This window comes from Solimonas fluminis (assembly GCF_002930645.1).
GTDB lineage: Bacteria > Pseudomonadota > Gammaproteobacteria > Nevskiales > Nevskiaceae > Solimonas_A > Solimonas_A fluminis.
This window is the reverse complement of record NZ_PSNW01000011.1, coordinates 1-115,343: the sequence shown is the minus strand read 5'-3', so window position 1 is coordinate 115,343 and position 115,343 is coordinate 1. Positions and strand designations below refer to the sequence as shown.

The 115,343-nt window shown below is 68.6% G+C and carries 95 protein-coding genes, 1 tRNA gene and 1 riboswitch (1 of these 97 running past the window's edge); of the genes, 72 read left to right on the top strand and 24 right to left on the bottom strand.

The window, feature by feature from the left end:
* The 8 genes from C3942_RS17815 to C3942_RS17780 all read left to right on the top strand — a co-directional run.
* Positions 1–30 carry the 3' end of a deoxynucleoside kinase gene (locus C3942_RS17815; RefSeq protein WP_104231720.1) on the top strand. It extends 600 nt beyond the left edge of the window, so the window shows 30 of its 630 coding nt (coding positions 601–630); its start codon lies off the left edge, out of view; it ends in the stop codon at positions 28–30.
* A 38-nt stretch (positions 31–68) separates the two neighbouring features.
* Positions 69–890, top strand: a complete 822-nt coding sequence (gene panB, locus C3942_RS17810) for a 3-methyl-2-oxobutanoate hydroxymethyltransferase (protein ID WP_104231719.1) — start codon at positions 69–71, stop codon at positions 888–890.
* Positions 891–899: 9 nt separating this feature from the next.
* Positions 900–1,745, top strand: a complete 846-nt coding sequence (panC, locus tag C3942_RS17805; RefSeq protein WP_104231718.1) for a pantoate--beta-alanine ligase — start codon at positions 900–902, stop codon at positions 1,743–1,745.
* Between the two features lie 158 nt (positions 1,746–1,903).
* Positions 1,904–2,287 carry an aspartate 1-decarboxylase gene (gene panD, locus C3942_RS17800; protein WP_104231717.1) on the top strand — a complete coding sequence of 128 codons (384 nt, stop codon included), beginning with the start codon at positions 1,904–1,906 and terminating at the stop codon, positions 2,285–2,287.
* A 61-nt stretch (positions 2,288–2,348) separates the two neighbouring features.
* Complete coding sequence (locus C3942_RS17795) at positions 2,349–2,963, top strand: TIGR02466 family protein (protein WP_104231716.1); 615 nt, start codon at positions 2,349–2,351, stop codon at positions 2,961–2,963.
* Positions 2,964–3,088: 125 nt separating this feature from the next.
* Positions 3,089–4,729, top strand: a complete 1,641-nt coding sequence (gene pgi / locus C3942_RS17790; RefSeq protein WP_104231715.1) for a glucose-6-phosphate isomerase — start codon at positions 3,089–3,091, stop codon at positions 4,727–4,729.
* A gap of 34 nt (positions 4,730–4,763) precedes the next feature.
* The gene (locus tag C3942_RS17785) at positions 4,764–5,147 is read left to right on the top strand and encodes a PA2779 family protein (RefSeq protein ID WP_104231714.1); all 384 of its coding nucleotides are present in this window, start codon (positions 4,764–4,766) and stop codon (positions 5,145–5,147) included.
* Positions 5,147–6,088, top strand: a complete 942-nt coding sequence (locus tag C3942_RS17780; RefSeq protein ID WP_104231713.1) for a PA2778 family cysteine peptidase — start codon at positions 5,147–5,149, stop codon at positions 6,086–6,088. Before C3942_RS17785 ends, C3942_RS17780 begins: the two co-directional genes overlap by 1 nt.
* Here the strand turns inward: C3942_RS17780 and queG are convergent.
* Positions 6,085–7,221, bottom strand: a complete 1,137-nt coding sequence (queG, locus tag C3942_RS17775) for a tRNA epoxyqueuosine(34) reductase QueG (RefSeq protein WP_104231712.1) — start codon at positions 7,219–7,221, stop codon at positions 6,085–6,087. The genes C3942_RS17780 and queG overlap by 4 nt on opposite strands.
* Here queG and C3942_RS17770 point away from each other — a divergent pair.
* From C3942_RS17770 to C3942_RS17715, 12 genes are all read left to right on the top strand, one after another.
* On the top strand, positions 7,220–8,707 hold the full coding sequence (locus C3942_RS17770) for an NAD(P)H-hydrate dehydratase (RefSeq protein WP_104231711.1): 1,488 nt from the start codon (positions 7,220–7,222) through the stop codon (positions 8,705–8,707). The genes queG and C3942_RS17770 overlap by 2 nt on opposite strands.
* Positions 8,704–9,162 (top strand): tRNA (adenosine(37)-N6)-threonylcarbamoyltransferase complex ATPase subunit type 1 TsaE, encoded by a 459-nt coding sequence (gene tsaE / locus C3942_RS17765; protein WP_104231710.1) that lies wholly within the window; start codon positions 8,704–8,706, stop codon positions 9,160–9,162. The genes C3942_RS17770 and tsaE overlap by 4 nt, the downstream gene beginning before the upstream one ends.
* Before the next feature lie 97 nt (positions 9,163–9,259).
* Positions 9,260–10,498, top strand: coding sequence for an N-acetylmuramoyl-L-alanine amidase (locus C3942_RS17760; protein ID WP_243393659.1), 1,239 nt, complete (start codon positions 9,260–9,262; stop codon positions 10,496–10,498).
* 122 nt (positions 10,499–10,620) lie between these two features.
* Positions 10,621–12,447, top strand: coding sequence for a DNA mismatch repair endonuclease MutL (gene mutL, locus C3942_RS17755; protein WP_207766137.1), 1,827 nt, complete (start codon positions 10,621–10,623; stop codon positions 12,445–12,447).
* 7 nt (positions 12,448–12,454) lie between these two features.
* Positions 12,455–13,396 carry a tRNA (adenosine(37)-N6)-dimethylallyltransferase MiaA gene (miaA, locus tag C3942_RS17750; protein WP_104231708.1) on the top strand — a complete coding sequence of 314 codons (942 nt, stop codon included), beginning with the start codon at positions 12,455–12,457 and terminating at the stop codon, positions 13,394–13,396.
* A 93-nt stretch (positions 13,397–13,489) separates the two neighbouring features.
* On the top strand, positions 13,490–13,774 hold the full coding sequence (hfq, locus tag C3942_RS17745; protein WP_104231707.1) for an RNA chaperone Hfq: 285 nt from the start codon (positions 13,490–13,492) through the stop codon (positions 13,772–13,774).
* Positions 13,775–13,854: 80 nt separating this feature from the next.
* Complete coding sequence (gene hflX / locus C3942_RS17740) at positions 13,855–15,171, top strand: ribosome rescue GTPase HflX (protein WP_104231706.1); 1,317 nt, start codon at positions 13,855–13,857, stop codon at positions 15,169–15,171.
* Between the two features lie 236 nt (positions 15,172–15,407).
* Positions 15,408–16,541 (top strand): FtsH protease activity modulator HflK, encoded by a 1,134-nt coding sequence (gene hflK / locus C3942_RS17735; RefSeq protein WP_104231705.1) that lies wholly within the window; start codon positions 15,408–15,410, stop codon positions 16,539–16,541.
* 2 nt (positions 16,542–16,543) lie between these two features.
* Entirely contained in the window at positions 16,544–17,413 is an 870-nt protein-coding gene (hflC, locus tag C3942_RS17730; protein WP_104231704.1) for a protease modulator HflC, read from the top strand.
* Between the two features lie 271 nt (positions 17,414–17,684).
* Positions 17,685–17,870, top strand: coding sequence for a DUF2065 domain-containing protein (locus tag C3942_RS17725; protein WP_243393658.1), 186 nt, complete (start codon positions 17,685–17,687; stop codon positions 17,868–17,870).
* 10 nt (positions 17,871–17,880) lie between these two features.
* Complete coding sequence (locus C3942_RS17720) at positions 17,881–18,864, top strand: ATP phosphoribosyltransferase regulatory subunit (RefSeq protein WP_104231703.1); 984 nt, start codon at positions 17,881–17,883, stop codon at positions 18,862–18,864.
* Between the two features lie 33 nt (positions 18,865–18,897).
* Complete coding sequence (locus C3942_RS17715) at positions 18,898–20,190, top strand: adenylosuccinate synthase (protein WP_104231702.1); 1,293 nt, start codon at positions 18,898–18,900, stop codon at positions 20,188–20,190.
* Between the two features lie 166 nt (positions 20,191–20,356).
* Here C3942_RS17715 and C3942_RS17710 read toward each other — a convergent pair.
* Positions 20,357–20,441: transfer RNA gene (locus tag C3942_RS17710), tRNA-Leu, on the bottom strand.
* A gap of 125 nt (positions 20,442–20,566) precedes the next feature.
* Here C3942_RS17710 and rnr point away from each other — a divergent pair.
* From rnr to rlmB, 5 genes are all read left to right on the top strand, one after another.
* Positions 20,567–22,879, top strand: a complete 2,313-nt coding sequence (gene rnr, locus C3942_RS17705) for a ribonuclease R (RefSeq protein ID WP_243393657.1) — start codon at positions 20,567–20,569, stop codon at positions 22,877–22,879.
* Positions 22,876–23,571 carry a YiaD family glycine zipper/OmpA-like lipoprotein gene (locus C3942_RS17700; protein ID WP_104231700.1) on the top strand — a complete coding sequence of 232 codons (696 nt, stop codon included), beginning with the start codon at positions 22,876–22,878 and terminating at the stop codon, positions 23,569–23,571. The genes rnr and C3942_RS17700 overlap by 4 nt, the downstream gene beginning before the upstream one ends.
* Positions 23,572–23,809: 238 nt before the next feature.
* Complete coding sequence (locus tag C3942_RS17695) at positions 23,810–26,599, top strand: TonB-dependent receptor (RefSeq protein ID WP_165797513.1); 2,790 nt, start codon at positions 23,810–23,812, stop codon at positions 26,597–26,599.
* A gap of 19 nt (positions 26,600–26,618) precedes the next feature.
* A complete protein-coding gene (locus C3942_RS17690) occupies positions 26,619–27,776 on the top strand; it encodes a phytase (protein ID WP_104231698.1) in 1,158 nt (385 codons plus the stop codon).
* 48 nt (positions 27,777–27,824) lie between these two features.
* A complete protein-coding gene (gene rlmB, locus C3942_RS17685; protein ID WP_104231697.1) occupies positions 27,825–28,577 on the top strand; it encodes a 23S rRNA (guanosine(2251)-2'-O)-methyltransferase RlmB in 753 nt (250 codons plus the stop codon).
* Between the two features lie 38 nt (positions 28,578–28,615).
* Here the strand turns inward: rlmB and C3942_RS17680 are convergent, their stop codons facing one another.
* Together C3942_RS17680 and C3942_RS17675 are read right to left on the bottom strand one after the other, a co-directional pair.
* A complete protein-coding gene (locus tag C3942_RS17680; protein WP_104231696.1) occupies positions 28,616–29,404 on the bottom strand; it encodes a FecR family protein in 789 nt (262 codons plus the stop codon).
* 10 nt (positions 29,405–29,414) lie between these two features.
* Positions 29,415–30,761, bottom strand: a complete 1,347-nt coding sequence (locus C3942_RS17675; RefSeq protein ID WP_133164346.1) for a hypothetical protein — start codon at positions 30,759–30,761, stop codon at positions 29,415–29,417.
* A 166-nt stretch (positions 30,762–30,927) separates the two neighbouring features.
* Positions 30,928–31,029: riboswitch (guanidine-I (ykkC/yxkD leader) on the top strand.
* Between the two features lie 64 nt (positions 31,030–31,093).
* Here C3942_RS17675 and C3942_RS17670 point away from each other — a divergent pair.
* The 12 genes from C3942_RS17670 to alr all read left to right on the top strand — a co-directional run bounded on the left by C3942_RS17670 (position 31,094) and on the right by alr (position 44,528).
* Entirely contained in the window at positions 31,094–32,176 is a 1,083-nt protein-coding gene (locus C3942_RS17670; protein ID WP_104231694.1) for a putative urea ABC transporter substrate-binding protein, read from the top strand.
* A 25-nt stretch (positions 32,177–32,201) separates the two neighbouring features.
* Positions 32,202–33,029 (top strand): ABC transporter permease, encoded by an 828-nt coding sequence (locus tag C3942_RS17665; protein ID WP_104231693.1) that lies wholly within the window; start codon positions 32,202–32,204, stop codon positions 33,027–33,029.
* A complete protein-coding gene (locus tag C3942_RS17660; protein ID WP_104231692.1) occupies positions 33,029–33,823 on the top strand; it encodes an ABC transporter ATP-binding protein in 795 nt (264 codons plus the stop codon). The genes C3942_RS17665 and C3942_RS17660 overlap by 1 nt, the downstream gene beginning before the upstream one ends.
* Positions 33,820–34,554, top strand: a complete 735-nt coding sequence (locus tag C3942_RS17655; protein ID WP_104231691.1) for an urea amidolyase associated protein UAAP1 — start codon at positions 33,820–33,822, stop codon at positions 34,552–34,554. The genes C3942_RS17660 and C3942_RS17655 overlap by 4 nt, the downstream gene beginning before the upstream one ends.
* A complete protein-coding gene (locus C3942_RS17650) occupies positions 34,551–35,189 on the top strand; it encodes an urea amidolyase associated protein UAAP2 (RefSeq protein ID WP_104231690.1) in 639 nt (212 codons plus the stop codon). The genes C3942_RS17655 and C3942_RS17650 overlap by 4 nt, the downstream gene beginning before the upstream one ends.
* A gap of 144 nt (positions 35,190–35,333) precedes the next feature.
* Positions 35,334–38,915, top strand: a complete 3,582-nt coding sequence (gene uca / locus C3942_RS17645) for an urea carboxylase (RefSeq protein ID WP_104231733.1) — start codon at positions 35,334–35,336, stop codon at positions 38,913–38,915.
* Positions 38,912–40,687, top strand: coding sequence for an allophanate hydrolase (atzF, locus tag C3942_RS17640; protein WP_104231689.1), 1,776 nt, complete (start codon positions 38,912–38,914; stop codon positions 40,685–40,687). Before uca ends, atzF begins: the two co-directional genes overlap by 4 nt.
* A gap of 126 nt (positions 40,688–40,813) precedes the next feature.
* The gene (rpsF, locus tag C3942_RS17635; protein ID WP_104231688.1) at positions 40,814–41,233 is read left to right on the top strand and encodes a 30S ribosomal protein S6; all 420 of its coding nucleotides are present in this window, start codon (positions 40,814–40,816) and stop codon (positions 41,231–41,233) included.
* A gap of 3 nt (positions 41,234–41,236) precedes the next feature.
* Positions 41,237–41,464 carry a 30S ribosomal protein S18 gene (gene rpsR / locus C3942_RS17630; RefSeq protein WP_104231687.1) on the top strand — a complete coding sequence of 76 codons (228 nt, stop codon included), beginning with the start codon at positions 41,237–41,239 and terminating at the stop codon, positions 41,462–41,464.
* Between the two features lie 12 nt (positions 41,465–41,476).
* Positions 41,477–41,941, top strand: a complete 465-nt coding sequence (rplI, locus tag C3942_RS17625; RefSeq protein ID WP_104231686.1) for a 50S ribosomal protein L9 — start codon at positions 41,477–41,479, stop codon at positions 41,939–41,941.
* Positions 41,942–42,058: 117 nt separating this feature from the next.
* Positions 42,059–43,411, top strand: coding sequence for a replicative DNA helicase (gene dnaB / locus C3942_RS17620; RefSeq protein WP_104231685.1), 1,353 nt, complete (start codon positions 42,059–42,061; stop codon positions 43,409–43,411).
* Between the two features lie 37 nt (positions 43,412–43,448).
* The gene (gene alr, locus C3942_RS17615; RefSeq protein WP_104231684.1) at positions 43,449–44,528 is read left to right on the top strand and encodes an alanine racemase; all 1,080 of its coding nucleotides are present in this window, start codon (positions 43,449–43,451) and stop codon (positions 44,526–44,528) included.
* Between the two features lie 373 nt (positions 44,529–44,901).
* Here alr and C3942_RS17610 read toward each other — a convergent pair whose 3' ends face one another.
* The 3 genes from C3942_RS17610 to C3942_RS17600 are packed head-to-tail and all read right to left on the bottom strand — an operon-like array spanning position 44,902 to position 49,172.
* Complete coding sequence (locus C3942_RS17610) at positions 44,902–45,648, bottom strand: FHA domain-containing protein (protein ID WP_104231683.1); 747 nt, start codon at positions 45,646–45,648, stop codon at positions 44,902–44,904.
* A gap of 8 nt (positions 45,649–45,656) precedes the next feature.
* Positions 45,657–46,478, bottom strand: a complete 822-nt coding sequence (locus C3942_RS17605) for a Stp1/IreP family PP2C-type Ser/Thr phosphatase (protein ID WP_104231682.1) — start codon at positions 46,476–46,478, stop codon at positions 45,657–45,659.
* Positions 46,479–46,487: 9 nt separating this feature from the next.
* Positions 46,488–49,172, bottom strand: a complete 2,685-nt coding sequence (locus tag C3942_RS17600; protein WP_104231681.1) for a CHASE2 domain-containing serine/threonine-protein kinase — start codon at positions 49,170–49,172, stop codon at positions 46,488–46,490.
* Between the two features lie 90 nt (positions 49,173–49,262).
* Between C3942_RS17600 and radA the strand changes: the two genes are divergently transcribed.
* Complete coding sequence (gene radA, locus C3942_RS17595; protein WP_104231680.1) at positions 49,263–50,633, top strand: DNA repair protein RadA; 1,371 nt, start codon at positions 49,263–49,265, stop codon at positions 50,631–50,633.
* A 55-nt stretch (positions 50,634–50,688) separates the two neighbouring features.
* Here radA and C3942_RS17590 read toward each other — a convergent pair whose 3' ends face one another.
* Positions 50,689–51,918, bottom strand: coding sequence for an HlyC/CorC family transporter (locus tag C3942_RS17590; RefSeq protein WP_207766136.1), 1,230 nt, complete (start codon positions 51,916–51,918; stop codon positions 50,689–50,691).
* Positions 51,919–52,181: 263 nt separating this feature from the next.
* On the bottom strand, positions 52,182–52,979 hold the full coding sequence (locus C3942_RS17585; RefSeq protein WP_104231678.1) for a cytochrome C assembly family protein: 798 nt from the start codon (positions 52,977–52,979) through the stop codon (positions 52,182–52,184).
* Between the two features lie 107 nt (positions 52,980–53,086).
* Between C3942_RS17585 and C3942_RS17580 the strand changes: the two genes are divergently transcribed.
* From C3942_RS17580 to C3942_RS17565, 4 genes are all read left to right on the top strand, one after another.
* Complete coding sequence (locus C3942_RS17580) at positions 53,087–53,854, top strand: MBL fold metallo-hydrolase (RefSeq protein WP_104231677.1); 768 nt, start codon at positions 53,087–53,089, stop codon at positions 53,852–53,854.
* Between the two features lie 88 nt (positions 53,855–53,942).
* Positions 53,943–55,307, top strand: a complete 1,365-nt coding sequence (ffh, locus tag C3942_RS17575; protein ID WP_104231676.1) for a signal recognition particle protein — start codon at positions 53,943–53,945, stop codon at positions 55,305–55,307.
* Between the two features lie 4 nt (positions 55,308–55,311).
* A complete protein-coding gene (locus tag C3942_RS17570) occupies positions 55,312–55,818 on the top strand; it encodes a TlpA family protein disulfide reductase (RefSeq protein WP_104231675.1) in 507 nt (168 codons plus the stop codon).
* Between the two features lies 1 nt (position 55,819).
* Positions 55,820–56,632: a TOBE domain-containing protein gene (locus C3942_RS17565; protein WP_104231674.1), complete on the top strand. Its 813-nt coding sequence runs from the start codon at positions 55,820–55,822 to the stop codon at positions 56,630–56,632.
* Positions 56,633–56,662: 30 nt separating this feature from the next.
* On the opposite strand, the gene C3942_RS17560 is transcribed toward C3942_RS17565, so the two are convergent.
* On the bottom strand, positions 56,663–57,508 hold the full coding sequence (locus C3942_RS17560) for a type 1 glutamine amidotransferase domain-containing protein (protein WP_104231673.1): 846 nt from the start codon (positions 57,506–57,508) through the stop codon (positions 56,663–56,665).
* A gap of 96 nt (positions 57,509–57,604) precedes the next feature.
* Here C3942_RS17560 and C3942_RS17555 point away from each other — a divergent pair, with 96 nt between their 5' ends.
* Positions 57,605–58,510, top strand: coding sequence for a LysR family transcriptional regulator (locus C3942_RS17555; RefSeq protein ID WP_104231672.1), 906 nt, complete (start codon positions 57,605–57,607; stop codon positions 58,508–58,510).
* A gap of 14 nt (positions 58,511–58,524) precedes the next feature.
* On the opposite strand, the gene C3942_RS17550 is transcribed toward C3942_RS17555, so the two are convergent.
* Genes C3942_RS17550 through modA form a run of 3 tightly spaced genes read right to left on the bottom strand, consistent with a single transcriptional unit; the run spans position 58,525 to position 60,638 of the window.
* The gene (locus C3942_RS17550; RefSeq protein ID WP_104231671.1) at positions 58,525–59,169 is read right to left on the bottom strand and encodes an ATP-binding cassette domain-containing protein; all 645 of its coding nucleotides are present in this window, start codon (positions 59,167–59,169) and stop codon (positions 58,525–58,527) included.
* A complete protein-coding gene (modB, locus tag C3942_RS17545) occupies positions 59,156–59,860 on the bottom strand; it encodes a molybdate ABC transporter permease subunit (protein WP_243393655.1) in 705 nt (234 codons plus the stop codon). Before modB ends, C3942_RS17550 begins: the two co-directional genes overlap by 14 nt.
* Positions 59,861–59,873: 13 nt before the next feature.
* Entirely contained in the window at positions 59,874–60,638 is a 765-nt protein-coding gene (gene modA / locus C3942_RS17540) for a molybdate ABC transporter substrate-binding protein (RefSeq protein WP_104231669.1), read from the bottom strand.
* A 90-nt stretch (positions 60,639–60,728) separates the two neighbouring features.
* Here modA and C3942_RS17535 point away from each other — a divergent pair, with 90 nt between their 5' ends.
* From C3942_RS17535 to C3942_RS17510, 7 genes are all read left to right on the top strand, one after another.
* Entirely contained in the window at positions 60,729–62,045 is a 1,317-nt protein-coding gene (locus tag C3942_RS17535; RefSeq protein ID WP_104231668.1) for an OprO/OprP family phosphate-selective porin, read from the top strand.
* A gap of 188 nt (positions 62,046–62,233) precedes the next feature.
* On the top strand, positions 62,234–63,193 hold the full coding sequence (locus tag C3942_RS23045) for a hypothetical protein (RefSeq protein ID WP_104231667.1): 960 nt from the start codon (positions 62,234–62,236) through the stop codon (positions 63,191–63,193).
* Positions 63,190–64,203 (top strand): GNAT family N-acetyltransferase, encoded by a 1,014-nt coding sequence (locus C3942_RS17525; protein ID WP_104231666.1) that lies wholly within the window; start codon positions 63,190–63,192, stop codon positions 64,201–64,203. Before C3942_RS23045 ends, C3942_RS17525 begins: the two co-directional genes overlap by 4 nt.
* Entirely contained in the window at positions 64,200–65,396 is a 1,197-nt protein-coding gene (locus C3942_RS17520) for a glycosyltransferase (RefSeq protein ID WP_133164345.1), read from the top strand. The genes C3942_RS17525 and C3942_RS17520 overlap by 4 nt, the downstream gene beginning before the upstream one ends.
* A gap of 451 nt (positions 65,397–65,847) precedes the next feature.
* Complete coding sequence (locus C3942_RS17515; RefSeq protein WP_104231664.1) at positions 65,848–75,216, top strand: ESPR-type extended signal peptide-containing protein; 9,369 nt, start codon at positions 65,848–65,850, stop codon at positions 75,214–75,216.
* A 46-nt stretch (positions 75,217–75,262) separates the two neighbouring features.
* On the top strand, positions 75,263–75,388 hold the full coding sequence (locus C3942_RS22870; protein ID WP_279331249.1) for a hypothetical protein: 126 nt from the start codon (positions 75,263–75,265) through the stop codon (positions 75,386–75,388).
* A 9-nt stretch (positions 75,389–75,397) separates the two neighbouring features.
* The gene (locus C3942_RS17510; RefSeq protein WP_104231663.1) at positions 75,398–76,243 is read left to right on the top strand and encodes an OmpA family protein; all 846 of its coding nucleotides are present in this window, start codon (positions 75,398–75,400) and stop codon (positions 76,241–76,243) included.
* A 139-nt stretch (positions 76,244–76,382) separates the two neighbouring features.
* Here the strand turns inward: C3942_RS17510 and C3942_RS17505 are convergent, their stop codons facing one another.
* From C3942_RS17505 to C3942_RS17485, 5 genes are all read right to left on the bottom strand, one after another.
* Positions 76,383–77,024, bottom strand: a complete 642-nt coding sequence (locus tag C3942_RS17505; protein ID WP_165797512.1) for a LuxR C-terminal-related transcriptional regulator — start codon at positions 77,022–77,024, stop codon at positions 76,383–76,385.
* 90 nt (positions 77,025–77,114) lie between these two features.
* Positions 77,115–78,482, bottom strand: coding sequence for an alginate export family protein (locus C3942_RS17500; RefSeq protein ID WP_104231661.1), 1,368 nt, complete (start codon positions 78,480–78,482; stop codon positions 77,115–77,117).
* Positions 78,470–81,568: a response regulator gene (locus C3942_RS17495; protein WP_165797511.1), complete on the bottom strand. Its 3,099-nt coding sequence runs from the start codon at positions 81,566–81,568 to the stop codon at positions 78,470–78,472. The genes C3942_RS17500 and C3942_RS17495 overlap by 13 nt, the downstream gene beginning before the upstream one ends.
* A 77-nt stretch (positions 81,569–81,645) precedes the next feature.
* Positions 81,646–84,276, bottom strand: coding sequence for a response regulator (locus C3942_RS17490; protein ID WP_104231659.1), 2,631 nt, complete (start codon positions 84,274–84,276; stop codon positions 81,646–81,648).
* Positions 84,257–84,970 (bottom strand): Hpt domain-containing protein, encoded by a 714-nt coding sequence (locus C3942_RS17485; protein ID WP_165797510.1) that lies wholly within the window; start codon positions 84,968–84,970, stop codon positions 84,257–84,259. Before C3942_RS17485 ends, C3942_RS17490 begins: the two co-directional genes overlap by 20 nt.
* A gap of 302 nt (positions 84,971–85,272) precedes the next feature.
* Here C3942_RS17485 and rpsP point away from each other — a divergent pair, with 302 nt between their 5' ends.
* From rpsP to htpG, 12 genes are all read left to right on the top strand, one after another.
* The gene (gene rpsP, locus C3942_RS17480) at positions 85,273–85,518 is read left to right on the top strand and encodes a 30S ribosomal protein S16 (RefSeq protein WP_104231657.1); all 246 of its coding nucleotides are present in this window, start codon (positions 85,273–85,275) and stop codon (positions 85,516–85,518) included.
* Positions 85,519–85,522: 4 nt separating this feature from the next.
* The gene (gene rimM, locus C3942_RS17475) at positions 85,523–86,050 is read left to right on the top strand and encodes a ribosome maturation factor RimM (protein ID WP_104231656.1); all 528 of its coding nucleotides are present in this window, start codon (positions 85,523–85,525) and stop codon (positions 86,048–86,050) included.
* The gene (gene trmD, locus C3942_RS17470) at positions 86,040–86,777 is read left to right on the top strand and encodes a tRNA (guanosine(37)-N1)-methyltransferase TrmD (protein WP_104231655.1); all 738 of its coding nucleotides are present in this window, start codon (positions 86,040–86,042) and stop codon (positions 86,775–86,777) included. Before rimM ends, trmD begins: the two co-directional genes overlap by 11 nt.
* Before the next feature lie 15 nt (positions 86,778–86,792).
* Positions 86,793–87,146: a 50S ribosomal protein L19 gene (gene rplS / locus C3942_RS17465; protein ID WP_104231654.1), complete on the top strand. Its 354-nt coding sequence runs from the start codon at positions 86,793–86,795 to the stop codon at positions 87,144–87,146.
* A 227-nt stretch (positions 87,147–87,373) separates the two neighbouring features.
* Positions 87,374–88,009, top strand: a complete 636-nt coding sequence (locus C3942_RS17460; protein ID WP_165797509.1) for a CerR family C-terminal domain-containing protein — start codon at positions 87,374–87,376, stop codon at positions 88,007–88,009.
* On the top strand, positions 88,002–88,904 hold the full coding sequence (locus C3942_RS17455) for an HlyD family secretion protein (RefSeq protein WP_104231652.1): 903 nt from the start codon (positions 88,002–88,004) through the stop codon (positions 88,902–88,904). The genes C3942_RS17460 and C3942_RS17455 overlap by 8 nt, the downstream gene beginning before the upstream one ends.
* Entirely contained in the window at positions 88,901–89,824 is a 924-nt protein-coding gene (locus tag C3942_RS17450) for an ABC transporter ATP-binding protein (protein WP_104231651.1), read from the top strand. Before C3942_RS17455 ends, C3942_RS17450 begins: the two co-directional genes overlap by 4 nt.
* Positions 89,821–90,954, top strand: a complete 1,134-nt coding sequence (locus tag C3942_RS17445; RefSeq protein WP_104231650.1) for an ABC transporter permease — start codon at positions 89,821–89,823, stop codon at positions 90,952–90,954. Before C3942_RS17450 ends, C3942_RS17445 begins: the two co-directional genes overlap by 4 nt.
* A 168-nt stretch (positions 90,955–91,122) precedes the next feature.
* Positions 91,123–91,599, top strand: a complete 477-nt coding sequence (locus tag C3942_RS17440) for a DUF3015 domain-containing protein (protein ID WP_104231649.1) — start codon at positions 91,123–91,125, stop codon at positions 91,597–91,599.
* Positions 91,600–91,693: 94 nt separating this feature from the next.
* The gene (locus tag C3942_RS17435) at positions 91,694–93,565 is read left to right on the top strand and encodes an Lnb N-terminal periplasmic domain-containing protein (RefSeq protein WP_104231648.1); all 1,872 of its coding nucleotides are present in this window, start codon (positions 91,694–91,696) and stop codon (positions 93,563–93,565) included.
* A 25-nt stretch (positions 93,566–93,590) separates the two neighbouring features.
* Entirely contained in the window at positions 93,591–94,460 is an 870-nt protein-coding gene (locus C3942_RS17430; RefSeq protein WP_165797508.1) for an alpha/beta hydrolase, read from the top strand.
* 128 nt (positions 94,461–94,588) lie between these two features.
* Positions 94,589–96,454, top strand: coding sequence for a molecular chaperone HtpG (gene htpG / locus C3942_RS17425; RefSeq protein WP_104231646.1), 1,866 nt, complete (start codon positions 94,589–94,591; stop codon positions 96,452–96,454).
* Here the strand turns inward: htpG and C3942_RS17420 are convergent.
* Together C3942_RS17420 and C3942_RS17415 are read right to left on the bottom strand one after the other, a co-directional pair.
* Complete coding sequence (locus tag C3942_RS17420; RefSeq protein ID WP_133164344.1) at positions 96,432–96,806, bottom strand: hypothetical protein; 375 nt, start codon at positions 96,804–96,806, stop codon at positions 96,432–96,434. The genes htpG and C3942_RS17420 overlap by 23 nt on opposite strands.
* A 125-nt stretch (positions 96,807–96,931) precedes the next feature.
* Positions 96,932–97,246, bottom strand: a complete 315-nt coding sequence (locus C3942_RS17415) for a hypothetical protein (RefSeq protein ID WP_133164343.1) — start codon at positions 97,244–97,246, stop codon at positions 96,932–96,934.
* Between the two features lie 119 nt (positions 97,247–97,365).
* On the opposite strand from C3942_RS17415, the gene C3942_RS17410 reads away from it, so the two are divergent.
* Positions 97,366–97,908 carry a phosphatidylglycerophosphatase A family protein gene (locus tag C3942_RS17410; protein ID WP_104231732.1) on the top strand — a complete coding sequence of 181 codons (543 nt, stop codon included), beginning with the start codon at positions 97,366–97,368 and terminating at the stop codon, positions 97,906–97,908.
* Between the two features lie 107 nt (positions 97,909–98,015).
* Entirely contained in the window at positions 98,016–99,806 is a 1,791-nt protein-coding gene (locus C3942_RS17405; RefSeq protein ID WP_104231643.1) for an acyclic terpene utilization AtuA family protein, read from the top strand.
* Between the two features lie 5 nt (positions 99,807–99,811).
* Here the strand turns inward: C3942_RS17405 and C3942_RS17400 are convergent, their stop codons facing one another.
* Positions 99,812–100,204 carry an EF-hand domain-containing protein gene (locus C3942_RS17400; protein WP_104231642.1) on the bottom strand — a complete coding sequence of 131 codons (393 nt, stop codon included), beginning with the start codon at positions 100,202–100,204 and terminating at the stop codon, positions 99,812–99,814.
* Positions 100,205–100,468: 264 nt separating this feature from the next.
* Here C3942_RS17400 and C3942_RS17395 point away from each other — a divergent pair, with 264 nt between their 5' ends.
* From C3942_RS17395 to C3942_RS17360, 8 genes are all read left to right on the top strand, one after another.
* Positions 100,469–102,130: an electron transfer flavoprotein-ubiquinone oxidoreductase gene (locus C3942_RS17395; protein WP_207766135.1), complete on the top strand. Its 1,662-nt coding sequence runs from the start codon at positions 100,469–100,471 to the stop codon at positions 102,128–102,130.
* Positions 102,131–102,137: 7 nt separating this feature from the next.
* Positions 102,138–102,599 carry a hypothetical protein gene (locus C3942_RS17390; RefSeq protein WP_104231640.1) on the top strand — a complete coding sequence of 154 codons (462 nt, stop codon included), beginning with the start codon at positions 102,138–102,140 and terminating at the stop codon, positions 102,597–102,599.
* Between the two features lie 67 nt (positions 102,600–102,666).
* Positions 102,667–103,413: an electron transfer flavoprotein subunit beta/FixA family protein gene (locus tag C3942_RS17385; protein ID WP_104231639.1), complete on the top strand. Its 747-nt coding sequence runs from the start codon at positions 102,667–102,669 to the stop codon at positions 103,411–103,413.
* Between the two features lie 4 nt (positions 103,414–103,417).
* The gene (locus C3942_RS17380) at positions 103,418–104,350 is read left to right on the top strand and encodes an electron transfer flavoprotein subunit alpha/FixB family protein (RefSeq protein WP_104231638.1); all 933 of its coding nucleotides are present in this window, start codon (positions 103,418–103,420) and stop codon (positions 104,348–104,350) included.
* A 68-nt stretch (positions 104,351–104,418) separates the two neighbouring features.
* Positions 104,419–105,285 (top strand): SDR family oxidoreductase, encoded by an 867-nt coding sequence (locus C3942_RS17375; protein ID WP_104231637.1) that lies wholly within the window; start codon positions 104,419–104,421, stop codon positions 105,283–105,285.
* 153 nt (positions 105,286–105,438) lie between these two features.
* On the top strand, positions 105,439–107,064 hold the full coding sequence (locus C3942_RS17370; RefSeq protein ID WP_104231636.1) for an acyl-CoA carboxylase subunit beta: 1,626 nt from the start codon (positions 105,439–105,441) through the stop codon (positions 107,062–107,064).
* A gap of 124 nt (positions 107,065–107,188) precedes the next feature.
* On the top strand, positions 107,189–107,998 hold the full coding sequence (locus tag C3942_RS17365) for an enoyl-CoA hydratase/isomerase family protein (RefSeq protein WP_104231635.1): 810 nt from the start codon (positions 107,189–107,191) through the stop codon (positions 107,996–107,998).
* A gap of 22 nt (positions 107,999–108,020) precedes the next feature.
* Positions 108,021–110,006 (top strand): acetyl-CoA carboxylase biotin carboxylase subunit, encoded by a 1,986-nt coding sequence (locus C3942_RS17360; protein ID WP_104231634.1) that lies wholly within the window; start codon positions 108,021–108,023, stop codon positions 110,004–110,006.
* Positions 110,007–110,557: 551 nt separating this feature from the next.
* On the opposite strand, the gene C3942_RS17355 is transcribed toward C3942_RS17360, so the two are convergent.
* The 3 genes from C3942_RS17355 to C3942_RS17345 all read right to left on the bottom strand — a co-directional run.
* Positions 110,558–112,132, bottom strand: coding sequence for an OmpA family protein (locus C3942_RS17355; RefSeq protein WP_243393654.1), 1,575 nt, complete (start codon positions 112,130–112,132; stop codon positions 110,558–110,560).
* 25 nt (positions 112,133–112,157) lie between these two features.
* Entirely contained in the window at positions 112,158–114,509 is a 2,352-nt protein-coding gene (locus C3942_RS17350) for an Ig-like domain-containing protein (RefSeq protein WP_104231633.1), read from the bottom strand.
* A gap of 481 nt (positions 114,510–114,990) precedes the next feature.
* On the bottom strand, positions 114,991–115,343 hold a 353-nt coding region (locus C3942_RS17345; RefSeq protein ID WP_133164342.1), incomplete at its 5' end, for an OmpA family protein.

Sequence of the window (115,343 nt, the reverse complement as noted above, 5' to 3'; positions counted from 1 at the left end):
CTGCGATTGCCGCGGGACCATTTGCTATAGTCGCGCCGCTTTCGGAGCCCCCCATTTTCGGAGCCCGTATGGAACCCGCCAAGACCGTGAACGTTTCCGAGCTGCGCCGCATGCGCGAGGCCGGCGAGAAGATCGCCTGCCTGACCTGCTATGACGCCAGCTTCGCCCTGATCCAGGACCGCGCGGGCGTCGACATGATCCTGGTGGGCGACTCGCTGGGCATGGTGATACACGGCGGCAACACCACCACGCCGGTGACGGTGGCGGACATCGCCTACCACTCCCGCTGTGTCGCGCCGCACCTGAAACGCTCCTTCCTGGTGGCGGACCTGCCGTTCCTGTCCTATGCCACGCTGGAGCGCGCGCTGGATTCCAGCTTGCGCCTGATGCAGGAAGGTGGCGCCAAGATGGTCAAGCTCGAGGGCGGCCGCGAGCAGGCCAGCATCGTCGAGTACCTGTCCGTGCGAGGCGTGCCGGTCTGTGCGCACCTGGGCCTGCGGCCGCAGTTCGTGCACAAGATGGGGGCGTTCAAGGTGCAGGGCAGGGACGAGGCGGCGGCCGAGGAAATGCTCCATGACGCGGAAGTGCTGGCCAAGGCCGGCGCGGACCTGCTGCTGCTGGAGTGCATCCCGGCCGAACTGGGCCGCCGCATCACCGAGGCGTCGCCGGTGCCGGTGATCGGCATCGGTGCCGGCCACGACGTGGACGGGCAGATCCTGGTGCTGCACGACATCCTCAATATCTCGCCGATGGTGACGCTCGGCCGCAAGCCGCGCTTCGTCAAGAACTACATGACCGACGGTGCCGATATCGAAACCGCGATCCGCAACTACGTGGCCGAGGTCAAGAGCGGTGCCTACCCCGCGCCGGAACACTGTTTCCTGAAATAAGATGCCAGCGTGAAGACCGTCCATACCGTTGCCGAACTGCGCGCCCGGATTTCCGAGTGGCGTCGCGCCGGCCAGCGCATCGCCTTTGCGCCGACCATGGGCAACCTGCACGCGGGCCACCTCAAGCTGATCGCCGGCGGGCACAAGCTGGCCGACCGGGTCGTTTCCAGCGTGTTCGTCAACCCGCTTCAGTTCGGGCCTACCGAGGACTTCGGGCGCTATCCGCGCACGCTGCCGGACGACCAGCAGCGGCTGGAGTCGGTGGACTGCGACCTGCTGTTCGCGCCCACCGTCGAGGAGATGTATCCCAACGGGCGCGAGCACCTGTGCAAGGTGACGCTGCCGCACTACTCGACGATCCTGGAAGGGCATTTCCGCCCGGGCCACTTCGATGGCGTGACCACGGTGGTCAACATCCTGTTCAACCAGGTGCAGCCGGACGTGGCGCTGTTCGGCGAGAAGGACTACCAGCAGCTGCTGGTCATCCGGCGCATGGTGTCGGACCTGCACCTGCCGATCGAGATCGTCGGCGTGCCCACCGAACGGGAGGCCGACGGCCTGGCCATGTCCTCGCGAAATCAGTACCTTGGGCCGGAGGAGCGCAAGACCGCGGCGCAGATCCATGCCACCCTGGGCGAGATCGCCGATGCCCTCCGGGCGGGGCGCCGGGACTTCGCGGAGCTGTGCGGCCGGGGCCTGCAGCGGCTGGCCGCGGCCGGCTTCCAGCCGCAGTACCTGGAAGTGCGCAACCCCCTGCTGGACCCGCCGGGCGCCCAGGAGACCTCGTTCGTCGTGCTGTTGGCCGCTTTTCTCGGCAAAACGAGGCTGATCGACAACCTCATCGTGAAGCTTTGATGAACGATCGGAATGGGTTAAACTGGCGCGCCGCTTGTGACCCAGGTCTCAAGCCCGGGCGTATGTCTTAGTGGGCCGCCCGTTTCGACCCAAACCGCGTTTCAGGTGCATGTCTTAGTGGGCCACCGGATTCGCAGACCCTTCAGAGGACATACGCCATGCATCTCCATATGCTCAAGTGCAAGCTGCACCGTGCGCGCGTGACGCACGCCGAGCTGGACTACGACGGTTCCTGCGCCATCGACGGCAAGCTGCTCGATCTCGCCAACATCCTCGAGTTCGAGAAGATCGACATCTACAACATCACCAACGGCGAGCGCTTCACCACCTACGCCATCCGCGCAGAGGAAGGCTCGGGCATCATCTCCGTCAACGGCGCCGCGGCCCACAAGGCCCGCGTCGGCGACCGCGTGATCATCGCCGCCTACGCCCAGATGGACGAGGCCGCAGCCCGCCAGCTCAAGCCGCGCCTGGTCTACCTCGACGAGGAAAACCGCGTGGTCCGCACGGCCAACACCATTCCGGTGCAGATGGCGGCGTAAGCCTCCCTGGCATCGACAGAACGCCCGCCCTGCGCGGGCGTTCTTGTTTAGGCTCTCCGTCATGTCGAACACAAAAGCCTGGTTCCCCACGCTGGTCTACCATGCGCCGCTGCTGCGCGAGGGCCTGCGTGGCTTCAATGCCGACCTGCTGCGCGAGGCCGGCCAGATCCGCGACTACGACGAAGCCGGCCGGCGCTGGTCGGAGAAGAGCTATCCCGGCGGCTATACCAGCTACGGCTCGCTGGACCGGCTGCACCAGTTCTCGTCGGGCTTCGATGGGCTGCGCCGGGCGGTGGACCGCCACGTGAGGGCCTACGCGCGCAAGCTGGAGTGGGACCTGCGCGGCGGGCGGCTGGCCATGAGCGACTGCTGGCTCAACATCATGCCCCGGGGCTGTGCCCACAGCTTCCACCTGCACCCGCATGCCGTGATCAGCGGAACCTACTACCTGCGCGTACCGCGCGGGGCCCCGGGCCTCAAGTTCGAGGATCCGCGCCTGTCGCGGATGATGGCGGCCCCGATGCGCCAGGCCGGCAGCCCGGGGCAGGCCCATATCGTCTACCCGGCCAGGGCCGGTGACGTGATCCTGTTCGAGAGCTGGCTGCGGCATGAAGTGCCCCCCAATCCGGTGGAGCAGGAAAGGGTCAGTGTGAGCTTCAATTACCACTGGGTTTAGCGTCTGTGGGCGGTGCCCGGGTTCAGGGGTAGTTCAGCCGCAGCATGGTGTCGTACGTCTCAGTACCGCGCGCGGGGGCTGAACCCGTGAATTACACTGTCGCCAAAAAGCACGCCCCTACGTACATGACCTCAGTAGCCCAGAGTCCGGCCTGGCGCCGGCTCCATTCCCACGCCCAGCGCCTTCGACAGGAGCGCATCACCTCGCTGTTCGACCGCGACGCGCGCCGGGCCTCCGAGTTCACCGCCGTGCTCGAGGGAATCCGTCTCGACTATTCCAAGCAGCTCATCGACCACGAGGGCATGGAAATGCTCCTGGGCCTGGCGCGCCAGCAGGACCTGTCCGGCTGGATCCAGCGCATGGCCGCCGGCGAGACCCTGAACGCCACCGAGGGACGCGCGGCCGGTCACATGGCGCTGCGCGGCGCTGCCGGCAGCCGCATGGAAGTGCAGGGCGTCGACGTGATGCCCGCAGTGCATGCCGTGCGCCGCCGCATGAATGCCTTCGCGGAGCGCGTGCGCAGCGGTGAATGGCGCGGCTACTCGGGGCAGACCATCCAGGATGTCGTCAACATCGGCATCGGCGGATCGGATTTTGGCCCGCGCATGGTGCGCGAGGCGCTGAAGGACCATGCCGACGGCCCGCGCGTCCATTTCGTGAGCAACGTGGACGGGGCCCAGATCAGCGGCCTGCTGCGCTGGCTGGATCCGGCACGCACGCTGTGGATCGTGACGTCCAAGACCTTCACGACCCAGGAAACGATGACCAACGCCCATACCGCGCGCCGCTGGCTGGTCCAGCATGCGGGCGAGGCCGCCATCTCGCGCCATTTCGTGGCCTGCTCGACCAACCGGGCCGAGATCGAGCGTTTCGGCATCGACGCAGCCAACATGTTCGAGTTCTGGGATTGGGTCGGCGGGCGCTACTCGCTGTGGTCGGCGGTGGGGTTGCCGATCCTGATCAGCGTCGGGCCGGAGCGCTTCGACGAACTGCTGGCCGGTGCGCGGGCCATGGACCAGCATTTCGTGTCGGCGCCCCTGGAGCGAAACCTGCCGGTGCTGCTGGCGCTGCTGGCCATCTGGAACTTCAACTTCCTGGACCATGGGACCCAGGTCGTGGTGCCCTATGCCCAGCGCCTGGAAAAGTTCATCGGCTGGCTGCAGCAGCTGGAGCTGGAGTCGAACGGCAAGGCGGTGACCCGCGACGGGGCCCTGGTGGACTACCGCACCTCGGTGGTCCTCTGGGGCGACGTCGGCAGCAATGCCCAGCATGCGTTCTTCCAGACCCTGCACCAGGGGCCGCGCGTGCATCCGGTGGACTTCATCCTGCCCATGCAGGGCACGCCGGGCCTGGAGCATCATCATTGCATCCTGGTGGCCAACTGCCTGGCGCAGAGCGCGGCCCTGATGAAGGGCAAGACGCCGGAGCAGGTGCGCGAGGAGCTGCGCGGCAAGGGCCTGTCGGGCGAGGCGCTGGAGAGCGCCGTGCCGCATCGGGTCTTTTCCGGCAACCGGCCCAGCAACACCCTGCTGCTGCCGCGGCTGGATGCCTGGCACCTGGGCGCCCTGCTGGCACTCTACGAGCACCGCACCTTCGTCGAGAGCGTGATCTGGGAGATCAACGCCTTCGACCAATGGGGCGTTGAGCTTGGCAAGCAGCTGGCGCAGGATGTCCTCAGGGCGATGGACGGTCAGGATGCCGGGCTGGATCCCTCGACCGTCGCCCTTCTCGAACAGATCAGGCAAGGTAGCCAGGAGCAGGCCTGATCCCCATCCGGTCCCGTTTCACAAGGAGCGTGTCATGAAGCAGTCCAAGTCCACCCAATTCCTGTTGGGCATCCTGTTCGCGGCGCTCGCCGTGGTCGGCATGCCGCTACCGGCGCAGGCCGGCATCGTCGGCAGCGAGCAGCTGCTGCAGTCCGAGCGCAGTACGGTGCAGCGCGAGCAGTTGCAACAGTGGATGGCGCGCGACGACGTGCGCCAGCAGCTCCAGTCGCTGGGGGTGGATGCCGAGCAGGCCGCCGAGCGCATCGATGCGCTGACCGACCAGGAGCTGCAGCAGCTGGCCCTGAACATGGACGCCCAGCCGGCCGGCGGCGACATCATCGGCGTGATCGGCATCGTCTTCGTGGTGCTGCTGATCCTCGAGCTGGTCGGCGTGACCAACATCTTCACGGCGATCTGATGCGGCGTTTCGCAGCGGCCTGCGCCGTCCTGGCGCTGGCTGCCTGCGCCAGCCACGCGCCGCTGCGCTCGCAGTGGCCCGAGACCGTATCGGCCACCGAGCTGGCCGACACGCCGTTCTTCCCGCAGACCCGCTACCAGTGCGGCCCCGCCGCGCTGGCGACGGTGCTGGGCGCCTCCGGCCTGTCGGTGACGCCGGACGAGCTGGCGCCGCAGGTCTTCCTGCCGGGGCGCCGGGGCAGCCTGCAGCTGGAGCTGGTGGCGGCCACGCGCCGCCAGCAGCGGCTGGCTTACGTTCTCAGGCCCGAGCCCGGCGCGCTGTTCGCGGAAGTGGCCTCGGGCCATCCGGTGCTGGTGCTGCAGAATCTCGGGGTCTCGTGGCTGCCGGTGTGGCACTACGCCGTGGTGATCGGTGCCGACCCGGTGGCGGAGACGGTGGTGCTGCGTTCCGGCACCGACCGCCGCCGCGTCATGAGCTACCGCCGCTTCATGGACAGCTGGCAGCGCGCCGACCGCTGGGCCATGGTGGTCACGGCGCCGGACCGGGTGCCGGTCAGCGCCCAGGCGCTGGACTGGCTGACGGCCGCCTCCGCCTTCGAGCAGCTGGGACAAGGGCCGCTGGCCGCCATGGCCTACGAGGCGGCGACGCGGCGCTGGCCGGAGCTGCCGCTGGGCTGGCAGCTGCTGGGCAATATCCGCTACCGGGCCGGCGACAAGGCCGGCGCCCGCGCGGCCTATCGCCAGGCGGCGGCACTCAAGCCCGATGCCGCCAGCTACAACAACCTGGCGCAGGTGGAACTGGAACTGGGTTGCCGCGAGGCGGCGGCGGCGGCGCTGCAGCGGGCCGTCGACCTGCCGGCCGGGCCTGCCGTCGCCTCGGCCTTGCAGGAGACGTCGGCGGAACTGGCGGCGGCACCACCAGCCGCCATCTGCCAGCCCTAGGCCGTGGCATCCCCCGATTGCGGCGATCGGGGAGGGGGCGACAGTCCCTGGCCGCTCGCCTCCTGCCGGTCCAGCGCCCAGCGCACGTGCTCGCGCACGATCTCGTCCGGGTACTCCAGCCTCGAGCGCAGGGCGGCGGCGGCCGCTTCGCTGCGCGGCGCATTGCCGATGGCCACCGCCAGGTTGCGCAGCCAGCGCGGGTAGCCGACGCGGCGCAGTGCCATGCCCTCGGTGCGCTGCAGCCATTCGGCCTCGTCCCAGGAGAACAGCTCCAGCAGGCCCGCGCTGTCCAGCCCGTGGCGCGGCGCGAAGTCCGGCTCCACCGTGGTCTGCGCATAGCGGTTCCAGGGGCAGACCAGCTGGCAGTCGTCGCAGCCGAAGATACGGTTGCCCATCATCGGGCGCAGTTCCTCGGGAATGGCCCCGTGGTGCTCGATGGTGAGGTACGAGATGCAGCGCCGCGCGTCGAGCCGGTAGGGTGCCGTGATGGCCTGCGTCGGGCAGATGCGGATGCAGGCGCTGCAGCGCCCGCACTGCTCGGCCACGGCGGGCCGGTCCTGGGCCGCCAGCGGCAGGTCGGTGTAGATCTCGCCGAGGAAGAACCAGGAGCCGGCGTCGCGGTTGAGCAGCAGGGTGTTCTTGCCGATCCAGCCGAGACGGGCGTTGCGGGCCAGCGCCTTTTCCAGCACCGGGGCGCTGTCGGTCAGCACGCGATAGCCGTGCGGGCCGATCTCGGCCTCGATGCGGCGGCCGAGCTGCAGCAGGCGGCCGCGCATCAGCTTGTGGTAGTCGCGGCCCAGCGCATAGCGCGAGATGTAGGCTCGCTCGCCGTCGCGCAGGACCCGGTCGGCCGCCTCGGCGTCGGGGCGGTAGTCGAGCCGTGCCGAGATCACCCCCAGGGTGCCGGGGCGGAGCCGGGCCGGGTCCCGGCGCAGGCCCGGGTCGCGCGCCATGAACGCCATTCCGCCGTTGCGGCCCTCGTCCAGCCAGCGCTGCAGATGGGCCAGGTCCTCGTCCAGTTCCAGGCTGGCGACGCCGGCATCGGCAAAACCCAGCTCGCGCGCCCACTGCCGGATCTTCTCCGGCAGCTCCGCCGCCAAGGCGGCGGGGGGACTTCCTATACTGGGGGCCATGAACGACATCGCCTGCAGATTGTATTCCGCCGCCCAGGTGCGCGAACTCGACCGGCGCGCGATCGAGCGTCATGGCATTCCCGGCTACACGCTGATGCAGCGTGCCGGCGTGGCCTGCTGGGCGGAAATCCGCCGACGCTGGCCGGCGGCGCGGAAGCTGGCCGTGGTCTGCGGCGGCGGCAACAACGGCGGTGACGGCTACGTGATCGCGCGGCTGGCGCGCGGCGCCGGCCTGTCGGTGACGCTGTACGCCATAGGGCCGGCCGCCACGGCGGGAGATGCGGTGAAGGCACGCGCCGACTGGCTGTCGGGCGGTGGGGCCGAGGCCCTGCTGCTGCCCGGGGGGCTCGACGGCGCCGAGGTGGTGGTGGATGCGCTGTTCGGCATCGGCCTGTCGCGCCCGCTGCAGGGGGCGGCCGCCGCGGCCGTGGACGCGATGCGCTCCGCCCGAGCCGCCGGTGCGGGCGTGCTGGCCGTGGACATCCCCTCCGGGCTGGACGCCGACAACGGCCGCCTCTGGGGCGCGGCGGTGCTGGCGGACGTCACCGTCAGCTTCATCGGCCGCAAGCTCGGGCTGGAAACCGGCGAGGGGCCGGCCTGCAGCGGCGAACGGGTTTTCGACCGGCTGGACCTGCCGCCGGAGGCCTACGAGGGCATCGTACCCATGGCCACGCTGCTGGCGCAGGAACAACTCGCGCACTGGCTGCCGCGACGCGCGCGCGGCGCGCACAAAGGGTCCCACGGGCATGTGCTGGTGGTGGGTGGCGATGCCGGCATGGCCGGGGCGGCGCTGATGGCCGGGCGCGCGGCGCTGCGCAGCGGGGCGGGGCTGGTGACCCTGGCGACCCGCGCGGCCCATGCTGCCGCGCTGACCACGGCGCAGCCGGAGCTCATGTGCCACGGCATCGAGGAGCCGGCACTGCTGCGGCGGCTGATGGAGCGGGCCGACGTGGTGGCCATCGGGCCGGGCCTGGGGCAGGACGAGTGGGGCCTGGGCCTGCTGGCCGAGGTGCTGGACAGCAGCCTGCCGCTGGTGGTGGATGCCGACGCCCTCAACCTGCTGGCCCGGGAGCCGATCCGCCGCGACAACTGGGTGCTGACCCCGCATCCGGGCGAGGCGGCACGGCTGCTCCGCTGCAGCACGGCCGAGGTGCAGCGCGAACGGCCGGTCGCGGCCCAGGCCCTGCCGGCCCGCTATGGCGGGGTCGCCGTGCTGAAGGGGGCCGGCAGCCTGGTGGCCGGCCAGCGCCTGCGGCTCTGCGACCGGGGCAATCCGGGCATGGCCGTGGGTGGCATGGGCGACGTGCTGACCGGTATCATCGCCGCCCTGATCTCGCAGGGCCTGCCCCTGGAGGAAGCGGCTGGCGCCGGCGTGCTGCTGCATGCCCTGGCCGGTGACCTCGCCGCTGCCGGGGGCGAGCGCGGCCTGCTCCCCGGCGACCTGATCGGCCAGCTCCGCCGCGTGGTGAATCCCGTCGTCGCATGAAACCCGAAACCGTCCATTCCCTGCCGGATGCGGCCGCCACCGCCGCGTTGGGCGCCGCCCTGGCCAGGGCCCTGGGGCCGCAGCCTCGCGGCGTCATCTGGCTGCTGGGGGATCTGGGCGTCGGCAAGACCACCCTGGCGCGCGGCCTGCTGGAGGCCCTGGGCGTGACCGGGCGCATCCGCAGCCCCACGTACACGCTGATGGAACCCTACGACCTGGGCGGCAGCAGCGTCCTGCACATGGATCTGTACCGCCTGGCGGACCCGCTGGAACTGCAGAACCTCGGCCTTGCAGACTATCCGCCGCAGCAGCACCTCTGGCTCGTGGAATGGCCGGAGAAGGGGGGCGGCCTGCTGTCCGCGGCCGACCTGAAGGTGGACCTGAAAGTGGCCGGAGAGGGGCGGGAAGCGCACCTGTCCGGCCCAATTTGTGAATTCTTGAAAGTTGAACATTAAGAAGCAAACCTATCCCCCTGGATCGATTGGGGAAAAAGTTGCGTTGTTTAAAAGATCACGGTACATTGCCCATCACTGCCTGTACTGGGGGTCTGCCGTGCGGTCCATCGTCCTGCTGGCCATGTTGCTCGCTGCGCCTGCCGCGCTTGCGGCGGAGTTGCGCGACCTGCGCCTGTGGGAAAGCCCCGAGTCGACCCGCGTCGTGTTCGACCTGAGCACCGACGCCCAGCACAAGGTCTTCACGCTCGCCAATCCCGACCGCATCGTCATCGACATCGGCGGGCTCGCTCCTGCGGCGATGGCGCGCATCAATCGCGTGAGCGGCAAGGGCCTGGTGCGCCGCGTGCGTTCGGGCATCCAGGACGGCGGCGTCCGCGTGGTGCTCGACGTCAGCGAAGCCGTGGATCCCAAGAGCTTCGTGCTCGCTCCCAGCGACGAACACGGCTATCGCCTGGTGCTGGACCTGCCCGGCCGCCCGCGCCCCGCACCCGCTGCCGAGCCGGCACCCGTGGTGACGGCCGCCGCGCCCGCTGCGGCACCGACGCCGGTGATGGCCAGCCCTCCGACGCCGGCAATGCCGCCGATGAAGCTGCAGGAGCGTCCGGTGGTGATCGCGATCGATGCCGGACACGGCGGCGAGGATCCCGGTGCGCGCGGCAAGAGCGGCCTCGAGGAGAAGGAAGTCGCGCTGGCCATTGCCCGCAAGCTGGCCAAGGCGATCAATGCCGAGCCCGGCATGAAGGCCGTGCTGACCCGCGACGGCGACTATTTCCTCAAGCTGCGCGACCGCGTGAACATCGCACGCAAGCACCAGGCCGACCTGTTCGTGTCGGTGCATGCCAATGCCTTCCACAACCGCGACCTGCACGGCACCGCCGTGTACGTGCTGTCGGACAAGGGTGCCACCAACGAGCATGCGCGCTGGCTGGCCCGCAAGGAAAACGAGGCCGACCTGGTGGGCGGCGTCGAGATCCATGGCAAGGACAAGGAACTGGCGGCGGTGCTGATCGACCTGTCGCAGAGCGCCACGATGGAAGCCAGCTTCGACGTCGGCGGCCGCATCCTCAAGTCGATGGGGCGGGTCAACAAGCTGCAGAAGGCCGACGTGCAGCAAGCCGGCTTCATGGTGCTCAAGGCTCCGGACATTCCCTCGGTGCTGGTGGAGACCGCCTTCATCACCAACGAGCGCGAGGAGGCCCTGCTGGCCGACGACGACTATCGCGAGAAGCTCGCACGGTCGATCCTCGAGGGCATCAAGGGCTATTTCGTCAGCTACCGTCCGCAGCAGCAGGTGGTCGAGGCCGTGGCCAACCCGCAGGAAATCAGCCTCAAGTAGGTTCCCTGGTTTACACATAGACCTCTCTGACCGGAGGTATTCAGGCCCTGGCGCTGCTCCCGCCGGGGCCTTTTTCTTCCCGGGGTGCCTACGGTGGCCGGGCGGCCGGCTACCATATGCGGATGCCGATCCAGATTCTCCCCGATGTCCTGGTCAACCAGATCGCCGCCGGCGAGGTGGTCGAGCGCCCCGCCGCCGTGGTCAAGGAACTGGTGGAAAACGCCTTCGACGCCGGCGCCCGGCGTATCGAGATCGAGATCGAGCAGGGCGGGCTGGGCCTGATCCGCATCACCGACGACGGCGGCGGCATCGGTCCCCAGGAACTGGCGCTGGCGATGACGCGCCATGCCACCAGCAAGATTGCCTCGCTGGAGGACCTGGAGCAGGTCGCCAGCTTCGGCTTCCGCGGCGAGGCCCTGCCCAGCATCCTGTCGGTGTCGCGCATGAGCCTGGTGTCGCGTCCCGCCGCGGAGGCCCACGCCTGGCAAGTCGAGGGCGCCGGCGCGCTGGATAGCCCCAGGGCGCAGCCCGCTTCCCATCCGCCGGGCACCAGCGTCGTGGTGCGCGACCTGTTCTTCAATACGCCGGCGCGGCGCAAGTTCATGAAGTCGGAGGCCACCGAGTTCCGGCATATCCAGCAGCTGGTCGGCCGGCTGGCGCTGTCGCGGTTCGCGCATGGCTTCCGGCTGCTGCACAACCGACGCAAGCTGCTGGACCTGCCGCCGGTGGACGACGAGCAGGGCCGCGAGGCCCGCGTCGGCGAAGTCTGCGGAGAGGATTTCCTGCGCCATGCGGTGTTCCTCGACGAGCATCGCGCCGGCCTGCGGCTGTGGGGCTGGGTGGCGCTGCCGGCGTTTGCACGGACCCAGGCCGACCTGCAGTTCCTCTACGTCAACGGCCGCGCGGTGCGCGACAAGCTGATGACGCATGCCCTGCGCCGTGCCTTTGCCGACGCCATGCACTCCACCCATTACCCGGCCTACGTGCTGTACCTGGAGCTGGATCCGGCGCGGGTGGACGTGAACGTGCATCCGCAGAAGGCGGAGGTGCGCTTCCGCGATTCCTCCACCGTGCACGACTTCCTGTTCGGCACGGTGCACCGCGTGCTGCGCGAACTGCGGCCCGATCCCGCGCTGAACCGGCCCGCGCAGTTTGCGCCCCCCGCACCGGCGGTGCCTGCGCCGCAGCAGTCCGGGTTCCGCTATGCCTCGCCGCCTGCCTCCCATCCGGAGGCGCTGCGCGAGGCTCCGGCCCCGGCCTGGACCACGCTGGCCGCCGCGGTGGCGGAACGGGCCCCGCGGGCGGCGGAGCCGGCGGCACCGCTTGCCGCGGATGCGAGTGCGGCGGAGGCGGACGAGCAGCCGCTGGGGCATGCCTTGGCGCAGCTGCAGGGTGTCTACATCCTCGCGCAGAACCGCCATGGCCTGGTGGTGGTGGATGCCCACGCCGCGCACGAGCGGGTGCTCTACGAGCGGCTGAAGCGGCAGCTGGCCGAGGGCGGGGTGCCTTCACAGGCCCTGCTGGTGCCCGAGCGCCTGCAGTTGCCGGAGGATGCGGTGGATGCCCTGGAGGCGCGCCGCGAGGAGCTGTCGCGCTACGGCCTGCAGATCGACCGTGCCGGCCCGTCCTCGGTGCTGCTGCGCGCGGTGCCGCCGCTGCTGTCGCGCGAGGATGTTGCCGCCTTCGTCCGCGGCCTGGTGTCGGACGAGGACCTGCGCGAGACCTCGCATCATCTCGGCGAGGTGCTGGATGCGCAGCATCGCGTGATGGCCGACATGGCCTGCAAGGCGGCCATCAAGGCCAACCGCCGCCTGACGATCCCGGAGATGGATGCGCTGCTGCGGGACATGGAGCGCACCGAACTGGCCGACCAGTGCAATCACGGCCGGCCCACCTGGATCCAGGTGGACATGGCCGGACTGGACCGCTTGTTCCTCAGGGGACGCTGACACGGCCATGCAGCCTGTCGTCCTCCTGATGGGGCCCACCGCCTCGGGCAAGACCCAGCTGTCGCTGGACCTGGCCGAGCGGCTGCCGGTGGAGATCGTCAGCGTCGACTCCGCGCTGGTCTACCGCGGCATGGATATCGGCGCGGCCAAGCCGGATGCGGCGACGCGTGCCGCCGTACCGCATCACCTGATCGACATCCTCGAGCCCAGCGAGATCTATTCCGCCGCGCGCTTCCGCGACGACGCCCTGCGGCTGATCGACGAGATTCGCGGCCGCGGCCGCATCCCGCTGCTGGCGGGCGGCACCATGCTGTACTTCCGCGCGCTGCAGCAGGGCCTGTCCGACCTGCCCTCGGCCAATGCCGAACTGCGCCTGCGCCTGGAGCAGGAGGCCGAGCTGGTGGGCTGGACGGGCATGCATGCGAAGCTGGCGGCGCTGGATCCGGCCACCGCGGCGCGCCTGCACCCGAACGATGCCCAGCGCATCCAGCGGGCGCTGGAGGTGATCGAACTCAGCGGGATGCCGCCCAGCGACTGGTACGCGCGGCCCAGGCCCCGCGGCATCGAAGGGCCGGTGATCAAGCTGGCCCTGAATCCGCCGCAGCGTTCGGAACTGCACCGGCGCATCGAGCTGCGCTTCCGGCAGATGATGGAGCAGGGCTTTCTCGACGAAGTGCGCCGCCTGCGGGCCCGCGGCGACCTGCATGCCGACCTGCCGTCGGTACGGGCCGTCGGCTATCGCCAGCTCTGGGACCATCTGGAGGGGCAGGGGACGCTGGAGGAGGCCGTGGGCCGCGGCATCGCGGCGACGCGCCAGTTCGCCAAGCGCCAGCTGACCTGGCTGCGCAGCGAGCCGGAGCTGCAGTGGCTGAATCCTGCCGAGCCTGAACTTTTGTCCCGGGCGCTGAGTCTGATCGGGGCGCCTGCACTGGACGTGCGCGGGACTTGACAAGTGATACACTCCCCCGGCCGGTGATATCCGGCCGTTGCGGTGTGCGGGAGTTCCAGCCGCGGGACGAACATTAAAAAAGGGAACAGAATCATGTCTAAAGGTCATACGTTACAAGAACCGTTTCTCAATGCCCTGCGCAAGGAACGCATCCCGGTCTCGATCTACCTGGTGAACGGCATCAAGCTGCAGGGCCAGATCGAATCCTTCGACTCCTTCGTCGTCCTGCTGCGCAACAGCGTCAGCCAGATGGTCTACAAGCACGCCATCTCGACCATCGTGCCGGCGCGCGCCGTCCGCATCTTCGATGGCAGCAGCAGCGATGCCGCCGACCATCATGGCCACGAGGGTGGCGCTGCGGAAGCGCCGTCGGCCTGAAGTCGTCGCAGTTTCTCCAGCTTTACCGCGCCACCCATGCCGGCACGAGCCGGCGTGGGTGGCCTTTGCATTTCTGAATCATGTTTGAACGTCCCAAGTCCGGCCAGAAGGCCATCCTCGTCCACCTCGAGTTTCCCGGTGCCGATTTCGATTCGGACCGGCAGGAGTTCGTGGAGCTCTGCGTATCGGCCGGTGCCGACGTGCTCAATGTCATCGGCGGCAGCCGCAAGGACCCCGATCCGGGCCTGTTCGTGGGCAGCGGCAAGGCCCAGGAAGTGGCCGACAGCGTCGCCGCCACCGGCGCCGAACTGGTCATCTTCAACCATCCGCTGTCGCCCAGCCAGGAACGCAACCTGGAGAAGCTGGTCAGTGCCCGCGTGCTCGGCCGCGCCGGCCTGATCCTGGACATCTTCGCCCAGCGTGCCCGTACCCACGAGGGCAAGCTGCAGGTGGAGCTGGCGCAGCTGCAGCACATGTCCACGCGCCTGATCCGCGGCTGGACCCATCTGGAGCGCCAGGGCGGCGGCCGCGGCATCGGCATGACCGGCCCCGGCGAAACCCAGCTGGAACTCGACCGCCGCCTGATCAAGACCCGCATCGCCACGCTCAAGCGGCACCTGGAGACGGTGCGGACCCGGCGCCAGCAGAACCGCGTGGCGCGCATCCGCAACAATGTGCCGACCGTGTCCCTGGTGGGCTACACCAACGCCGGCAAGTCCACCCTGTTCAATGCCCTCACTGGCGACACCACCTTTGCCTCCAGCCAGCTGTTCGCCACGCTCGACACCACGGTGCGCAAGCTGGAGCTGCCGGCCGGCGAGCCGGTGGTGCTGGCGGACACCGTGGGGTTCATCCGCGACCTGCCGCACGACCTGGTGGCGGCCTTCCGTGCCACCCTGGAGGAGGCCCGCGAAGCCGCCCTGCTGCTGCACGTGATCGATGCCGCCGACCCCGAGCGCCTGACCCGCATCAGCCAGGTGGAGGAGGTGCTCAAGGAAATCGGCGCCGCCGACGTGCCGCGGCTGCAGGTGTTCAACAAGATCGACCTGCGCGAGGGCGAGACCCCCCGCATCGAGCGCGACGACGAGGGCATGCCGGTGCGGGCCTTCGTGTCGGCGCGGACCGGAGAGGGGCTGGACGCCCTGCGCGAGGCCATCGCCGAGCGCATCCGGCCGCAGCTGCAGAGCTTCGAGCTGGCGGTGCCGCCCCGTGCGGCGAAGCTGCGCGCCCAGCTCTTCGCCCTCAATGCCATCCTGTCCGAGTCGCTGGACGAGGACGGCAACTTCCACCTCAAGGTCAGCCTGCCCTGGGAGCGCCTGCGGGGGCTCTGCGCCGCCGCCGGGCTGGAACCGCCGCCGGCACCGACGGTCATTGAGGAATGGGAGATGGGGCTTTGAGGGCCTGAGCGCCCCGCGGATCAGGTTGGCGGCCCAGGCCGTCCCTGGCGTGATTTATTGGCGCGTAGGCTCTAAAATCTCGCACTCTAAAATATTGATATACCCCCGATTTTTCGCTTCCCCCGGCTTCGGGAAACACCCTGTCCCCGCTTGTTTTGCAGCAGCAACAATGGCTTGGAGCAAGCCGGACCGGATTCGGGTGTGCCTCGCGGCATCGGTTACGAAAGGAAATACGAATGGCATGGAATGAACCGGGTCCCGGTAAGGACCCCTGGAGCCAGGGGCCCAAGAAGGGCGACGGTCCGCCGGACCTGGACGAAATGCTGAAGCGCTTCAAGTCGCGCTTCGGCGGCGGCTCCGGCCGCACGCCCCCCGGCACCCGCGCGCCGCTGCCCTTCGGGCTGATGGGCCTGATCGCGGCCCTGTTCGCCGTCCTGTGGCTGGTGTCCGGCTTCTACGTGGTGGACGAACAGGAGCGTGCGGTGACGCTGCGCTTCGGCAAGTACGTGGGCACCACGGAACCGGGCCTGCGCTGGCACATTCCGTGGCCGGTGGACAAGGTCGAGATCGTCAATACCACCGGTGTGCGCGAGGCGCGCGACGAGGCCACCATGCTGACGCGCGACGAGAACATCGTCGTGGTCGAGCTGAAGGTCCAGTACCGCGTGTCCAACGTCGAGGACTACGTCTTCAGCGTCAACGACCCGGACCTGACCCTGCGCCAGGCCACGACCTCGGCCGTGCGCGCCGTGGTCGGCCGCAATTCGATGGACTTCGTACTGACCGAGGGCCGCGAGGAGATGGCGGACCGCACCAAGGCGATCCTCCAGGACCTGCTCGACAGCTACAACGTCGGCCTGGTGGTCACGGAAGTGAACCTGCAGCAGGCCCAGCCGCCCGAGCCGGTGCAGGCCGCCTTCGCCGACGCCATCAAGGCGCGCGAAGACCAGCAGCGTGCCCGCAACGAGGCCCTGGCCTACGCCAACGACCGGCTGCCCAAGGCGCGCGGTGCCGCCGCCCGCCAGGTGGAGGAAGCCACCGCCTACCGCGACCAGGTGGTGGCCAAGGCCGAAGGTGATGCGGCGCGCTTCCAGCAGCTGCTGGTGGAGTACCGCAAGTCGCCGCGCGTGACGCGCGAGCGCCTGTACCTCGACACCATGAGCAGCGTGCTGGGCAGCTCCAGCAAGGTGCTGGTGGATGTCGACAAGGGCAGCCCGATGTTCTACCTGCCGCTGGACCAGCTGATGAAGTCGGCCCCGGCGGCGGCGCGCGACAGCGCGTCCGACTACACCACCGCGCCCAGCGCGCTGCCGGGCGCCGGCGGCCTGCAGGGTGGCGATCCTTCGCGCTCGCGCGACCGGGGGCGTTGATCATGAGCAAGAATCCCGTTTTCTGGGCCGCGCTGGCATTCCTGGCGTTGCTCACCGTCACCAACTCCTTCTTCATCGTCGACCAGCGCGAGAAGGCCGTGCTGTTCCAGCTCGGCGAACTCAAGGGCAAGGACTACGCGCCCGGCCTGCACATGAAGACGCCGTTCTTCCAGGCGGTGCAGCGTTTCGACGGCCGCATCCTGACGCTGGACAACCAGACCGAGAACTTCCTGACGGTCGAAAAGAAGAACGTCGAGGTCGACTTCTACGTCAAGTGGCGCATCGCCGACGCCGCGGTGTACTACCGCGCCACCGGCGGCCAGGAGATCGTCGCTTCGGACCGACTGTCCTCGATCCTCAACCGCGGCCTGCGCGACCAGTTCGGCAGCCGCACCATCCAGCAGGCGGTCGCCGACGACCGCGATGCCATGGTCCAGGAAGTGGAGAAGGACGCCGCCTCCAAGGTCAAGGACCTCGGCATCGCGGTGGTGGACATCCGCATCAAGTCGATCAACCTGCCGAAGAACGTCAGCGAATCGGTCTACGACCGCATGCGCGCCGAGCGTACCGGCGTGGCGGCGGACCTGCGCGCACGCGGTGCCGAGGACGCGGAAAAGATCAAGGCCGAGGCCGACCGCACCGCCCAGGTGACCCTGGCCAATGCCTACAAGCAGGCGGAAACGCTCAAGGGCCTCGGCGACGCCCGCGCTGCGGAGATCTACGCCAAGGCCTACGGCCAGGACGCGGAGTTCTACAGCTTCTACCGCACGCTCAACGTCTATCGCGAGAGCATGGGCGGCAACCAGAACCTGATGGTGCTGGAGCCCAAGGGCGAGCTGTTCCGCTACTTCAAGGGCGCCGGCAGTAAGTAGAGCCTATCCGTGGATAAGACACACACGCGTTGCTGCCAGAAATCGCGCCAGGCAAGTCGGCCGACGCGAGGTTTGGTGGTTCCAAGTAAGCGGTGGTCGGCGCAGCATGGCGCGATTTCCGGCGCAACCCAAAGGGACGGGGCCTTTTTTGCGCCCCGCGTTCCCTATCGCCCCTTATGTACGTCGAGTGCACCGCGGGTCGATAGGGCTAGCGGCACACAAGAACGGCACGCCGTCGCGTGCGTGTCTTATTCACGGATAGGCTCTTGATGTGGATTGGAACGAACTGCTGCGCGCGCTGGCGCTGGTCATGGTGATCGAAGGGCTCATGCCGTTCGTGGCTCCGGCTCGCTGGCGGCAGATGATGCTGTCCGTCATGCACCTGGACAGCCGCGCCATCCGCATCATCGGACTGCTGTCGATGCTCGGCGGCGTGATCCTGCTCAACCTGCTTTAGTGGCCTAGTCATGTCGATCAAGAAGTGGATGCTGCCGGAGGGCGTGGAAGAAGCCCTGCCGCCGACCTCCTGGGAACTGGAAGACCTGCGCCGCAAGCTGCTCGACGGCTTCCGCAGGCGCGGCTACGAACTGATCCTGCCGCCGCTGATCGAGCACCTGGACGCCCTGCTGACCGGCACGGCCCAGGACCTCGACGCTCGCACCTTCAAGTTCACCGACCCGGCCAGCGGCCGCCTGCTGGGCCTGCGCTCCGACATGACGCCGCAGGCGGCCCGCATCGCCGCGCGCCGCTTCCGCGACCAGGCAGTGGTGCGCCTCTGCTACCTGGGCACCGTGCTGCGCACGCAGCCGGACGCCCTCGGCGGGCCGCGCTCGCCGCGGCAGGTGGGCTGCGAGATCTTCGGCGAGGCCGGCATCGAGGCCGACCTGGAAGTGATCGACCTGATGCTGCGCACCCTGCGCCTGGCCGGCCTGAAGAAGGCCCACCTGGACCTGGGCCATGTCGGCATCTACCGCGCCATCTCCGGCAAGCTGGCACTGGACCCGGACGACGAGGCGGTGCTGTTCGACATCCTGCAGCGCAAGTCCCAGCCGGACCTTGCCGAGTTCGCCCAGGCCCGCGGCCTCAAGCCGCGCGTGGTGAAGGTCTTCGCCGAGCTGATGGAGCTCAACGGCGACGTCACCGTTCTGCAACGTGCGCGCGAGACGCTGAAGTCCGCGGGAGACCCCGTGCAGGAGGCGCTGGACACGCTGGAGCAGGTGGTGCGCAAGTTGCGCGCCGAGGCTCCGAAGCTGCCGATCCACGTGGACCTGGCGGAGCTGCGCGGCTACAGCTACCACACCGGCATCGTGTTCGCGGCCTTTGCGCCGGGGCACGGCCGCGAGATCGCCCGGGGCGGGCGCTACGACGGCGTCGGCGCCGAGTTCGGCGTGGCGCGGCCGGCCACCGGCTTCTCGGCCGATTTGAACGAGCTGCTGCGCCTGGCGCAGTAGCGGCTTAATGATTCACCTAGAGATACGGATACCATGGGCAAGACAGTTGTCGTAATCGGCGCGCAGTGGGGAGACGAGGGCAAGGGCAAGGTCGTGGACCTGCTCACCGATCGCTGCCAGGCCGTGGTGCGCTTCCAAGGCGGCCACAACGCCGGTCATACGCTGGTGATCAACGGCGTCAAGACGGCGCTGAACCTGATCCCCTCCGGCATCATGCGTCCCGGCGTCGCCTGCCTGATCGGCAACGGCGTGGTGCTGTCGCTGCCGGACCTGATCAAGGAGATCGAGAAGGTCGAGGCCACCGGCGCCTCCGTGCGCGACCGCCTGCGCATCTCCGAGGCCACCCCGCTGGTGCTGCCGGTGCATGCGCGCCTGGACCAGGCCCGCGAGCGCGCCCGCGGCGAGAACAAGATCGGCACCACCGGCAAGGGCATCGGCCCGGCCTATGAGGACAAGGTGGCGCGCCGCGCCGTGCGCGTCGGCGACCTGTTCAGCCGCGAGCTGCTGGCCGCCAAGCTCGGCGAGCTGCTGGCGTACCACAACTTCGTGCTGACCAGCTACTACAAGGAAGAGCCGGTCGATTTCCAGAAGACCCTGGACGACCTGCTGGGCTATGCCGAGATCGTCAAGCCTATGGTGGCCGACGTCACCGAGCTGCTGCGCCTGCACCTGAAGAAGGATGACAACGTCCTGTTCGAGGGCGCCCAGGGTGCGCTGCTGGACGTGGACCACGGCACCTATCCGTTCGTGACCTCGTCCAACACCACCGCCGGCGGCGCCTCCACCGGCACCGGCGTGGGCCCGCGCGAGATCGACTACGTGCTGGGCATCGTCAAGGCCTATGCCACGCGCGTCGGGTCCGGCCCGTTCCCGACCGAGCTGGACAACGACATCGGCCAGCACATCCGCGACAAGGGCGCCGAGTACGGCACCGTCACCAAGCGTCCGCGCCGCTGCGGCTGGTTCGACGCCGTGGCCGCCCGCCGCTCGATCTTCAACAACAGCGTCACCGGCCTGTGCGTCACCAAGCTCGACGTGCTCGACGAGATGGACGTGATCCGCATCTGCACCGGCTACAAGGTCGATGGCCAGCCGGTGGAAGTCCCGCCGGTGGGCGCCGAGGCCTTCGGCAAGGTCGAGGCGATCTACGAGGACTTCCCGGGCTGGAAGAGCAACACCTACGGCGTGACCCGCTACGAGGACCTGCCGGAGGCCGCCAAGCGCTATCTCAAGCGCGTGGAGGAGGTGACCGAGGCCGAGGTGGCGATCATCTCCACGGGGCCGGATCGTGAGCACACGATCGTGCTGAGGAACCCGTTCAACTGATTTCCGCTGTTTCCCGCTTCCAGGGTCCCATCCGCGGCGCCTTCTTGCCCTCCCACCGGGGGGCAGGGGCGCCTGCGGGCGTTGGGGCCGGGGATGTGGAACACTATTGCCGTGTTCAGGCGGGCCCCAAAACAAAAAAACCCGGCCGAAGCCAGGTTGTTTTGTTTGGTGCCCAAGAGAGGACTCGAACCTCCACGGTTTTACCCGCCAGTACCTGAAACTGGTGCGTCTACCAATTCCGCCACCTGGGCAACAGGGGCGCGCATTTTCGCCATGAGGCACCGCTTTGTCAATGAAAAGAAATAAAGAAAATTTCAAAAACCAGAATCCGCCCCGGAAGCAGGGCGGCAAGCCCCCCCGCGGCACCCCCGCCTGGGTGCAGGACGACGCCGAATTCCAGTCGGAGCAGTCGCGCTACGCCGACCCCATCCCCAGCCGTAGCCATATCCTCAAGACCCTGGGCGAGCAGCCGGGGCCCATGACCCTGGACGATCTCGTGGGCGTCTTCGGCCTGCGCAAGCTGTCGCAGCAGGAGGCCCTGAACAAGCGCCTGGTCGCCATGACCCGCGAGGGGCAGGTGGTCCAGAACCGCAATGGCGCCTACGGCCCCGTGGCGCAGATGAACCTGATCGCCGGCAGCGTCCAGGCCCACCGCGACGGCTTCGGCTTCCTGATCCCGGATGCCGGCGGCCCGGACGTGTTCCTGCCGCCGCGCCAGATGCGGGCGCTGATGAACGGCGACCGCGTACTGGTGCGCATCACCGGCACCGACTTCAAGGGCCGCCCGGAGGGCGCGGTGTCGGAGGTGATCGAGCGGGTCAGCCGCACCATCGTCGGCCGCTTCCACATGGACCAGGGCATCTCCTACGTGATCCCGGACAACCCGCGCATCACGCAGGACCTGCTGATCCCGCCGGAAGGCCGCAAGGGTGCCAAGCACGGCATGATGGTGGTGGCGGACATCGTCACCCCGCCGGGCAACCGCACGCTGGCCGTGGGCGAGGTCAAGGAGATCCTGGGCCAGCACCTGGCGCCGGGCATGGAGATCGAGGCCGCGATCCGCGCCCATAGCCTGCCGTTCGAGTTTCCGGACGCGGTGGAGCGCGAGTCCGCCGCCATCCCCGACACCGTGCAGCCGGCGCAGATGGCCGGCCGCGAGGACATCCGCGACCTGCCGCTGGTGACCATCGACGGTGCCGATGCGCGCGACTTCGACGACGCCGTCTACGCCAAGCCGATCAAGAAGGGCCTGCTCAACAAGGGCGGCTGGACGCTGTGGGTGGCCATCGCCGACGTCGCGGCCTACGTCAGGCCGGACAGCCCGCTGGACAAGGAGGCCTCCAAGCGCGCCACCTCGGTGTATTTCCCGCAACGCGTGATCCCGATGCTGCCGGAGAAGCTGTCCAACGGCCTGTGCTCGCTCAATCCCGACGTGGACCGCCTGTGCATGGTCTGCGAGATGCGCGTGATGCCCGACGGCGAGGTGGCCAAGGCGCGCTTCTTCGAGGGCGTGATGCGCTCCAAGGCGCGCCTGATCTACGACGACGTGGCCGAGATCCTGGACAACCCGCAAGGGGAGAAGGCCCGTGCCCGCGCGGCGCTGGTGCCGCACCTGCAGGCGCTCAATGGCGTGTTCGAGGCCCTGTTCCAGGCGCGTGAGCGCCGCGGCGCGATCGACTTCGAGAGTACCGAGACCAAGATCGTGTTCTCGGGCGAGCGCAAGATCGACCGTATCGTGCCGGTGCAGCGCAACCGCGCCCACCGCCTGATCGAGGAGTGCATGATCGCCGCCAACGTCGAGTCTGCGAAGCTGGTCGAGAAGCAGAAGGTGCCGACCCTGTACCGCATCCACGAGCAGCCGGATGCGATGAAGGTCGCGGCGCTGCGCGAGTTCCTGTCGCTGCAGGCGCTCAAGCTGGGCGGCGGCGACAAGCCGGCCGCCATGGACTTCGCCAAGACCCTGGCGGCGGCCAAGGGCCGCCCCGACCAGGGGCTGGTGCAGACCATCATGCTGCGCTCGCTGATGCAGGCGAAGTACAACCCCGTCAACAGCGGCCACTTCGGCCTGGCGCTGACGCACTACGCGCATTTCACCTCGCCGATCCGCCGCTATCCCGACCTGCTGCTGCACCGGGGCATCAAGCACATCCTGCTGAAGAAGAAGGGCCAGCCCTTCCTCTACACGGCGGAGCAGATGGAGGCCTTCGGCACCCATTGCTCGATGGCCGAGCGCCGGGCCGACGAGGCCACGCGAGACGTCAATACCTGGCTCAAGTGCGAGTACATGCGCCACCGCGTCGGCGAGGACTTCAACGGCACCGTCTCCAGCGTCGCCGCCTTCGGCCTGTTCGTGGAACTCGATGGCCTGTACGTGGATGGCCTGGTCCATGTCAGCAACCTCAAGAACGACTACTACGAGTACGACAACCGTGCCCACCGCCTGGTGGGAAAGGCCACCCGCATGACCTACACGCTGGGCACCAAGGTGCGCGTAAAAGTCGTGCGCGTGGACCTGGATGAGCGCAAAATCGACCTCGAGCTGCTGGGCTCCGGCAAGGGTCACCCCGGCCCGGGCAAGGGGCAGCGCCAGCAGGGCCGGCCATCAGAATCCGGACGTTCAGAACCCGTTAAGGCGCGCGGCTCAGAATCGCACCCAACCAAGAACCATTCCCGAAGGGGGAAACGATGACGTACTTCAAGCCTCTGGTCGTTGCAGCACTGGTGGTCGGCCTTGCCGGCTGCGCCACGGATGATCCCAACAAGCGCGCCAAGACCGGCGCCGCCATCGGCGCCGTGCTCGGCGCGGTGGCCGGCAACCAGGTCAGCGGCGCCCGCGGCGCCCCGATCGTCGGCGCGGTGGTCGGCGCCATCGCCGGCGGCGCGGTGGGCAACTACATGGACAAGCAGCATGCCCAGCTGCAGCGCGACCTGGCCGCGGAAGCCGCGCGCAACGAACTGCAGATCACCCAGCTGCCGGGCGGCGCCCTGAAGATCGGCATCGCCAGCGACGTCAGCTTCGATCTCGACAGCGCCCAGCTGCTGCCGAACGCGCTGACGACCTATGCCAAGATCGCCAACGTGCTGAAGACCTACGACAAGACCGTGATCCACGTCGTCGGCCACACCGACTCCAGCGGTTCGGCCACCCACAACCAGAGCCTGTCCGAGCGCCGTGCCTCGTCGGTCGCCAGCTACATGGTCAGCCAGGGCGTGCCGGCCGGCCGCCTGCGCGAGGAAGGCCGCGGCGAGCGCGAACTGCTGGTGCGCACCGCCGACGGCGTCAAGGAATCCCGCAACCGCCGCGTCGATATCGTCATCAAGCCGGTGGTCGAAGGCCGCGAGCAGGAAGCCTGGACCCCGCCGCCGTACCTGGGTGGTTGAAGCGGCGAGCCTGTTTGCATGGCGCCAGGAATGCCCCCGGAAGTCCGGGGGCATTTTCGTTGTGGGCGGGGGAGGCCGGTATCCGGTGATCACCCCGGTCATTCCTGTCCGGGACTGGATGCCGGCCTTCGCCGGCATGGCGTTCCGGGGTTCTGCGCTTGCCAGGGTTTCTTAATCCCCCCGTCATGTTCTGCCGCCACGATCCCGCGTTCTACCAGGGACAACAGGGATGGGGAACATGCGCAGGAATCGCGTGGGCTGGGCGCTCTGCCTGGCCGCAGTGGGCATCGGGGCGGCACAGGCCGGTGAACTGGCGGGCCGTGTCAGCGATGCCCGCGGAGAATTACCCATGGAAGGCGCCCGGCTGCGCCTGGTGGAACTGAACCGCGAGACCGTGGCCGCGCGCGATGGGGGTTACCGCTTCCTCGACGTGCCGGCCGGTTCCTGGACGCTGCGCGCCGAGTACATCGGTGCGCCGGCCGTGGACACCCCGGTGACGGTAGGCGAGCAGGGCGAGGTGCGGGCCGACCTGCGCCTGGGCGCCGCGGAATCGGTGCGCCTGGCGGACGTGCTGGTGGTGGGCCAGGCCGCGGCCCAGTCCGCTGCGCTGAGCCAGCAGCGCGCAGCCTCCAGCATCAAGACCATCGCCTCGTCCGACGCCATCGGCAAGTTCCCCGACCAGAACGCGGCGGAGTCGCTGCAGCGCCTGCCGGGCCTGTCGGTGGCGCGCGACCAGGGCGAGGGCCGCTTCGTGATCATCCGCGGCATCGATCCGGCGCTGTCCAGCACCACCATCAACGGCATGAGGGTGCCGGGCCCCGAGGCCGATTCGCGCCAGGTGAACCTCGACGTGCTGGCGTCCGACCTGCTGGAGAGCGTGGAGGTCAGCAAGTCGATGACGCCCGACATGGACGGCGATGCCGTCGGCGGCAACATCGAGATCCGCAGCACCACCGCGCTGGATCGCGGCAACAGCTTGAGCGCTCGCGTCGAAGGCAGCTACAACGACCAGGTTGGCGAGACCAGCCCGCGGCTGGCGCTGTCCGGCACGCGCCTGTTCGATGTCGGCGGCGAGCGCGGCAAGCTGGGCATGGCGGGAGCGCTGTCCTGGTACAAGCGCGACTTCGGCTCGGACAACGTCGAGGCGGCCGGCTGGCCGGAGATCGAGGGGCCCGAGGGCGATGTCCGTGGCCTGGAGGAGGCCGAGCAGCGCGACTACCGGATCACGCGCGAGCGCCTGTCCGCCGCGCTGAACTTCGACTACGCCGCCAGCCCCGCGCTGGACCTGTACTGGCGCACGCTGTACAGCGATTTCTCGGACGACGAGGTGCAGACCACCAACCTCTTCGCCTACAACACCGACGAGGTCGTGGAACTCGGCGACAGCGGCGGCCTGTTCGACGATTCGGAGGTCGAGAAGCTGACCGAGGCGCGCAAGGAGACCCAGCGCATTCTCAGCACCGTGCTGGGTGCCGAGCAGCGGCTCGGCCTCTGGACCGTCGATTACCGCCTGGGCTACTCCACGGCCGAGGAGGACACCCCCGATGCGCTGGGCGCCACCTTCGTGGGCGAAGGCATGAGGCTGGGCTACTCCGGCGCGGGCAGCAGGACGCCCCGGCTGTTCGCGGACGATGCGGCCTTCGCCGATCCCGCCACATTCGGACTGGACGAGATCGCGCTGGAGAGCAGCCGCACCAAGGAGCGCGAGACCGCCCTGGGCCTGGACCTGAAGCGCGCCCTGCGTTTCGGCGAGGCCCCGGGCTTCGTCAAGTTCGGCGCCAAGCTGCGCATGCGCGACAAGACCGGCAATGTCGATGCCCAGGTGTATGACGGCTTCGCCGAGGACTTCACGCTGGCCGACTTCGGCTCGCAGCGTGTCGAATACCCCTTCGGGGCCTGGGGCCCCGCGGCCTCGCGCGGCGGCGTACGCCGCTTCTTCGACGAGCGCCGTGCCGACCTGGAACTGGACGAGGACGGCAGCACGATCGATTCGCGGATCGAGGACTACCGGATGGACGAGGACATCCTCGCCGGCTACGCCATGGCCAGCGCGGATATCGGCCGGTTGCGCATCGCCGGCGGCCTGCGAGTGGAGCGGACCGACACCTCCTCGCGCGGCACGCGCCTGCTGGTCGACGAGGAAGCGGGCAGCGGCGATCCGGAGTTCAGCGCATTGTCGCGCGACCGGACCTATACCGACCTGCTGCCGAGCCTGAACTTCCGATGGGAGCTGTCGGACCGGACCATCCTGCGCGCCGCCTGGTCGCAGACCATCGCGCGCCCGGGCTTCGAGGCTTCGTCGCCGCGCCAGTCCATCGAGATCACCGAGGATGACGGCGAGTTCGAGCGCGAGGCCGAATTGGGCAACCCGGACCTGGATCCGCTGCGCTCGCAGAACTTCGACCTGGCCATCGAGTTCTACCCGGGCGGCGTCAGCGCACTGTCCGCCGGCCTGTTCTACAAGCGCATCCGCGACTTCTTCGTGCTGGCCGACATCGCCGGCGAGCCCGGCGACTTCGAGGATTTCGACGAGGCCATCACCACGCTCAACGGCGGCAAGGCGCGCCTGATCGGCCTGGAGCTGGCGGCGACCCACCGTTTCAGCCGGCTGCCGTCGCCCTTCGACGGCTTCCTGGTGTCGGCCAACGCCACCTTCACCGATTCCGAGGCGGAGCTGCCGCAGCGCTCGGAGAAGGTACCGCTGCCCCGCCAGTCGGATACCCTGTGGAACCTGGCGCTGGGCTACGAGAAGTACGGTTTCGACCTGCGCCTGTCCGCCACCTATCGTGACGACTATTTCGACGAGGTCGACGAGCTCGACGATCCGGAGACCGACCGCTACGTGTCGGACCACCTGCAGATCGACTTCTCGGGCAGCTATCGCGTCGCCACCAACTACGAGGTCTACTTCAACGCCGTGAACCTCAACGACGAGCCCTTCCATGCCTACTTCAAGGAACGGCGCTACCTGTCCCAGTACGAGGAATACGGCCCGACCTTCGAACTGGGGCTGAAGGCCAGCTTCTGAGGCCCGGAGAATCCTGACGATGAACCCGTACCGCGTGTTTCCCGCTGCCCTGCCGGCCGTGGTCGGCCTGGTCCTGTCCGCCTGCGGGCGCCCACCCGCACCCGCGGAGCCGGCCGCTCCCGCCGTTGCTCCCGCCGCGGCTGCGGCAACGGCGGAGCCGGCAGATCCGCCGTTGCCGACGGTCGCCGGCCTGGTGGAGATCGGCGAGCGCTTCCTGACGGTCCGCGATCCCGCCGACAACGTCGACTCGGTAGCGGTCTGGCATGCGCCGGGCGGGGAGCACTGGCTGCTGGCCACGGCCAAGCACACGGATCACCTGCTGGTCTACGAGGCCGCCAGCGGCAAGCTGCTGCGGAAGGTCGGGTCGTCGGGAACGGGGCCGGGGCAGTTCGAGCGCCCCAACGGCGTGTTCGTGATCGACGGCCTGGCGCTGGTGGTGGAGCGCGACAACCGCCGCGTGCAGGTGCTGGGCCTGCCGGACTTCAAGGCCCTGCTGGTCTTCGGTGCCGAGGGCGAGAGCGCGCTGCGCAAGCCCTACGGCCTCTGGGCGCAGCGGCTGGAGGAGGGCGACTACCGTGTCTTCGTGACCGACAACTACGAGACCGCCGACGATCAGGTTCCGCCGGCGGCGGAACTGGGCCAGCGCGTGAAGCAGTACCGCCTGCGCCGCGGCGCCGAAGGCCTGACCGCCGTTCTGGAGAAGAGCTTCGGCGCCACCTCGGGGCCGGGCGTGCTGAACATCGTCGAATCGGTCTGGGGCGACCCGGCCCACGGGCGCCTGCTGCTGGCGGACGAGGAGCAGTACCGCCAGCGCAACCTCAAGGTCTACGGCTTCGACGGCCGCTATGCCGGGCGGCGCCTGGGCGCCGGCATCTTCCACTTCCAGCCCGAGGGCATCGCGCTGTACGCCTGCGAGGACGGCAGCGGCTGGTGGTTCACCACCGACCAGGGCAAGCAGGAGAATTTCTTCCACCTGTTCGACCGCCGCAGCCTGGAATACCTCGGCAGCTTCGGCAGCCCGCGGGTGCTGAACACCGATGGCGTCTGGCTGACGCGGACGCCCATGCCGGGCTTCCCCCACGGGGCGTTCTACGCCGTGCACGACGACGGCAACGTGGCGGCCTTCGACCTCGGCGAGGTGCTGGACAAGGTCGGCGCGAAGCGCTGCGGCGGATAGGATTCGCCGGGGCAGTCCGGGATAATGGGCTCCTAACCGGAGCATCCCGTGTCCAAGACGACCGTCATCGGCGGCTTCCATGCCGTCCTCGCCGCGCTGGAAGACAGCCACGACAAGCCTTTCGAGATCCTGCTGGCGGATACCCGCCAGGACGAGCGCTCGGTGCGCGTGAAGGCCCTGGCGCAGCAACATGGCGTGCGCGTCCGCGTGCTGCCGCGCTCCGACCTGGACCTGAAGGCTCCGGACGGGCTGCGCCACCAGGGCGTGCTGGCCTACGTTCCCGAGAAGACGCTGGACGGCGAGGACCTGCTGTATGCCCCGGCCGAGCCGCATCGCCTGCTGCTGGCCCTGGACAACGTGCAGGATCCGCACAACCTCGGCGCCTGCCTGCGCACCGCCGAAGCGGTGGGGGTCAGCGCCGTGATCGTGCCGCGCGACCGCAGCGCCGCGCTGGGAGCCGCGGCCCACAAGGCGGCGGCGGGTGCCGCCGAGCGCGTGCCGCTGGTGGCGGTGACCAACCTGGCGCGCACGCTGGCGCGCCTGAAGGAACTGGGCTACTGGATCACCGGGCTGGCGGGCGAGGCCGGTGAGACGCTCTATGACGTCGACCTGACCGGCGCCACCGTGCTGGTGATGGGGGCGGAGGCCGAGGGCATGCGCCGACTGACGCGCGAGTCCTGCGACCGCCTGGTGCGCATCCCCATGGAGGGCAAGACCGAGAGCCTCAACGTCTCGGTGGCGGCCGCGGTCTGCCTCTATGAAGCCTACCGCCAGCGCCACCGCCCCGCGCGCAAGAAATAAGCCGCCCGGAGGCGGCTCGTTTCTTCCGTCGGGACTGCCTACTGGCAGCTGTCCGGGTCGGGCAGGGGGTTGAGCAGGTAGGACATCGGCGTCAGGGGCAGGGCGAAGAACTTGCCGTCCCGCGTGGCGATGCCGAACTGGCCCTGTTCCACGGGGTGCGCGGTGCCGTCCGGCGTGGTCACCTCGATGCTGCCTTCGTTGACGCCCACCTGCAGGGCGTCGGACAGGTCGCCGTCCACCTGCTGGTAGGGGCCGGCACACTGGTCGCCGCTGCATTTCTCGGCAACGTAGTCGGTGCCGCGGATGCCGATGGTGGCCACCGAGGTGCGGATCAGGTACTCCTGCTTGTCCTGCTTGCCGATCAGGCCGCTGATGGCGCGGAAGCCGCCGCGGACCAGCTTGAAGAAGGCCTTGCCGCTGCCCGGCTTCGGGGCGGCTTCGGTCACGGCCGGCGCGGAAACAGGCGCCTCGGCCGCCGGCACTGCGACCGGCGCCGGGGCGGCGGGTGCGGCCGTAGCGGCGGCCGGGGCCGGATAGTCGTAGGCCTCCACCTCGAATACCGTATTGGGCCGGAGCAGCACGCGGCCGCCGTCGGCGAAGCTCAGGCTCAGGTAGCTGTTGTTGCCCACCTCCAGCGACTCGCCGGGTTCCACGGCATCGCCGCGGTGCAGGCTGCGGGCCTTGCCGCCGGGGGGCGTGGCCGTGGCGACGCCGGTGATCAGCATGACCTTGGCGGCGGCGGCCTGGGCCGCACCGCAGGCCAGGCCGAGAACGAGGGCGGCCGCCAGGCGGACGGTGGAGCGCATCGGGATCTTGTGCGTGCTCATGGCGGGCTCCTCAGAAGCGCAGGTTCAGGGCCAGGCGGACGCCCTTGATGTCGTTCTCGCCCCAGAGATAGCTCAGGCCGGTCTTGAAGTAACGCGTGATCACGCCACTGTCGGTCTTGATGAAGCCCAGTCCGATGCCGACCTCGTCGTAGCGGTTGGAGAACAGGTCGGTGCCGGTCAGGCGCGTATCGGTGAAGCTGTACTCCATGACGATGCCGCGGGCGATCAGCGAGGTGGGTCCGGTCACCAGCAGGCCGTTGGTGAAGACCGTGTTCTGCACGTCGTACTCGGCCTCGATGTCGCCGATCTTGATGCCGACGCTTTCGTAGCGGCCGATGCTGTTGCCCATCGACAGCGCCCAGTCGCCGAGGCGATGGGTATAGCTGCTGGTCAGCGAGTAGGACGCCAGTCCGCCGCCCGCGCCCAGGTCTTCCGAACCGGTGGCGCCGATGCCGGCGGCGGGCGTCAGCGACCAGTTGTCGCTGACCGGGTGGGTATAGGCGACGCTGAAGCCGGCCGAGTACGAGGCGGCGCCCTCGCTGTCGGTGTAGCTCAGCGGCAGCTCGAAGGACAGTTTGCGCCGCGGGTCCGAGTCGAACTTGACGGTGTAGGAGAAGGGCAGCTGCAATTGCGTGCTGCGGTACTTCGTGCCGTTGGCGGCGGTGCCGCGGAGGCTCTGTCCGGCCAGGCCGATGCCGACCTCGTTCTCGCCGCGCAGCGCCGCCGCACGGGCGCGGGCCTCGGCGAAGATGCCCTGCATGTCGTCGGCGGCCGCCACCATGATCGGCTGCGGCTGGCTGAAGTCGAAGGCGCTGCAGCCGCAGCCCCAGATCTGCGACACGCGATGGGTGAAGCCGCGATCGAAATCACCCCTCATGCGCTGGTTCATCAGCGAGCCCGGGTTGCCGGCCAGCGGATCGATCGGCGTGGCCTGCGCGCTGCGGGTCTGCAGGTTCTTCAGCGCAAACTTGTTCTTCTTGAGGAAGTCCTTGAGCTGCTCGATGCTGTCGTCGCGCGTCTGGCCCTGGAAGCTCACGCTGTTGCTGCCCGGGGTGAGTTCCACGCCTTCGATCTCGAATACCAGCGTGGTGTCGGCCTGGGGAAAGTCCAGGCTGGCATTGAGGCCGCGGAAGTTGATCTGCGTCAGCACCGTGGTGGTTTCGGTGTACTGGGGGAACTCGCGCAGAAGGTTGTCGCGGTCCAGCGCCTCGGCGGCATCGTCGACGTTGTCGAAGCCGAACTGCTTGTTGTCCTGTCCGACCGTCAGGTCGAGTTCGAAGGGATCGGCCGCCGCCGCCGTTCCCGAAAACAGTACCCCTGCCAGCACCCCGGCACAGCCGCGTGCAATCCTGTTCATGGCGACATCCCCCGAGCGATCATTCGCAGTCCGCAAGACTAGTCGGTTTTTTCGGCTGGCCGCAAACGGCCGCACCAATCGGGGGCGCCGACCCTGGCATGCCTATTGCTGCATGAAAGCTGCGCAGAAGAGTCCATTTTCATTCTGTGGCAGTTGCATGCGGCACCAATAAGGTGGCTAGGGTTCCGGCTCGCGAATGCGGGCGCTGGTCCGAGAGCTGCCGACCTCCCTCAAGGGGGTTACACGGCGGGACAAAAGCCCGGGAGACCGCTGTACGTGGTTCTCCTGTGCATCGTCCGACAACCGTGTAGCCCTGATTGGGAGGTTTACTCATGTTCCGCTGCAAGTCCCTGCGTTCCGCGCTGATGCCGCTGATGGCCGTCGCGCTCGCCTTCTCTTCCCTGTTCCTCGCGCCCGAGGCCTCCGCCAAGGACAAGTACCGCGTCGCCTGGACGATCTACGTCGGCTGGATGCCCTGGGACTACGCCGCCCAGCAGGGCATCGTGAAGAAATGGGCCGACAAGTACGGCATCGAGATCGAGGTCGTCCAGGTCAACGACTACGTCGAATCCATCAACCAGTACACCGCCGGCGCCTTCGACGGCTGCGTCATGACCAACATGGACGCCCTGACCATTCCCGCCGCCGGCGGGGTCGACTCCACCGCCCTGATCGTCGGCGACTTCTCCAACGGCAACGACGGCGTCGTGCTCAAGGGCAAGACCGCGCTCAAGGACATCAAGGGCCAGAAGGTCAACCTGGTGGAGCTGTCGGTGTCGCACTATCTGCTGGCGCGCGCGCTGGAGACCGTGGGCCTGGCCGAGAAGGACATCAAGGTGGTCAATACCTCCGATGCCGACATCGTCGCCGCCTACGCCACCCCGGACGTCACCGCCGCCGTGACCTGGAATCCGCTGCTGTCCGAGGTCCGCGCCATGCCCAAGACCGCGCTGGTGTTCGACTCCAGCAAGATTCCCGGCGAGATCATCGACCTGATGGTGGTGAACACCGCCAAGCTGGACAAGAACCCGGCGCTGGGCAAGGCCCTGGCCGGCGCCTGGTACGAGACCATGGCCCTGATGTCGAAGAACGATGCCGCCGGCAAGGCCGCGCGCAGCGCGATGGCCAAGGCTTCCGGCACCGATCTCGCCGGCTTCGACGCCCAGCTGGCGTCCACCAAGATGTTCTACAAGCCGGCCGACGCGGTGGCCTTCACCACCAGCGCGCAGCTGCCGGCCACGATGCAGAAGGTGGCCAAGTTCTCCTTCGAGCATGGTCTGCTCGGCGAAGGCGCTTCCAGCGAGAACTTCATCGGCATCGGCTACCCGGGCGGCAAGACCAGCGGCGACAAGTCCAAGGTCAAGCTGCGCTTCACCGACCAGTACATGAAGCTGGCGGCCGACGGAAAGCTCTGATCCGGCCTCCCCGACGGGATATTCCATGAAGAAGCGCGTCATCAACCGCTTCCCGGGACAGGGGGCGGCGGCGGTGCTCGGCCTGCTGCCGTTCCTGCTGCTGCTGCTGGCCTATGCCTGGGGCTCGCAGGTCCGCCTGGAGGCGAATCCGGAGGACAAGCTGCTGCCGGCCATGTCCAGCCTCGCCGCCGCGGTCGAGCGCGTGGCGCTGGAGCCCAACCGGCGCACCGGCGAGCTCCAGCTCTGGGCGGACAGCGCCGCCAGCCTGCAGCGCCTGGCCGCTGGCCTGGCCGTGGCCTCGCTGCTGGCCCTGGTTACCGGCCTGGCCACGGGCATGGTGCCCTATGTTCGTGCAGCGCTTGCACCATTTGTGCGCGTTCTGTCGATGGTGCCGCCCATGGCGATCCTGCCGATCCTGTTCATCGTCTTCGGCCTGGGCGAACTGTCCAAGGTCGTGCTGATCGTGCTGGGCATCGCGCCCTGCATGATGCGCGACCTGCAGCAGCGGGTGATGGAGCTGCCCTCCGAGCAGCTGGTGAAGGCGCAGACCCTGGGCGCCCACAGTGGCCAGATCCTGTGGCGGGTGGTGCTGCCCCAGACCCTGCCGCGCCTGATCGACTCGCTGCGCCTGAACCTGGGGCCGGCCTTCCTGTTCCTGATCGCCGCCGAGGCCATCGCCGCCGAGAGCGGCCTGGGCTACCGCATCTTCCTGGTGCGGCGCTACCTGGCCATGGACACGATCCTGCCCTACGTGGTGTGGATCACGCTGCTGGCCTTCCTGATGGACCTGGCCCTGCGCGGTGTCTCGCGCTGGGCCTTCCCCTGGTTCCACCAGGGCCAGGAGCGTGCATGATGGGTGCCTTGCTCGAAGTGAAGCAGGTCTGGAAGGAGTACGGCAGCAGCATCGTGCTGGAGAAGCTCAACCTCACGGTCAAGGAGGGCGAGTTCTGCACCATCGTCGGCACCTCCGGCTGCGGCAAGACCACCTTCCTGCGCATGCTGCTCGGCCAGGAGGGACCTTCGCGCGGCACGCTGCTGCTCGACGGCAAGCCGATGCCGGCGGAGCCCGGCCCGGACCGGGGCATCGTGTTCCAGCGCTATTCCGTGTTTCCGCACATGAGCGTGCTGGACAACGTCACCTTCGGACTGGAGGTTACGCGCAGCCGCCTGCTGGGCCGCCTGTTCGGCGGCGCGCGCCGCAAGGCGCGCGAGGAGGCCGCGGCGATGCTGGCCCAGGTCGGACTGGGCCATGCCCTGGAGCGCTACCCCTCGGAGCTGTCCGGCGGCATGCAGCAGCGCCTGGCCATCGCCCAGGCCCTGATCAAGAAGCCGCGCATCCTGCTGCTGGACGAACCCTTCGGCGCACTGGATCCCGGCATCCGCGCCGACATGCATGCGTTGGTGCTGAAGCTCTGGAAGGAATCGGGCCTGACGATCTTCATGATCACGCATGACCTGAAGGAGGGCTTCAAGCTCGGAACGCGCCTGCTGGTGTTCGACAAGCCGCGCCTGGATGCGCAGGCGCCCAACCGCTACGGCGCGACGATCACCTACGACCTGGCGATCGGCCGCGACGAGCCGGCGCTGCTGGACGAAATCCAGGGCGCCGTCACCGAAACCTCACGCTTCATCCACGACTCCCGATGACGAACCCAGACATCCTCTACCAGGACACGCTGCCCGGCGGCTGTCACTGGTCGCTGCAGATGCGCCGCGGCCAGCTGCTGCGCCTGGTGGACACCGACGGCGGCGCCAACCTCGGCATGCTGCTCTACAACCCCTACGCGCTGCTGGAGCGCATCAACCTGCCGGACACGCTCAAGTGCCAGCACACCTTCCGGCTCGGCAAGGGCCACTGCATCTACTCCGACATGGGGCGCGTGTTCTGTTCCATCGTGGAGGACACGGCCGGCTGGCATGACGCCGTCTGCGGAGCGGCCAGCCGCGACCTGGTCGAGCGCCGCTGGGGCCGTCTGGCCTACCAGCAGGCGCGCAACGACATGCGCCGCAACGGCCTCGACGGCTTCCTGGTGGAACTGGCCAAGCACGGCCTGGGCCGCAAGGACCTGGCGGCCAACCTCAACCTGTTCAGCAAGGTCGTGGCCGACGATTCCGGCGCGCTGCGCTATGTCGAGGGCGCATCGCGGCCGGGCAGTTTCGTCGACCTGCGCTTCGAGATGGACAGCCTGGTGGTGATGAGCGCGGCGCCGCACCCCCTCAACCCGGCGGTTGAATACCCGGCGAGGCCGGTGCGCTACGAGATCCGCGAGGCACCGCCCATGGTTCATCCCGACGTCTGTTGCGATGCTCGGCCGGAGAACCAGCGCGGCTTCGCCAACAACCGCCTGTACCAGCTCTCGATCGGAGGTGTCCGGTGATCGTCGAAAGCAGCCTGCGGCCCGAGCAGGCCGGCTACCGTCGCGTGGTCGAGGCCGGCGACTACTGGATGCACACCCTGCGCAAGGGACAGACGCTGCGCATCCTCGATCTGGAGGGCAACCAGGCGGCGGACACGCTGTTCTACAGCGCCGCCGATCCCGCCGAGCGCTACAGCGCCGTGGACACGATCCGCGAGCAGGGCAATGTCTACCTCGGCGCCGGTACGCGGCTGATGTCCACCGGAGGGCAGGTGCTGCTCGAGATCGTGGCGGACACCTGCGGCCGCCACGATACCCTCGGCGGCGCCTGCGCCACCGAGAGCAATACCGTGCGCTATTCGCTGGAGAAGAAGTGCATGCACGCCTGCCGTGACTCCTACCTGCTGGCGGTGGCCGAGAACGAGCAGTATGGCCTGAGCAAGCGCGACATCACGCACAACATCAACTTCTTCATGAACGTGCCGGTGACACCCGAGGGCGGGCTGAGCTTCGCCGACGGCATCTCGGCGCCAGGCAAGTACGTGGAGCTGCGCGCGGCGATGGACGTGGTGGCGCTGATCTCCAATTGCCCGCAGCTCAACAATCCCTGCAATGCCTACAACCCGACGCCGATCGAGGTGTTGATCTGGGACTAGTGGCCTCCTTGGCGGGGGCGGCTCCGGCCGCGGTGCTTGCTCAAGCGCGGCTGAAGCCGCTCCCGCGAGACAGAACTTCGCAATCCGGCGGGACGGCCCGCGCGGAGTGACACCCTGGCGGGACGGCCCGCAAACGAGTGGATGATGTTCAAGAAGGTCCTGATCGCCAATCGCGGCGCCATTTCCTGCCGCATCCAGCGCACGCTGCGCCGGATGGGAATTGCGTCGGTGGCGGTGTATACCCGTGCCGATGCCGGCTCGCTCCACGTGCAGACCGCGGACGAGGCGGTCTGCGTCGGCGAGGCCCTGGCGGCCGAAAGCTATCTCAGCATCGAAAAGATCATCGCCGCGGCGCTGGAGACGGGAGCGGAGGCGATCCACCCCGGCTACGGTTTCCTCAGCGAGAACCTGGAGTTCGCCGCCGCCTGCGAAAAGGCGGGGCTGGTCTTCATCGGTCCCACGCCGGAGCAGATCTCCGCCTTCGGGCTGAAGCACACCGCGCGCCAGCTGGCCCAGGACAACGGCGTTCCGTTGCTGCCGGGCTCGGGCTTGCTGCGCGACCTGGACGAGGCGCTGGAAAAGGCCGAAGGCATCGGTTACCCGGTGATGCTCAAGAGCACCGCGGGCGGCGGCGGCATCGGCATGCAGCGCTGCCGCAGCGCCGGGGAATTGCGCGCGGCCTACGACTCGGTACAGCGCCTGTCACGCAACAATTTCCGCAACGACGGCCTGTTCCTGGAGAAGTTCGTCGAGCGTGCCCGCCATATCGAGGTGCAGTTGTTCGGCGACGGGCAGGGGCAGGTGGTCTCGGTGGGCGAGCGCGACTGTTCGCTGCAGCGGCGCAACCAGAAGGTCGTGGAAGAGGCGCCGGCGCCGAACCTGCCGCAGGCCGTGCGCGAGGCGCTCTGGTCCACGGCGGTGAAGCTGGGCCGGGCGGTGAACTACCGCTCCGCCGGCACCGTGGAGTACATCTACGACGACGATGCCCAGCGCTTCTATTTCCTGGAGGTGAACACGCGCCTGCAGGTGGAGCATGGCGTCACCGAGGAGACCACCGGCGTGGATCTGGTGGAATGGATGATCCGCGTCGCCGCCGGCGAGTCGGAATTCCTCGGGGGCTTCCGCTACCAGCCGCGCGGCCACGCCATCCAGGTCCGCCTCTACGCCGAGGATCCGGCGCGCAACTTCCAGCCGGTGGCCGGGCGCCTCACGGCCGTGGAGTTCCCCGAGGGGCTGCGCTGCGACCGCTGGATCGAGCCGGGCGTCGAGGTGCCGCCGTACTACGACCCGATGCTGGCCAAGCTGATCGCCCATGGCCAGGACCGCGAGTCCGCGCGCGGCAAGCTCGCCGGCGCACTGGCCTGGAGCCGTATCGGCGGGATCGAGACCAATCTCGACTACCTGCGCCAGGTGCTGGACGAGCCCGCCTTCGTCGAGGGCCGCGCCACCACCGCGACCCTGGCTGCCTTCCAGTACCGCGCGGCCGGCATCGAGGTGCTGGAGGCCGGAACGCAGACCACGGTGCAGGACTACCCGGGCCGCACGGGCTACTGGGACGTGGGCGTGCCACCCTCGGGGCCCTACGACAGCCTGGCGCTGCGTCTCGGCAACCGCGTGCTGGGCAATGCCCCAGGGGCGCCGGCGCTGGAGATGGCGCTGACCGGTGCCGTGCTGCGCTTCCGCGCGCTGGCCAGGATCTGCGTCGCCGGTGCGGACATGGGCGCGATGCTCGACGGCAGGCCGCTGCCATCCTGGGAGGCCGTCACCGTCCCGGCCGGCGCGACCCTGGCCTTTGGCGCCGTGCGCGGTGCCGGCGCACGCGGCTATCTCTGCGTGGCCGGCGGCTTCGACGTGCCGGTCTACCTCGGCAGCGCCAGCACCTTCACGCTGGGCCGCTTCGGCGGTCACGGCGGACGCGCGCTGCTGCCGGGCGACGTGCTGCATGTGGGCGAGCCCTCCGGCAGTCCGCGGGCACTGCCGCAGGCACTGCGCCCGGCCTACGGCCACGACTGGCAGTTCCGCGTGATCTACGGCCCCCATGGCGCGCCGGACTTCTTCACGCCGGAGGACATCCAGGCATTCTTCGCCGCGAGCTGGGAGGTGCACTACAACTCCAGCCGCACCGGCACGCGCCTGATCGGGCCCAAGCCCTGCTGGGCGCGCCGCGATGGCGGCGAGGCTGGCCTGCACCCCTCCAACATCCACGACAATGCCTATGCCGTGGGCGCGGTGGACTTCACCGGCGACATGCCGGTGATCCTGGGACCGGACGGCCCCAGCCTGGGTGGCTTCGTCTGTCCCGTGACCATCGTCAAGGCCGATCTCTGGCAGCTGGGCCAGCTGCGCCCGGGCGACAGGCTGCGCTTCGTCCCGGTGAGCATGGACAGCGCCGAAGCCCTGGAGCGGGCGCAACTCGCGCTGGTGGACGGCTTCGAGGCCGTGCCCGTCGACGCGCCGGCCATCGCCGTGCCGGACAGCGCGGTCCTGGCACGCTGGGACGACGGACCGCTGCCGTTGGTGGTGCGGCCCTCGGGCGACGACAACCTGCTGCTGGAGTACGGTCCGCAGGAGCTGGACCTGACCCTGCGCTTCCGTGTGCATGCGCTGATGTGCCGCCTGCAGGAACGGCGCATCGACGGCCTGCTGGAAATGACGCCGGGCATCCGCTCGCTGCAACTGCACTACGACAACCTGCGCCTGCCGCAGGCGCGCCTGCTGGAGCTGGTGCGCGAGACCGAGCGCGGCTTGCCGGCGATCGACGACATGGAGCTGCCGACGCGCGTCGTCCACCTGCCGATCTCCTGGGACGATGCCGCCTGCCGACTCGCCATCGAGAAGTACATGCAGTCGGTGCGCCGCGATGCGCCCTGGTGCCCGAGCAACCTGGAGTTCATCCGCCGCATCAACGGGCTGGAGGACCTCGGCGAGGTCAAGCGCATCTTCTTCTCGGCCAGCTACCTGGTGATGGGGCTGGGCGATGTCTATCTCGGCGCTCCCGTGGCCACGCCGCTGGATCCGCGGCACCGCCTGGTCACCACCAAGTACAACCCGGCCCGCACCTGGACGCCGGAAAATGCCGTGGGCATCGGCGGTGCCTATCTCTGCGTCTACGGCATGGAGGGGCCGGGCGGCTACCAGTTCGTGGGCCGCACGCTGCAGATGTGGAACACCTGGAAGCAGACTGCCGCCTTCGGCGAGGGCAAGCCCTGGCTGCTGCGCTTCTTCGACCAGCTGCGCTTCCACGAGGTCTCCGCCGAGGAGCTGCTGCGCATCCGCGAGGACTTCCCCCGCGGGCGCTACCCGCTGCGCATCGAGGAGCAGACCTTCCGCCTGCGCGACTACCGGGCCTTCCTGGAGCAGAACCGCGACAGCATCGCCGCCTTCAAGTCGCGCCAGCAGCAGGCCTTCGAGGACGAGCGCCAGCGCTGGGCCGCCGCCGGACAGGATGTCGTGGGCATCGAGGCCGAAGCACCGCCTCCGCCCGAAGACGTGCTGGCGCCGGGCGAGCGTGCCGTGCCCAGCCCGGTGCCGGGCAGCGTCTGGCAGATCGCGGTGGAGCCGGGCCAGCAGGTGAAGGCCGGCGACACCGTCGCCCTGGTGGAGTCGATGAAGATGGAAATCTCGGTAGTGGCCAGTGTCAGCGGCATCGTGCGCCGCGTGCTCTGCGCGCCGGGGCAGGGCGTCACTCCCGGCCAAAGTCTGCTGGTACTGGAGGAAGCCGCATGAGGGACCTTGCCATCGCCGCCCTGCAGCGCGACTACCGCGCCGGGCTCAAGCCCGCGGAACTGCTTGCCGAACTGCGCGCCCGCATCGCCGCCCACGCGGAGCACCGGGCCTGGATCACGCTGCTCGACGACCGCCAGCTCGCGCCGGTCCTGGCAGGGCTCGAAGGCCAGGGGCCGGACACGCTGCCGCTCTTCGGCGTGCCCTTCGCGATCAAGGACAACATCGATCTGGCCGGCGTGCCGACCACGGCGGCCTGCCCGGACTTCGCCTACACGCCCGCGCACAGCGCCACGGTGGTGCAGCGCCTGCTCGATGCCGGGGCGATTCCGCTGGGCAAGACCAACCTCGACCAGTTCGCCACCGGCCTGGTCGGCACGCGCTCGCCTTACGGCGCGGCGCGCAACGCCTTCGATGCCGCGTACATCAGCGGTGGCTCCAGCGCGGGCTCGGCCGTCGCGCTGGCGCTGGGCGAGGTCAGCTTCTCGCTGGGCACCGATACCGCGGGTTCCGGCCGCGTACCCGCGGCCTTCAACAACCTGCTGGGCATCAAGCCCACGCGCGGGCGCTGGTCCACCGCCGGCGTCGTGCCGGCCTGCCGCAGCCTCGACTGTCCCTCGCTGTTCGCCCTGAACCCCGAGGATGCGCGGCGCGTCGGCGCGGTGATGGACGGGCTGGACGCCGCAAGCCCCTGGAGCCGCCGGGGCCGCGCCGTGAGCGGCCCCCTGCAGGGCCTGCGCCTGGGCGTGCCGCGCGAGGACCAGCTCGAATTCTTCGGCGATGCGGCCTATGCCGCGCTGTACCGGCAGGCTGTGCAGCGCTGGCAGGCCCTGGGGGCGGAAGCGGTCGCGCTGGATTTCGCTCCCTTCAGCGACGCGGCACGGCTGCTCTATGAAGGGTCCTGGGTCGCCGAGCGCCGGCATGCCACGCAGGGCGTGTCCCCGGACTCGATGCTGCCGGTGATCCGCCAGGTGCTGGCCAAGGGGGAGGGCATGGACGCCGTGGCGACCTTCGACGGCTTCTATCGCCTGCAGGCCCTGAAGCAGGCCGCGGATGCCGCCCTGGCCGGGGTCGACGCCGTCCTGACGCCGACCGCCCCCACGCACTACCGCCTCGCCGAGCTGGAGGCCGAGCCGCTGCTGCTCAACAGCCGCCTGGGCACCTACACCAACTTCATGAACCTGCTCGACTACGCCGCCGTGGCCGTACCCGCCGGCATGACCCCGGCCGGCTTGCCCTTCGGCATCACCCTGTTCGGCCCGGCCTGGTCCGACGACTACCTGCTGGCGCTGGCGCAGCGCTGGATGGCGGCGGACCCTCGCCCCACCGGGCGCGGCGCCAGCCGCTGGGAGCCGGTGGCGCCAACCCCGCCGCCGGGGCGCATCGAGGTCGCCGTCTGCGGTGCGCACCTCTCCGGCATGCCGTTGAACCCCCAGCTGACCGGCCGGGGTGCCTTCCGGGTGGCCGCCACCCACAGCGCGCCCTGCTACCGGCTGATCGCCCTGGCCGGCGGCCCGCCGTTCCGGCCCGGCATGATCCGCGACGCGGAGCGGGGGGCGGCCATCGAGGTGGAGGTCTGGTCGGTGCCCGAGGCCGAATTCGGCAGCTTCGTGGCCGGCATCCCGGCGCCGCTGGGCATCGGCAAGCTGGAGCTGGCCGACGGGCGCTGGGTCAGTGGCTTCATCTGCGAGCCGGCAGGGGAGGCGGGTGCCCGCGACATCACCCACCTCGGCGGCTGGCGGGCCTATGTCCGCGAGATTGCATCAAGCCGCTGATTCCCTTAAGATTCGCGCCCCTTCATCCCGCCGGGGTGAAGGTTTTTTGTTTCAACCACTTGCTCCACGGCCGTTCCATGGCCGGGGGCCGCAGGGTGAAAACCCTGTGTCCACAAGGAGTTATCGATGCGTCACTACGAAATCGTGGTCATGGTGCATCCGGACCAGAGTGAACAGGTTCCGGCCATGATCGAGCGTTACAAGGGCATGGTCACCTCGACCGGCGGCAAGGTTCACCGCCTGGAAGACTGGGGCCGCCGCCAGCTGGCTTACCCGATCGCCAAGGCCCACAAGGCCCACTACGTCCTGATGAACGTCGAGTGCAGCGACGCCGCCCTGGCCGAGCTGGAGAATGCGTTCCGCTTCAACGACGCCGTCATCCGCAAGCTGGTCGTCAAGACCGAGGCTGCGGTGGTCGAGCAGTCGCCGCTCTTCAAGGTTCAGGATGAAGAGAAGAAGCCGGGCGAGTTCCGCGCCCGCCACCAGGATCAGGCGGAAGGCGAGGGCGACGACGCCCAGGCCGAAACCGCTGCCGAAGGAGCCTAAGACATGGCACAGTTTTTCCGTCGCAAGAAGTCCTGCAAGTTCTCCGGCCAGAACGCCCCGGCGATCGACTACAAGGACCTCTCCACGCTCAAGCAGTACATCGGCGAGAACGGCAAGATCGTGCCGGCTCGCATCACCGGCACCAAGTCGCGCTACCAGCGCGAGCTGGCCACGGCCATCAAGCGCGCCCGTTTCCTGGCGCTGCTGCCGTACAGCGACAGCCACGGCTAAGGAGCAGCAACCATGGAAGTCATTCTGCTCGAGAAGATCAAGAAGCTCGGCGACCTGGGCGACACCGTCAAGGTCAAGGCCGGCTTCGGCCGCAACTACCTGCTGCCGCTGGGCAAGGCGCTGCCGGCCACCGAGGCCAACCGTGCCGTGTTCGAGGCCCGCAAGGCCGAGCTGCTGAAGAAGGCCAGCGATTCCGTCAACGCCGCCAACCTGCGCGCCGGCAAGATCAACGGCCAGACGGTCACCCTCAAGGTGCTGGCCGCCGAAGAAGGCAAGCTCTACGGTTCGGTCGGTCCGGCCGAGATCGTCGAGGCCGCCGCCGCCCAGGGCATCGACGTCAAGAAGAGCGAGATCGACATGACCTCCGGTCCGATCCGCCAGCTTGGCAGCTACACCGTGCAGGTTCGCCTGCACACCGAGGTGGAAGCCACCCTGAACGTGGTGGTGGCCGACACCAAGGCCCCGACCGCCGCCTGAGGCGCCGGCAGGTCCTGAGTCACCGGACGGCCCGCCTCGGCGGGCCGTTTTCTTTTGGGGCGCCGGCCCCGCCGCTGGCCGGCCCCGCTGCCGGCCCATTCCTCTACAATCCGACCCATGCAAAACCCGCCCAAGCATCCCCCGCATTCCATCGACGCCGAGATGTCCGTCCTGGGCGGCATGATGCTGGACAACGGCGCCGGCTTCGAAGTGCTGGACACCCTGCGCGAGGGCGACTTCTACCTCCACGCGCACCAGCTGATCTTCGCCTCGATGCGCGACCTGCTCAGCTCGCACAAGCCCTGCGACTTCCTGACGGTCACCGAGCACCTGCGCTACATCAACAAGCTCGAGGAAGCCGGCGGCGTGGCCTACATCGGCACGCTGGCCAACGACACGCCCAGCGCCGCCAATACCATGGCCTATGCCGAGATCGTGCGCGAGCGCTCGGTGCTGCGCCAGCTGATCTCCACGGGCCAGGGCATCGCCGACATCGGCTTCCGGCCGGAAGGACGCACCGCCAGCGCCCTGCTGGAGGAGGCCGAGCAGAAGGTCTTCGCGCTGCGCCAGGGCGACGCCAAGGGCAAGGTGCAGTACCACAGCATGCCGCCGCTGCTGGAGCACATCGCCAAGCAACTGGAGGACGCCAAGGGCAGGGAAGGCGGCCGCCGCGGCCTGCCCACCGGGTTCCGCGACTTCGACGCCAAGACCAACGGCCTGCACCCGGGCGACCTGGTGATCGTGGCCGGCCGTCCCGGCATGGGCAAGACCTCGTTCGCGATGAACATCGCCGAGCATGTCGCCATCGAGAACAAGATGCCGGTGGCGGTGTTCAGCATGGAAATGGCGGCGGAGCAGCTGGTGTTCCGCGTGATTTCCTCCTTCGGCGGCATCGACCAGCAGAACCTGCGCAACGCCACGATGGACGACAGCGAGTGGGACCGCCTGGCTTCGGCCATGGGCCTGATGCGCGAGGCGCCGCTGTTCATCGACGAGACCGGCGCATTGTCGCCGCTGGAACTGCGCGCCCGCGCGCGCCGCATCGCGGCACGCCATGGCCTCAGCCTGATCGTGGTGGACTATATCCAGCTGATGCAGGTGCCCGGCTCCGACAACCGCGCCAACGAAGTGGCCGAGATCTCGCGCAGCCTCAAGGCGCTGGGCAAGGAGCTTGGCGTGCCGGTGATCGCGCTGTCGCAGCTCAACCGCGGCGTGGAGCAGCGCGACAACAAGCGCCCGCGCATGGCCGACCTGCGCGAGTCCGGCGGTATCGAGCAGGACGCCGACGTCGTCGTGTTCGTCTACCGCGACGACTACTACAACCCCGAAACCTCGCCGGACAAGGGCCAGGCCGAGATCATCATCGGCAAGCAGCGCAGCGGCCCCACGGGCACCGTGAAGGTCGCCTTCGAGGGCAAGTACACCAAGTTCCGCGACCTGGCGGATTCCTCCTACGCCCAGTACAGCTGATGCCGCACGCCCGCGTTCGCCGCCGCGAGGAGTCCGCATGATCCCGCGCGTCACCGCCACCATCGACCTTGCCGCGCTCCAGCACAACCTGGGCGTGGTCCGGCGCCTGGCGCCGCGGTCCCGCGTGATGGCGGCGGTCAAGGCCAACGGCTACGGCCATGGCGCCATCCCGGCGGCCCGCGCCCTGGAAGCCGCCGGCGTCGATGCCCTGGCGGTGGCCTGCCTGGAGGAGGCGGTGGAACTGCGCCGCGCCCACATCCATTGCCCGATCGCCCTGCTCGAGGGCGTGATCTCGGAGGAGGAGGCGGCGCAGGCGGTCTACCAGCGCCTGCAGGTGGTGGTGCACGACCACTGGCAGATCGAACTGCTGCAGCGGCTGGGCCGCGATGCGCAGGTCGGCATCTGGTTCAAGATCGACAGCGGCATGCACCGCCTGGGCTTCCCCCTGACGGACGTGCCGCGGCTGCTGGACGTCCTGCGGGCGCAGCCGGGCTGGACCCTGCACGGCTGGATCACCCACCTGGCCAGCGCCGACGAGCCGGACAACGGCTTCACCCGCGAACAGGTGGCGCGCTTCGACGCGGCGCTGAGCGGCGTGTCCGGTCCCCGCTCCATCGGCAACTCCGCCGGCATCATCGGCTGGCCGGAGGCACGCGCCGACTGGGTGCGGCCCGGACTGATGATCTACGGCGCCTCGCCGATGCCGGGCCAGACCGGCGCCGACCTGGGCCTGAAGCCCGCCATGCGCCTGGAAAGCCGCCTGATCGCGGTGCGCGACTTCGAGGCCGGCGAGACCATCGGCTATGCCCAGAGCTGGACCTGCCCGGAGCGTACCCGCATCGGCGTGGCCGCGGTGGGCTATGCCGACGGCATCCACCGGACCTTCCGCAGCGGCACCGCCGCCATGGTGGGCGGCCGCCGTGTCGCCTACGCCGGCCGCGTGTCGATGGACATGATCACCCTGGACCTGCGCCAGGCCCCGGACGCCCAGGTCGGCGATCCGGTGCTGCTCTGGGGCGAGGAACTGCCGGCGGAAGAGATCGCCGCCCAGGCGGGCACCATCCCCTACGAGCTGTTCTGCGGGCTGACGCAGCGAGTGCACTTCCGGTATCGCTGAGGCCCCTGGGCTTTGCCGTTGCGGGAGCGACGCCCGTCGCGATCTTCTGCTTTCTCGACAACCCGGGCATCGCGACCGTCGTCGCTCCCATCGGGACGCGTCCTTCGCGCAGGAGCGGCCGTTGGCCGCGACGGGCGGCCGCATGAGCAAGATGTGTCGCGGCCAGCGGCCGCCCTACGAAGGGCTGCCTGAGCAGCCTCTAACCCGGGTCCGATCAATCCGCCGAAGCGGATGACGCGTAGCCACCCGCTTTGGCGAGGGCTGTCCATGGATGGACCAGACCATCCCCGCATGAGCGCCAGACCGGATCAAGAGGCAGCACAACGAAAAAGGGCGGCCATGGGCCGCCCTTTTTGCTGATCTGTCGCCAGGATCAGATGATCATGAAGCTCATCTGTGTGCCCGCCAGCTCCACCACGTCGCCGTCGTTGAGCTTGCGCGCCTGGGTGTCCAGCGGGGCGCCGTTGACCAGGGGCTTGGCGCCGCCGGCCTGGCCGCCCACGTGGACGATGTAGTACCCGTCGGCACGGCGGGTGATGGCCGCCACCTGCACGCCGGGCTTGCCGATCGTGGTCAGGGCCTTGGACAGTTCCAGTTCCTTGCCCTGGTTCGGGCCGCTGACGACGCGCAGCTTGCCCAGAACCGGCTTCGGCGCGTTGGTCGAGGCCAGGCTCGGGGCCGCCGCCGGGGCATGGCCGTGGGAGGCGGCCAGCGAGGGGGCGGGTGCCGCGGCCGGGCTGCCGGTGGCCTTGTTGACCTGGGCGTCGAATGCCGCGCCGAACTGGCCCGGCTTCAGGATCATGGTCTTCTCGAAGTCGTCGTCGGCGCCCTGGCCCTCGCCCTCGTAGCGCAGCGAGTTGCGGCCGATGCTGATGACGTCGCCATGCGACAGCGGGTGCTTGGCGATCTGCTTGCTGTTGACCTGGGTGCCGTTGGTCGAGTCCAGGTCCTCCAGGAAGGAGTCCTGCAGGATCGTGATGACCACGGCGTGGTGGCCGGAAACGGCCTTGTCGTTGAGCGGGATGTCGTTGTCGGCATGACGGCCGATGGTGACCCGCTCCTTGTTGAGCGGGAAATCCTTGGTCTGGCCGCTGCTATCCGTGACGATGAGCTTGCCCATAAGTGTTCTCAGAACCACTCCATCAATCGTTCATACCAGCGCCTGCCGCGGGCGAACGACGCGTCCGCGCGAGCCAGCACCACCGAAACGTTATCCTTGCCGCCGGCTTCGTTGGCCAGCCTGATCAATTCTTCTGCCGCACTATCAAGATTATCAGCTAACTTGGCGAGTGTTAAGCCGATTTTCTCGTCGGAGACCATGTCCGTCAGGCCGTCCGAGGCGATCAGGACGATGTCTCCGACCTCCACCATGTCCTCGATCAGGTCCACGGTGACGTCGGGTTCCACGCCCAGGGCGCGGGTCACGATGTTCTTGCGCACCAGCCGCTGCGCGTCCTCGCGGGTGTAGTGGCCGCGGGCCACCAGCTCTTCCAGCAGGGAGTGGTCGCGGGTGATCTGCTCCAGCTTGCGGTCCCGGAAGCGGTACAGCCGGGAGTCGCCAACGTACGCGATCGACATCCTATCGTCGTGCATCAGGCAGGTAACGATCGTCGTTCCCATGCCGGCACACTGGGGTTGGCTCTGCGCCACCTGGTAGATCGTCTGGTGCGCGCTCTCCACCGCCTTGCGCAGCAGCAGGGCCTCGGCACTGTAGCCGCTGCCCGGGTCGACCTCGCCGCGCTTGAGGTCCTTCCATTCGCGCCGGACCACGTCCAGCACGGTCGTGGTGGCGATGCCGCTGGCGATCTCGCCGGCGTTGTATCCCCCCATGCCGTCGGCCAGCACCAGCAGGCCCAGGTCGCCGTCCTGCTCGACGGCGTCCTCGTTGTTGTTGCGCATCCTGCCCACGTCGGAGAGCAGGGCGGTGGCGACTTTTTCCTTGAGTGCCATGCCAGGTCCTCAGGTGGGGCCGCCAAGGCCGGAAAGGATGAACCGGAGATCGCGCGCCAGCTCGCTGCCGCGCTGGTAGCGCTGCTCCATGTCCTTGTGCAGCGCGCGGTCGATCACGACATTCACCTTGGGAGGCAGGTCGGGCCGCAGGCCGCCGGCGGGCGGATGCGGTTCGTTGGCAATCTTGAACATCAGCGTGGCCATGGAGTCGGCGGTGAACGGCAGGCTGCCGGTCAGCAGCTGGTACAGCGTCACGCCCAGCGAGAACAGGTCCGAGCGGCCATCCACGCGCTTGCCGGCGAGCTGCTCCGGCGACATGTAGCTGGGCGTGCCCAGCACCATGCCGGTCTTGGTCTTGCTGGAATCGGCGATGCGGGCGATGCCGAAGTCCATCAGCTTGATGGTCTGGGTGGCTTCCACCAGCATCATGTTGGCCGGCTTGATGTCGCGGTGGACCACGCCGTTGCTATGGGCATAGTCGAGCGCGTCGGCGGCGTCGGCCACCAGGCGCAGCACCTCGGGCATCGGCAGCAGGTTGTTGGCCTTGGTGTGCCGGGTGAGGTCGCTGCCCTTGATGAACTCCATCGCGATATAGGCGAGGTCGTGCTCCTCGCCCGCGTCGTAGATCGAGACGATATGCGGGTGCGTCAGGCGGCCGGCGGTCTCGGCCTCGCGGAAGAAGCGTTCCTTGACGCTGGTCAGCTCGTCGGGCTCGAACTCCTGCGACAGGGCCATCGTCTTGATCGCCACGGTGCGGCCGATCTTCGGGTCCTTGCCCATGTAGACGATGCCCATGGCGCCCTTGCCGAGCTCCTTTTCCACCTGGTAGCGGCCCAGCATCGGCTTCTCGATCTGCTGGGTGGCGTCGTTGTCCAGCACCATGGTGCCGCCCGGGTGCGAGCGGCCCGCGCCGCCGCCGAGGATCACGGTCTCCGAAAGCTTCTTGGCGCGGTTCAGCTTCTGTTGCACGTCGCGGAAGTCCTTCTGGTGCCCGGCGATGTGCTGGTACACCGACTCCGCCTTGTTGAACTGGCGCTTGCGCTCGAAGTCCAGCGCCAGGTTGTACATCAGGTCCAGCAGCTTCTCGTCCACCGGCTGCACTCGGCGGAACTTCTCGAAGGCCATGTCGAGCTGGCCCTGGCCCTGGAAGGCCAGGCCCAGCATCTTGTTGGACTCGGCGTTCTCCACCTCGGTGGTCTGCTTCAGCATCTCGGTGATGCGGAACTTCTTGACCGTCATGAAGGCATGGCCCGCCAGCAGGAACACCGCCGGGATCGTCAGCTTGAGCCAGATCGCGCTGGACGCCATCACGCCGACCTGCACGCCGATCAGCGCCAGCACCAGCACCAGCGTCAGGCCGGCGGCCAGCGCGGCCTTCATGCGCGGCACCAGCAGCGCCAGGTAGGCCGCCAGCAGCAGGAACACCGCCAGCTCCAGCCAGCCGGCCCAGGCCGGACGGGTGAAGTAGTGCTGCTTGAGGATCGAGGACACCGCGTGCGCGAGCATCGCCACCGGCGTGGTGGAGGCCGACGAGGGCGTGGCAAAGGTGTCGCCGGTGCCCGGCGCCGTGGTGCCCAGCAGCACCACCTTGTCCTTGTACTTGCCCAACGGGATCTTGCCGGCCAGCACGTCATAGGCCGAGTCCACCGGGAAGGCGGGCTTGCCTTCCTGGTCGCCGTAGAACTGCGTGTACATGCGCAGCGCGTCGTCGGTGCCGATGTGGATGCCGCCGAGCGTAACGCCCTCGCCGAGATGGACCTGGATGTCCTGCGGCTTCAGGTTCAGCTTGGCCGCCGCGATCATCAGCGACAGCGAGGGGTAGAACTCGTCGAAATGCTGCAGCACCAGCGGTTCGTAGCGCACGCCGCCGTCCACGTCCTGCGCGATGTTCAGGTGGCCCATGCTGGGCGCGGCTTCGCCGATGCTCGCCACCGGCACCTCCACCGAGACGGTGGGGCCGGGCACCGCGCCGTCGGCGCGTGCGCCGATGCGGTCCTGCACGTCCTGCAGCCGGTTGCGCCGCACGTACTCCGGCAGCGGCTGGTCGGGGCGGCCCTGCGGGCGGCCTTCCTTGAACAGGATCGGCAGCACCACGTTGCCGGCGGCCACGGCGGCGCCCAGCGTCGCGTCGGTGGTGCCGCCGGCCTTGGCGCCGGCTTCGAGCTGGGCCAGCAGGGCTTCCATCGCGGGGCGGTACTTGGTCGCCAGCGCGGAGTCCCGGTAGGACTGCGCGATGTTGGCGATGGCCTTGACCCGCGTCTGCCGCGCGGTCTCGTCCAGCATGATGCCGAAGGTCTCGGCTTCCGCCGGGATATCCTGCACCAGCGGCGAGGCCTTCAGGTCGGCCAGGATCGCGTTGAAGGTTTCGGCGGAGCTGCCGGCGTCGGCCTCGAAGTACAGCATGGTGGCGCCGATGACCTTGGCGCCGCCTTCATGCAGCTTGCCGATCAGTTCGGCCTGCTTGTTGCGCGGCCAGGGCCAGCGGCCGAGGTTGGCGATGGACTGCTCGTCGATCGCGACGATCGCGACATCCTCGGACGGCGCCAGCGCGCGCGAGCGCACGCCGACGTCGTAGGTGCTGCGCTCCAGGGACTGGAAGGCGTCGCCGAAGACCCCCCAGGCCAGCACGACGAAGACCAGTGTGAAAGCAACGGCGGCAAACCAGTCTTTCGACCAGACGCTATTCTTTTGCACGACCTACGTCCCCCCGCAGTTGCGCTCTTCGGCTCATACTAACTCAAAGTATCTCCGATATTAGTTCCTCAGAAAACAAGAATATGTGAGATGGGTTCCAGAACAAAAACGCAATACGTCTGCCAGTCCTGCGGCGCGGCAAGTCCCAAGTGGGCCGGCCAGTGCCCCGACTGCGGTGCCTGGAATACGCTGGTGGAGGCTCGCGTCGACACTGCCGCGGCCAAGGCCCGCGGCGGTGGCATCAGCGGCATGGCCGGAGGGCGCGTGCAGCGCCTGCGCGAGGTGGATACCCGCGAGACCCCGCGCACCGGTACCGGGCTGGGCGAGATGGACCGGGTGCTGGGCGGCGGCATCGTCCCCGGCGCGGTCATCCTGATCGGCGGCGACCCCGGCATCGGCAAGTCCACCCTGCTGCTGCAGGTCCTGGCCAGTGTGCAGGCGCGCATGAGCACGCTGTACGTCACCGGTGAAGAATCGCTGACCCAGGTCCACCTGCGCGCCCAGCGCCTGGGGCTGCCGGAGCTGGACCTGCCGGTGCTGGCCGAGACCTCGGTGGAGGAGATCCTGGCCCAGCTGGCCCAGCACCGGCCCGGCCTGGTGGTGATCGACTCGATCCAGACCCTCTACACCGACTCCCTGGATTCCGCGCCCGGCTCGGTCTCGCAGCTGCGTGAGTGCGCCGCCCAGCTGGTGCGGCATGCCAAGGCCAGCCATACCGCCGTGATCCTGGTGGGCCACGTCACCAAGGAGGGCGCCATCGCCGGGCCCCGCGTGCTCGAGCACATGGTGGACTCGGTGCTGTACTTCGAGCACGACCCCGGCTCGCGCTTCCGCATCATCCGCGCGGTCAAGAACCGCTTCGGCGCCGTCAATGAACTCGGCGTGTTCGCCATGGGCGACGACGGCCTCAAGGAGGTCAGCAATCCGTCCGCGCTGTTCCTGTCGCGCCATGAGCAGCCGGTGCCCGGCTCGGTGGTCACGGTGACGCGCCAGGGCAGCCGCCCGCTGCTGGTGGAAGTGCAGGCCCTGGTGGACCGCTCCCTGGTCGGCAACCCGCGCCGCGTCACCCTGGGCCTGGAGGGCAACCGCCTGAACATGCTGCTGGCGGTGCTGCACCGCCATGGCGGCATCCCCCTGGGCGACCAGGACGTGTTCGCCAACGTGGTGGGCGGCATGCGCATCCAGGAACCGGCGGCCGACCTGCCGCTGATGCTGGCCGTGCTGTCCTCCTTCCGCAACCGGCCCATGCCCAATGACCTGATCGCCTTCGGGGAACTGGGTCTGGCCGGCGAGGTGCGCCCGGTGGCGGGCGGCGAGGAGCGCCTGGCGGAGGCGGCCAAGCATGGCTTCCGCCGCGCCATCGTCCCGGAGGCCAACAGGCCCCGCAAGGCGGTGAAGCTGGATATCGAGGTGATTCCGGTGTCGCGGCTGGAGCAGGCGATCGACGCGTTCCAGCGCTAGGCCGTTCCTGACTTTCCCTGCTTCCGCCGGCGGGACAGGGAGACAGGCGAGACAACTACGCCGCTGCCCGCTGTTCTCCCGGCGGCCGGACCCGCGCCGACTTCACCGTGTTGGCCCGCGTCTCGGTGATCTCGAACTCATAGCCCTTGATCGTGATGCGGCGGCCGGCCTGGGGCATGGCTTCCAGCTTTTCCATCACCAGCCCGTTGACCGTCTTGGGGCCGTCCACCGGCAGCTTCCAGCCTAGGTTCTTGTTGAGGCTGCGGATCGTCACCGAACCGTTGACGCGGTAGCAGCCGTCGGGGTCGGCGTAGACGTTCTTGATGCGCGTGGCCGGGTCGGAGGTGAACTCGCCGACCACTTCCTCGAGGATGTCCTCCAGCGTCACCAGGCCCTGGATGTCGCCGTACTCGTCCACCACGAAGCCGATGCGGCGCTTCTGGTTCTGGAAGTTCAGCAGCTGCTGGTTCAGCGGCGTGCCTTCGGGGATGAAGTAGGGTTCGCTGGCCAGGCCCACCAGGCTGTGGGGGTCCAGGTTGTTCTCGGCGGCCAGGCGTACCACGCGGCGCAGGTGGATCACGCCGCGCAGGTTGTCGATGGAGCCGTCGAACACCGGCAGGCGGGTGTGCTGGCTGTCCACGATCGCGGCGCGCACCTGCTCCCAGGGTTCGGAGATGTCGATGCCGGTGATCTCGTTGCGCGGCACCATGATGTCCTCGACCGTTTCCTTCTCCAGGTCCAGGATCGACAGCAGCATCTTCTGGTGGCGGTGCGGGATCATGGCGCCGGCCTCGGCCACCACGGTGCGCAATTCCTCGGCGCTGAGGCTGTGCTGCGCCGCTTCCTCCGGAGAGACGCCGAGCAGTCGCAGCAGGGCATTGCTGACGCGGTTGACCAGCCAGACCACGGGGTAGAACAGGCGGATCAGCGCCCAGTGGATGTAGGCCGAAGGCAGGCCCAGGCGCTCCGGGTAGATCGCGGCCAGGGTCTTGGGAATGTACTCGCTGAAGATCAGCAGCAGCAGCGCCACGGCACCCGCGGCATAGGCGATGCCGATCTCGCCGAACAGGCGGTAGCCGATCACGGTGGTGATCGACGCGGCCAGGGCCTGCACCACGTTGTTGCCCAGCAGGATCCAGCCGATCAGGTGGTCCGGACGCTCCACCAGGTCCTGCGCCAGCCGCGCGGCACGCTCGCCCCGCTTGGCGCGCGTGCGCAGGCGGTAGCGGTTCATCGTCATCAGTCCGGTTTCGGAACCGGAGAAGAATGCCGACAACAGCAACATCAGGATCAGGAGTCCGAAAAGGACCCACAAGGGGATGGCGTCCAAGATCGCGCGGTCAGTCTTTGGCCGTGTGGACTTCTATCTATTCGGGAGAGGGCCGCGCTGTCAACGTGGCGGACATTAAGAATGTAGCGTAAAGGTTTGTTGAAGAAAAGCTTCTTCGACAAACTGAAATTGGCGCGGCGAGGCGCCGGCAGAAGTCGGGCGCGTGGGCGCCCGGCTTCCGGCAACACAGGAAAATCGCGCCTTTTCCGGCAGGCGGCTCATGTCCAGTGCTTGCCCAGGAATTGTTCCAGCACGAGCTTGCTGCCGAAGTACGCCAGGATGAGCACGGCGTAGCCCGCCAGCGACCAGCGGATCGCCGTGCGCCCGCGCCAGCCGTAGCGCCAGCGCCCCCACAGCAGCGTGCCGAAGATCAGCCAGGCGGTGATCGACAGCACGGTCTTGTGGGCCAGGTGCTGGGCGAACCAGTCGTGCACGAACCACAGGCCCGACAGCAGCGTCAGCGACAGCAGCAGGAAGCCGATGGCGATCAGCTGGAACAGCAGCCGTTCCATGGTCTGCAGCGGCGGCAGGCCGCCGAGCAGCAGGCGGCTGAGGTCGTGGCGGTGCAGCAGGCGGTCCTGCAGCGCCAGCGCGCCGGCCTGCATCGCGGCGATGGTCAGCAGCCCGGCCGAGAACAGCGACAGGATGATGTGCCAGCGCAGTTTCCAGTCGGCCACCGGGGCGGCGTCGAGCAGGCTGGGTTCCAGGGCGGCCCAGAGGGCCGCCAGCCCGGTCAGCGGGTAGATCGTCAGCCCCAGGGAGCGCAGCGGCTCGCGCCAGGACAGCAGCCACAGCAGCACGGCGGACTGCAGGGTGAACAGCGAGGCGGCCTCGGGCAGGCCGATGCGGATCGCGCCGCCCTGCAGGGCCTGGTGCCCCAGCACGGCGGCGTGCAGCACGATGGCCACGCCCGCCAGGGCGCGCTCCAGCGTGCTGTCGTGCTGCGGATACCGCCAGACCCGCCAGCCGCAGGCGGCGTAGGACAAAACGGCAATGAGAATCAGTGCTAACGTCATGGGATCGGCAGCATACCCGAATCGCCCGCGATGTGACGCAGGCCGCGGTTGGGGGCGCAGAACGCTGTGCTAGGATCAAATGACACAACCATAAAACAACGGAACGCATGCGGATCAAAGTCCTGGGCTGCAGCGGGGGAGTGGGGCCGGGCCTGCGTACCACCAGCCTGCTGGTGGACGACGAAATCCTGATCGATGCCGGAACGGGGGTGGGCGACCTGTCGCTGGCGCAGCAGCGCCGCATCAGCCATGTCTTCCTCTCGCATTCCCATCTCGACCATGTCTGTGGCCTGGCCTTCATGGCCGACAACCTGTTCGATCTGATCGACCGGCCGATCGCCGTGCACGCCACCCGGCAGACGCTGGAGGCGGTGCGCCAGCATGTCTTCAACTGGACCATCTGGCCGGACTTCTCCAAGCTGCCCAACGAGGAGCAACCCCTGCTGCGCTTCTCCGAGATCGAGGTCGGGGCGCCGACCGACCTGGGCGGCGACCGGCGGCTGACCGCCTTCAAGGTGCTGCATACCGTCCCGGCGGTGGGCTATGCCCTGGAAAGTCCCCGCGGCACCTTCGCCTTCAGCGGCGACACCTGGGCCAACGACGACATCTGGGCCTTCCTCAACGGCCTGCCGCGGCTCGACAAGCTGATGATCGAGATCGCCTTTCCGGACGAGCAGGTCGAACTGGGCGCCGCCTCCCGGCATTTCACCCCGAGCCTGCTGGCCTCCGAGCTGCGCAAGCTCAAGCACCATCCGGAACTGTTCCTGACCCACCACAAGCCGGGCTGCGAGCAGCTGATCGAGAAGCAGTGCCGCACGGCCCTGAAGGACTGGCGCTACCACCACCTGCAGCGGGGCGACCTGATCACCTCCTGAGCCGTCGGGCGGCGGGCCGGGCCAGCGGACGGGGCGCCGGCTCATGCTCTAGAATCCGCCGACACAGATTCCACGGCCTGCCGCTTCAATGTTCGAAAACCTCACGACGCGCCTTTCCCGCGTCCTTGATTCCATCCGCGGCCAGGGCCGCCTCACCGAAGACCAGGTCAACGCCGCCGCCCGCGAGCTGCGCATGGCCCTGCTGGAGGCGGACGTCGCCCTGCCGGTGGTCAAGGAGTTCATCGACAAGGTCAAGGTCCGCGCCCTGGGCGCCGAGATCCTGCAGTCGCTGACCCCGGGCCAGCAGTTCCTCAAGGTGGTGCAGCAGGAGCTGACCGAGACCCTGGGCGGCAACGCCGAGCCCCTGAACCTGCGCCAGCAGCCCCCGGCCATCATCCTGATGGCAGGCCTGCAGGGCTCGGGCAAGACCACCAGCACCGGCAAGCTGGCGCTGTGGCTCAAGGAGCGCGAGAAGAAGAATGTCGTCGTCGTCTCCGCCGACGTCTACCGCCCGGCCGCCATCGAGCAGCTGCGCATCGTCGCCGGCAACGTCGGCGTCGAGTGGTTCCCCTCCGAGGTCGGACAGCAGCCCGTGGCCATCGCCCAGGCGGCGCTGGCCCACGCGAAGAAGCAGTACGCCGACGTGCTGATCGTCGACACCGCCGGCCGCACCACGGTCGACGAGGCGATGATGAAGGAGATCGCCGAGCTGCATGCCGCCCTGAACCCGGTGGAAACGCTGTTCGTGGTCGACAGCATGACCGGCCAGGACGCCGCCAAGACCGCCAAGGCCTTCGGCGATGCGCTGCCGCTGACCGGCGTGATCCTGACCAAGGTCGACGGCGACTCCCGCGGCGGCGCCGCGCTGTCGGTGCGCCAGGTCACCGGCCGCCCGATCAAGTTCCTCGGCGTCGGCGAGAAGTCCGACCGCCTGGAGATCTTCCACCCGGACCGCATCGCCAACCGCATCATCGGCCAGGGCGACGTGCTCGGCCTGATCGAGGAGACGGCCCGCAAGGTCGACCACGAGAAGGCCCAGAAGCTCGCCGAGAAGCTCAAGAAGAACAAGGGATTCGACCTCGCCGACTTCCGCGAGCAGATGCTGCAGATGCAGAACATGGGCAGCATGCAGTCGATCCTGGAGAAGCTGCCGGGCGGCGCCCAGATGCAGGAGCAGATCAAGAGCGTCGACGCCGAGAAGCAGATCCGCCGCACCGTCGCCATCATCAACTCGATGACGCCGCAGGAGCGCCGCTTCCCGGACCTGATCAAGGCCTCGCGCAAGCGCCGCATCGCGGCGGGCGCCGGCGTGGAAGTGCAGCAGGTCAACCAGCTGCTGCGCCAGTACGAGACCACCAAGGACATGATGAAGAAGTTCGCGGGCGGCGGCATGGCCAAGATGATGCGCAGCCTCGCCGGGCGCCTGCCGCCCGGCATGATGCCGCGGCGCTGAGCCCATGCCGAAGCTCCTGTCCGCGGCCCTGCTGGCGCTGGCCTGCGCGCTGCCCGCGCAGGCCGCCACCATCGGCGACATGGCCCCCGAGGCGGCCGGCGTGGTGCTGAGCGGGCCCGAGGGCATCAAGCTCAGCCAGCTCAAGGGCCGCGTCGTGATCGTCGACTTCTGGGCTTCCTGGTGCGGGCCCTGCATCCAGGCCATGCCGGAGCTGGACGCGATGCGCGCCGACCTGCACAAGAAGGGCTATGGCGACAAGTTCGAGGTGCTGGGCGTCAGCATCGACCGCAACGTCGAGGACGCCCGCCGCTTCGCCAAGGCGCGTCCGGTGACCTATCCGCTGGTGGTGGACCAGCTCGGCTTCGCGCCGCGCTTCTACGAAGTCTGGCGCCTGCCGGCGACCTACCTCGTGGCCCAGGACGGCCGCATCTCCATGGTCTACCACGGCTACGGTGCCGGCTTCACCGAAGACCTGAAGCAGCGCGTCATCGCGCTGATGAACAAGAAGTAGCGTGCCGGCGAAGAAGGCCCTCAGCGTCAGCGGCAGCCTGCAGCTGGAGGCCCGGGGCGGCAAGCTCGGCGGCCAGCGCTGGATCGAGCTGCTGGCGGCCATCGGCGAAACCCGCTCCATCACCCATGCGGCCAAGGCCGTGGGCCTCAGCTACAAGGCCGCCTGGGATGCCGTGGAGTCCATGAACAACCTGTCCGACCGGCCGCTGGTGCAACGCGCCGCCGGCGGCAAGGGTGGCGGCGGCACCACGCTGACGCCGCGCGGCGAGCAGCTGGTGCAGACCTACGGCGCCGTCGCCGAGGAACACCAGCGCTTTCTCGAGCGCGTGAACGGCCTGCTGGGCGATGCCTCGGCCGACCTGCGCATGCTCCGGAGGTTCACCATGCTGACCAGTGCCCGCAACCACTTCTCCGGCAAGGTCGTCCGCGTCAAGGCGGGCGCCGTCAACGACGAGGTGGAGCTGGAGCTCTCCGGCGGCGATCGCCTGGTGGCCATCGTCACGCACGAGAGCGTGGAGAGCCTGGGCCTGAAGAAGGGTGTCGAGGCCCTGGCCCTGGTCAAGGCGTCCTGGGTCATCGTGGCCCTGGACGAGGGCCCGGCGATGAAGCTCTCCGCCCGCAACCGCCTGCGCGGGCGCATCAGCAAGCTCACCCGCGGCGCCGTCAACAGCGAGGTGGTGATCGGTCTCCAGGGCGGCAACTCCGTGGTGGCCACCATCACCAATGCCAGCGTCGAGGAACTGGGCCTGGCGGAGGGCAAGGCCGCCAGTGCCATCTTCAAGGCCTCCAGCGTGATCCTGGGCGTCGCCGGCTGAAGCCCCGGTGCCAGCCGGGGCCGTTTCCGTCTACTTCAGGCGCTGCAGCAGCAGCCGCCCCACCTCCAGCGCGGAAGCCGGGTTCTGGCCGGTGACCAGTTCCCGGTCGACCACCACGTTCGCGGTCCAGGGAGCGGTGTTGCTGCGGTAGTCGCCGCCGGCCTGCTGCAGCGCCGTCTGCGGGTAGAACTTCATCGCGCCGCCCTTCAGGTAGCCCTTGGCCTGCTCCTCTTCCTGGTTGCTGATCACGGTCATGCGGTAGCCCGCGTAGATCCACCGTGGCTTCTGCGCCTTGCCGTCCTTCTCCAGTTGCCGCGTGAAGGCCTGCGGGTCGCGCAGCGACGACAGCAGCGCGATGGGGCCATGGCAGACCAGCGCCGTGGTCTTTCCAGCCTGATGGAAGTGGGCCAGCAGGCGGCCCAGCGTGGCGCTGTGCAGCAGGTCCTGCATCGGGGCATGCCCGCCCGGCACGTAGACCGCGTCGAAGCGGCCGAAGCCGATCTGCTCGGCACGCTCCAGGCTGATCACCGGCGACTTCTCCGGCGAGGTCAGCGCCAGGCGTTCCAGCAGCGCCCGATGCTCGCGCAGCGCGGCGGCGTTGCCGCCGAAGTGCATCGCGTCCAGCGAATTCACGTCCACCGCGGGCGCGCGTCCCAGCGGCGTGGCGAAGCTCACCTGGTGGCCGGCGTCCAGCAGCAGCTTCACCGGCTGCATCAACTCGTTGAGATAGAAGCCGGTGGGGTAGACCTGGCCGTCCTTCAGGTCGAGGCGGTCCGAGTCCGACAGCACCACCAGGACATGCCCGGCCTGGGCCAGCCCCGCGCTGAGCGCCAGTGCTGCCGCCACGAGGAATCTGCCGATACGAAAGGGGTTCATGGGAATCTCCGTTGTGGAACAGGCCGACACTTTATTGATGGCTGGCATGACGATAAATGGCCATAATCGGCATATATCTGTTCGCTGGAGGCAATAATGGGGCGGCAGTTCGAGCACCTGGGAGATGTGGAGGTCCTGGCCGCGGTGGTGGAGCAGGGCTCGTTCACCGCGGCCGCGGTGGCGCTGTCGACCACGCCCTCGGTACTGAGCCGCACGATCACCCGGCTCGAGGCGCGCCTGGGCGTCCAGTTGCTGCGCCGGACCACCCGCAGCCTGGGGCTGACCGAGGCGGGGCGGGGCTACCTGGAGCAGGTGCGCCAAGCCTTTTCGCTGATCGCCGAGGCTGAGCGGGCGATCCAGGGGCAGCAGAGCGAGCTCAGCGGCGGGGTCCGCCTCAGCGTGCCCACCACCTACGGTCACTACCGCCTGCCGCCCCTGCTGCGGCGCTTCACGCAGCGCTATCCGCAGGTGCAGGTGGAGTTGAACATCACCAACCGCAACGTCGACCTGGTGGCGGAAGGCTTCGACCTGGCGATCCGGCTCGGTTCCTTGCCGGACAGCGGGCTGGTGGCGCGCAAGCTCGAGGACGCCGCGCTCTGCCTGGTGGCCTCGCCGGAGTACCTGGAACAGGCCGGCAGCCCCCAGGACCTCGATGCGTTGCGCCGGCATGCCTGCCTGCCGTTCGTGCTGCCGAGCACGGGGCGCATCAGTCCCTGGCTGTTCCGGCAGGACGGGCGTGAGCTGCAGTGGACGCCGGCATCGCGGCTGCAGGTTTCCGACGATGTCCTGGGTGTGGTGTCGCTGGCGGAGCAGGGCCTGGGCATCTGCCAGACCTACGACTTCATCGCCGCGGAGCGCCTGCGCCAGGGACGCCTGGTGGAAGTGCTGCCGCAACTGCGCGGCGGCAGTCGTCCCTTCTCGGTGATCTATGCACCGCACCGGCGCCTCTCGGCGGCCTGCCGCGCGCTGGTGGAGGAACTGGTGAGCGCGGCGGTCGCCTGAGGCCTGCTCCGGCCTCAGGCGACCGCCGGCTCGCGCAACTGTCCTGCTTCCATCTGCATCACGCGGTCGGCCAGGTAGTCCACCTCGGCGGTAGCATGCGTCACGTAGAGCATCGGCAGGCGCGTTTCTTCCTTCACCCGCCGCAGGAAGGGCAGGATCTGCTGCTTGAGGCGTTCGTCCAGCGACGACAGCGGTTCATCCAGCAGCAGCAGGCGCGGCGAGTAGAGCAGGGCGCGGCCCAGCGCCACGCGCTGGCGCTCGCCGCCGGAGAGTTGCGCCGGGCGGCGCGTGACCAGCGGGCCGATCTCCAGCAGCTCCAGCACCGGCTGCAGCTCGAAGCGCCGCTGCGCCGGTTCCAGGCGCTTGTAGCCGTAGAGCAGGTTGTCGCGCACGCTCAGGTGCGGGAACAGCTGGCCATCCTGGAACACCAGGCCGAAATGCCGTTGCCAGGCCGGCACGCAGTGACGTCCGTCGGCCAGGAGCTTGCCATCGAAGCGGATCGTGCCGGCCTGCGGCTTCAGCAGGCCGGCCAGCAAAGCCAGCAGCGTGCTCTTGCCGCTGCCGGAGGGGCCGCAGACGCCGGTCACACCCGCGCCGATCTCGGCCCGGGCCTGCAGGCGGAACGCGCCGCGGCGGAAGTCGAGATCAATGCTCAGCATGCGGACGGTAGCCCAGCAGGCGCTCTGCGCGCCGGTTGATGATGTGTGCCGCCGTCAGCGCGGCACCGGCCAGCACGATGGACAGGATCGCCAGGCGCTGCGCCGCCTCCTCGCCACCGGGCACGTGCGTGTAGCCGTAGATGGCCAGCGGCACCGTGCGCGTCTCGCCGGGAATGCTGCCGACGAAGGCCATGGTCGCGCCGAATTCACCGAGGCTGCGGCTGAAGCAGAGCACCAGGCCCGCGATGATGCCGGGCAGTGCCAGCGGCAGCGTGATGCTCAGGAACACGCGCCAGGGTGGGGCGCCCAGCGTGGTGGCGGCCTGCTCCAGGCGGCGGTCGATCATGGCGAAGGCCAGGCGCACCGGCTGCACCATCAGCGGGAAGGCCATCACCGCCGAGGCCAGCACCGCGCCCTTCCAGGTGAAAGCGATGCTGACGCCGAACTGCTCGTTGAGCCAGCGCCCGATCAACCCCTGGTTGCCGAGCAGCAGGAGCAGGATGTAGCCCGGCACCACCGGCGGCAGCACCATCGGCAGCTGCACCAGCACTTCCAGCGCCAGCTTGCCGCGCGAGTCGCGGCGCGCCAGCCACCAGCTCAGGCCGATCCCCGGAGGCAGGCAGAGCAGGGTGGCCCAGAACGCGACTTTCGCGGACAGCCACAGCGCGGTCAGTTCGTCGGGCGAGAACACTCGGGTCCGGGACTCAGGGCTTGGATTCGAGCAGCGTGAAGCCGTATTTGCGGAAGATCGCCGCGGCGTCGGGCGAACTGCGCACATACTGCAGGAATTCGCCGCCCTCGGCACGCCCGCCCTGCACCAGGGCCACCGGATAGACCACCGGCTTGTGGCTGCCGGCGGGGAAGCTCGCCACCACCTCCACCTTGCTGCTGATGGCCGCGTCGGTGGCGTAGACGATGCCCAGCGGGCATTCGCCGCGCTCGACGAAGGCCAGCGCGGTGCGCACGTCGTCGGTGCCGACGATGCGGCCGGAGACCTTGTCCCACCAGCCCAGCGAGGCCAACGCTTCCTTGGCGTAGATGCCCACCGGCACTGCGCCCGGCTCGCCGGTGCAGAGCTTGCCCTTGAAGGCGCCGGCCAGGTCGAAGCCGCGCTCCATCTTCACCTCGGGGGCCTTGCCCTTGGGCGCGATCAGCACCAGGGTGTTGCCGAGCAGGGAACTGCGGCTGCCGGCGGCAAGCTTGCCGCGCTGCTCCAGGTAGTCCATCCAGTTCAGGTCGGCGGACATGAAGACGTCGGCCGGCGCGCCGGCCTCCACCTGCTTGGCCAGCGCCGAGGAGGCGCCGAACACCAGCACCGGCGGCTCGTGTCCGGCCTTCTGCCAGGCCGCGCCGATGTCGGTCACCGCGTTGGTCAGACTGGCGGCGGCATACACCCGCGCCGGGTCGGCGAAGGCAGCGGAGGAGACGAGCAGCAGCAGGGACGACAGCAGTTTTGCCTGGAGGCGCATGGCGGATACCCGGGGGCTTGCGGAGATGTCGATATATAGCGTTCTATATAACGATACCGACTGTCAATCAGAACCCAGGGAGTTTTCGTGATGAGTCAACGTTTCCCGGCCGGCCTTGCCGCGCTGTGCGCTTTTTCCTTGCTGGCTGCCGCCCCCATCGCCTCCGCTGCCGACGAACTGCTCGAAACCCTCGCGCAGAAGGGCGTGATCAGCCTGGAGGAATACGAGAAGCTCAAGGCCTCGCGCAAGAACGCACCCACGGTGAGTACGGACGACGGCTTCCGCGTGCTGTCCGGCGACGGCACCGCCAGCGTCCAGGTCGGCACGCTGCAGCAGCTCGACTTCGCCGTCTACCAGGACGAGGCGGGCTACGACCTGCCGGACGGCAGCGAGATGCGCCGTTCGCGCCTCTCGGTGGGCGGCAGCTTCCTGAAGGACTGGAGCTATCGCGCGGAGTACGAGTTCGCCGGCACCACCGGCGTCACCGACGCCTTCGTCGCCTACAACGGCTACAAGCCGCTGACGGTCACCGCCGGCAACTTCAAGGTGCCCTTCGGCATGGATGCCCTGGCGGCGGACAAGAGCGTGGCCTTCATGGAGCGCGCCATGTCCTGGGGCTTCGTGCCCTCGCGCGCGCCGGGCCTGATGGTCAGCACCTCGGGTGCCCACTGGACGGCGGCGCTGGGTGTCTTCGGCGAGCCGGTGGCCACCGCGCAGGCCGGCGACGAGAGCTTCAGCGGCGTCGGACGCGTCAGCTGGGCGCCGGTCCTGTCGGAGAAGCAGGTGCTGCACCTGGGCGCGGCGATCCAGGTCCGCAATCCCACCCAGGACACCGCTGCGGGGGCCACCGGCGGCACGGTCGCCTTCGCCTTCAAGCCGGAATCCAACCAGGTGCCCAATGCCCAGCGCCTGGTCAGCACCGGCAACATTGCCGCCGTGGACCTGATCCAGGTGAAGGGGCTGGAACTGGCCTGGCAGCAGGGCGCGTTCTCCGCCCAGGCGGAATACAGCTTCGTGCAACTGGACCGCAAGACGGATTCCTCCCTGAGCTTCTCCGGCGGCTACGCCCAGCTCGCCTGGACCCTGACCGGCGAGGGCCGCCGCTACAAGGCGGACCGCGGCGTCTTCGAAGGCGTGCGTCCGGCGAACAACTTCGGCAAGGATGCCGGCTGGGGCGCCTTCGAGCTGGCGGCGCGCTACAGCACCGTGGACCTGGAGGACAAGGCCGTCCGCGGCGGCACCGAGGACAACGCCGCGCTGGCGCTGAACTGGTACCTGACGCCGTTCACCCGCATCAGCTTCAACGCCATCAAGGTGCTGGACGCGAACGGCCGCACCGGCGCGTCGGCGGCGCTCAACGACAAGGAGCCGGCGATCTTCCAGATGCGCCTGCAGCTGGCGATCTGAACGGCGGCCGGATCGGCCGCCGTTCACCGCGCTGGAGAGGCGCCCGTGCCGGGATGGGCGGGCGCCCCTTTCGTTTCCTACGACCAAAGTCGTAGTCCCAATCTCGGATACCGCGCGGCTCCGAGCGGGCGGAACATGGTGCCCACGCCATCGATGCGGGACGTCCGTCAACGCCCCAGGAGCCGCCCATGATCTGGTATCTGGTCACTGCACCCCACGCCTACACCGTCAGCGAACACCTGCGCGGCGAGTGGGGCGCGTCCCTGCGCAAGCGCATGGTGGTCATGCCCTACGAGCTGCTGACGCGCATGCCGGTCATGCCCCAGGGCAGCTACATCTTCTCCGACCTGGAGCGGCTCGACGCACTGCCGCGCAAGATCCTGGGCAGGGTCTGGGCGCGGCTGCAGGACAGCGGCTGCCGCATGCTCAACCATCCGGAGCGCAGCCTGCGCCGGCTGGAACTGCTCGATGCCTTGCACAAGGACGGCAGGAACGACTTCCGCGCCTTCCGCGCCGACACCGCCGGCGAGCCCTGGCGCTATCCCGTCTTCATCCGGCAGGAGAAGGAGCACAGCGGCGCGCAGAGCCCGCTGCTCCACGACCTGCAGTCGGTGCGCGAGGCGCTGCTGCAGGCGGTGCTGTCCGGGCACGCGCTGTCGGAGCTGCTGGTGGTGGAGATGTGCGACACCGCCGACACGGGCGGCATCTACCGCAAGTATTCCGCCTTCCGCATCGGCGATCGCATCATCCCGCGGCATGTGCTGTTCAGCCGCAAGTGGATGCTGAAGGACATGGACCTGCTGGAGCCGGCGCATCGCGCGGAGGCCCGCGACTACTGCCAGGCCAATCCACACGAGTCCGAGCTGCGCGACCTGTTCGCCCGCGCGCAGATCCACTACGGCCGCATCGACTACGCGGTGGGCCGCGACGGCCGCCTCCAGGTCTGGGAGATCAACACCAATCCGCAGATCATGCGGGCCCCGCAGGCATACCCGGAAAGCGTTCGCCATTTCCACCACGCCTTCGCCGAGCGCTATCTCGAAGCCATGCAGTCCATCGACAGCGACGGTGAGGAGTCCACCGATGCCCGCTGGTCCGATCTCGCAAAGGCACTGGTCGCCCAGGGCGGGCGCCGGAGCCGGCCGTGACCGAGACGCCGGAGTTCCGGCTGGCCGCGCCGCAGGATGCGGCGGACATCACCGCCTGCGTGCGTGCCGTGCGCGGCGAGAGCTATCCGATCCGCCTGCTCTACGCCCCCGCGGAGCTTGCGCAGGCGATCGCCGATGCCCGGCTGGTGTTCGCGCTGGCCCTGCTGCCGTCCTCCGGCGAGGTCGCCGGCCTGGCGGCGCTGGAGCCTTCGCCCTATGGGCGGACAGCCGAGCTCGGCGTGCTGATGGTGCGGCCGTCGCTGCGCCGCCAAGGCATTGCCGACGACATGCGCCGCCTGCTCGCCGCCTGGGCGCGGGAGCAGGGCAGGCGCGGCCTCTGGGGGGAAGTCCTGGCCCCGGTTGCGGAGTCCCCGGAGGCCGTCTGCATCTCGCAGCGCTTCACCGAGAACGCGCAACTCGTGCCCTGTGGCATCGCGCTGGGACTGTGGCCGGGCATCGGCGGTACGCGCCAGAGCTTCGTCCGTTATGCCCGCCCGCTGCCGCCGGACGCCGCCTCCACCGCCTGCCGGCTGCCCGCGCGGCATCATGCAATCACCGCGGAAATCCTCGGACGGTTGTGCTGCCCCGTCAGCTTCGAGGAGGAAAGCCCCGCCAGCGGCCTGAGCAGGCTGCACGCGACGCATGACCAGGGCCTGCGCTCCTGGGTCCTTGCGGTTCCGCGCATCGGTAGCGACAGCGCCGCGCAGTTGCTGGCCGCCATCACGCGCCTCCAGGCCGATCCCGGGGTGGCCTGCGCGCATCTGGAACTGCCGTTGGCCCAGCCCGGCGCCAGCCTGCTCTGCGAACTGGCGGAAGCCCAGGGGTTCTTCTTCTCCACGATCACGCCGGAGGCCTTCCGCGAGGGGCCGGGCCTGCGCCTGCAGTGGCTGGCTCAGCCCATCGAGCCCACCGCGCTGGCGCTGCTCAACCCGCTCGCCCGTCGTATCGCCGAGCATCAGTTTCGCGAGCAGGCGCGCGTCAGGGCGTGCGCCGTCGCCGCCGCCGCATGAATCGCCAGGGCCTGCCCCCGATCCTGCTCGCCGCCGAATTGGGGCATGGCCAGGGTCATCTCGCGCCGCTCGGCGCGATCGCGGCCCATCTTGCCAGCCGAGGGCAGTCTTGCCTGCTGGCGACGCACCAGCCCGAGATGGCCGAGACGCTGGGCCTGCATCGCCATGCGTCCATCCTGCCCGCTCCCACCGGCATGGCCGGCCCGCAGGCGGTGCGCCTGCAGGCCAGCTACGCCAGCCTGCTCCACGACTGCGGCTGGCACAGCCCGGTGGCTCTCGCCGGCCGCCTGCGCGCCTGGTGCTCGCTGCTGCAGTTCAGCAGCGCCCAGGCCCTGCTGGTGGATCACGCCCCCACCGCGCTGCTGGCCGCACGCGTGCTGCGGTTGCCGGCGGCGGCGCTGGGCACCGGCTTCAGCCTGCCGCCGCTGCACAATCCATTTCCCGCCTATCCCACGATCCCCGCTCGCGAGGAACGCCTGCGCGACAACGAGGCCCGGGTGCTCCTGGTGGTCAACGAGGCGCTGGCCGCGCTCCGCGCCGAGCCGCTGCCGAATCTCCAGTCCCTGTTCAGCGGGGTGGAACTGGGCCTGAAGACCTATCCCGAACTCGACCACTACGGCAGCGTGCGCGAGGCCAACTACATCGGCCTGCCGGATTTCTCCTCCGGCCTGGCCGTGGACTGGGGCAAGACCCGGGGGCCGCGCCTGCTGGCCTACCTGCGTGCGGGAGACGGCCTGGAGTCGCTGCTGGCCGCGTTGCAGGCGGCCCCTGCCCAGGTGCTCGTGCGGCTGGCCGACCTGCCGCGCGCCACCGTGGCCCACTTCGAGCGTCCGGGACTGCGTATCCTGGACCGCAATGTCTGGTTGCGGCAGGCCATGGAGAGCTGCGACGCCTTCGTCGGCTCCGGCTCCCACGGTGCCGTGGCCGAGGCGCTGCTCGCCGGCAAGCCGTGCCTGATCCAGCACTTCCAGATGGAGCAGCGCCTGCTGGCCGAGCGGGTCGCATCCTTCGGGGCCGGCCTGGTGCTGGCTCCGGACCAGCCCGATTCCTTCGGCCCTGCGCTGCAGCGCCTGCTGGACGATCCCACGCTGCATCAGGCCGCGCGCCGTTTTGCGGCGCGCTACGCCGGCCGCAACCGGCAACGGATCCTGCCGCAGTGGGTCGACGGGTGGGTGGAGAAGCTCGCCGCCTGAGGAGTAACCAACAAAGTCCGGGGATGTTTGCGGTTCGCCCTGAAGTCCTGAGCTCGTAGAAGGATCGAAGGGTGTGCGGCAAGCCGTCGGCCGGCGGTAGGAAAAGTCCGCCCGCGCTTCGACCAGTTCGCTGAAGGCGCCTGCTTTCGGCAGCACGAAAGGGCTTTGCCCGCGTGTCCCCACTGCTATCGCAATCATCCGGGCAACCGTCCGGAGATTTCGTCGTGCCCCTTTGCTCAGGGCCGCCGTCCATGGCGCGGCGGCATCTGGCGAATTAATCCCAGCCCGGCCCTCCATGGCCGGGGCCTTCGCCGGCGTGGATTGCCATTCAAGGCAATCCACGAAAGCCCCGGCTCGGCCTACGACCAAAGTACTAGGACTACTCGCGGATACCGCGGTCGCGCCCGGAAGACGAAGCTAACACGCAGTAGATAAATCATAGGGGGCTGCAATGAACCACATCCACAAGATCATCTGGAGCCGGGCGCTCAATTGCCTAGTCGTAGCCTCGGAACTGGCCCGCAACCATGGCGGCGGCAGCAGCGGCACGGTCGGCTCGGTGCCTGTGCAGCGGTCCGGCACCCTGAGGATCGGTGCCTGGGCGCTGGCGCTGCAGCTGGCATTCCCCTTGATGGGCTATACCCCGCCGGCCCTGGCCGAGGAATGCCGGCTGAACGACGCCAACAACAATGGCGGCAGCAACGGTTCGGCGACGAATTCCCTGGCCTGCGGCATCGGCAACGTCGCCAGCGGCGGGGACAGCACGGCGGTAGGCGCGTTCAGCGACGCCACCGGACAGTTCAGCAACGCCTTCGGCGCGGACAGCCAGGCCACCAATAACCGCGCCACCGCACTGGGCGTGAGCAACATCGCCTCCGGCGCCAGCAGCACCGCGGTGGGCGACGCCAACCGTGCGGGCGGCGCCAACAGCACCGCGGTGGGCCATGCCAGCCTTGCCACCGGCGCGAGCAGCCTGGCCGTGGGCGACGACAGCGCCGCGAGCGGATCTTTCAGTGCGGCCCTGGGTTACGACAACGCCGCCGGCGGCAGCCGCAGCCTGGCGGTCGGCAGCCGCTCCACTGCCAACGCCGATTTCTCGGTGGCGATCGGCAACTCCGATATCGCCGCCAGCGGCGCGCGCGTCGGCACCGGCGCCACCAACGGCATCGCCATCGGCCGCGATGCCGCCGTCGGCGTCAATGCCGTCAATGCCATGGCGCTGGGCAGCGACACCGACGCCACGGCAGCCGCGGCCACCGCCATCGGCGTCAGTTCGGCCGCCTCGGGCGCCAACAGCACGGCGGTGGGTAGTGACAACACCGCCTCCGGCCTGCGCAGTTCAGCCTTCGGCTACCAGAACAGTTCGGTGGGTGAAAATAGTTCAGCGGTCGGCTACGGCAATACTACCGAGGGTACAGGTAGCGCCGCCCTCGGAACCTACAACTACGCTGGCGGCGCGGGCAGCACCGCTGCCGGCTATGCAAATTCCAGTTCAGGCCTGCGCAGCTCCGCTTTCGGCTACGAAAACATGTCCGCGGGAGCTTACAGCGTGGCGATGGGCAACTACGCCAACGCGGAGGGGTTCGGTTCGCTCGCGATCGGCGTGGGTCTTCCCATCCCTGATGAATACGGCGGGATGATGAACAGCGGGGTCTCCGCAACCGCATACGGCGACGGCAGCATGGCGATCGGCGGCGGCTCAGGTACGGTCGGCGACTATTCCGTCGCTGTCGGCCTCGGTTCGGTGGCAGCTGGCCAGACCTCGATAGCCATTGGCCTTGGCAATATCGCGGGGACGGCGGGGGTCGATCCGGAATCGGACGAACTCGTTCCGACCGGCGGGCTGTTTGCCATCGCCTTCGGCATGGGGAACCGGGCCTACGGCGATTCCAGCATCGCGATCGGCCTGCGCAACGCTGCCTATGGCGCTTCGAGCTTCGCTTGGGGCGAGGCCAACGTCGCCGACGTGGACGGAGCCATCGCCATCGGGCGCGAGAATGAATCGCTGGGCATCGATAGCCTCACGCTGGGGCTCTACAACGAAGCAACGGACGAAGATGCCGTCGCCATCGGCCACAGCAATTCAGCTGAAGGCAACGACAGCAGTGCCGTCGGCGTCAACAACGACGCGACGGGCGAGGACAGCGCCGCCTTCGGCTTCGACAATACCGCGAGCGGCATCGACAGCTCGGCCATGGGTCACCAGAACCTGGCCAGCGGTACCGCGAGCAGCACGTTCGGCTACCAGAGCGAAGCGACGGGTGGCTACAGCGTAGCCCTGGGCGCCAATGCCAACGCCAATGCCGACCATTCCATCGTGGTCGGCACGGCGCTGGACGGCGAGGCCGGCACCACGGTCGCGGCCGGCGCCACCAACGGCATCGCCATCGGCCGCAATGCGAGCGTCGCGGCGGCGGGGGTCAACGCGATCGCCATGGGCTCCGCCAGTATCGCCAGCGGCCCGCGCAGCACGGCGATCGGCACCAACAGCAATGCCGCGGCCCAGAACTCGGTGGCCATCGGCAACGCGGCCGCCGCAGCCAACGGCGCACGCGTCGGTACCGGCGCCACCAATAGCGTCGCCATCGGCCCCGATGCTGCCGTGGCGGACAATGCGGCCAATGCCATCGCCCTGGGCTACGCCACCCGGGCTTCCGCGGCCACCAGCACCGCCGTCGGTACCGAAGCCGTCGCCTCGGGCGCACAGAGCGTGGCCGTGGGGTATTCCAACACCGCCTCGGCACTCGTCACCAGTGCGCTGGGCAGCGACAACACCGCATCGACTGCCGGCGCCAGCGCGATCGGCGCGCGCAATGTCGCCAGCGGAGTGAACGCTTCGGCCCTGGGTTTCACCAACACCGCTTCGGGCGGAGGCAGTTCGGCCCTGGGCTCCCACAGCCAGTCGGGCGCGGATTTCTCGCTGGCCATCGGCAACTCCGACACTGTTGCCACTGGCGCACGCGTGCTCGCCGGCGCCACCAATGGCATCGCCATCGGCCGCAACGCCTCCGTCGCGGCCAATGCCACCAATGCGATCAGCCTGGGCACCAACGCCGCCGCTTCGGCGGCTTCGGCCATGGCGGTCGGCGCCGGTTCCACGGCTACCGGCGGCAGCGCCAGTGCGGTGGGCAACGCCAACGTCGCCAGCGGTCTTGGAGCTTCCGCTTTGGGGTACAACAATACCGCCAGCACGGACGGCGCCAGTGCCGTGGGTTATCGGAACAGTGTTACCGGGGCGTACAGCGCCGCCATTGGCCAAAACAATGCTGCATCCGGCGATTTCAGTGCCGCACTGGGCCGCCAGAGCAGCGCTTCCGGTGACGGCAGCGTCGCTGTCGGCAACGCCACCAGGGCCAGTGGGGGCGGCAGCTCCGCCTTCGGCACCGGCGTCGAAGCGGCTGGGGCCGGCAGTGTCGCCGTAGGCAACAGCAGCAACGCCTGGGCGGACGGCTCGCTGGCCATCGGCGTGCACTCGGGCGAGGAATATGGCGGCTCCGGGGCCGTCGTCCGCGAAAACGCCACGGGGGCCATTGCGATCGGCAGCAGCACGACCGCCGCAGCGGAAGGCGCCATCGCCATCGGCCGCTACAGCACGGCGGGCCTGGTGGAGGTCGACCCGGATACCGGGGAAGAGACGGTGACGGGACTCGAGGCCATCGCCATCGGCACGCGGAACACCGCCGAGGGCAATTCCGCCATCGCTTTGGGCTCGGACAACCGGGCTGAGGATGATGATGACGTCGCGATCGGCCTTGGAAACGGCGCGACCGGCGGCGAAAGCAGCGCCTTCGGCCGCGACAACAGCGCGAGCGGATCCAACAGCAGCGCCTTCGGCAACGAGAACGATGCGACAGGGGTGTCCAGCAGCGCTTTCGGTTATGAGAACAACGCGAGCGGCGAGCGCAGTTCGGCGATGGGCTACGACAACGTCGCCAGCGGCCTGAATTCCTCCGCGATGGGCTTCAGCAGCAGGGCCTCGGGTGCCTACGGCACCGCCGTGGGTGCGAACAGCGAGGCAGCCGCGGACTACTCGCTGGCCCTGGGCAACTCCGACACCGAGGAGGGCGGTGCACGAGTTGCCGCCGGTGCCACCAGCGGCATCGCCATCGGCAACAACGCGTCGGTGGCAGCGGCCGGTATCAACTCCATTGCCTTGGGCCAGAGCTCGGCGGTATCCGGGGTCAATTCGATTGCCATGGGCTCCGCCAGCCTCTCCAGCGGTGAGCGCAGCACCGCGATCGGAACCCACAGCAACGCGGCTGCCGAGGATTCGGTGGCCATCGGCAACGCCCAGTCAGCAGTCAATGCCACGCGTGTCGCCGCTGGCGCCACCCATGGCATCGCCATCGGCCACCGGGCCGGCGTGGGCGCCACGGGAGAGGATGCCATGGCGATCGGCGCCTATGCGCAGGCCAATGGCCGGCGGTCCACGGCGGTCGGCAACAACAGCACGGCGGTCGATCTCGGCAGCGCGGTTGGCGGTTTCAATACCGTTACGGGCAGGGGCGGCAGTGCTTTCGGCGGCAGCAACTCTGCGATCGGTGAGTCCGCCGCGGCGTTCGGTGACGCCAACACTGCCGAGGGTCAGAACAGCAGTTCCTTCGGCTCCGGCAACTATACCGAAGGCGATCAAAGCAATGCCTTCGGATACTTGAATGAGGCTTACGGCGTGGGCAGTTCCGCCGTCGGCTACCAGAATGAGACCGGAGGAAACTACAGCGTTGCGCTCGGCGCGCATGGCAACGCCAACGCCGACCATGCCATCGTGCTCGGCTCGGCGCTCGACAGCGAAGCCGGCACCACCGTCGCCGCTGGCGCGACCAACGGCATCGCCATCGGCCGCAATGCCTCGGTAGCGGCAGCCGGGGTCGATTCGATTGCGCTGGGCACCGATGCTTCGGCAACGGCAGCGGGCAGCGTGGCGCTGGGCCAGGGTTCGGTGGCAGACGTCGCCAACACCGTCTCGGTGGGATCTGCCGCCAACCAGCGCCGCATCGTGAATGTGGGCGCTGGTTCTCTCTCTGCGGGCAGCACGGACGCCGTCAACGGCAGCCAGTTGCGGGGCCTGAGCCTGACGCTGAGCAGTTCGCTCGGCGGCGGCGCGGCGGTGAACGCGGATGGCAGCATCGTGTCTCCGACCTACAACGTGGCCGGCACCGACTACAACAACGTGGGCGGTGCGATCGAGGCCCTGGAGGCCTTGACCGGCACGGGTAGCGCGTTGGGTGTTTCCTATGATGACGCCAGCCGCGACACCATCACCCTGCAGGGCGACAGCGGCACCACCCGCATCACCAACCTGACCGCCGGCACGCTCGCCGCCGGCAGCACGGATGCCGTCAACGCCGGGCAGCTCTTCGACACCAACCAGGACGTGGCGCAGAACACCAGCGACATCGCTGCCCTGGACGGGCGCGTGGATACCGCGGAGACCAGCATCAGCGGCTTGCAGGCCACGGTCGGTACGCACACCACGCAGATCGGTACGCTCGATACCCGCCTGACCAGCGCAGAGGGTGGGATCGCCACGCTGGGCGGCCGCGTGGACACGGCGGAGACCGACATCGGCACGCTGCAGATGGACGTCGGCAGCCTGCAGACCACGGTCGGCACGCACACCACGCAGATCGGCACGCTCGACACCCGAGTCACCGCGGCCGAGGGTGGACTCGCCACGCTGGGCGGTCGCATCGATGCGACGGAGAGTGACATCGGCACGCTGCAGACGGACGTCGGTAGCCTGCAGACCACGGTGGGCACGCACTCCATGCAGATCGGCGCACTGGACACCCGCGTGACCGCGACCGAGGGCGACATTTCCGCGCTCGGTGGCCGCGTCGATGCCGCAGAAACCGACATCGGCGCGCTGCAGACCGACATCGGCAGCTTGCAGGCCACGGTGGGCACGCACACCACGCAGATCGGTGCGCTCGATACCCGAGTCACCGCGGCGGAAGGTGGGCTCGCCACGCTGAGTGGCCGGGTGGATACGGCGGAACAGGATATCGCGCAGAACAGCAGCGACATCAGCGCCCTCGACGGTCGCATGAGCGCCACGGAAGGAGAGGTTGCCAGCTTGGGCGGGCGTGTGGATGCCGCGGAGACCGATATCGGTACGCTGCAGACAGACGTCGGCAGCCTGCAGGCCACGGTCGGCACGCACAGCACGCAGATTGGCACGCTCGACACCCGAGTCACCGCGGCCGAGGGTGGACTCGCCACGCTGGGCGATCGCGTCGATGCGACGGAGAGCGACATCGGCACGCTGCAGACGGACGTCGGCGGCCTGCAGGCCACGGTCGGTACGCACACCACGCAGATCGGTGCCCTCGATACCCGTGTGACCACGGCGGAGGGCGGGATCTCCGCGCTCGGTGGCCGCGTCGATGCGACGGAGAGCGACATCGGCGCGCTGCAGACGGATGTCGGCAGCCTGCAGTCCACGGTGGGTACGCACACCACGCAGATCGGCGCCCTTGATACCCGCGTGACTATGGCGGAGGGCGGGATTTCCGCGCTCGGTGGTCGCGTGGATGTCGCCGAGACCAATATCGCCGGCTTGCAGACCACCGTCGGCCAGCATACGGCGAGCATTGGCGGCCTGGCCCAGGCTCTGGGTGGCGGCGCGGCCGTGAATCCCGACGGCAGCATTGCTGCGCCGACCTACAACGTGGGCGGCACCGACTATGACAATGTCGGCGCGGCGGTGGAGGCCCTGGAAAGCCTGGCGGGTGCCGGGGGGGCGCTGGGCGTGTCCTACGATGATGCCAGCCGCAACAGCATCAGCCTGCAGGGCGCCAGCGGTACGACCCGCATCACCAACCTGGGGGCCGGCACGCTGGCTGCGGGCAGCACGGATGCGGTCAATGCCGGCCAGCTCTTCGCCACCAACCAGGAGGTGGCGCAGAACGCCAGCGACATCGCGGTGGTGGATGGACGCGTGACCGCGGCCGAGGCCGGCATCGCGACGCTGGACGGTCGTGTGGATACGGCCGAGGCGAGCATCGGCAGCCTGCAGACGACGGTGGGGACACACACCACCCAGATCGGCGCTCTGGACTCCCGTGTCACCACAGCCGAGGACAGCCTCGACGCCCTGGACACCCGGGTAGGCGACGCGGAACAGGACATCGCGCAGAACAGCAGCGACATCAGCGCCCTGGACGGTCGCGTGAGCACCACGGAAGGGGAGGTCGCCAGCCTGGATGGTCGCGTCGATGCGGCCGAGGCGAGCATCGGCGGCCTGCAGGCCACGGTGGGCACGCACACCGCGCAGATCGGTGCGCTCGACACCCGCGTGACTGCAGCGGAGGGCGACCTCGGTGCGCTCGACACCCGCGTGGACACCGCGGAGCAGGACATCGCGCAGAACAGCAGCGACATCGGCGCCCTGGACGGCCGCGTCAGTTCCGCGGAAGCCACCATCGGTCAGCATAGCGGCCAGATCGCCGGTCTCGGCACTCGCCTGGACACGGCCGAGGGCGATATCGGCGGCCTGCAGACCGACGTCAGCACGCTCGGTGGGCGGGTCACGGCAGCGGAAGGCGATATCGGGGGGCTGCAGGGTCGTGTCGACTCGGCGGAGGACATGCTCGACCAGCACACGACGGACATCGCCGGCCTCGATACGCGCCTGGGTTCCGCGGAAGGCAGCATCGCCAGCCTGGACAGCCGCGTGATCGCCAACACCAGCAGCGTGAACGGCCTGGCACAGGCCCTGGGTGGCGGCGCCGCGGTCAATGCCGACGGCAGCATCGCCGCCCCGAGCTACAACATCGGCGGCAATGCCTACAGCAACGTCGGCGATGCGTTCGGCGCGCTCGAAGGCCTGGCCGCCGCCGGCAACCCGCTGGGCGTCGCCTACGACGACGCCAGCCGCAATACGCTGACGCTGGGGGGCGCCGGCGGCGCCACCCGCATCACGCGCGTCGCCGCCGGCCGCCTGGCGGCCGACAGCAGCGATGCGGTCAACGGGGCGCAGCTCCATGCCACCAACCAGAACGTGGCGCAGAACACGGCCAACATCGCGGGGCTCGACGGTCGTGTGGGCAACGCCGAGTCCGGTATCGCCCAGAACAGCGCCGGCATCACCGCTCTGGACGGCCGGGTCACCGCCAACGAATCCGCCATCGGTGGCCTGACCACCCGGGCCAACGCGGCCGACGCCGGAATCGCCGCCAATGCGGCGGCCATCGCGACGGTCGATAGCCGCGTGGACGCCGCGGAGGCGGACATGGCAGCGGTGGAAGGCCGCGTGGAGGCGGCCGAGCAGCAGATCGGTGCGCTGGACACGCGCCTGGGGGCCAACGAGGCGGCCACCGCGCAGAACACCGCCGATATCGCGGCGCTCCAGACGGCCACCACGCAGAACAGCGCGGATATCTCCGCGCTGGAGTCGGCCACGGCCCAGAACACGTCCGATATCGCTGCCAACACCGCCGCCATCGGCGTGCTGGATTCGAGGGTGGATGCCGCGGAAACTGGCATCGCGCAAAACACCGCGAACATCGCCGCGCTCGATACCCGCGTGGATTCGGTGGAGGCGGACGTGGCGGAGATCGCCGGCAACGTTTCCGAGATGGGTGATCGCCTCGATACCGTCGAGAACGATGTCGCCCAGGTGGACGGCCGCGTCACCGTGGTGCAGAACACGGCCAACACGGCGCTGGCCCGTGCCGACCAGGCGCTGGCTTTCTGCGGCCCCGGCGGCGGTGCCGATTCCGCCAAGTGCGGTGTGCGCAACGACGCCAGCGCGGATGGCGCCACCGCCATGGGCGTGGACAACACCGCCAGCGGCGAGGGCAGCGCAGCGCTCGGCTCGGGCAACACGGCCAGCGGCGCCAATTCCAGCGCCATCGGCGTGAATGCCACCGCTTCTTCCGCCAATGCCATCGCCATCGGCGCCGGTGAGGATGCCGAGAGCTCGGCCCGTGTCGGCAGCGATGCCGAGAACGGCCTGGCGATCGGCAGTGGTGCCCAGGTGTCCGATGGCGCGGCCAACGCCGTCGCCATCGGCAGCGGTGCCCGCGCCCAGGCGGCTGGCGGCATCGCGCTGGGCCAGAACGCCACGGCGGTGCAGTCCAACTCGGTGGCCATCGGCTCGGGTGCCGTGGCGCAGTCCTCGGTGGCGGTGGGCACCGGCGCGCAGGCGCTGGGCACCAACACCACGGCGGTGGGCGACAACGCCCGTGCCGCGGGCGCTTTCGCCGCGGCCTTCGGCAACAACGCCACGGCCAGCGCGGCCAACAGCGTGGCGCTGGGCAATGGCTCGGTGGCCGACCAGGACAACACGGTGTCGGTGGGTTCGTCCAGCCAGCAGCGGCGCATCACCAACGTGGCGGCCGGTACGGCCGACACCGATGCCGCCAACGTCGGCCAGCTCAAGCAGCTGGGTGCCAGTGCGGTGCGCTACGACTTCAACGGCGACGGCAGCGTCAACTACAACTCGGTGACCTTCGGCAATCCGGACGGTACCGGCGGCCCGGTGAGCCTGCGCAACGTCGCGGCCGGTGTGGCGCCGACCGACGCGGTCAACGTGCAGCAGTTGACCGACCTGCGCGTGGACTTCGGCCGCACGGTGGACGAGATGCGCGACGAGGCCAATGCCGGCATCGCCGCGGCCATCGCCATGGAAGCGGCACCGTTCATTCCCGGGCACATCACCTATGCGCTCGGCAGCGGCTACTACGTCAACCAGGGGGCGGTCGGTGTCACCTTCCGCGGCACGGCCGAGAACGGCCGCTGGAGCGTGACCACCGGCGTTTCCACCTCCGAGCATGGTACCGCGGTGCGCTTCGGCGTCAGCGGCGTGCTCTGGTGAGCGCAACGCGGCATTCCCACCAGAACCAGATCAGGGTGATATCCAGATGAGCCTCAAGTACTACGACTATGACAGCGGACGGGAGCGCTACAAGCGGCGCTACGTCTGGGGCATCCACGGCTATGCACTGGGAATGGCCACCGGCCTGGCCTTGCTCTATCTGTTGCGCTGAGGAGGTTCCATGAAAAAGCAGAACCCGCTTGTCCTCCTGGCCGTGGTGCTGAGCGCCACGCTGTCCGCCTGCAGCACGCCGCGGGAGGGGCCGGATGCCCAGGGCGTCTCGTTTCCCCCGCGCGAAGCGTCGTACCGGCGTGACGGCATCGTGGTGACGCGCGACACGGTGCGGCTGCTGCAGCCCGGCCTGAGCAAGGACCAGGTGCGCCAGCTCATCGGCAACCCCCATTTCACCGAGGGCCTGTTCGCCGTGCGCGACTGGAACTACATCCTCAAGTTTCCGGCCGCGGGCATCGGACTGGTCGAGTGTCAGTTCCAGCTCCAGTTCGACGAGCAGGGCAAGGTTCGGAGCAGGCATTGGCAGACAGAAGCCTGTGCGGCGGCGGAAGGGTCATCGATGGTGGCCGCCGCCGGGGCGGCACCTGCAGCGGCCTCTGCCGCCGCCGATGCGGCGGAGGACAGCAGGGGTGATCGCTGGTCCGAGGACGGCCTGGTATTCCCCTTCGGGCGCTCCAGCCTGGATGACCTGCGTGCCGCGGACCGGGCGCGACTCAAGGCCCTGGTGGCGAGGACGGTGCGCGAGGCAGGCTCGGTGCAGCGCATCGTTGTGGTCGGCCATGCGGATCGCATCGGCACGGTGCAGCGCAAGGAATCGCGCGCGCTGGATCGCGCGCAGGCGGTAGCGGGTGCCTTTGTCGCCAAGGGCATCGCCCCCGGGATGATCGAGGCGGTCGGGCGTAGCGATGCCGAGCCGTTGTCAGCCTGCCCGACGCGGCCACCGCTCTCCGAGTTGCTGGCCTGCCTGACTCCGGATCGCCGCGTGTCGGTGATCGTTTACCTGAAAGCCGGTTGAACGACCGATGGGAGACCTGCACATGTTCTGGCTTGGATTGGCGGTAGGGTTGCTGATGGGCTCGATGGCCGGCGCCGGCGGGCTCGCCTGGCTGGCGATCAGGAACGACCGGCGCCGGTTGAGATAGGAGCGGCGCCGTTCAGTTGCCGGCGAGCAGGCGCTGCGCCAGCACCGCCGCCTGGGTACGGCTGCGCAGGTCGAGCTTGCGCAGCAGTGCGGTGATGTGGGTCTTCACCGTGGACTCGCGGATCGCCAGTTCGTCGGCGATCTGCTTGTTGAGCCGGCCGTCCTTGATGTAGAGGAGAATGCGCAGTTCCTGGGGAGAGAGGCGGTCGATGCGGGCGTCGATCGAGTCCGGGGGGGGCGGGGGAAGCGTGTCCGGCGGCGGCCACCAGCCGCCGCCGGACATGACCTTGGCCAGGATCTGCTGGGTCTGTTCCACTGGCGTGGCCTTGGGAATGAAGGCGACGGCGCCCAGCGCTTCCGCGGAGCGGACCCACGACCGTTCCTCCATGCCCGAGACCACCGCCACTCTCAGTTCGGGCCACTCATGGCGCAGGTACTGGAGGGCGGACAGCCCCTCGACATCGGGCATCATGAGGTCCAGCAGCACCAGCCGGGTGTCCGGGTGCTTGGGCAGGCTGCTCTTCAGCGCCGCCAGCGAATCCACCTCGATGACCTGGGCGGACGGCTCGATGCGCTCGATGTTCAGGCGCAGGGCGACGCGCAGCAGCGGGTGATCGTCCGCGATGATGACGGTGGCTGTGGCCGTGGTGCCCACGGATTCTCCGAATGCATTCCCGGGATGCCGGGCGTGGAAGGGCAACGGCGCCCGGCGTTACGAAGGCAGTGTACTACGCGTCGGCGTGGTTCAGAACAGGAACTTGACCACCAGTTCGGCGTAGTCCGCCGTCCTGGCGCCGGCCGCACGCAGGCCGGAGGCAGGAACATAGTGCTGCAGCTCGGATGCCAGCGTCAGATGCCGGTTGTAGCGATAGCTGGCGTTGAAGCGCAGGTAGTTGCCGATGACCCGTTCTCCATTCCTCGAGCCCGGAATCGGCAGCATCGGCTGGGCATAGGCGGCATCATCGCGGGACTGCCTTGCCATCCGCCCGCCGCCGATGCCCAGGGTGAGAGGCTGCAGCGGGCGGGCACTCAGGAACAGGCCGGCGTTCAGCAGGTTCGAGAAATCCGTCAGGCCCGATTGCGAGAAGTAGGAGCCGCGGGAGAACAGCGGGTTGAAGGTCTCGAGCCGGCCGTCCCCGGGCTGCCGGTCGCCCGACGCGGCGTCCAGCTGCAGCATCGCGCGGGGCTGCCAGCTCCAGGCGCCGAAGCGCAGGCCCAGCATGCTGCCGAAGGCCCAGGCCCGGACGTCTGCGGCCCCGAAGCTGCCGGACTGGTAGACGGCTTCCACGTCCCAGTCGAACGCACCCCGGCGCCCGGCGGACTGCAGCCCGAAGACATTGCGCCGCTCCTCGGCGCGGACGCCGCCGAATACAGCCTCATCGCGCTCGTAGCGGTACCAGTAGCCATCGACCTGCACGGCCTCGCCGGCTCCATGCCGGATGCGCAGTCCCGAGAAGCGGATGGCGTTGCTGTCGCGGTCGTCGAAGGCTTCGTCGTCGCGAATCTCGACAGGCTCGGTCAGGAAGGCGCTGATATCCAGCGCGCCGGCCGACCAGCCCAGCCGCACGCCATCGTAGGCGCGCCGGACGTTGGGGCCCTCGCGCAGGGCGACGAAGCGCTGCGCGCTGTCGAAGGCCAGCTCCTGGCGGCCGAGCCGCAGCAGCAGCTTTCCGCCGGCCGTGGCGGCCGAAAAATCGACGAAGGCCAGCTGCAGGTCGCTGCGATTGGAATCAGCCGGGGTGGGCGGCGTCCGCTTGCCATGCACCTGGGCATCGCCGACCTCGGCGAATACGCGCCAGTTCGGCCCCAGGTGCCAGTCGCTGTGCAGGTTGACGCGCTGGTACCCGTAGCGGTCGGCCTCGTTGCTGCCCAGGCCGAACAGGGGTGCGTCGAAATCCACGGCCTTGAGCCGCAGCTGTCCGCCGAGACTCAGGTAGCGGTCGGGGCTCGCGCCCAGCGCAAGATGCTTGATGGCGTCCAGCGGCGTGGCCTGCCGGACCGGGTCGGCAAGATCCCGGTGGTCCTCCGACCAGCGCGTCAGGGCGAAGTCCGCGGCCTGCAGGGGCATGCAGGCCAGCGCCATCAGGGCGCCGGCCCCGATCAGGCGCGCCATTGGCGCAGTTGTTCGATCAGTGCGAGATAGCCGCCGGCCACGGACTCCAGCAGCGCGGCCTGCCGGGGCGCGGGCGCCGCTGCGAGGCTCGCGCAGTCCTGTGCGAGTCCGGTGGCCCCGACCATGCTGCAGTTGACCTGCAGGGCCTGCGCCGCGCGTGCCAACCGCGGCGCATCGCCGCCGGCATGGGCATCGCGCAGTGCCGCGAGGCTCCCGTCCGAGGCCTCGACCATCTCCGCGATCAGCTCGGCCGCGCCCTCGGCACCGAGGTCGGCCGCCAGTTGCGCCAGCGTGGCAGGATCGGCCAGCGCGCCGCCGCCGGCTTGGTCGTGCGCCGGGGCCTGGCAGCCGACGCTGGCCGCCACCTCGTGCAGCATGCTTTCCAGTTCCCGCCGGCGGAAGGGCTTCGCCAGGTGGCGATCCATGCCGGCGTCCAGGCAGGCCTGCCGTTCGTGATCGAGGGCGCTGGCGGTCATCGCGAAGATGCGCGGCTGGGCCCGCTGCTGCAGCGCGCGGATCCGCCGCGTGGCTTCGAGGCCGTCCATCTCCGGCATGTGGACGTCCATCAGCACGAGGTCGTAGTGCTGCCGCTGCAATGCCGCCACCGCCTCGACGCCATTCTCGACCACATCGGCCTGATACCCGAGCGACTCGAGCATGCGGGTGCCGACCTGGCGGTTGATCGCATTGTCCTCGGCCAGCAGGATGCGCAGCGGCGTCCTGCTGGCCGGGGCTGCAGGCTGCTCCGGCACCGGGGTTGCGACCTGGGCCGGCGCCAGCAGATCGAGAAAGGCATCGAGAAGGCTGCTGCGGCGCAGCGGCTTGAGGCGTACGAGGTCGAAGTCCTTCAGGTCGTCGCCGGCCTGGCGCGCGCTGCTGAGCAGCAGCAAGGGCAGGGCGCCGCGGCTGCGATGCCGGCGAATCGCCGCCGCCAGTGCGACGCCATCCAGGTCCTGCATGATGTCGTCCATTACCGCCAGGTCGAAGTGCTCGCCGCGCTCGATCAGCCGCAGGGCTTCCTGCGGCGAGGCGGTGTCGAAGACCTGCATGCCCCAGTCCTCGGCGGTCCTGCGCAGGATGCGCCGGTTGGTGTCGTTGTCGTCGACGATCAGCAGGTGCCGGCCGTGCAGGGCATCGATGCCGGGCCGCTGCGGCTGCTGCCATGCCGGATCGGTGGCGGCGACGAAGCTGAAGGAGAAGGTCGAACCGCGACCGGGCACGCTTTCGACCGCCACTCCGCCGCCCATCATCTCGGCAAGCCGCTTGCAGATCGCCAGGCCCAGGCCGCTGCCGCCGTAGCGGCGCGTGGTCGATGCATCGACCTGGCTGAAGGACTTGAACAGGCGGCCCAGCCGCTCCGCCGGAATGCCGATGCCGGTATCGCGCACGGCGACGTGGAAGCGGTGGCGCCCGGCATCGAGTGCTTGCGCCGAGACCTCCACCGAGACATCGCCGTGCTCGGTGAACTTGATGGCGTTCGACAGGTAATTGACCAGGATCTGGCGCACGCGCGCCGCGTCGCCGCGCGCCATGTCCGGCGTGCCCGGCGCGATATCGCAGGCCAGTTCGAGCCGCTTCTGCACGGCCTTGTGCCCGACCAGCTCCAGGGCCTCCTCCACCGCGCGGCGCAGGTCGAACACCGCGTCCTCGAGTTCCAGCATGCCGGACTCGACCTTGCTGAAATCGAGGATGTCGTCGATCACGCCGAGCAGGTGGTCGCCGCTCTGCCGGATGGTCTGCAGGCTCTCGCGCTGCTCGTCGGTCAGCGACGTATCGCTGATCAGTTCCGCGGTGCCGAGGATGGCATTGAGCGGCGTGCGGATCTCGTGGCTCATGTTGGCCAGGAAGTCGCTCTTGGCGCGGTTCGCGAGATCCGCCTCCCGGTGCGCGTGCTCCAGTGCCATGGAGCGCCGCTCCCGCAGGCGCACATTGATCCCCAGGCTCATGAAGATCGCGAACATGTGGATGATGACGCCGATCAGGTAGCTGTACTGCGTCAAGCGGGTGAAGGGGATCCAGTCGAGGTTCTTGGCGAAGTGCAGCATGCCGGCCGTACCGTAGGCCAGGTAGCCGATGAGGTTGAGCCAGGCGCCCGGCTGGCTGCGGCGCACCAGCACGATGCACAGCGTGACGATGACCGCCGCCAGCGCCAGGCGGGTCAGGCTCACCGCCGGCCCGATGAGGCCGTAGTAGCCCGACAGCGTGACGACGCAGCCGGTCGCCGCCAGAGCCGCCAGCAGGCGGAACGCGATGGACGTGCGCGGGAACTGCTCGCGCATGTCGAGCACGCTGTGGGCGAACAGGATGGAGGTCAGCAGGCCCAGGACGACCGCCACGTGATGGATGCGCAAGGAGAGCAGCGGCTGCTCCGGCAGCAGCAGGACCGCGATCAGGTTCTCCGAGCAGGCGAACAGCAGGGCGCTGGCCCCGAGATAGGCCGAATACCACAGGAACTTGCGGTCCGGCAGGGAAACGCCGAGGGCCAGGCAGACTCCCGCCATCAACAAGGTCATGCCGACGACGGCGGCAACCCTGGCGACCACGCCCTGCAGCGTTCCGGTCATGACGTCCAGCTTCGACACGCTGCCGCTCAGGGTGAGCGAGCGCTCGCCGGCGAGCCGGATCCAGACCCAGCGGGGTCCTCCTTCCGGCAGTGCGGACAGGCGCAGGACGGACACCGACCAGGGCAGGTCCCGCCCGGATACGGGGCGCATCCCGCCCAGCGCCCGGTGCTGCAGGGTTTCGCCTGCTCCACGGGCCTGCGGCAGCCAGACATCGACGTAGTCGACGTACGGCACGCCCAGTTGCAACCACCAGTCGCCGGCCGAGCCGGGCGCCGTCTCGACGGCGAAACGCAGCCACCAGGCGCCTCGCTGCGTGAAGCCGCCGTTGAAATCCCGGTCGATCGGCTGGAAGCGGGCCGAGTTCTCCGCTGCGGCGACCTGCGCCTGCGTCAGCTCACCGCTGGCGTCATAGAACGCTTCGAGATGACCGGCCAGCGGCATCGATGCGTGACCCAGGGCGTCGTCGAGCCGCAGCGGGCCGGCATGCGCGGCCAGCGGAGCCAGCAACAGGCCCAGGAGCACGGCGGCCGGCAGGCGCCGCCAAAGCCGGATCCACAACCCTGCCCGCGGCCTCTGCGGCCCTCGCATGCGCAGTCGGCTCATCCCGCGGCCCGGGCTGCGTGATTCGCCGCTTCCTGCAGGGCCTTTTCCAGCTCGTTCCGGCGCAGGGGCTTGGCCAGGTGCCGGTTCATGCCGGCGTCGATGCAGGCCTGCCGCTCGTGATCGAGCACGCTGGCGCTCATCGCGAATATCTGCGGTTGCGGCCGGTTCTCCAGCGCACGGATCCGGCGCGTCGCCTCCAGGCCGTCCATCACCGGCATCTGCATGTCCATCAGCAGCAGGTCGTAGTCGCGCTGCTGCACGGCTTCGACGGCGAGCAGGCCATTCTCCGCCAGATCGGCGCGGTAGCCCAGCGACTCCAGCATGCGCAGAGCGACCTGCTGGTTCAGCGGCGTATCCTCGACCACCAGGACGCGCAGCGCCGCGGCGGCGTTCGCCGGCCGCGAGGCGGCGGCCGGCGCATTCCGCGCGGCATCGCCCAGCGACATCAGTTCAAGCAGCGCATCGAGCAGACCCGCACGGCGCAGCGGCTTGTACCGCACCAGGTCGAACACCGGCTGCGACTGCGTGCTTTGGCGCACGCTGCTCAGCAGCATCAGGCGCGGGCAGGCGCTGCCGCATTCCTGGCGCAACGTGGCCGCCAGCGCGGCACCGTCCATCTCGGGCATCAGGAAATCGATGATCGCGGAGTCGAAGCCCGCACCGCCGCGGATCAGCGCCAGCGCCTCCTGCGGCGAGGCCGTATCGGTGACCTGCATTCCCCATTCCTGTGCCGCGGCGCGCAGGATGCGGCGATTGGTGTCGTTGTCGTCGACCACCAGCAATCGCTTTCCGGCAAGCCTGCTGGCGTCGGCCGGCGGCGGTGCCCGCCAGGCCGGATCGCTGCCGGCGATGAAGCTGAAGGAGAACACCGAGCCCTCGCCCGGGCGGCTCTCCACGGCCACGCCGCCGCCCATCAGCTCCGCCAGGCGCTTGCTGATGGCCAGGCCGAGGCCGCTGCCGCCGTAGCGGCGCGTGGTGGAGGCATCCACCTGGCTGAAGGTCTTGAACAGGCGGTCGAGGCGGTCGGGCGGGATGCCGATGCCGGTGTCGCGCACTCTGACGTGGATACGATGCCGCTGCGGCTCCAGCATCTCGGCGCTGACCGAGACCGCGATCTCGCCCTGCTCGGTGAACTTGACGGCATTGGACAGGTAGTTCGCCAGGATCTGCCGCACGCGGCTGCGGTCGGCCCTGATCATCTCCGGGGTGCCGGGCGCGAATTCGCAGCCCAGGTCCAGGCCCTTCTGCGCGGTGCGCGTGCCCACCAGTTCCAGGGTCTCCTCCACGATGCGGCGCAGTTCGAATACCTGCTCGTCCAGTTCCAGCATGCCCGCCTCGACCTTGGTGAAATCGAGGATGTCGTCGATCACGCCCAGCAGGTGATCGCCGCTCTGGGTGATGGTATCCAGGCTTTGCCGCTGGGACGCGTCCAGTGCCGTGTCGCCCAGCAGTTCCGCGGTGCCGAGGATGGCATTCAGCGGCGTGCGGATTTCGTGGCTCATGTTGGCCAGGAAGTCGCTCTTGGCCTGCGTCGCGGCCTCCACGGCGGCCTGGGCCTGTTCCAGCGCGGCAGCCTGGGCTCGCCAGCGCGCGCCGCCGCGGGCGAAGAGATAGAGCAGCAGGCTGGCCATCAGGCCGCCCAGCGCGACCAGCCAGGGCGTCGCCTGCTCTGACAGCGTCGCGAACCCGGGCCTGCTACGGAAGTGGACCGTCCACTGGCGCCCCGGCATCTGCAGGGTCCGGGAGGTTTCGAACTGGGCTTCTGCGTCGGGCGGCAGCGGCAGCGGGTCTCCCTCCGGCGTGACGCCGTCGGACGAATAGAGCAGGGCGCCGGTGTCGGTAGTGTCCCCGTCGAAGACCTCGAAGGCCAGGCTGCTACTGTCGCCGCCCAGGAGCCCCTGCATGAACGCCTGGGCATGGAAGGTTGCCGAGATCCAGCCGAAGTGCTGCCGGTCCTTGAAGATCGGCACGTAGGCGATGAAGCCCACCCGCGTGCCGGTCTGGCTCAGGATGCGCACGCGGGGCGCAAGGACCGCGTCGCCCGTCGCGGCGGCCGCTTCGAGGGCGGCACGGCGGTCGGCGTCCCGCATCATGTCGATGCCGATGCCGCGTTCGCTCTCGGGGGTGAGTGGCTCGGTGTAGTAGACCGGAGCATGGAATGGAGAGTCGACGGGCTTGATCGGCGGCGGCGGCGGGCGCAGCTTGAATTCCCGCAGGACCAGCGGGTTCGAGAAGCGCTCGGTCGGCTCCCGGCGCACGCCCTCGACGAAGGCCGCCGCCGCGTCCGGCGAAAGCTTCGGCACGAAGGTCATCGCGCGGATGCCGGGATAGTTCCTGTAGAGCTGCAGCGGCGTTACATAGGCACGCCAGTCGTCGCGGCTGACATGCGTCGAGGCTTCTACCATGCCGCGCCCGCCACGCATGATCTGGGTGTAGGCGTTCATGCGCCTTCCGATGGAGGATTCGATCAGCCGCACCTCGGAATCGAAGCGCTGCTGCTGGTGCTGGTGGATGATGCGCGCGGTCTGCACGGCCATCAGCAGGCTCGCCAGCAGCACCAGGGCGATGAGCCCTCCTGCGAGGGGGGACAGGCGGGTGGAGACGGGTTCAGCGGCGGGCGGTTTCATTGCGCAGTCGCTCTGCCAGGGCTTCGTGGCGCGCGATCAGGCGGGCGCCGAGTTCGGTTGCGGTGCTGGCGGGCCCCGCGGCCGCGGCCGCCTCCGCCTGCGTGCAGAGTTCCGCCAGGGCCCCGGCACCGAGTTGCAGGCTGACGCCGCGCAGGGCATGGGCGATGCGTTTCAGCGAGGGCAGGTCCTGGTCGCGGATGGCGGCGGCCATGCGCTGCTGCTGAACCGGCAGGTCGTCGATCACGGCGCCGGCCAACTGGGCCGCGCCGTCGGCACCGAACATTTCCAGCAGTTCGCCCCAGGCCTCTGCATTGAAGTCGCCGGCTTCCGCGGCAGGGGCCAGCGCCGCTGCCAGCTCCTGCAGCGCCAGCGGCTTGACCAGTACCGCGTCGGCCCCTGCGCGCAGGCAGGCCCGGCGTGCTTCCTCCGAGGCGGCGGCGACCATGGCGATCAGCCGGCTCTGGCCACTGGCGGGGTCCATGCGGGACCGAAGGGCGGCGATGCCCTCGGCACGGTCGTCGGTCCCGGCCAGGACCAGGCCTCCAAGGCTGCCCGGGGCCTCTTCGGCGGTCCCGACGGAAACCGCGGAGGTGTAGCCCAGGCGTTTCAGCAGCAGGCCGGCCAGCCGGCGGCTGACCGCATCCGCATCGATTACTAGGCAGTCCATGGCCTCGGTTCCAGCTTCTGCATTCATCCGTCGGTTTCCGCGGGGGAGGCCGGCGCTGTCCGTGTGCGCGGCCCTGATCCAGGGCCCGGCGCTGCGGCTCATGCAAAAGGCCTGGCAGGAGGGGCAGACTGGCCTAACCCCCGGTCGGCCAGTAGCTTCGTAATATAATCAATAACTAACCGGAGGGTGCCGGCCGCAGGCACAAATTTCGCCCCCGTCGCTCGCAAGTTACGGGAAAGCTGGAAATTTGTGAGGAAATCGCTACAATACGCGCCCTTCAACGGCTCGGGAGGTCCCGGGCCGTTCAATTTTTATCTGGAAGATCAAGCATGGTAACCATCCGTCTTGCCCGCGCTGGCGCCAAGAAGCGCCCGTTCTATCACGTCGTTGCGACCGAGAAGAGCAGCGCCCGTGACGGCCGCTTCATCGAGCGCCTGGGCCACTACAACCCGAATGCCAGCGGCGCCGAGCAGAAGCTCGTTGTCGACCTCGGCCGCGTCGAGCACTACCAGAAGAACGGTGCGCAGACCTCCGACCGCGTGGCGTTCCTGCTGAAGTCGGCCAAGGCCGCCTGAGCTGATGACGGTGCGCCGGGTGACGCTGGGCCGCGTCGCCGGGGTTCACGGCGTGCGGGGCGGGATCAAGGTCTGGTCCCTGACCCGCCCGATCGAGAACATCTTCGACTACCGCCGCTGGTGGATTGCCCACGGCGCGGGATTCGAGGCGAAAGTGCTGGAGACCCACGAGCATGCCCGCTCCCTGGTGGCCTACATCAGTGGAGCGGACGGCCAGCCGATCACGGACCGCGACGTCGCCGCAGGGCTGATGGGCGCGGAGATCCAGGTGGATCGCGAGTCGATGCCGAGGCTGCCCGAGGGGCAGTACTACTGGATCGACCTGATCGGCGCGAAGGTGGAGAGCACGCAGGGCGTTGCGCTGGGCCAGGTCGAGGACATGACCAGCAACGGTGCCCAGGACGTGATGGTGCTGCGGGACGGCGGGAAGGAGCGGCTGATTCCCTTCGTCAAGGAGCACATCGTCAAGGCAGTGGATCTGGAAGCGGGCCGCATCGTCTGCGACTGGCATCCGGACTACGATGAAGATTGAAGTCCTGACGCTGTTCCCCGAATGGGTGGAGCAGGTCACGCAGCACGGGATGCCGCGGATCGCGGCAGAACGCGGACAGCTGCAGCTGGCGACGCGCAACTTGCGCGACTACAGCACGAACAAGTGGCGCAAGGTCGACGATCGGCCTTACGGCGGCGGTCCCGGCATGGTGATGGAAGCCGAGCCGCTGGCCCATGCGATCCGCGATGCCAAGGCATCGCAGCCGCAGGCGAGGGTGGCGTATCTCTCGCCGCAGGGCGAACGCTTCAGCCAGGGCTGGGCGGAGCGCCTGTCGCGGGAAGAGGGACTGGTGTTGCTGTGCGGGCGGTACGAGGGGCTCGACGAGCGCCTGATCCGCTCGGAAGTGGATTTCGAGTTGTCGCTGGGCGATTTCGTGATGTCCGGCGGCGAACTGGCGGCGATGGTGGTGGTGGACGCAATTGCGCGGCTGCTGCCCGGGGTGCTGGGACACGAGGGTTCGGCGGCAGCCGACTCGTTCTCCAGCGGCCTGCTGGACCATCCGCACTACACGCGGCCGGAGCAATGGCGCGGGGAGCGGGTGCCGGAGGTGCTGCTGGGTGGTGACCACGCCAAGGTGGCGCGGTGGCGGTTGAAGCAGGCGCTGGGACAGACCTGGCTCAAGCGGCCCGACCTGCTGGACGGGATTGAGCTGGACAAGGAATTGAAGGTGTTGCTCCGGGAATTCATCTCGGAACAGCGAACATGAGGTGAGGTAACGACGATGAATGCGAACAAGATCATTGCCGCGGTCGAAGCGGATCAGATGACCAAGAAGGTCCCGGACTTCCGTCCCGGCGACACGGTCGAGGTCAAGGTGAAGGTGAAGGAAGGCGACCGCGAGCGTCTGCAGGCTTTCGAGGGCGTGGTCATCGCCATCAAGAGCCGCGGCCTGCACTCCGCGTTCACCGTGCGCAAGACCAGCCACGGCGAAGGTGTGGAGCGCGTGTTCCAGACCTACAGCCCGCAGGTTGCCGAGATCGCGGTGAAGCGCCGCGGCGACGTGCGTCGCGCCAAGCTCTACTATCTGCGCAACCTGTCCGGTCGCGCGGCTCGCATCGCCGAGAAGCTCGACTAAAGACCCGGGCAGCGTGGCGGGGTCCCGATAGAGTTGGGATCCTGGCGTCGCGAGTGGTCGGGTTCAGGTCACTGGACCCTGCGGCAAGCGCAAGCTCATGGCGGTATCAAAGCCCGTGGCCTTCTCAGGCCACGGGCTTTTTGCGTCCGCGGCTTGACGCGGGAGCATGTTCGGGCTAGTTTAAAACAACTGTTTGAAACAGGTGTTTTATGCCCGGGACCGCTGCGTTGCCTGATACCACCCGCCAGGCCCTGCTGGATGCCGCCGCGCCGGTCTTCGCCGAGCAGGGCCTGCAGCTCGCCCGGGTGCGGGACATCGCGGCCCGCGCCGGGGTCAATCTCGCGGCGATCAACTATCACTTCGGCGGCAAGGAACAGCTCTACGTCGAGGTGCTGCGCGACCAGGCACGGCGGCTGATCGGCCGCCATCCCTTGCCCGCCGCCGCGCCGCCGGACCCGGCCGCGCTGCTGCGCGAAGTGGTGCGCAGCCTGCTGGGGCGCTTCCTGGCGGCCGACGAGCATGCGCTGCTGCCGCGCCTGCTGGTGCGCGAGATGCTCAACCCCACGCCGGCGCTGGACCTGATGATCGACGAGGTCAGCCGGCCCCAGTTCATGCAGCTTTCTGCCGTGGTGAGCGGCTTCCTCGGGCCGAAGGCGGGCCCGGAACAACTGCGCCGCGCGGTCTTCAGCCTGCTGGCGCAATGCTTGTTCTACCTGGTGGCGCAGCCGTTGGTGCGGCGCATCGCGCCCCAAAGCTACGAGCCGGAGGAATTCGAGCGGCTGGCGGCGCATATCGCCGCGTTCTCGCTGGCGGGCCTGCAGGCGCAGCGCGCGCAGATCGAAGGGGGAAGGGGCCATGCGTAAGACCATCCTGGCGCTGCTGGTGCTGCTCGCCGGCTGCCACGAAGAGACGGCCGGCAGGTATCAGGGCTACGTCGAAGGCGAGGCCATCCGCGTGTCGGCGCCGCGCGCCGGCAGGCTCGACCTGCTGGCCGTGCAGTCGGGTGATGCGGTGAATGCCGGCGCGCGCCTGTTCGCGCTGGAAGCCGGCGCCGAGAAAGCCGCGCTGGACGAGGCGCAGGCGCGGCTGTCGGACCTCGGCAAGGGCGAGCGTCCCGAGGAGGAGGCGATCCGCCGCGCACAGCTCGCCGCGGCGCAGGCCCAGGCGGCATTGTCGCAGAAGGAATGGCAGCGCCAGCAGGCGCTGTTCGAGGACCGCGTGGTCAGCCGTGAGCGGCTCGACCAGGCCGCCACCCGGCGCGACCGCGATGCCGCCAGCGTGCGCGAGCTGCAGGCGCGCCTGCGGGCCGGCGCGCTGGCGGGGCGCGACGATGCGCGCCGCGCCGCCGAGGCGGCCGTGGCCCAGGCGCAATGGCAGCTCGACCAGAAGTCCCAGGCAGCCCCGGCGGCGGGGCGGGTGGAGGACGTGTACTTCCGCGCCGGCGAGTGGGTGCCGGCCGGCACGCCGGTGCTGGCGCTGCTGCCGCCGCAGAACCGCAAGCTGCGCTTCTTCGTGCCGCAGGAGGCCCTGGACGGGCTGCGGCCCGGCCGCCGGCTGCGGGTGAGCTGCGATGGCTGCTCCAGGCCGCTGGAAGCCACCGTCAGCCATGTCGCCGCCAGCGCGGAATTCACGCCGCCGGTGATCTACAGCCGCGAGCAGCGCAGCCGCATGGTGTTCCTGGTCGAGGCACGGCCGGCGCCCGACGATGCGGCGGGCCTGCATCCGGGCCAGCCGGTGGATATCGAGCTGCTGCCGTGACCGGGCTGGCCATCGAAGTCCGAGGCCTGGCCAAGTCCTTCGGGCCCAAGCAGGTGGTCAAGGGGCTGGACCTGAGTGTCCGGCGCGGCGAGATATTCGGCTTCCTCGGGCCCAACGGCAGCGGCAAGACCACCTCGATCCGCATGATCTGCGGGCTGCTGACGCCGGATGCCGGCAGCGGCCAGTGCCTGGGCTACGATCTTCGCAGCCAGAGCGCGCAGATCAAGCGCGAGGTCGGCTACATGACGCAGCGCTTCAGCTTCTACGAGGACCTGTCGATCCGCGAGAACCTGGAATTCGTCGCCTCGGTCTATGGCGTGAAGGAAGCGCGCGCGGTGGTCGACGAGGCCCTGCGCAACCTGGGCCTGGAGCGCCGGCAGAAGCAGCTCGCCGGCGCGCTTTCCGGCGGCTGGAAGCAGCGCATGGCGCTGGCCGCCTGCCTGCTGCACAACCCGCAACTGCTGCTGCTGGACGAGCCCACGGCGGGCGTCGATCCAGGCGCGCGCCGCGACTTCTGGGCCGAGATACACGCGCTGGCTGCGCGCGGCATCACCGTGCTGGTGTCCACGCACTACATGGACGAGGCCGAGCGCTGCCACCGGCTGGCCTATATCGCTGCCGGGCAACTGCTGGCGCAGGGCACGCCGCTGGAACTGGTAGCGAACTCCAGGCTGGCCACCTGGACCGTGGGCGGCGGCGATCTGCAGGTACTGCAGCGCGAACTGCTGGCGCTGCCGCAGGCGGAGCAGGTGGTGCCCTTCGGCAACCAGCTGCACGTCAGCGGCTCCGACGCCGCGGCGCTGGAGCAGGCATTGCAGCCCTGGATGAACGATCCGCGCCGGCAATGGCGACGCGACGAGCCGCGCCTGGAGGATGTCTTCATCCACCTGATGAAGCATGCCGGGGACAATGCGCCATGAGATTCTGGTCCTGGTCGCGGCTGCTGGCGATGGTGCGCAAGGAATTCATCCAGATGAAGCGCGACCGCATGACCTTCGCCATGATGGTCGGCATCCCGATCATCCAGCTGGCCCTGTTCGGCTTTGCCATCAACGCCGATCCCAAGCACTTGCCGACGGCCGTGGTGAGCGCGGAGAACACCGCGTACACGCGCAGCCTGGTGGCGGCGCTGCGCGCCACCGACTACTTCGACGTCCGTGCCACGCCTGCGCGCGAGGAAGACGCCTGGCAGCTGCTGGAGCGGGGCAAGGTGCAGTTCGTGCTCGCGATCCCGCCGGACTTCACGCGGCGCCTGCTGCGCGGCGAGCATCCGCCGGTGCTGCTGGAAGCCGACGCCTCGGACCCTGCCGCGACCAGCAACGCCCTGGCGGTGCTGGAGCCGCTGGCTCGCGGCGCGCTGCGGCACGACCTGGCCGGGCCCCTGGCCGGGCGCGGCGCGGCGCCGCCGCCTTTCGAATGGCGCGTGCACCGCCGCTACAACCCCGAGGGCATCACCCAGTACAACATCGTGCCCGGCCTGATGGGGGTGATCCTGACCATGACCATGATCATGATGACGGCGCTGGGCGTGACCCGCGAGCTGGAGCGCGGCACCATGGAGAACCTGCTGTCCATGCCGCTCTCCGCGCTGGAGATCATGATCGGCAAGATCCTGCCTTATGTGCTGATCGGCTATGTGCAGGTGCTGGTGATCCTCGCTGCATCCTTCTGGGTGTTCGGCGTGCCGATGGTGGGCAGCGCCTGGCTGCTGCTGGCCTGCGTGCTGGTCTTCATCGTCGCCAACCTGACGCTGGGGATCACTTTCTCCAGCGTGGCGCGCAACCAGACACAGGCCATGCAGATGAGCTTCTTCTTCCTGCTGCCCAGCATCCTGCTGTCGGGCTTCATGTTCCCGTTCCGCGGCATGCCGGCCTGGGCGCAGTGGATCGGCGAGGCGCTGCCGCTGACGCACTTCCTGCGCCTGGTGCGCGGCATCATGCTCAAGGGCTACGGCGTGACGGACATCTGGCCGCAACTGTGGCCGCTGCTCCTGTTCATCGCGGTGGTCCTGGCGGTGGGCCTCAAGCGCTTCCGGCGCACGCTCGACTAGGGAGCCCGTCCGCGGCTTTGTGCATCCGCACATTTCCCGGGCCCGCCCCGCCGACGCTGCGATGCGTGACGTAGTTCCCTTGCGGTTATGTTTGCCACAGTCCTAATATCCAATGCGGCCCTATCTTCAGGTCCGATCAGCAAGCAAACCTATCGGGAGATACAAATCATGAAAAAGCTGGTAACGGGTGCTGTGCTCCTCATCGCGTCGTCCTCCGCTTTCGCGGAAGCCCCCGGCGGTCCCAACTGCGGCTGGGGCAACATGCTGTTCAACGGCCAGTCGGGCATCGCTCCCCACTTCCTGGCTTCCACCACCAACGGTACCTCGGGCAATGCCACCTTCGGCATGACCACCGGCACCAACGGCTGCTCGGTCGACGGCAAGCTGACCTACGGCGGCAAGCAGATGATCGGCGCGATGTTCGACGAGTTCTCCGCTGACGTCGCGGTGGGCCAGGGCGAGGCGCTGAACGCCGTCGCCGTCGCCTACGGCGTCGCCAAGGAAGATCGCGCGGCCTTCGCGGCCCTGGCGCACAACAACTTCTCCGTCCTGTTCCCCAGCGAGAACGTCACGGCTGAGGAAGTCACCGCCAGCCTCGAGTCGCTGATGAAGACGGACGCCACCCTGTCGAAGTACGTGATCTGACCTGCGCGACGGTCGCCGGAGGCGACCGTTCCATGGTCCAGTCGGGCCCGGTATCGCAGGATGCCGGGCCTTTTCTTTGAACGCTGCTCACCCGATGCGATTCCTGAACCTTGCCTCATTGCTGGTCGTCCTGGCGCTGCTGCTGCCGATGTCTCCTGTACATGCGGCGGACGACGCCTGGTCGCAGGCCCAGGCCCTTGAACTGTGGCAGCGCGACGAATGGCGCAAGCTGGTCCACTACAAGCCGGGGAGCTGGCCGGGCCGCTGGAAGAGCCAGTCCGACGACCCGCGCTTCTTCCTGGCGGCGGACGGCGCGTCCGATCCGCGGGCGGAATTGCGGGCGACGCTGGAAGCCTTTGCCGCGCCGGGCGCAGCGGGCGACCAGCACGCGCAGTGCCGCTTCGTTGCCCGGCTGGCCTGGCTGCGTCGGGAACTGGCCCTGGGCGAGTTGCCGCAGCCCGACTGCGCCGAGTACCGCGAGTTCCGCGCGCTGGTGCAGGCCACGCGCGCCGTGCTGGTGTTTCCCTCCTATTACCTCAACAGCCCCTCGTCGATGTTCGGCCATACCCTGCTGCGCCTGGATTCGGGCGTGGCCGACGGCGGCGCGGAGTACCTGTCGTTCGCGGCGAACTTCGGCGCGCTGGTGAATCCGGACGACAACGGCCTCTTCTACGCCTTCCGCGGCCTCACCGGCGGCTACCGCGGGCAGTTCTCGGTGGACCAGTACTACAAGAAGATCCGCGAGTACAACCACGACGAGAATCGCGACATCTGGGAGTACCCGCTCAACCTGAGCGAGGAGGAAACCGGGCGCCTGATCGAACACCTGTGGGAACTGCGCCACATCAATTTCGCCTACTACTTCTTCGACGAGAACTGTTCCTACCGCATCCTGGAACTGCTCGAAGTCGCCCGCCCCGGGCTGGACCTGACCGGCGATTTCCCCGTGACGGCGATCCCGATCGACACCGTCCGTGCGGTGCAGCAGGCGGGCCTGATCGACGGCAAGCATTTCCGGCCCTCGCAGGGCACCGTACTGAGGCAGCGGCTCGACCGGCTGCCGCCGGAACTGCATCCGCTCGTTACCCGCCTGGGCGCCGAGCCGGGTTTGCTGGATGAACCCGAACTGCGGGCCCTGAGCCCCGGACTCCGGGCCAGCCTGATCGATGCGGCCTACAAGTACCTGCGCTACACCCAGACCAGCGCCGAGCGTGACCCGGAGATCGCGCAGCGCAGCTTCCAGCTGCTGCAATCCCTGCAGGAGCACGCGGCGGATCTGGTGCCGGCACCGGCCGATCCTGCTGACTCGCCGGACAGGAGCCACGGCAGCCGCCGCCTGTCGCTGGGCGCCTGGCGCGAGGAGCGGCAGGATTACCTGACCCTGGGCTTGCGGATGTCGCTGCACAGCCTGCAGGAGAACCGCGCCGGCTTCCCGGCCGGGGCGCAGATCAACATCGGCAACCTCGACCTGCGCATCGAGGACGATGGCGAACTGGACATCCAGCGCCTGGACCTGGTGGATATCCTGTCGCTGAGCCCGCGCGATCGCTTCTTCAAGCCCTTGTCCTGGGCCGTGACGACCGGCGTCGAGCGCCAGTGGGCGGGTGGCCGCGAGCATCGCGTGGCGCAGGTCAACGGCGGCGTCGGCGCCACGCGGGCGCTATGGGCGGACCATCGCGTCTACGGGCTGTTCACCGGCCGGCTGGAGCACAACCACGGCTTCGCCGATCCGCTGCAGCCCGCGGTCGGCGCGCGCGGCGGCCTGCTGCTGGGCGGTGGTACGCTGACCGCCGCATGGGAAGCGGGCGTCGAGCAGTTCGCCAATGGCCAGCTCCGCACACGCGTGGACCTGCAGAACAACCTGCAGCTGTCGCGCAACCAGGCCCTGCACCTGGAACTGCTGTGGCGCGACCAGTCGCCGGACGACACGCTGGCCGTCGGCCTGCGCTACCAGTATTACTACTGAACCGGAAGCATCGTCGCAGGTGAACATGCCGATCCGCATCCTCCCGCGTCCTGTCAGGCCCTTGCTGGTACTGTGCTTGTGCCTGCTGCTGGGCGGCTGCACCGGCCTGTTCCTGTATCCGGACCGCGTCCGCCACCTGCCGGATCGCGCGTTGGGCACCCCTGCGGAGGATATGTGGATATCCGCGCCGGACGGCAGCCGCCTGCATGCGCTGTTCCTGCCGGCGCAGGGGCCCCCGCGGGCGACGCTGCTGTTCCTGCATGGCAATGCCGAGAACCTCAGCTCGCATGTCCACGCCGTGACCTGGCTGCCGGCGCAGGGCTACGCCGTGCTGGCGCTGGACTACCGGGGTTTCGGGCAGTCCCAGGGCAGCGCCGATGTCGATGCCATCCACGAGGATGCCGCCGCGGCGCTGGCCTGGCTGGCCGCGCGGCCGGCGGCGGACACCGGTCCGCTGGTCGTCTACGGCCAGAGCCTGGGCGGCTCGGTGGCGATCCGCCTGGTCGCGCAGGCCGATGACGCGCAGCGCCGGCGCATCGCTGCGGTGGTCGCCGACAGCGCGTTCTCCAGCTATCGCGGCATCGCACGGGAGAAGCTGGCGCAGGTCTGGCTGACCTGGCCGCTGCAATGGCCCTTGTCGTGGCTGTTCTCCGACCGCTACTCCGCGGTGGAGGCGGTCGGCCGCATCGGTCCGATTCCCTTGCTGCTGATCCATGGCCAGCGCGATGCCGTGGTCGGCTACAGCCACGCGCAGCGGCTGTATGCCGCCGCGCGCGAGCCCAAGGCGCTCTGGCTGCTGCCGGAGGGGGGGCATATCGACGCGGTCCGCCGCGAGCCGGTGCGTGCGCGGCTGCTGGAATATCTCGAAGCCGCTGCGGGGCGAGCGGCACCCTGAGCCTCCGCGGCTTCCTTTCCGCGAGAGCGGAATGCAGGACGCATGGCTGTCTGCGGGGGCTTGAATGTGTGTCGGGCATCCACATAATCGTCCCGCCCGTTCCCCAGAACCCACACGACAAGCAAGCCATGACGACCGAGACGCGCGAGTTCCAGGCCGAAACCCGACAGCTGCTGCAGTTGATGATCCACTCGCTGTATTCGAACAAGGAAATCTTCCTTCGCGAGCTGGTCTCCAATGCCTCCGACGCTTGCGACAAGCTGCGCTTCCTGGCCATTGCCGATCCGGCCCTGCTGGGCGGCGACGAACTGGCGGTGGAGCTGGTGCCGGACGAGGCCGCCGGCACGCTGACGATCCGCGACAACGGCATCGGCATGACGCGCGAGGAAGTGATCGAGAACCTGGGCACCATCGCCCGCTCCGGGACCCGGAAGTTCCTGGAATCGCTGTCCGGCGACCAGAAGAAGGATTCGCAGCTGATCGGACAGTTCGGCGTCGGCTTCTACTCGTCCTTCATCGTGGCCGACAAGGTCACGGTCCTCACCCGGCGTGCCGGTGCCGGCGAGGCGGTGCGCTGGGAATCCAATGGCGAGGGCGAGTTCACCCTCGAGCCTTCCTTCAAGCAGGACCGCGGCACCGAGGTGATCCTGCACCTGCGCGAGGAGGAACGGGATTTCCTGCAGCCCTGGCGCCTGCAGGCGATCGTGCGCAAGTACTCCGACCATATCGGCCTGCCGATCCGCCTGAGGAACGAGAAGGGCGAGGCCGAGGCCCTGAACCAGGCCCGCGCGTTCTGGACGCGGCCCAAGTCCGAGCTCAAGGACGAGGACTACCAGCACTTCTACGAACACCTGTCGCACGACCACCAGCCGGCGCTGGCCTGGGCCCACAACCGTGTCGAAGGCGGCAGCCTGGAGTACACCTCGCTGCTCTACATTCCCTCGCACGCGCCCTTCGATCTCTGGGATCGCGAGCAGGGCCGCGGCGTGCAGCTCTACGTCAAGCGCGTATTCATCATGGACAAGGCGGCGGAACTGCTGCCACCCTGGCTGCGCTTCGTCCGCGGCCTGGTGGACACGGCCGACCTGCCTCTCAACGTCTCCCGCGAACTGCTGCAGGGCAACCGCACCGTGGACAAGATCCGCGCGGCCCTGGTCAAGCGCGCACTCGACATGCTGGAGGACCTGGCCGAGAAGCGCCCCGAGGACTACGCGAAGTTCTGGCAGGCCTTCGGCGTGGTGCTGAAGGAGGGCCTGGTCGACGACCACGCCAACCAGGAGCGCATCGCCAGGCTCTGCCGCTTCCACTCCACGCTGGAGGCTTCCGAGCAGAAGGTTTCGCTGGCCGACTACGTCGCCCGCATGCCGGAAGGCCAGGACAAGATCTACTACCTCAGTGCCGAGAGCCTCGCCGCTGCCCGGGGCAGTCCGCACCTGGAAGGCTTCCGCAAGCGCGGTTTCGAGGTCCTGCTGCTGAGCGACCGCATCGACGAGTGGGTGGTGGCGCACCTGACGCAGTTCCAGGAGCGGAAGCTGGAATCCGTGGCGCGGGCCTCCAAGGACATCGAGTCGAAGATCGAGACCGCCGACAAGGCGCGCCACGAAAACGAATATGCCGGCACCCTCAAGCGCCTGGGCGAGGCGCTGCAGGGGCGGATCGAGGCGGCGCGCCTGTCGGTGCGCCTGACCGAGTCGCCGGTCTGCCTGGTGGCGGGAGAGCAGGCGCTGTCGCGCCGGCTGGAAGAGATCCTGCGCAAGGCGGGCGAAGCCGTGCCCGGCAGCCTGCCGGTACTGGAACTGAACCCGGAGCATGCGCTGGTGCAGCGCCTGCGGGACACTGCGGACGACGCGGCCTTTGCCGACCTGGCGGAATTGCTGCTGGGTCAGGCCGTGTTGGCAGAAGGCGGGCAGCTTCCGGACCCCGCCGGGTTCGTGCAGCGGCTCAACCGCCTGCTGCTGGAGGGCGCAGCCCCTAGCCGGATCGTGCTGGGCTGAGGCTCAGGGCCAGCAGCGGGCGGCAGGTTTCGAACAGCAGGTCGTAGGACGCGCGCTCGGCGGCCATCGCCGAGCGCCGCTCCGCGGCGGACAGGCGGGCTCCCGCGGCGCGGTAGGACATGCTGACCCGCATGCGGAACATCGCCTGCCGCAACTGCCTGGCCCGCCAGGGATGGGCTCGCGACATGGCCGCGGTGCACTGCTCGATCAGGGCCAGGGTTCCGCCCGTCGGCGGTGGAGGGGGCAGGGGCGCCGCCGTCGCCTGGAGCGCCAGCAGCGGCATCACGACGCCGGCCAGCAGGGCCGGCGTGCGGCAGGACAACCTCTGGAACAGCCTGGAAAAAGGGTTCATGAAACTCGGCCTGAAGCCCGGACTGTGAACAGGTTAACAATTCATGCTGCACTGCACAATGGCCGGGGCGACAAACGCATCGATTCATTTAATCCTTTATTAATCAATTAGTAATCTGTAAGACTTCAGATCAGCAGGGGCTTGCAGGCGGCGACCAGTTGCCGATACGCCCCACGCTCCGTGGCGATGGCGGACTGTTTTTCCTCGGCGGACAGCCGGTCCGGAGCGCGCCGCCAGGACAGGCTGAGCCGCAGCCGGAGCATCGCCTCGCGCACGGCGCGGTGATGCCGGGCGTCCGCCTGGGGCAAGACGGTCTGGCACTGTGCGAGCAGGGCCACCACCTGCGGCGGGCTACCGGGCGGCGCCGCCGGCTGTGCGGCGAGGGACAGCGGCAGCAGCAGGCCAAGAACGAGGCAGGGCAGGCGGGAGGCGGGGTTCATGCGCAAGGCAGTATCCCAGGCCCTGTGTGCCCGCGCGATGGCGTATGAGGCCAGTCGGTCGGCCGGCTTCCGCCGGTTGTCGTAAGCTTTGCGAAAATCCATTGCCGATCAACGCCCTCATGGCCGAACCCCTGCCCAAGACCAGTGCCTTTCCGCGCCCGCCGCGCGAGTTGGTGCTGACCACGCCGGAGCACTTCATCGCCTTTGGCTTCGGTGCCGGCTTGGCCCCCAAGGGGCCGGGTACCGTCGGTACCCTGGTGGGCCTGCCGTTCTGGCTGCTGCTGATGTGGCTGCCGCCCTGGGGGTTCGGCGTCGCGCTGTTGGCCCTGTTCGGGTTCGGCTGCTGGGTCTGCGGCGAGAGCGCCCGCCTGCTCGGCGTGCACGACTACGGCGGCATCGTGTTCGACGAGATCGTCGGCTTCCTGATCGCCTGCCTGCCGCTGCTGCCGGCGCTCGGGCTGGTGCAGGGGCCCCAGGCCATGGCGCTGGGCCTGCTGGCGGCCTTCGCGGTGTTCCGCCTGTTCGACATCCTCAAGCCCTGGCCGATCCGCGCCTTCGACCGCAGCGTCCATGGCGGCCTGGGCATCATGGTCGACGACGTGCTCGCGGGCGTCTTCAGCGCCGCGGTACTGTACGGCGGCATTCTCTTCCTGCAGCGGTAAGGCACGTTTTCCTTGAAAAGGAAAAGCGCCGCAGACATCCTCTGCGGCGCTGATGATTCATGGCTGTTGGCCATGACAATGTGAATTACCGAAAAAGAGGAATCCAGATGAAGACCGTGCGTATCGGCTGCGCTTCCGCCTTCTGGGGCGACACCAATGCCGCCGCCGCCCAGCTGGTGGAGAAGGGCGGCATCGACTACCTGGTGTTCGACTACCTGGCCGAGATCACCATGTCGATCCTGGCGGCCAAGCGCATGAAGGATCCCAACGACGGTTACGCCACCGACTTCGTCGAGCACGTCATGGGGCCGCTGATGCCTCGCATCAAGGAGAAGGGTATCCGCGTGGTGGCCAACGCCGGCGGCGTGAATCCCTTGGCCTGCAAGAGGGCGCTGGAAGAGGCGGCGGCCAAGGCCGGCCTCAGCTTCCGCGTCGGCGTGGTGCTGGGCGACGACCTCAACGGCCGGCGCAAGGACTTCGCCGACTGCAGGGAGCTGGACACGGGCAAGCCGATGCCGCCGGTCACCGTCTCGATGAATGCCTACCTCGGCGCCATTCCCATCGCCCGCGCCCTGCAGGCCGGCGCGGAGATCGTGATCACTGGGCGCTGCGTCGATTCCGCCGTGGTGCTGGGGCCGCTGATGCACGAGTTCGGCTGGCAGCCTGACGACTACGACCGGCTCGCCGCAGGCTCGATCGCCGGCCACATCATCGAATGCGGCGCGCAGTGCACCGGCGGCAATTTCACCGACTGGGAGCTGGTGCAGGGCGGCTACGCCGACATGGGCTTTCCCATCGTGGAAATGCAGGCCAGTGGCGAATTCACCGTGACCAAGCCCGGCGGCACCGGCGGCCTGGTGTCGCCGCATACCGTGCTGGAGCAGATGCTGTACGAGATCGGCGATCCGCGCGCCTACCTGCTGCCGGACGTCACCTGCGATTTCACCGGGGTGAAGCTCGAGCAGTGCGCGCCCGACGCGGTGCGCGTGACTGGCTGCCGTGGCTACGCCCCCACGGACTCCTACAAGGTCAGCGCCACCTATCCGGCCGGCATGCGCTGCGCCGCGTTGTTCATGATCGGCGGGATCGACGCGGCCCGGAAGGGGCGCGCCTCGGCGCAGGGCATCGTGGAAAAGGTGCGCCGCCAGTTGCTGGAGGCGAACCTGGGCGATTTCAGCGGTGTCGACATCCACTGCATCGGCGCGGAGGAGAGCTACGGTCCCCATGCGCGCGCCGCCGCGGCGGCGACGCGCGAGGTCGTGGTCAAGATCGCCGTGCAGCATCCCCATCCCAAGGCGTTGAAGCTGTTCGCCCGCGAGATCGCCCAGGCCGCCACCGGCATGGCACCGGGCTTCACCGGCTACTTCGGCGCCGGCCGTCCCGAGCCGCACATGATCCCCCGGCTGTTCTCCATGCTGGTGCCCAAGGACCGCGTGGCGATCGAAGTGGCGGTGGGCGAGGATCGCCTGTCCGTACCGGTGCCGCTGGCGGGCGGCTTCGTGCCGCCGCCGGCCGAGGCGGAGCAGCTGCCGGCGCTGGACCTGGCGGGTGCGGTCGCCGTACCCCTGATCCGTCTGGCGCTGGCGCGATCCGGCGACAAGGGCGACCACGCCAACATCGGCGTGATCGCCCGCCGGCCGGAATACCTGCCCTACATCCGCGCCGCCTTGTCCACCGCGGCGCTGCGCCGCCATTTCGCGCATGTCCTGGCCGGCGGCGAGCAAGGGCGCGTGGAGCGCTGGGAGCTGCCGGGCACGGACTCGCTGAACTTCCTGCTGCACCAGGCCCTGGGCGGCGGCGGCGCCGGCAGCCTGCGTACCGACCCGCAGGGCAAGGCCTTCGGGCAGATGCTGCTGGACTTCCCGGTGCCGGTGCCGCCGGGCCTGCTGGCCGCCTGAGGGGCTTAGCGTCCGCCGGCCGGATCGACGTTGCGCAGCCCGTACTCCATGCGCGAGAGCTTGCCGTCGTGGTTCTTGTCCAGGGAGCCGAAGCGGGTCACCAGCTCGGAGTTGGCGCTGACCTCGCCGCGGTCCAGGGCGCCGTTGCCGCTGGTGTCCAGGGTGGCGAACTTGGCGTCGTCGCTCATCATCGGGCGCACCGGCGACGGAGCCGGCTTCACCACGACCACGGGCGGCAGCGTGGGCGGTTCGGCGATGGCGGGCGCCGGCAATGCAGCCGTGGGCGGCGGGGCGACGGCGGCCGGGGGGTAGCAGTCGCCCGGCGGCAGGCCGGCGGGCTGGGCGAGCGCGGGGCCGGCCGCAAGGGCCAGCAGCGCCAGGACAGGGGTCGTCTTCATGACTCGTCTCCTCCGTGAGACCGGGATGGCGGCGGCCGGGGTGCCGCAGGCGGCGTCTGCCACCGCTCCCAGGCTGCCCGGTCGCGGCTTTCCTGTGGCTGAACGCGCCGGCCGGGCCGGTTTTCGGCCGGAATTGACTGTAAAGCCAGCAAAACCTGTCTTACGGAGGGTAGGTCCGGCGCGCGCGACGGTTTACAATGTGCGTCTCTAATTTGCCCAACAGCCAGCCTCCCAGAGTACCGGGAGCAGCCAGGAACTGCCTAAATGTCCGTTGAACGCGATGTAATGGAGTACGACGTCCTTGTGGTCGGTGGTGGTCCCGCCGGCCTGTCCGCCGCTATCCGCCTGAAGCAGAAGGCGGCCGAGGCCGGCAAGGAAATCAACGTCTGCCTCGTCGAGAAGGGTTCGGAAGTCGGCGCCCATATCCTCTCGGGCGCCGTGTTCGAGCCGCGCGCGCTCAACGAGCTGTTCCCGGACTGGAAGGAGAAGGGTGCGCCGCTGAACACCCCGGTGGTCGGTGACGACATCTACTTCTTCCGCAGCGAAACCGCTGCCTTCAAGATGCCCAACCTGTTCGTGCCCAAGCCGATGCACAACGAGGGCAACTACATCATCTCGCTGGCCAATCTCTGCCGCTGGATGAAGGACCAGGCCGAGGCGCTGGGCGTGGAGGTCTACGCCGAGTTCGCCGCGCAGACGCCGATCGTCGAGGACGGCGTGGTCAAGGGCGTGACCCTGGGCGACAAGGGCGTCAACCACAAGGGCGAACAGACCTCGGACTACGCGCCGGGCATGGAGCTGCGCGCCAAGTACACGCTGTTCGCCGAAGGCTGCCGCGGCCATATCGGCAAGCAGCTGATCGAGCAGTACCAGCTTGCCAAGGGCAAGGATCCGCAGCACTACGCCATCGGCATCAAGGAAATCTGGACCATCCCCGCCGAGCAGCACAAGCCGGGCCTGGTCGTGCACGGTGCCGGCTGGCCGCTGAACCTGCTGGGTACCGAGGCGCTGGGCGGTTCCTTCCTGTACCACCTCGAGAACAACACGGTGGTCTGCGGCCTGATCGTGGACCTGTCGTATACCAACCCCTACCTCTCGCCCTACGACGAGTTCCAGCGCTTCAAGCATCATCCGAAGATCGCGCAGTACCTTCAGGGCGGCAAGCGCGTGGGCTACGGTGCCCGCGCCCTGGTCAAGGGCGGCCTGAACTCTCTGCCCAAGCAGACCTTCCCGGGCGGCTTGCTGATCGGCGACGACGCCGGCACGCTGAACTTCGCCAAGATCAAGGGCAGCCACACCGCGATGAAGAGCGGCATGCTGGGTGCCGAGACCGTGGCGGAAGCGCTGTTCGCCGGCTCCGAAGGCGGTGACGAGCTGACCGGCTACCAGCAGAAGTTCGAGTCCAGCTGGCTGTACGAGGAGCTGTACAAGTCGCGCAACTTCGGCGTGTTCCTGCACAAGTTCGGTTCGCTGATCGGCGGCGCCATCAACTACATCGAGCAGAACTGGTTCGGCGGCAAGTTCCCCTGGACCTTCCACGACCTGAAGCTCGACCATGCCGCCCTGAAGCCGGCGGCCCAGTCGCAGAAGATCGAGTACCCGAAGGCGGACGGCAAGCTGTCCTTCGACAAGCTGTCCTCGGTATTCCTGTCCAGCACCAACCACGCGGAAGACCAGCCGGTCCACCTCGTGCTGAAGGACAAGACCATCCCCATCGCCAAGAACCTGCCGATGTACGACGAGCCGGCGCAGCGCTACTGCCCGGCCGGCGTCTACGAAGTGGTGGGCGAGGGCCAGGACAAGCGCTTCCAGATCAACGCGCAGAACTGCGTGCACTGCAAGACCTGCGACATCAAGGATCCGGCGCAGAACATCACCTGGGTTGCCCCGGAAGGCGGCGGCGGTCCCAACTACGCCAACATGTAAGGCCGCGATGCCCCGTTCCGCCTGGCTGGTGATGCTGACGCTGGTGCTGCTGCCCCTGTCGGGCTGCGTGTCGGCGCGCGTGCAGGCCGAGCGCGACGCCACGGCGACCTACAACCGCTGCTACACGGCGCTGCGCCAGGCGGACCTCGGCATGTACCAGCTCTGCCAGTCGAAGCTGTCCAAGGCGCGGCGCCAGGAGCAGCGCATGGCCGAGCCCGACATGCCGCAGGAGGACGAGCAGCAGTGGCTCAAGGGGCAGGCCGAGGCCGCGCCCTGGGAGGTCCAGATCCTCTCGTCGGCGGTCAGCGAGGACCTGAACACGGTCACCCTGGAGACCAACAACCGCTCCGGGGTGCTCGACCAGCAGATCGAGCATGTCGAGAAAATCGTGCTGGTGAGGGAGAATGGCCGCTGGGTCATTGACAAGGACTGCTGCGAATACTCGAATGCGAAGTTCGCAAGTCCCTAGATTTGATGTGAACGCGCCGTCCCCCGGCTCGTTTGGGGTAGTTTTGGAATAAACCGAGATCGAGAGAATGAAAGTTCTAGTCAGCGTCAAACGCGTGGTGGACTACAACGTCCGCATTCAGGTCAAGTCCGACGGTTCGGGCGTGGTCACGGACGGCGTCAAGTTCAGCATGAACCCCTTCGATGAAATCGCGATGGAAGAAGCGGTTCGCCTGCGCGAGAAGGGCAAGGTCACCGAGATCGTCGCCGTGACGATCGGCGGCGCCAAGAACGAAGAGACCCTGCGCTCCGCGCTGGCCTTCGGCGCCGACCGCGCGATCCACATCAAGGAAGAGGGCGAAGTGCAGCCGCTGACGGCCGCCAAGGCCTTCGCCGCCGTGCTGAAGAAGGAAGGCGCCCAGCTGTTCCTCTGCGGCAAGCAGGCCATCGACGACGACGCCAACCAGACCGGCCAGATGGTTGCATCCCTGCTGGACATCGCGCAGGCCACCTTCGCCTCCAAGGTCGAGGTTGACGGTTCCAAGGCCCAGATCACCCGCGAAATCGACGCCGGTCTCGAGACCCTGGAAGTCGACCTGCCGGCCGTGGTCAGCGTGGACCTGCGCCTCAACGAGCCGCGCTACCTGAAGCTGCCGGATATCATGAAGGCCAAGAAGAAGCCCATCGAGACCATCGGCCTGGGCGACGTCGGCGTGGCTGTCGAAGCCGGCACCAAGACCGTCAAGGTGGCCCCGCCGCCGGCACGCGCCAAGGGTGTGATGGTCAAGACCGTGGACGAACTGGTGTCCGCACTCAAGGCAAAGGGACTGGTGTAAGAACATGAGCAAGATTCTCGTCATTGCCGAGCACAGCGACGGCAAGCTGAACGCCTCGGTTTCCAAGACGCTGGCCGCTGCGCAGAAGATCGGTGGCGACATCGACGTCGCCGTGCTCGCGACCGACGGCGCCGCCGTCGCCGCCCAGGCCGCCAAGCTGTCCGGCGTCGCCAAGGTGCTGGTCGTCAACAACGCCGCCAATGCCTACCCGATCGCCTCGGTGCTCGCGCCGCAGATCGTCGAACTGGCCAAGGGCTACAGCCACATCCTGTTCCCGGGCACCACCTACGGCAAGGACCTCGCCCCGCGCGTGGCCGCCAAGCTGAACGTGCAGCAGGTCAGCGACATCATGGCCGTGCACAGCGCCAGCCAGTTCGACCGTCCGATCTACGCGGGCAACGCCATCACCACCGTGGAAGCCGCGGCCGGCACGGTCGTCGCCACGGTGCGCCTGGCTTCGTTCACCGCGGTGGCCGAGGGCGGTTCCGCCGCCGTCGAGACCGTCTCGGTCAGCGCTGCCCTGCCGTCGCACACCCGTTTCGTGAAGATCGAGGCCCAGAAATCCGCCCGCCCGGATCTGCAGTCCGCCAGCCGCGTCGTTTCCGGCGGTCGCGCCCTGGGTTCCTCCGAGAACTTCAAGGTCATCTACGACTTCGCCGACAAGATCGGCGCCGGCGTCGGTGCCTCGCGCGCCGCGGTGGACTCGGGCTACGTGCCGAACGACATGCAGGTCGGCCAGACCGGCAAGATCATCGCCCCGGAGCTGTACTTCGCGATCGGTATCTCCGGCGCGATCCAGCATCTTGCCGGCATCAAGGACGCCCGCACCATCGTCGCCATCAACAAGGACCCGGAGGCCCCGATCTTCGAGGTGGCCGACATCGGCCTCGTCGGCGACCTGTTCGCGGTGGTCCCGGAGCTGCAGGGCAAGCTGTAAGAGACATCAGGGCTGTACCGATCAAGGCCGGGAATTCCCGGCCTTGATCGTTTCCGGAGGGTGAAAAGATGGGTTACCAGTCCGTATTCCGTTCCGACCTGTTCGCCGGCCAGACCATCGTCGTTACCGGCGGCGGCTCGGGCATCGGCCGCTGCGTCGCGCACGAGCTGGCCGCGCTGGGCGCGCACGTGGTCATCACCGGCCGCAAGCTGGAAAAGCTGGAGAAGACCGCGGCAGAGATCATCGAGGACGGCGGCCGGGTATCGACGCAGGCCTTCGACATCCGCGACGAGGAGTCGGTGAAGGAAGCCGTTAAGACGATCCTCGCGCAGCAGGGTGCGATCCACGGCCTGGTCAACAATGCCGGCGGCCAGTTTCCGGCGCCCCTCGCCAGCATCAGCAAGAAGGGCTGGGAAGCCGTGGTGGCCAACAACCTCACCGGCGGCTTCCTGGTGGCGCGCGAGGTCTATAACCAGTGGATGAAGAAGAACGGCGGAGCCATCGTCAACATGCTGGCGGACATGTGGGGCGGCATGCCCAACATGGGCCATAGCGGCGCTGCCCGCGCCGGCATGCTGAGCTTCACCGAGACGGCGGCGATGGAATGGGCGGCTTCCGGTGTTCGCGTCAACGCCGTGGCGCCGGGGTTCGTCGCCTCCAGCGGCATGGACCAGTATGACCCGGTCTTCCAGGCCGAGATCATCCCCAAGCTGGGTGGCGAGGTGGCGATGCAGCGCATGGCCGAGGAGGCCGAGATCAGCTCCGCCATCGTCTGGCTGCTGTCCGAGGGGGCCGCCTACGTCACCGGTGACTGCATCAAGATTGATGGCGGCGGCAGCCTCAACAAGAAGGTGTTCGCCTTGCAGCCGCACAGGAATGCCAAGCCCTATGTCGGCTTCCATCGCGCCTTCAAGCCCAAGGCTGTAAAGGAATAGGATTTTCCGGGATTTCCAGGGCCGCCTCCGGGCGGCTTTTTTGTGCGCGCCGGAGCCAGGAAGTGGAACAAATGGAAATCCCAATTGTTGATGAAAACATTGTTTATACGGGGTTAAACTCGCCAAAATCCCCGATATCAAGAGACATTGGAAATGCCTGTTATCGAATCCCGAATCGACACCGGCGGCAGCCAGTTCCAGCACAACCGCGAAGGCCTGCTGAAACTGATCGAGGAATGGCGCGCCATCGAGGAGAAGGGACGCAAGGAGGAGGAGTCCAAGCGCGAGCGCTACCGCAAGCGCGGGCAGCTGCTGCCGCGCGAGCGCGTGCACCTGATGCTGGACCGCGGCTCGCCCTGGCTGGAACTGGCGACGCTGGCCGGCTACAAGCGGCATGACGACAAGGACGGCTCCCTGGCCGGCGGCAACACCATCATCGGCATCGGCTACGTCTCCGGCACGCGCTGCCTGGTCTCCGCCTCCAACTCCGCGATCAAGGGCGGCACCATGACCCCGGGGGGGGTGGAAAAGGGCCTGCGCATGCAGGAGATCGCCCTGCAGCAAAAACTGCCGACGGTCTCCATGGTCGAGTCCGGCGGCGCCAACCTGATGTACCAGGCGGACATCTTCATTCCCGGCGGCCGCACCTTTGCCAACCAGGCGCGCCTGTCGGCCGCCGGCATCCCGCAGGTGACGCTGGTGCACGGTTCTTCCACCGCCGGCGGCGCCTACCTGCCGGGCATGTCGGACTACGTGGTGATGGTGCGCAAGCGCGCCAAGGTATTCCTGGCCGGCCCGCCGTTGCTGCGCGCCGCCACCGGCGAGATCGCCGACGAGGAAAGCCTGGGCGGTGCGGAGATGCACTGCGCGGTGGCCGGCACCTCCGAGTTCATCGCCGAGAACGATGCCGACGGCATCCGCATCGCCCGCGAGATCGTCAGGAACCTCAACTGGAACGCCTCGCGCCCGCGGCTGGAGCTGCTGCCCGTGCGCGCGCCGCTGTATGACGTCGAGGAGCTGTGCGGCGTGGTCTCGCCGGACTACCGCAAGCCCTTCGACTGCCGAGAGGTCATCGCGCGCATCGTCGACGGCTCGGAGTTCCTGGAGTTCAAGAACGAGTACGACCAGCAGACCATCTGCGGCCGCGCGACGCTTCACGGACACCAGATCGGCATCATCTCCAACAACGGCCCCATCACGCCCAAGGGGGCCACCAAGGCCGGCCAGTTCATCCAGCTCTGCTGCCAGGCCAACACGCCGATCGTGTACCTGATGAACACCACCGGCTACATGGTGGGCACGGAAGCCGAGCAGGGCGGCATCGTCAAGCACGGCTCCAAGATGATCCAGGCCGTGGCCAACGCCACGGTGCCGCAGATCACCATCGTCATGGGCGGCAGCTTCGGCGCCGGCAACTACGGCATGTGCGGCCGCGGTTTCGGGCCGCACTTCATCTTTGCCTGGCCCAACTCGCGCACCGCCGTCATGGGCGGAGAGCAGGCCGCCGGAGTCATGGAGATCGTCACGCGCGAGAAGTGGCAGAAGGAGGGCAAGCAGGTGTCGGAGAACGACGAGAAGATGCTGGCCATGTTCCGCCAGAACATCATCAGCCAGTTCGAGAAGGAATCCCACGCCTTCGCCGCCACCGCACGGTTGTTCGATGACGGCCTGATCGACCCGCGCGACACCCGCAAGGTGCTGGGCCTGTGCCTCTCGGTCTGCCGCGAGAGCAAGGCGCGCACGACCTTCCCGAATACCTTCGGCGTGGCGCGGTTCTGAGTGGATGAAGCACGCCAGTCCCCGTCGTGCCGGCGAAAGCCGGCATCCAGTCCTTCAAGGATTGGCCGTGCCTGCAGGGCTGGAGATCGGCTTTCGCCGGTATGACGAAAAGAAGGAGAAAGGAATGAACCTACCCGAGTGCAAAAACCTGCTGCTGAACCTCGACAGCGGCGTGCTGCATGTCACCTTCAATCGCCCGGAGTCGCGCAACGCGATGACGCCGGAGCTGCTGGCCGAGATAGCCAGCGTATTCGAATCCATTCGCGAGTCCGCGGTGCGCGCCGTGGTGCTGCGTGGCGCCGGCGGCCACTTCTGCGCCGGCGCGGACCTCAAGGGCATGATGGCGGGTGGCATGAAGCCGCCGGCGCCGGGCGAGGCCGATCCCATTGTCGCCATGAACCGCTCCTTCGGCGTGATGCTGCGCCAGGTCAGCGCGGCGCCTCAGGTGGTGATCGCGGTCTGCGAGGGGGCGGTGCTGGGCGGCGGCTTCGGCTTGGCCTGCGTCTCCGACATCGCCTTTGCCCACGCCGAGGCCAAGTTCGGCATGCCCGAGACCACGCGCGGCCTGCCGCCGGCGCAGATCGCGCCCTTCGTGGTGGAGCGCATCGGCCTGACGCAGGCGCGCCGCCTTTGCCTGACCGGCGCCCAGTTCCGCGGTGCCGAGGCCCTGCGGCTGGGGCTGGTACATGAAAGCTTCTCCGACGAGGAGGAACTGCAGGCCAAGCTCAAGGACGCGTTGTCGCAGGTGGTGAACTGCGCGCCGCAGGCCAATGCCCTCACCAAGCAGATCCTGCTCAACGTCGGCAAGCTCGACATGGACGCTGTGCTGGATGATGCGGCGCGGAAGTTCGCATCCTGCGTTCGCGGACCGGAGGCGCCGGAAGGCATCGCGGCCTTCATGCAGAAGCGTGCGCCCAAGTGGGCGCAGAACTAGAAAAAGAGAAGAGGCAGAACCCATGGCCCGATTCACCAAGATACTCGTCGCCAACCGTGGCGAAATCGCCGTCCGCGTGATCCGCGGCGCGAAGCAGCTCGGCTACCGCACCGTCGCCGTCTACAGCGACGCCGATCGCGACGCGATGCATGTCCTGGAGGCCGACGAGGCCGTGCACATCGGCCCTGCGCCGGTGAAGGAGTCCTACCTCGCCATCGACAAGCTGATCGCGGCGGCGAGGCAGAGTGGCGCCGAAGCGGTGCACCCGGGCTACGGCTTCCTGTCCGAGCGCGGGGATTTCGCCCAGGCGGTGCAGGATGCCGGCCTCGTGTTCATCGGGCCGGATCCGCACTCGATCGAGGCCATGGGCAACAAGTCCGCCTCCAAGATCAGCATGATCGCCGCCGGCGTCCCCTGCGTGCCGGGCTACCAGGGGGAGGACCAGTCGGACGAGACCCTGGTGGCGGAGGCAAGAAAGGTCGGCCTGCCGGTGATGGTGAAGGCGGCGGCGGGCGGCGGCGGGCGCGGCATGCGCCTGGTGCACGAGGAGTCCGCGCTGCTGCCCAGCATCCAGTCGGCCCGCTCCGAGGCCGCCAATGCCTTCGGCAGCGGCCAGCTGCTGATCGAGAAGGCCGTGGTCGATGCGCGCCATGTCGAGATCCAGGTCTTCGGCGACCGTCACGGCAACGTGGTGTACCTCGGCGAGCGCGACTGCTCGGTGCAGCGCCGCAACCAGAAGGTGGTGGAAGAAGCCCTGTCGCCGGCCGTGGACGAGGCCCTGCGCCAGCGCATGGGCGAAGCCGCGGTTGCGGCGGCCAAGGCCGTCGACTACGTCGGTGCCGGCACCGTGGAGTTCATGCTGGCGCGCGATGGCCGGTTCTACTTCCTGGAGATGAACACCCGCCTGCAGGTCGAGCACCCGGTGACCGAGCTGGTCTTCGGGCTCGACCTGGTGGAGTGGCAGCTGCGCGTGGCGCAGGGCGAGAGGCTGCCGCTGTCGCAGGACGAGATCCTGCGGCGCAGCAGGGGCTGGGCCATCGAGGTGCGCCTCTGCGCCGAGGATCCTCAGCAGAACTACCTGCCGCAGACCGGCAAGGTGCTGCGCTGGCGTGCTCCGCAAGGCGTGGGCGTCCGCGTCGACAGTTACCTGCAGGAGGGGCAGTTGATCAGCCCGTTCTACGACTCCATGCAGGCCAAGATCATCGCCTGGGGCGATGACCGCGAGACCGCTCGCCAGCGGCTGCTGAAGGCGCTGCGCGACACCACGCTACTGGGCGTCGTCAGCAACCGCGACTACCTGCTCGACATCGTCGGCCACGAGGCCTTTGCCTCGGGCGACTTCAGCACGTCCTTCATCGGCAAATACTTCCCGGCAGAGACGGTCGCCGCGCGCAAGCCCACGTCACGGCAGGTCGCCCTGGCGGCCGTGGCCTTGTACCTGGACGACGCCCGGCGCCTGGCGCAGGAGCATGGCCTGGCGCCGGAGTTCATCGGCTGGCACAGCTCGCACGAGTCGCCGGCCTGCTACAAGCTGAAGTGGCGCGAGCAGGAGTACACGCTGGACGTCCGGGCACAGGAAGGTCGCGTGTTCAGCATCGGGCTGGGAGAAGAGAAGCTGCGCATCGACGTCAGCCGCAGCGGGGAGCAGGAGTTCTCCTACGTCTGCGAAGCGGTGCAGGGCAAGGCGCGCCTGGCACGCGATGGCGACAGCATCTGGGTCGACGCCGAATCGGCCTGCTGGCGCTACAGCGATGCGTCGCTGGCCCCCGTGCAGGCCGCTGCGGCGGGCTCCGACGGCCGCCTGCTGGCGCATTCCGACGGCAAGGTTGTCGCGGTGCACGTCCAGCCCGGTGACCGCGTGGAGAAGGGACAGACACTGGCGGTGCTGGAAGCGATGAAGATGGAGTTCCAGCTGCAGTTGCCGGTATCGGGGGTGGTGGAGTCGGTCAGCGTCAGCGCGGGGCAGCAGGTCAAGAACCGGCAGGTGCTCGTGGTGGTAAAACCCTGAGCATCCGCCTCGCGCGAACAGGAAAGCCCGCGCTGCGGGCTTTTTTGTCGGGCGGGGATCAGCGCAGCCGAAAGCCGCTTGCCCCGAGCCTGTCGAAGGATGGGCCGCCGCTGGCCGTGTAGGGAATCCGTTCATGCTTTGACACGATCAGCACGAATGGGCCGGCAGTCCGCTTGGCCTCCCTCAAGCCCATGGAAAACCTTCCGGGTTAGCGCGGGTTGATCCACCGCAGGCGATGCCTGAATGGCATCGCCTGCGGTGGATCACGGGCGGCCATGGAGGGCCGCCCCGAGGGTAGGTGGGTAAACAGCAGTCACGCCATGGATGGCGTCCCCGATCCTCGCGGGCAAAAAAAAGGTCGCCATTCCTAGCGACCCTCTCGGGGTTTCAACCGCCAACTCACGACGCTAAGGATCCCCACGCAAGGCTTGGGCGCCGCGCAAAGAAAACCCCGCCGGGTTAGGGCGGGGTTCGGTCATCTGAACCGCAGACTCGCTGCGCTAGGATCCCTGGCGCTCTGGCGCCAGGGGCCCTCCACGCGGCTCGCTGCTTTACTCCAACACCTTCAGTTCCACGCGGCGGTTGTTCTCGCGACCCTCTTCGGTGTCGTTGGAGTCGATCGGGCGGGTCTCGCCGTAGCCCACCGGGTTCATGCGGCCGGTCGGGATGCCGCGGCCCATCAGGTAGGTCTTCACGGCATTGGCGCGGCGCTCCGACAGGCCCAGGTTGTAGGCGTCGGAGCCGATCGCGTCGGTGTGGCCCTCGAGATCGACCTTGATCGTCGGGTAGGCCTTCAGGGTCTCGCCCACTTCGTTGAGGATCAGCTTGGCTGGCTCGGTCAGGCGGTCGGAGTCGAACTCGAATTTCACGCCGCGCAGGATGAAGTTCTTGTCCAGCGCGCAGCCGTTGGCGTCCACGGCCTCGCCCGGGCGCGGCGTACGGCAGTCGCCGGTCAGGGCGCAGCCGTTGGGCAGGACCTTGGCGCCTGGCGGTGTGCGCGGGCATTCATCGAGGTAGTCCGGGATGCCGTCGCCGTCGCTGTCCAGCGGGCAGCCGTCCGGACCCACGGCCACGCCCTTCGGCGTCTCCGGGCACTTGTCCATGAAGTCGGGGATGCCATCGCCGTCGGCATCCGCCGCCGGGCAGCCATCCGGACCGACGACGGTGCCCTTGGGGGTATTGGGGCACTTGTCGTAGGCGTCGGGGATGCCGTCGCCGTCGCTGTCGATCGGACAGCCGTCCGGGCCCACCTGCACGCCTCGCGGCGTGTTGGGGCACTTGTCGAGTTCGTTGGGCACGCCGTCGCCGTCGGAGTCCGCCGGGCAGCCGTCCGGGCCCACGACCGTGCCCTTCGGGGTTCCCGGGCACTTGTCGAGGTAGTCGGGTACGCCGTCGCCGTCCAGGTCGGTCGGGCAGCCGTCGGAGTACACCGCCACGCCCTTGGGAGTGCCCGGGCACTTGTCGAGGTGGTCGGGCACGCCGTCGCCGTCTTCATCGCCCGGCTTCTTGCCCAGGGCAATGCGCAGGCCGGCGAAGGCCTGCCAGGTGTAGTAGCTCTCTTCCGGCAGGTTGCCCTGCTCCTGGACCTCGTCCTGCTGGTAGCGGGCTTCGAGCTTGAGCATCGTCAGGTCGCCGAGCCGCTGCAGGAAGCCGACGCTGCCGTAGGGGCCCCAGGCGCCGGTGCTTTCACCGAGGAAATCCACCGTGGAAAAGTGTGCGCCTGCCGCGACGTAGGGCTGGAAATCCCAGGACGACGGGTGGAAGGGCTTGCCGAGGAAGGCCTCCAGGCCGACACGACCGCTGATGCGTTCGTAGTCTCCGGCGTTGGTGGTCTCCAGGTTGCTGTAGTCGCCGCCGAGTTCCAGCACGAGGCGGTTCGTCAGCGGTCGGGTGGCCAGCAGGCCTGCCGTCAGGCCGGTATCGAGATCCGACTTGTCGGACATCACGGCGCCGGCATAGGGCCAGAGCGACCAGCGGTTGTCCTGTACCTCGACCAGGGCAGGAGCGGCGGCGACCGGGGCCGGCGGCGGTGCCGACGCGGCGGCAGCCGGCGCGGCCGTCTGGGCCATGGCCAGGACCGGCATCAGTCCCAGCGCGGTTGCACACATCAGGTGCTTGAAGTTCATTGTTGTTCTTCCCTGAGCTTATCGATTAAGGCGCCGCAAACGGAAAGGGGAACGTCGGCTCTTCCGGCACGCAGAGCTGTGCGCCGCCGATCGCTGCCGGATCCGCATTGAGGATGGCCGTCAGCAGCGTATCGACGCCGCAAAGCAACGGTGCATAGACGGTGTTGTCGAGCAGCGCGACCAGGTCTCCCAGCGGCGTCGCGAACAGCGTCTGGGTCAGCGGATCGGCGAGAGCGCCCAGCAGCCCCTCGACGATGTCGTCCACCGGGATCGGGCCGGTATTGCCCGGCTCGTCGCCCGAGGCCAGCGCCTGCAGGATCGGATTGACGATCTCCGTCACGGCGCTCAGGACCTGGGTCACGACACCGCTGCCGCCGTTGGGCGAGCCGCCGAGCATGAAGACCGACTCCAGGGCCGCGCAGAGCTGCGTGGCGTCCTGGTCGTTGGACGAACCCAGCAGCACGTCGTTGGTGACCGGCAGCACCAGCACGGTCATGCCGTCGAGGTCCTTGTTGGTCGCGGAGCGCGGGTTGGTGTACTCGGCGGTGACGCAGGCGAAGCCCAGGCGCAGGTTGCCGGTGCCGACCACGACACCGTTCTGGCCCGCTGCGCGGTTGCCCGCGGCATAGTCGGCCGCCGGGGTCAGGTTGTCGCCGACGATGGCGGGGGCGCCGCCGCCGATGGGCAGAGAAGCCGGCAGCGTCGCCACGCAGGCCTCGCCGTTCCAGTAGCCGGGCGACTGTTCCCAGTTGATGCGGTTGCCGGGCTCGTTCGGTGCGAGGAAGCCGTCATCGTTGGTGACGTCGCGATAGGTGTCGCCGTCGATGAAGGTCTGGCACTCGCCGTCGACGCGCTGGCTCGGGGTGCAGAAGCGGGCGCCGGCGTAGAGGCGCTGGACGCCCTGGAGGCGCGAGCTGTCGGTGAGGCCGCCGACCAGGTCGGTGGCGCCGACGCAGGCGAACTTGCTCGGCTCGCCCGGGATCGAAAGGCTCTTGGCCGACACGGTGACGCTGTTGCCGCCCAGGACCTCGTTGAGGGTCACGTTGACGGTCAGGTCGTTGGCGTTCTGCCGGACGCCGGCAATGACCGCCGAGCCCTTGATGGTCGTGCTGCCTTCGCCGTTGGCGGTCAGCTCGCCGCGGCCGGTGGTCACGTCATTGGTGACGGAAGCGATCGCCGGAGCGTCGGACGTGAAGCTGCTGTCGGCGGCATTGGTGACGTTGCACTCCCGGTCGACCGCTCCGGCCTCGTAGCGGGCGCGCAGGCGCAGCTGGCGCTTGCTGTCGATGGAGAGCTGCACCGGCGCGGTGACGCAGGCGCCGGTGTCGTTACGGCAGGTGTCGAAGGCGCCGTTGGTGTCCGCCGGCTCCAGGCAGAGCGCGATCAGCTGCGCCGGGATCACCGTCAGCAACTCGTTGTCCGTGGTGCTGCCGCCCGGGCAGATTTCCGTGGTGCCGCTGTAGGTGCCGGTGACGGTCACGACATCCTGGGCCGCCAGCGCCGGGTTGGTGCTCAGCGTGGACTGGCCGACGCCTGCCGGGAAGCTGCCGACGTTCGGCTTGTTGCTGCTGAAGGTCGTGGTCGAGGTGACCGGACCCGAAGTGCCGTTGCGGTAGAGGGCCGTGGCCGCGTAGACCACGTTGTTGCCGGCGATGACACTGGTGGTGCCGGCCGGTACGGTGGAGACGACGATGCTCTGCAGGCAGGTTTCCCGCACGGCGATCTGCGTGGTACGCGTGAGGCGGCCGATCTGCGCGGTGATGGTCGCCGTGCCCACGGCGGTGCCGGTGTAGGCGCCGGTGGAAGCGTTGATCGTGCCGAGGTTGGTGGACCAGGCGGCGGCCGGGCAGGGGCGCTCAACCGGCTGGCCATTGAGCTCGTAGTCGCACTGGCCGATCACCGAACACTGCGAAGTGGCGCCCTGGTTGATGCTGTTGGGGGCGCAGGAAATCTGGGCATCGACCAGGGTGGCCTCGATGATGCGCACCGGCACGGTCTGCGCGACGCCATCGATCGATCCGGTGACGGTCGCGGTGCCGGCGGCAACGCCGGTGATCACGCCGGTGTCGCTGATGGTGGCGACCGAAGGCGCGGAGCTGGACCAGCTCACGGCCGGGCAGTCGCGGTTGACGACGCGCGTGTTGCCGGAGGCCAGCACTTCCCGGTATTGGCAGCTACCGGCGACCGGGGCGCAGGTCGAGGTCTGGTTGACTTCCAGCGGGTCGGGCGTCGGCGCGCAGGAGACGCTGAAGCTCAACAGTTCGGGGAAGGGCAGATCGGGGCTGCGGGCACCGCCGCCGCCTCCGCAGGCCGTGAGCACCAGGGCTGCCAGCAGCAGCACGGCGCGAGGTTGGAAGAAGCGAACGCTGTCTCTCATGAGAGGGATCCCCAAGCTGAAGTTTCGACTATTTACTTATACCAACGCTTATGACAGACCCCGCAGGCGTCCGTCAAGGAGAAAGTCCAAGATTATCAAGCAGTGAGCGTGCCATGCCTCCTCCTTTGGTCCGAGTTTGCGGGGTTGCATTCCGCCTGCTGTCCGGGGTCGGCCAGAGGTGCGTCATGGATTGCCTGAACGGGTAGGCGCGAACTGACCGGGTGGGCAAGGAAAAACCCCCGCCGGATTGCTCCAACGGGGCGATCCACCGCAGGCAAAGAAAAGAGGGTCGCCATTCCTGGCGACCCTCTGGGGGTTCCCACCGCCAACTCACGACGCTGGGGATCCCCGCGCAAGGCGTGGGGGCGGACAAAGAAAAAACCCCGCCGGGCAGGGCGGGGTTCGGTCCATCAAACCGCAGATCTCTTCGCCAGGATCCCCGGCGCTCTGGCGCCGGGGCCCCTCCACGCGGAGATTTGCTTTACTCGAGCACCTTGAGCTCCACGCGGCGGTTCTCCTCGCGGCCGGCCTCGGTGTCGTTGCTGTCGATCGGGCGGGTCTCGCCGTAGCCCACCGGGTTCATCCGGTTGGCCGGGATGCCGCGGCCGCCCAGGTAGGTCTTCACCGCGTTGGCACGGCGCTCCGACAGGCCCAGGTTGTAGTTGTCCGAGCCCACGGAGTCGGTGTGGCCTTCCAGGTCGACCTTGATCGTCGGGTAGGCCTTCAGGGTTTCGCCCACTTCGTTGAGGATCAGCTTGGCCGGCTCGGTCAGGCGGTCGGAGTCGAACTCGAACTTCACGCCGCGCAGGATGAAGTTCTTGTCCAGCGCGCAGC

What these genes read in the sequence shown, in the direction of transcription:
- C3942_RS17400 (WP_104231642.1), bottom strand. Translation starts at nt 100,204, where the DNA reads ATGAAGACGACCCCTGTCCTGGCGCTGCTGGCCCTTGCGGCCGGCCCC.
- rpsP (WP_104231657.1), top strand. Translation starts at nt 85,273, where the DNA reads ATGGTAACCATCCGTCTTGCCCGCGCTGGCGCCAAGAAGCGCCCGTTC.
- C3942_RS17665 (WP_104231693.1), top strand. Translation starts at nt 32,202, where the DNA reads ATGAAGAAGCGCGTCATCAACCGCTTCCCGGGACAGGGGGCGGCGGCG.
- C3942_RS17690 (WP_104231698.1), top strand. Translation starts at nt 26,619, where the DNA reads ATGAACCCGTACCGCGTGTTTCCCGCTGCCCTGCCGGCCGTGGTCGGC.
- hflX (WP_104231706.1), top strand. Translation starts at nt 13,855, where the DNA reads ATGTTTGAACGTCCCAAGTCCGGCCAGAAGGCCATCCTCGTCCACCTC.
- radA (WP_104231680.1), top strand. Translation starts at nt 49,263, where the DNA reads ATGGGTTCCAGAACAAAAACGCAATACGTCTGCCAGTCCTGCGGCGCG.
- C3942_RS17445 (WP_104231650.1), top strand. Translation starts at nt 89,821, where the DNA reads ATGAGATTCTGGTCCTGGTCGCGGCTGCTGGCGATGGTGCGCAAGGAA.
- C3942_RS17560 (WP_104231673.1), bottom strand. Translation starts at nt 57,508, where the DNA reads ATGAACCCCTTTCGTATCGGCAGATTCCTCGTGGCGGCAGCACTGGCG.
- C3942_RS23045 (WP_104231667.1), top strand. Translation starts at nt 62,234, where the DNA reads ATGATCTGGTATCTGGTCACTGCACCCCACGCCTACACCGTCAGCGAA.
- C3942_RS17535 (WP_104231668.1), top strand. Translation starts at nt 60,729, where the DNA reads ATGAGTCAACGTTTCCCGGCCGGCCTTGCCGCGCTGTGCGCTTTTTCC.
- hfq (WP_104231707.1), top strand. Translation starts at nt 13,490, where the DNA reads ATGTCTAAAGGTCATACGTTACAAGAACCGTTTCTCAATGCCCTGCGC.
- C3942_RS17390 (WP_104231640.1), top strand. Translation starts at nt 102,138, where the DNA reads ATGCCCCGTTCCGCCTGGCTGGTGATGCTGACGCTGGTGCTGCTGCCC.
- C3942_RS17485 (WP_165797510.1), bottom strand. Translation starts at nt 84,970, where the DNA reads ATGAATGCAGAAGCTGGAACCGAGGCCATGGACTGCCTAGTAATCGAT.
- uca (WP_104231733.1), top strand. Translation starts at nt 35,334, where the DNA reads ATGTTCAAGAAGGTCCTGATCGCCAATCGCGGCGCCATTTCCTGCCGC.
- C3942_RS17605 (WP_104231682.1), bottom strand. Translation starts at nt 46,478, where the DNA reads ATGGCACTCAAGGAAAAAGTCGCCACCGCCCTGCTCTCCGACGTGGGC.
- trmD (WP_104231655.1), top strand. Translation starts at nt 86,040, where the DNA reads ATGAAGATTGAAGTCCTGACGCTGTTCCCCGAATGGGTGGAGCAGGTC.
- pgi (WP_104231715.1), top strand. Translation starts at nt 3,089, where the DNA reads ATGACCTCAGTAGCCCAGAGTCCGGCCTGGCGCCGGCTCCATTCCCAC.
- dnaB (WP_104231685.1), top strand. Translation starts at nt 42,059, where the DNA reads ATGCAAAACCCGCCCAAGCATCCCCCGCATTCCATCGACGCCGAGATG.
- rplI (WP_104231686.1), top strand. Translation starts at nt 41,477, where the DNA reads ATGGAAGTCATTCTGCTCGAGAAGATCAAGAAGCTCGGCGACCTGGGC.
- C3942_RS17680 (WP_104231696.1), bottom strand. Translation starts at nt 29,404, where the DNA reads ATGAGCACGCACAAGATCCCGATGCGCTCCACCGTCCGCCTGGCGGCC.
- C3942_RS17395 (WP_207766135.1), top strand. Translation starts at nt 100,469, where the DNA reads ATGTCCGTTGAACGCGATGTAATGGAGTACGACGTCCTTGTGGTCGGT.
- C3942_RS17365 (WP_104231635.1), top strand. Translation starts at nt 107,189, where the DNA reads ATGAACCTACCCGAGTGCAAAAACCTGCTGCTGAACCTCGACAGCGGC.
- C3942_RS17455 (WP_104231652.1), top strand. Translation starts at nt 88,002, where the DNA reads ATGCGTAAGACCATCCTGGCGCTGCTGGTGCTGCTCGCCGGCTGCCAC.
- C3942_RS17515 (WP_104231664.1), top strand. Translation starts at nt 65,848, where the DNA reads ATGAACCACATCCACAAGATCATCTGGAGCCGGGCGCTCAATTGCCTA.
- mutL (WP_207766137.1), top strand. Translation starts at nt 10,621, where the DNA reads ATGCCGATCCAGATTCTCCCCGATGTCCTGGTCAACCAGATCGCCGCC.
- hflC (WP_104231704.1), top strand. Translation starts at nt 16,544, where the DNA reads ATGAGCAAGAATCCCGTTTTCTGGGCCGCGCTGGCATTCCTGGCGTTG.
- C3942_RS17350 (WP_104231633.1), bottom strand. Translation starts at nt 114,509, where the DNA reads ATGAGAGACAGCGTTCGCTTCTTCCAACCTCGCGCCGTGCTGCTGCTG.
- C3942_RS17795 (WP_104231716.1), top strand. Translation starts at nt 2,349, where the DNA reads ATGTCGAACACAAAAGCCTGGTTCCCCACGCTGGTCTACCATGCGCCG.
- C3942_RS17695 (WP_165797513.1), top strand. Translation starts at nt 23,810, where the DNA reads ATGCGCAGGAATCGCGTGGGCTGGGCGCTCTGCCTGGCCGCAGTGGGC.
- rplS (WP_104231654.1), top strand. Translation starts at nt 86,793, where the DNA reads ATGAATGCGAACAAGATCATTGCCGCGGTCGAAGCGGATCAGATGACC.
- C3942_RS17375 (WP_104231637.1), top strand. Translation starts at nt 104,419, where the DNA reads ATGGGTTACCAGTCCGTATTCCGTTCCGACCTGTTCGCCGGCCAGACC.
- C3942_RS17415 (WP_133164343.1), bottom strand. Translation starts at nt 97,246, where the DNA reads ATGAACCCCGCCTCCCGCCTGCCCTGCCTCGTTCTTGGCCTGCTGCTG.
- C3942_RS17405 (WP_104231643.1), top strand. Translation starts at nt 98,016, where the DNA reads ATGAAGACCGTGCGTATCGGCTGCGCTTCCGCCTTCTGGGGCGACACC.
- panD (WP_104231717.1), top strand. Translation starts at nt 1,904, where the DNA reads ATGCATCTCCATATGCTCAAGTGCAAGCTGCACCGTGCGCGCGTGACG.
- C3942_RS17675 (WP_133164346.1), bottom strand. Translation starts at nt 30,761, where the DNA reads ATGAACAGGATTGCACGCGGCTGTGCCGGGGTGCTGGCAGGGGTACTG.
- C3942_RS17520 (WP_133164345.1), top strand. Translation starts at nt 64,200, where the DNA reads ATGAATCGCCAGGGCCTGCCCCCGATCCTGCTCGCCGCCGAATTGGGG.
- C3942_RS22870 (WP_279331249.1), top strand. Translation starts at nt 75,263, where the DNA reads ATGAGCCTCAAGTACTACGACTATGACAGCGGACGGGAGCGCTACAAG.
- rpsF (WP_104231688.1), top strand. Translation starts at nt 40,814, where the DNA reads ATGCGTCACTACGAAATCGTGGTCATGGTGCATCCGGACCAGAGTGAA.
- alr (WP_104231684.1), top strand. Translation starts at nt 43,449, where the DNA reads ATGATCCCGCGCGTCACCGCCACCATCGACCTTGCCGCGCTCCAGCAC.
- C3942_RS17435 (WP_104231648.1), top strand. Translation starts at nt 91,694, where the DNA reads ATGCGATTCCTGAACCTTGCCTCATTGCTGGTCGTCCTGGCGCTGCTG.
- C3942_RS17500 (WP_104231661.1), bottom strand. Translation starts at nt 78,482, where the DNA reads ATGGCGCGCCTGATCGGGGCCGGCGCCCTGATGGCGCTGGCCTGCATG.
- panB (WP_104231719.1), top strand. Translation starts at nt 69, where the DNA reads ATGGAACCCGCCAAGACCGTGAACGTTTCCGAGCTGCGCCGCATGCGC.
- rimM (WP_104231656.1), top strand. Translation starts at nt 85,523, where the DNA reads ATGACGGTGCGCCGGGTGACGCTGGGCCGCGTCGCCGGGGTTCACGGC.
- tsaE (WP_104231710.1), top strand. Translation starts at nt 8,704, where the DNA reads ATGAAACCCGAAACCGTCCATTCCCTGCCGGATGCGGCCGCCACCGCC.
- miaA (WP_104231708.1), top strand. Translation starts at nt 12,455, where the DNA reads ATGCAGCCTGTCGTCCTCCTGATGGGGCCCACCGCCTCGGGCAAGACC.
- C3942_RS17550 (WP_104231671.1), bottom strand. Translation starts at nt 59,169, where the DNA reads ATGCTGAGCATTGATCTCGACTTCCGCCGCGGCGCGTTCCGCCTGCAG.
- modA (WP_104231669.1), bottom strand. Translation starts at nt 60,638, where the DNA reads ATGCGCCTCCAGGCAAAACTGCTGTCGTCCCTGCTGCTGCTCGTCTCC.
- C3942_RS17420 (WP_133164344.1), bottom strand. Translation starts at nt 96,806, where the DNA reads ATGAACCCTTTTTCCAGGCTGTTCCAGAGGTTGTCCTGCCGCACGCCG.
- C3942_RS17380 (WP_104231638.1), top strand. Translation starts at nt 103,418, where the DNA reads ATGAGCAAGATTCTCGTCATTGCCGAGCACAGCGACGGCAAGCTGAAC.
- C3942_RS17430 (WP_165797508.1), top strand. Translation starts at nt 93,591, where the DNA reads ATGCCGATCCGCATCCTCCCGCGTCCTGTCAGGCCCTTGCTGGTACTG.
- C3942_RS17720 (WP_104231703.1), top strand. Translation starts at nt 17,881, where the DNA reads ATGTCGATCAAGAAGTGGATGCTGCCGGAGGGCGTGGAAGAAGCCCTG.
- C3942_RS17780 (WP_104231713.1), top strand. Translation starts at nt 5,147, where the DNA reads ATGCGGCGTTTCGCAGCGGCCTGCGCCGTCCTGGCGCTGGCTGCCTGC.
- C3942_RS17655 (WP_104231691.1), top strand. Translation starts at nt 33,820, where the DNA reads ATGACGAACCCAGACATCCTCTACCAGGACACGCTGCCCGGCGGCTGT.
- queG (WP_104231712.1), bottom strand. Translation starts at nt 7,221, where the DNA reads ATGGCCCCCAGTATAGGAAGTCCCCCCGCCGCCTTGGCGGCGGAGCTG.
- C3942_RS17670 (WP_104231694.1), top strand. Translation starts at nt 31,094, where the DNA reads ATGTTCCGCTGCAAGTCCCTGCGTTCCGCGCTGATGCCGCTGATGGCC.
- ffh (WP_104231676.1), top strand. Translation starts at nt 53,943, where the DNA reads ATGTTCGAAAACCTCACGACGCGCCTTTCCCGCGTCCTTGATTCCATC.
- htpG (WP_104231646.1), top strand. Translation starts at nt 94,589, where the DNA reads ATGACGACCGAGACGCGCGAGTTCCAGGCCGAAACCCGACAGCTGCTG.
- C3942_RS17490 (WP_104231659.1), bottom strand. Translation starts at nt 84,276, where the DNA reads ATGAAACCGCCCGCCGCTGAACCCGTCTCCACCCGCCTGTCCCCCCTC.
- C3942_RS17785 (WP_104231714.1), top strand. Translation starts at nt 4,764, where the DNA reads ATGAAGCAGTCCAAGTCCACCCAATTCCTGTTGGGCATCCTGTTCGCG.
- C3942_RS17580 (WP_104231677.1), top strand. Translation starts at nt 53,087, where the DNA reads ATGCGGATCAAAGTCCTGGGCTGCAGCGGGGGAGTGGGGCCGGGCCTG.
- C3942_RS17385 (WP_104231639.1), top strand. Translation starts at nt 102,667, where the DNA reads ATGAAAGTTCTAGTCAGCGTCAAACGCGTGGTGGACTACAACGTCCGC.
- C3942_RS17660 (WP_104231692.1), top strand. Translation starts at nt 33,029, where the DNA reads ATGGGTGCCTTGCTCGAAGTGAAGCAGGTCTGGAAGGAGTACGGCAGC.
- C3942_RS17555 (WP_104231672.1), top strand. Translation starts at nt 57,605, where the DNA reads ATGGGGCGGCAGTTCGAGCACCTGGGAGATGTGGAGGTCCTGGCCGCG.
- C3942_RS17700 (WP_104231700.1), top strand. Translation starts at nt 22,876, where the DNA reads ATGACGTACTTCAAGCCTCTGGTCGTTGCAGCACTGGTGGTCGGCCTT.
- C3942_RS17360 (WP_104231634.1), top strand. Translation starts at nt 108,021, where the DNA reads ATGGCCCGATTCACCAAGATACTCGTCGCCAACCGTGGCGAAATCGCC.
- C3942_RS17610 (WP_104231683.1), bottom strand. Translation starts at nt 45,648, where the DNA reads ATGGGCAAGCTCATCGTCACGGATAGCAGCGGCCAGACCAAGGATTTC.
- C3942_RS17770 (WP_104231711.1), top strand. Translation starts at nt 7,220, where the DNA reads ATGAACGACATCGCCTGCAGATTGTATTCCGCCGCCCAGGTGCGCGAA.
- atzF (WP_104231689.1), top strand. Translation starts at nt 38,912, where the DNA reads ATGAGGGACCTTGCCATCGCCGCCCTGCAGCGCGACTACCGCGCCGGG.
- C3942_RS17590 (WP_207766136.1), bottom strand. Translation starts at nt 51,918, where the DNA reads ATGTTGCTGTTGTCGGCATTCTTCTCCGGTTCCGAAACCGGACTGATG.
- C3942_RS17370 (WP_104231636.1), top strand. Translation starts at nt 105,439, where the DNA reads ATGCCTGTTATCGAATCCCGAATCGACACCGGCGGCAGCCAGTTCCAG.
- C3942_RS17410 (WP_104231732.1), top strand. Translation starts at nt 97,366, where the DNA reads ATGGCCGAACCCCTGCCCAAGACCAGTGCCTTTCCGCGCCCGCCGCGC.
- C3942_RS17570 (WP_104231675.1), top strand. Translation starts at nt 55,312, where the DNA reads ATGCCGAAGCTCCTGTCCGCGGCCCTGCTGGCGCTGGCCTGCGCGCTG.
- rpsR (WP_104231687.1), top strand. Translation starts at nt 41,237, where the DNA reads ATGGCACAGTTTTTCCGTCGCAAGAAGTCCTGCAAGTTCTCCGGCCAG.
- C3942_RS17715 (WP_104231702.1), top strand. Translation starts at nt 18,898, where the DNA reads ATGGGCAAGACAGTTGTCGTAATCGGCGCGCAGTGGGGAGACGAGGGC.
- hflK (WP_104231705.1), top strand. Translation starts at nt 15,408, where the DNA reads ATGGCATGGAATGAACCGGGTCCCGGTAAGGACCCCTGGAGCCAGGGG.
- C3942_RS17440 (WP_104231649.1), top strand. Translation starts at nt 91,123, where the DNA reads ATGAAAAAGCTGGTAACGGGTGCTGTGCTCCTCATCGCGTCGTCCTCC.
- C3942_RS17585 (WP_104231678.1), bottom strand. Translation starts at nt 52,979, where the DNA reads ATGACGTTAGCACTGATTCTCATTGCCGTTTTGTCCTACGCCGCCTGC.
- C3942_RS17510 (WP_104231663.1), top strand. Translation starts at nt 75,398, where the DNA reads ATGAAAAAGCAGAACCCGCTTGTCCTCCTGGCCGTGGTGCTGAGCGCC.
- C3942_RS17355 (WP_243393654.1), bottom strand. Translation starts at nt 112,132, where the DNA reads ATGAACTTCAAGCACCTGATGTGTGCAACCGCGCTGGGACTGATGCCG.